Source organism: Ruegeria sp. AL2 (genome assembly GCF_056540845.1).
The window spans coordinates 109,504-224,846 of record NZ_JBQFXM010000005.1 but is presented as its reverse complement, the minus strand read 5'-3'; the positions used below and the strand labels follow the sequence as shown (position 1 = coordinate 224,846).

109 protein-coding genes and 1 riboswitch (2 of these 110 only partly in view) are annotated in these 115,343 nt (G+C 58.0%); of the genes, 64 read left to right on the top strand and 45 right to left on the bottom strand.

Features of this window, described 5'->3' with window-relative positions; translation table 11 throughout:
* Window positions 1–986: the 3' portion of an NAD(P)/FAD-dependent oxidoreductase gene (locus tag ACR0ID_RS09825; RefSeq protein WP_480605098.1), read on the top strand. It extends 319 nt beyond the left edge of the window; 986 of the gene's 1,305 nt are visible here — the last part of the coding sequence; its start codon lies beyond the left edge, outside the window; it ends in the stop codon at window positions 984–986.
* Window positions 987–1,107: 121 nt separating this feature from the next.
* Here the strand turns inward: ACR0ID_RS09825 and ACR0ID_RS09820 are convergent, their stop codons facing one another.
* Window positions 1,108–1,470 (bottom strand): DUF3307 domain-containing protein, encoded by a 363-nt coding sequence (locus ACR0ID_RS09820; protein ID WP_480473810.1) that lies wholly within the window; start codon window positions 1,468–1,470, stop codon window positions 1,108–1,110.
* A 244-nt stretch (window positions 1,471–1,714) separates the two neighbouring features.
* Here ACR0ID_RS09820 and ACR0ID_RS09815 point away from each other — a divergent pair, with 244 nt between their 5' ends.
* Window positions 1,715–4,711, top strand: coding sequence for a cyclic nucleotide-binding domain-containing protein (locus ACR0ID_RS09815; RefSeq protein ID WP_480605144.1), 2,997 nt, complete (start codon window positions 1,715–1,717; stop codon window positions 4,709–4,711).
* 6 nt (window positions 4,712–4,717) lie between these two features.
* On the opposite strand, the gene ACR0ID_RS09810 is transcribed toward ACR0ID_RS09815, so the two are convergent.
* The 9 genes from ACR0ID_RS09810 to ACR0ID_RS09770 all read right to left on the bottom strand — a co-directional run bounded on the left by ACR0ID_RS09810 (window position 4,718) and on the right by ACR0ID_RS09770 (window position 12,899).
* Window positions 4,718–5,005: an ArsR/SmtB family transcription factor gene (locus ACR0ID_RS09810; protein ID WP_480473809.1), complete on the bottom strand. Its 288-nt coding sequence runs from the start codon at window positions 5,003–5,005 to the stop codon at window positions 4,718–4,720.
* Between the two features lie 111 nt (window positions 5,006–5,116).
* A complete protein-coding gene (locus tag ACR0ID_RS09805) occupies window positions 5,117–6,349 on the bottom strand; it encodes a mandelate racemase/muconate lactonizing enzyme family protein (protein WP_480605096.1) in 1,233 nt (410 codons plus the stop codon).
* A 21-nt stretch (window positions 6,350–6,370) separates the two neighbouring features.
* Window positions 6,371–7,465 carry a Zn-dependent alcohol dehydrogenase gene (locus ACR0ID_RS09800; RefSeq protein WP_480605094.1) on the bottom strand — a complete coding sequence of 365 codons (1,095 nt, stop codon included), beginning with the start codon at window positions 7,463–7,465 and terminating at the stop codon, window positions 6,371–6,373.
* A gap of 82 nt (window positions 7,466–7,547) precedes the next feature.
* A complete protein-coding gene (locus tag ACR0ID_RS09795) occupies window positions 7,548–8,747 on the bottom strand; it encodes a TCR/Tet family MFS transporter (protein WP_480605092.1) in 1,200 nt (399 codons plus the stop codon).
* 86 nt (window positions 8,748–8,833) lie between these two features.
* A complete protein-coding gene (locus ACR0ID_RS09790; RefSeq protein WP_480546291.1) occupies window positions 8,834–9,550 on the bottom strand; it encodes an alpha/beta fold hydrolase in 717 nt (238 codons plus the stop codon).
* A 12-nt stretch (window positions 9,551–9,562) separates the two neighbouring features.
* The gene (pcaD, locus tag ACR0ID_RS09785; RefSeq protein WP_480473804.1) at window positions 9,563–10,351 is read right to left on the bottom strand and encodes a 3-oxoadipate enol-lactonase; all 789 of its coding nucleotides are present in this window, start codon (window positions 10,349–10,351) and stop codon (window positions 9,563–9,565) included.
* Window positions 10,352–10,411: 60 nt separating this feature from the next.
* The gene (locus ACR0ID_RS09780) at window positions 10,412–11,386 is read right to left on the bottom strand and encodes a threonine ammonia-lyase (protein ID WP_480605091.1); all 975 of its coding nucleotides are present in this window, start codon (window positions 11,384–11,386) and stop codon (window positions 10,412–10,414) included.
* The gene (locus ACR0ID_RS09775) at window positions 11,383–12,213 is read right to left on the bottom strand and encodes an alpha/beta fold hydrolase (RefSeq protein ID WP_480605089.1); all 831 of its coding nucleotides are present in this window, start codon (window positions 12,211–12,213) and stop codon (window positions 11,383–11,385) included. The genes ACR0ID_RS09780 and ACR0ID_RS09775 overlap by 4 nt, the downstream gene beginning before the upstream one ends.
* Entirely contained in the window at window positions 12,213–12,899 is a 687-nt protein-coding gene (locus tag ACR0ID_RS09770; protein ID WP_480473801.1) for a haloacid dehalogenase type II, read from the bottom strand. The genes ACR0ID_RS09775 and ACR0ID_RS09770 overlap by 1 nt, the downstream gene beginning before the upstream one ends.
* 125 nt (window positions 12,900–13,024) lie before the next feature.
* Here ACR0ID_RS09770 and ACR0ID_RS09765 point away from each other — a divergent pair, with 125 nt between their 5' ends.
* Complete coding sequence (locus ACR0ID_RS09765) at window positions 13,025–13,453, top strand: FKBP-type peptidyl-prolyl cis-trans isomerase (RefSeq protein WP_480554540.1); 429 nt, start codon at window positions 13,025–13,027, stop codon at window positions 13,451–13,453.
* Window positions 13,454–13,486: 33 nt separating this feature from the next.
* Here the strand turns inward: ACR0ID_RS09765 and ACR0ID_RS09760 are convergent, their stop codons facing one another.
* The 4 genes from ACR0ID_RS09760 to fabA are packed head-to-tail and all read right to left on the bottom strand — an operon-like array spanning window position 13,487 to window position 16,292.
* Entirely contained in the window at window positions 13,487–13,666 is a 180-nt protein-coding gene (locus ACR0ID_RS09760) for a hypothetical protein (protein WP_267366102.1), read from the bottom strand.
* Window positions 13,667–13,724: 58 nt separating this feature from the next.
* Window positions 13,725–14,516: an enoyl-ACP reductase FabI gene (locus ACR0ID_RS09755; protein ID WP_480473799.1), complete on the bottom strand. Its 792-nt coding sequence runs from the start codon at window positions 14,514–14,516 to the stop codon at window positions 13,725–13,727.
* Window positions 14,517–14,521: 5 nt separating this feature from the next.
* Entirely contained in the window at window positions 14,522–15,751 is a 1,230-nt protein-coding gene (fabB, locus tag ACR0ID_RS09750) for a beta-ketoacyl-ACP synthase I (RefSeq protein WP_480518720.1), read from the bottom strand.
* A gap of 31 nt (window positions 15,752–15,782) precedes the next feature.
* The gene (gene fabA / locus ACR0ID_RS09745; protein ID WP_480605087.1) at window positions 15,783–16,292 is read right to left on the bottom strand and encodes a bifunctional 3-hydroxydecanoyl-ACP dehydratase/trans-2-decenoyl-ACP isomerase; all 510 of its coding nucleotides are present in this window, start codon (window positions 16,290–16,292) and stop codon (window positions 15,783–15,785) included.
* A 188-nt stretch (window positions 16,293–16,480) separates the two neighbouring features.
* Here fabA and irrA point away from each other — a divergent pair, with 188 nt between their 5' ends.
* Window positions 16,481–16,897, top strand: a complete 417-nt coding sequence (gene irrA, locus ACR0ID_RS09740; protein WP_267366106.1) for an iron response transcriptional regulator IrrA — start codon at window positions 16,481–16,483, stop codon at window positions 16,895–16,897.
* Here irrA and ACR0ID_RS09735 read toward each other — a convergent pair.
* Entirely contained in the window at window positions 16,875–17,798 is a 924-nt protein-coding gene (locus ACR0ID_RS09735) for a LysR family transcriptional regulator (RefSeq protein ID WP_480605085.1), read from the bottom strand. The genes irrA and ACR0ID_RS09735 overlap by 23 nt on opposite strands.
* Window positions 17,799–17,881: 83 nt before the next feature.
* Here ACR0ID_RS09735 and ACR0ID_RS09730 point away from each other — a divergent pair, with 83 nt between their 5' ends.
* The gene (locus tag ACR0ID_RS09730; protein WP_480605083.1) at window positions 17,882–18,679 is read left to right on the top strand and encodes a phytanoyl-CoA dioxygenase family protein; all 798 of its coding nucleotides are present in this window, start codon (window positions 17,882–17,884) and stop codon (window positions 18,677–18,679) included.
* A 6-nt stretch (window positions 18,680–18,685) separates the two neighbouring features.
* On the opposite strand, the gene ACR0ID_RS09725 is transcribed toward ACR0ID_RS09730, so the two are convergent.
* The gene (locus tag ACR0ID_RS09725; protein ID WP_480473795.1) at window positions 18,686–19,549 is read right to left on the bottom strand and encodes a hypothetical protein; all 864 of its coding nucleotides are present in this window, start codon (window positions 19,547–19,549) and stop codon (window positions 18,686–18,688) included.
* 122 nt (window positions 19,550–19,671) lie between these two features.
* On the opposite strand from ACR0ID_RS09725, the gene miaB reads away from it, so the two are divergent.
* The 10 genes from miaB (at window position 19,672) to cmk (ending at window position 30,153) form a co-directional block, all read left to right on the top strand.
* On the top strand, window positions 19,672–20,991 hold the full coding sequence (miaB, locus tag ACR0ID_RS09720; RefSeq protein WP_480518731.1) for a tRNA (N6-isopentenyl adenosine(37)-C2)-methylthiotransferase MiaB: 1,320 nt from the start codon (window positions 19,672–19,674) through the stop codon (window positions 20,989–20,991).
* A 115-nt stretch (window positions 20,992–21,106) separates the two neighbouring features.
* Entirely contained in the window at window positions 21,107–21,928 is an 822-nt protein-coding gene (locus ACR0ID_RS09715) for an outer membrane protein (protein ID WP_480605081.1), read from the top strand.
* A 136-nt stretch (window positions 21,929–22,064) separates the two neighbouring features.
* Window positions 22,065–23,087, top strand: coding sequence for a PhoH family protein (locus tag ACR0ID_RS09710; RefSeq protein WP_480494855.1), 1,023 nt, complete (start codon window positions 22,065–22,067; stop codon window positions 23,085–23,087).
* A 36-nt stretch (window positions 23,088–23,123) separates the two neighbouring features.
* Window positions 23,124–23,618, top strand: coding sequence for an rRNA maturation RNase YbeY (gene ybeY, locus ACR0ID_RS09705; protein ID WP_480473791.1), 495 nt, complete (start codon window positions 23,124–23,126; stop codon window positions 23,616–23,618).
* A gap of 35 nt (window positions 23,619–23,653) precedes the next feature.
* Entirely contained in the window at window positions 23,654–24,541 is an 888-nt protein-coding gene (locus ACR0ID_RS09700) for a hemolysin family protein (protein ID WP_480476819.1), read from the top strand.
* Window positions 24,538–26,052, top strand: a complete 1,515-nt coding sequence (gene lnt, locus ACR0ID_RS09695) for an apolipoprotein N-acyltransferase (RefSeq protein WP_480605079.1) — start codon at window positions 24,538–24,540, stop codon at window positions 26,050–26,052. The genes ACR0ID_RS09700 and lnt overlap by 4 nt, the downstream gene beginning before the upstream one ends.
* A gap of 30 nt (window positions 26,053–26,082) precedes the next feature.
* A riboswitch (SAM-SAH riboswitch) is annotated at window positions 26,083–26,131 on the top strand.
* 5 nt (window positions 26,132–26,136) lie between these two features.
* Window positions 26,137–27,318, top strand: a complete 1,182-nt coding sequence (metK, locus tag ACR0ID_RS09690; RefSeq protein ID WP_480605077.1) for a methionine adenosyltransferase — start codon at window positions 26,137–26,139, stop codon at window positions 27,316–27,318.
* Window positions 27,319–27,413: 95 nt separating this feature from the next.
* Entirely contained in the window at window positions 27,414–28,124 is a 711-nt protein-coding gene (gene trmB, locus ACR0ID_RS09685; protein WP_480605075.1) for a tRNA (guanosine(46)-N7)-methyltransferase TrmB, read from the top strand.
* Window positions 28,125–28,192: 68 nt separating this feature from the next.
* Window positions 28,193–29,539, top strand: a complete 1,347-nt coding sequence (aroA, locus tag ACR0ID_RS09680; protein WP_480488258.1) for a 3-phosphoshikimate 1-carboxyvinyltransferase — start codon at window positions 28,193–28,195, stop codon at window positions 29,537–29,539.
* A complete protein-coding gene (gene cmk / locus ACR0ID_RS09675; protein WP_480488256.1) occupies window positions 29,536–30,153 on the top strand; it encodes a (d)CMP kinase in 618 nt (205 codons plus the stop codon). The genes aroA and cmk overlap by 4 nt, the downstream gene beginning before the upstream one ends.
* Window positions 30,154–30,177: 24 nt before the next feature.
* Here cmk and ACR0ID_RS09670 read toward each other — a convergent pair whose 3' ends face one another.
* A complete protein-coding gene (locus ACR0ID_RS09670; RefSeq protein ID WP_480473785.1) occupies window positions 30,178–30,654 on the bottom strand; it encodes a YHS domain-containing (seleno)protein in 477 nt (158 codons plus the stop codon).
* A gap of 629 nt (window positions 30,655–31,283) precedes the next feature.
* Between ACR0ID_RS09670 and rpsA the strand changes: the two genes are divergently transcribed.
* The 6 genes from rpsA to ACR0ID_RS09640 all read left to right on the top strand — a co-directional run bounded on the left by rpsA (window position 31,284) and on the right by ACR0ID_RS09640 (window position 38,223).
* Window positions 31,284–32,960, top strand: a complete 1,677-nt coding sequence (gene rpsA / locus ACR0ID_RS09665; protein ID WP_480473784.1) for a 30S ribosomal protein S1 — start codon at window positions 31,284–31,286, stop codon at window positions 32,958–32,960.
* Window positions 32,961–33,230: 270 nt separating this feature from the next.
* Window positions 33,231–33,515 carry an integration host factor subunit beta gene (gene ihfB, locus ACR0ID_RS09660; RefSeq protein WP_050603110.1) on the top strand — a complete coding sequence of 95 codons (285 nt, stop codon included), beginning with the start codon at window positions 33,231–33,233 and terminating at the stop codon, window positions 33,513–33,515.
* Window positions 33,516–33,522: 7 nt separating this feature from the next.
* Window positions 33,523–33,873 (top strand): LapA family protein, encoded by a 351-nt coding sequence (locus ACR0ID_RS09655; protein ID WP_267365457.1) that lies wholly within the window; start codon window positions 33,523–33,525, stop codon window positions 33,871–33,873.
* Between the two features lie 5 nt (window positions 33,874–33,878).
* A complete protein-coding gene (locus tag ACR0ID_RS09650) occupies window positions 33,879–34,523 on the top strand; it encodes a phosphoribosylanthranilate isomerase (RefSeq protein ID WP_480605073.1) in 645 nt (214 codons plus the stop codon).
* Between the two features lie 98 nt (window positions 34,524–34,621).
* On the top strand, window positions 34,622–35,869 hold the full coding sequence (gene trpB / locus ACR0ID_RS09645; protein ID WP_480473782.1) for a tryptophan synthase subunit beta: 1,248 nt from the start codon (window positions 34,622–34,624) through the stop codon (window positions 35,867–35,869).
* A gap of 698 nt (window positions 35,870–36,567) precedes the next feature.
* Window positions 36,568–38,223, top strand: coding sequence for an Ig-like domain-containing protein (locus ACR0ID_RS09640; RefSeq protein WP_480605071.1), 1,656 nt, complete (start codon window positions 36,568–36,570; stop codon window positions 38,221–38,223).
* Between the two features lie 28 nt (window positions 38,224–38,251).
* Here the strand turns inward: ACR0ID_RS09640 and ACR0ID_RS09635 are convergent, their stop codons facing one another.
* From ACR0ID_RS09635 to ACR0ID_RS09605, 7 genes are all read right to left on the bottom strand, one after another.
* On the bottom strand, window positions 38,252–38,626 hold the full coding sequence (locus ACR0ID_RS09635; RefSeq protein ID WP_480494843.1) for a DUF2237 family protein: 375 nt from the start codon (window positions 38,624–38,626) through the stop codon (window positions 38,252–38,254).
* Between the two features lie 9 nt (window positions 38,627–38,635).
* Complete coding sequence (locus ACR0ID_RS09630; RefSeq protein WP_480605069.1) at window positions 38,636–39,799, bottom strand: serine hydrolase domain-containing protein; 1,164 nt, start codon at window positions 39,797–39,799, stop codon at window positions 38,636–38,638.
* Between the two features lie 83 nt (window positions 39,800–39,882).
* Window positions 39,883–40,563, bottom strand: a complete 681-nt coding sequence (gene pth, locus ACR0ID_RS09625) for an aminoacyl-tRNA hydrolase (RefSeq protein WP_480518747.1) — start codon at window positions 40,561–40,563, stop codon at window positions 39,883–39,885.
* Window positions 40,564–40,705: 142 nt separating this feature from the next.
* Window positions 40,706–41,353: a 50S ribosomal protein L25/general stress protein Ctc gene (locus ACR0ID_RS09620; protein ID WP_480605067.1), complete on the bottom strand. Its 648-nt coding sequence runs from the start codon at window positions 41,351–41,353 to the stop codon at window positions 40,706–40,708.
* Window positions 41,354–41,600: 247 nt separating this feature from the next.
* A complete protein-coding gene (locus ACR0ID_RS09615) occupies window positions 41,601–42,767 on the bottom strand; it encodes an alpha-hydroxy acid oxidase (protein WP_480518750.1) in 1,167 nt (388 codons plus the stop codon).
* 143 nt (window positions 42,768–42,910) lie between these two features.
* A complete protein-coding gene (gene trpA / locus ACR0ID_RS09610) occupies window positions 42,911–43,702 on the bottom strand; it encodes a tryptophan synthase subunit alpha (RefSeq protein ID WP_480605066.1) in 792 nt (263 codons plus the stop codon).
* A 79-nt stretch (window positions 43,703–43,781) separates the two neighbouring features.
* Window positions 43,782–44,270: an acyloxyacyl hydrolase gene (locus ACR0ID_RS09605; protein ID WP_480605064.1), complete on the bottom strand. Its 489-nt coding sequence runs from the start codon at window positions 44,268–44,270 to the stop codon at window positions 43,782–43,784.
* Between the two features lie 200 nt (window positions 44,271–44,470).
* On the opposite strand from ACR0ID_RS09605, the gene ychF reads away from it, so the two are divergent.
* From ychF to ACR0ID_RS09575, 6 genes are all read left to right on the top strand, one after another.
* Window positions 44,471–45,568 (top strand): redox-regulated ATPase YchF, encoded by a 1,098-nt coding sequence (ychF, locus tag ACR0ID_RS09600; protein WP_480605063.1) that lies wholly within the window; start codon window positions 44,471–44,473, stop codon window positions 45,566–45,568.
* Between the two features lie 65 nt (window positions 45,569–45,633).
* A complete protein-coding gene (locus tag ACR0ID_RS09595; RefSeq protein WP_480605061.1) occupies window positions 45,634–46,515 on the top strand; it encodes a LysR family transcriptional regulator in 882 nt (293 codons plus the stop codon).
* An 85-nt stretch (window positions 46,516–46,600) separates the two neighbouring features.
* Complete coding sequence (locus ACR0ID_RS09590) at window positions 46,601–48,304, top strand: NAD(P)H-dependent oxidoreductase subunit E (protein WP_480605059.1); 1,704 nt, start codon at window positions 46,601–46,603, stop codon at window positions 48,302–48,304.
* A gap of 13 nt (window positions 48,305–48,317) precedes the next feature.
* Window positions 48,318–51,101: a formate dehydrogenase subunit alpha gene (gene fdhF, locus ACR0ID_RS09585; RefSeq protein WP_480605057.1), complete on the top strand. Its 2,784-nt coding sequence runs from the start codon at window positions 48,318–48,320 to the stop codon at window positions 51,099–51,101.
* Between the two features lie 111 nt (window positions 51,102–51,212).
* Window positions 51,213–52,001 (top strand): cyclase family protein, encoded by a 789-nt coding sequence (locus ACR0ID_RS09580; protein WP_480518762.1) that lies wholly within the window; start codon window positions 51,213–51,215, stop codon window positions 51,999–52,001.
* Window positions 52,002–52,011: 10 nt separating this feature from the next.
* Window positions 52,012–52,533, top strand: a complete 522-nt coding sequence (locus tag ACR0ID_RS09575; RefSeq protein ID WP_480554522.1) for a thioesterase family protein — start codon at window positions 52,012–52,014, stop codon at window positions 52,531–52,533.
* 21 nt (window positions 52,534–52,554) lie between these two features.
* Here the strand turns inward: ACR0ID_RS09575 and ACR0ID_RS09570 are convergent, their stop codons facing one another.
* Both ACR0ID_RS09570 and ACR0ID_RS09565 read right to left on the bottom strand, forming a co-directional pair.
* Window positions 52,555–56,643, bottom strand: a complete 4,089-nt coding sequence (locus tag ACR0ID_RS09570; protein WP_480605055.1) for a translocation/assembly module TamB domain-containing protein — start codon at window positions 56,641–56,643, stop codon at window positions 52,555–52,557.
* Complete coding sequence (locus tag ACR0ID_RS09565; protein ID WP_480605053.1) at window positions 56,640–58,445, bottom strand: autotransporter assembly complex protein TamA; 1,806 nt, start codon at window positions 58,443–58,445, stop codon at window positions 56,640–56,642. The genes ACR0ID_RS09570 and ACR0ID_RS09565 overlap by 4 nt, the downstream gene beginning before the upstream one ends.
* A gap of 331 nt (window positions 58,446–58,776) precedes the next feature.
* Here ACR0ID_RS09565 and ACR0ID_RS09560 point away from each other — a divergent pair, with 331 nt between their 5' ends.
* Window positions 58,777–59,712 carry a LysR family transcriptional regulator gene (locus ACR0ID_RS09560; protein ID WP_480473765.1) on the top strand — a complete coding sequence of 312 codons (936 nt, stop codon included), beginning with the start codon at window positions 58,777–58,779 and terminating at the stop codon, window positions 59,710–59,712.
* A 36-nt stretch (window positions 59,713–59,748) separates the two neighbouring features.
* Here ACR0ID_RS09560 and ACR0ID_RS09555 read toward each other — a convergent pair whose 3' ends face one another.
* The 3 genes from ACR0ID_RS09555 to ACR0ID_RS09545 all read right to left on the bottom strand — a co-directional run bounded on the left by ACR0ID_RS09555 (window position 59,749) and on the right by ACR0ID_RS09545 (window position 62,057).
* Entirely contained in the window at window positions 59,749–60,735 is a 987-nt protein-coding gene (locus ACR0ID_RS09555; protein WP_480605051.1) for a type I glyceraldehyde-3-phosphate dehydrogenase, read from the bottom strand.
* Between the two features lie 53 nt (window positions 60,736–60,788).
* Window positions 60,789–61,112, bottom strand: a complete 324-nt coding sequence (locus ACR0ID_RS09550; RefSeq protein WP_480605049.1) for a hypothetical protein — start codon at window positions 61,110–61,112, stop codon at window positions 60,789–60,791.
* A gap of 111 nt (window positions 61,113–61,223) precedes the next feature.
* A complete protein-coding gene (locus ACR0ID_RS09545; protein ID WP_480605047.1) occupies window positions 61,224–62,057 on the bottom strand; it encodes a bifunctional allantoicase/(S)-ureidoglycine aminohydrolase in 834 nt (277 codons plus the stop codon).
* A gap of 176 nt (window positions 62,058–62,233) precedes the next feature.
* On the opposite strand from ACR0ID_RS09545, the gene ACR0ID_RS09540 reads away from it, so the two are divergent.
* Entirely contained in the window at window positions 62,234–62,590 is a 357-nt protein-coding gene (locus ACR0ID_RS09540; RefSeq protein WP_480518776.1) for a hypothetical protein, read from the top strand.
* A 15-nt stretch (window positions 62,591–62,605) separates the two neighbouring features.
* Here ACR0ID_RS09540 and ACR0ID_RS09535 read toward each other — a convergent pair whose 3' ends face one another.
* Entirely contained in the window at window positions 62,606–63,541 is a 936-nt protein-coding gene (locus tag ACR0ID_RS09535) for a 2-hydroxyacid dehydrogenase (protein WP_480605045.1), read from the bottom strand.
* A gap of 232 nt (window positions 63,542–63,773) precedes the next feature.
* On the opposite strand from ACR0ID_RS09535, the gene ACR0ID_RS09530 reads away from it, so the two are divergent.
* From ACR0ID_RS09530 to ACR0ID_RS09520, 3 genes are read left to right on the top strand one after another with little or no spacing between them, the layout of a single operon-like run.
* A complete protein-coding gene (locus tag ACR0ID_RS09530; RefSeq protein WP_480605043.1) occupies window positions 63,774–64,577 on the top strand; it encodes a thioesterase family protein in 804 nt (267 codons plus the stop codon).
* Between the two features lie 44 nt (window positions 64,578–64,621).
* The gene (locus ACR0ID_RS09525) at window positions 64,622–65,296 is read left to right on the top strand and encodes a DUF1007 family protein (protein ID WP_480605041.1); all 675 of its coding nucleotides are present in this window, start codon (window positions 64,622–64,624) and stop codon (window positions 65,294–65,296) included.
* Window positions 65,281–66,195: a nickel/cobalt transporter gene (locus tag ACR0ID_RS09520; RefSeq protein WP_480605039.1), complete on the top strand. Its 915-nt coding sequence runs from the start codon at window positions 65,281–65,283 to the stop codon at window positions 66,193–66,195. Before ACR0ID_RS09525 ends, ACR0ID_RS09520 begins: the two co-directional genes overlap by 16 nt.
* Before the next feature lies 1 nt (window position 66,196).
* Here the strand turns inward: ACR0ID_RS09520 and truA are convergent, their stop codons facing one another.
* Complete coding sequence (truA, locus tag ACR0ID_RS09515; RefSeq protein WP_480518784.1) at window positions 66,197–66,964, bottom strand: tRNA pseudouridine(38-40) synthase TruA; 768 nt, start codon at window positions 66,962–66,964, stop codon at window positions 66,197–66,199.
* A 107-nt stretch (window positions 66,965–67,071) separates the two neighbouring features.
* On the opposite strand from truA, the gene ACR0ID_RS09510 reads away from it, so the two are divergent.
* The 8 genes from ACR0ID_RS09510 (at window position 67,072) to ileS (ending at window position 78,430) form a co-directional block, all read left to right on the top strand.
* A complete protein-coding gene (locus ACR0ID_RS09510; RefSeq protein ID WP_480605037.1) occupies window positions 67,072–68,487 on the top strand; it encodes a YcjX family GTP-binding protein in 1,416 nt (471 codons plus the stop codon).
* Complete coding sequence (locus tag ACR0ID_RS09505) at window positions 68,484–68,939, top strand: GNAT family N-acetyltransferase (protein WP_480605035.1); 456 nt, start codon at window positions 68,484–68,486, stop codon at window positions 68,937–68,939. Before ACR0ID_RS09510 ends, ACR0ID_RS09505 begins: the two co-directional genes overlap by 4 nt.
* Window positions 68,932–69,921, top strand: a complete 990-nt coding sequence (locus ACR0ID_RS09500; RefSeq protein ID WP_480605033.1) for a YcjF family protein — start codon at window positions 68,932–68,934, stop codon at window positions 69,919–69,921. The genes ACR0ID_RS09505 and ACR0ID_RS09500 overlap by 8 nt, the downstream gene beginning before the upstream one ends.
* A gap of 60 nt (window positions 69,922–69,981) precedes the next feature.
* Window positions 69,982–70,692 carry a VIT1/CCC1 transporter family protein gene (locus ACR0ID_RS09495; protein WP_480494812.1) on the top strand — a complete coding sequence of 237 codons (711 nt, stop codon included), beginning with the start codon at window positions 69,982–69,984 and terminating at the stop codon, window positions 70,690–70,692.
* A 76-nt stretch (window positions 70,693–70,768) separates the two neighbouring features.
* A complete protein-coding gene (locus ACR0ID_RS09490) occupies window positions 70,769–72,085 on the top strand; it encodes an SDR family oxidoreductase (RefSeq protein ID WP_480605031.1) in 1,317 nt (438 codons plus the stop codon).
* On the top strand, window positions 72,085–72,564 hold the full coding sequence (locus tag ACR0ID_RS09485) for a DUF2269 family protein (protein WP_480494907.1): 480 nt from the start codon (window positions 72,085–72,087) through the stop codon (window positions 72,562–72,564). Before ACR0ID_RS09490 ends, ACR0ID_RS09485 begins: the two co-directional genes overlap by 1 nt.
* Window positions 72,565–72,644: 80 nt before the next feature.
* Window positions 72,645–75,353, top strand: coding sequence for a DUF2339 domain-containing protein (locus tag ACR0ID_RS09480; protein WP_480605029.1), 2,709 nt, complete (start codon window positions 72,645–72,647; stop codon window positions 75,351–75,353).
* 164 nt (window positions 75,354–75,517) lie between these two features.
* Window positions 75,518–78,430, top strand: coding sequence for an isoleucine--tRNA ligase (ileS, locus tag ACR0ID_RS09475; protein ID WP_480605027.1), 2,913 nt, complete (start codon window positions 75,518–75,520; stop codon window positions 78,428–78,430).
* A gap of 42 nt (window positions 78,431–78,472) precedes the next feature.
* Here the strand turns inward: ileS and ACR0ID_RS09470 are convergent, their stop codons facing one another.
* Window positions 78,473–80,443 carry a hypothetical protein gene (locus tag ACR0ID_RS09470; RefSeq protein ID WP_480605025.1) on the bottom strand — a complete coding sequence of 657 codons (1,971 nt, stop codon included), beginning with the start codon at window positions 80,441–80,443 and terminating at the stop codon, window positions 78,473–78,475.
* Window positions 80,444–80,576: 133 nt separating this feature from the next.
* Between ACR0ID_RS09470 and ACR0ID_RS09465 the strand changes: the two genes are divergently transcribed.
* Both ACR0ID_RS09465 and ACR0ID_RS09460 read left to right on the top strand, forming a co-directional pair.
* Window positions 80,577–81,032: a methylated-DNA--[protein]-cysteine S-methyltransferase gene (locus tag ACR0ID_RS09465; protein ID WP_480473747.1), complete on the top strand. Its 456-nt coding sequence runs from the start codon at window positions 80,577–80,579 to the stop codon at window positions 81,030–81,032.
* A 76-nt stretch (window positions 81,033–81,108) separates the two neighbouring features.
* On the top strand, window positions 81,109–81,576 hold the full coding sequence (locus ACR0ID_RS09460) for a hypothetical protein (protein WP_480473746.1): 468 nt from the start codon (window positions 81,109–81,111) through the stop codon (window positions 81,574–81,576).
* 22 nt (window positions 81,577–81,598) lie between these two features.
* On the opposite strand, the gene ACR0ID_RS09455 is transcribed toward ACR0ID_RS09460, so the two are convergent.
* The 4 genes from ACR0ID_RS09455 to fsa all read right to left on the bottom strand — a co-directional run bounded on the left by ACR0ID_RS09455 (window position 81,599) and on the right by fsa (window position 84,839).
* Window positions 81,599–82,294, bottom strand: a complete 696-nt coding sequence (locus ACR0ID_RS09455) for a CDP-alcohol phosphatidyltransferase family protein (RefSeq protein WP_480518798.1) — start codon at window positions 82,292–82,294, stop codon at window positions 81,599–81,601.
* A gap of 69 nt (window positions 82,295–82,363) precedes the next feature.
* The gene (locus ACR0ID_RS09450; RefSeq protein WP_480494800.1) at window positions 82,364–83,284 is read right to left on the bottom strand and encodes a tyrosine recombinase XerC; all 921 of its coding nucleotides are present in this window, start codon (window positions 83,282–83,284) and stop codon (window positions 82,364–82,366) included.
* Window positions 83,281–83,988 carry a DUF484 family protein gene (locus ACR0ID_RS09445; RefSeq protein WP_480605022.1) on the bottom strand — a complete coding sequence of 236 codons (708 nt, stop codon included), beginning with the start codon at window positions 83,986–83,988 and terminating at the stop codon, window positions 83,281–83,283. The genes ACR0ID_RS09450 and ACR0ID_RS09445 overlap by 4 nt, the downstream gene beginning before the upstream one ends.
* A 197-nt stretch (window positions 83,989–84,185) precedes the next feature.
* On the bottom strand, window positions 84,186–84,839 hold the full coding sequence (gene fsa, locus ACR0ID_RS09440) for a fructose-6-phosphate aldolase (RefSeq protein ID WP_209505487.1): 654 nt from the start codon (window positions 84,837–84,839) through the stop codon (window positions 84,186–84,188).
* An 88-nt stretch (window positions 84,840–84,927) separates the two neighbouring features.
* Here fsa and ACR0ID_RS09435 point away from each other — a divergent pair, with 88 nt between their 5' ends.
* From ACR0ID_RS09435 to ACR0ID_RS09420, 4 genes are all read left to right on the top strand, one after another.
* Window positions 84,928–87,123, top strand: coding sequence for a primosomal protein N' (locus ACR0ID_RS09435; protein WP_480605020.1), 2,196 nt, complete (start codon window positions 84,928–84,930; stop codon window positions 87,121–87,123).
* A gap of 85 nt (window positions 87,124–87,208) precedes the next feature.
* Window positions 87,209–88,441, top strand: coding sequence for an MFS transporter (locus ACR0ID_RS09430; protein WP_480473741.1), 1,233 nt, complete (start codon window positions 87,209–87,211; stop codon window positions 88,439–88,441).
* A 65-nt stretch (window positions 88,442–88,506) separates the two neighbouring features.
* Window positions 88,507–89,385, top strand: coding sequence for a 50S ribosomal protein L11 methyltransferase (locus ACR0ID_RS09425; protein WP_480605018.1), 879 nt, complete (start codon window positions 88,507–88,509; stop codon window positions 89,383–89,385).
* A gap of 89 nt (window positions 89,386–89,474) precedes the next feature.
* Entirely contained in the window at window positions 89,475–89,831 is a 357-nt protein-coding gene (locus ACR0ID_RS09420) for a hypothetical protein (protein ID WP_480473739.1), read from the top strand.
* A gap of 105 nt (window positions 89,832–89,936) precedes the next feature.
* Here the strand turns inward: ACR0ID_RS09420 and ACR0ID_RS09415 are convergent, their stop codons facing one another.
* The gene (locus ACR0ID_RS09415; RefSeq protein ID WP_480483975.1) at window positions 89,937–90,152 is read right to left on the bottom strand and encodes a DUF1127 domain-containing protein; all 216 of its coding nucleotides are present in this window, start codon (window positions 90,150–90,152) and stop codon (window positions 89,937–89,939) included.
* 333 nt (window positions 90,153–90,485) lie between these two features.
* On the opposite strand from ACR0ID_RS09415, the gene ruvC reads away from it, so the two are divergent.
* From ruvC to ACR0ID_RS09325, 18 genes are all read left to right on the top strand, one after another.
* The gene (gene ruvC, locus ACR0ID_RS09410; RefSeq protein ID WP_480554489.1) at window positions 90,486–90,983 is read left to right on the top strand and encodes a crossover junction endodeoxyribonuclease RuvC; all 498 of its coding nucleotides are present in this window, start codon (window positions 90,486–90,488) and stop codon (window positions 90,981–90,983) included.
* A complete protein-coding gene (ruvA, locus tag ACR0ID_RS09405) occupies window positions 90,980–91,657 on the top strand; it encodes a Holliday junction branch migration protein RuvA (RefSeq protein WP_480483973.1) in 678 nt (225 codons plus the stop codon). Before ruvC ends, ruvA begins: the two co-directional genes overlap by 4 nt.
* A gap of 4 nt (window positions 91,658–91,661) precedes the next feature.
* A complete protein-coding gene (gene ruvB, locus ACR0ID_RS09400) occupies window positions 91,662–92,681 on the top strand; it encodes a Holliday junction branch migration DNA helicase RuvB (protein ID WP_480605015.1) in 1,020 nt (339 codons plus the stop codon).
* A gap of 64 nt (window positions 92,682–92,745) precedes the next feature.
* Complete coding sequence (locus ACR0ID_RS09395; protein ID WP_480605013.1) at window positions 92,746–93,369, top strand: hypothetical protein; 624 nt, start codon at window positions 92,746–92,748, stop codon at window positions 93,367–93,369.
* The gene (gene ybgC / locus ACR0ID_RS09390) at window positions 93,366–93,749 is read left to right on the top strand and encodes a tol-pal system-associated acyl-CoA thioesterase (protein WP_480518814.1); all 384 of its coding nucleotides are present in this window, start codon (window positions 93,366–93,368) and stop codon (window positions 93,747–93,749) included. The genes ACR0ID_RS09395 and ybgC overlap by 4 nt, the downstream gene beginning before the upstream one ends.
* A gap of 109 nt (window positions 93,750–93,858) precedes the next feature.
* Window positions 93,859–94,554: a protein TolQ gene (gene tolQ / locus ACR0ID_RS09385; protein WP_209505518.1), complete on the top strand. Its 696-nt coding sequence runs from the start codon at window positions 93,859–93,861 to the stop codon at window positions 94,552–94,554.
* 2 nt (window positions 94,555–94,556) lie between these two features.
* Window positions 94,557–95,033, top strand: a complete 477-nt coding sequence (gene tolR / locus ACR0ID_RS09380; RefSeq protein ID WP_480605011.1) for a protein TolR — start codon at window positions 94,557–94,559, stop codon at window positions 95,031–95,033.
* Between the two features lie 9 nt (window positions 95,034–95,042).
* Window positions 95,043–96,146 (top strand): energy transducer TonB, encoded by a 1,104-nt coding sequence (locus ACR0ID_RS09375; protein WP_480605010.1) that lies wholly within the window; start codon window positions 95,043–95,045, stop codon window positions 96,144–96,146.
* Window positions 96,143–97,462 carry a Tol-Pal system beta propeller repeat protein TolB gene (gene tolB, locus ACR0ID_RS09370; RefSeq protein ID WP_480473729.1) on the top strand — a complete coding sequence of 440 codons (1,320 nt, stop codon included), beginning with the start codon at window positions 96,143–96,145 and terminating at the stop codon, window positions 97,460–97,462. Before ACR0ID_RS09375 ends, tolB begins: the two co-directional genes overlap by 4 nt.
* 72 nt (window positions 97,463–97,534) lie before the next feature.
* Entirely contained in the window at window positions 97,535–98,041 is a 507-nt protein-coding gene (gene pal / locus ACR0ID_RS09365; RefSeq protein WP_480518818.1) for a peptidoglycan-associated lipoprotein Pal, read from the top strand.
* A 4-nt stretch (window positions 98,042–98,045) separates the two neighbouring features.
* Complete coding sequence (gene ybgF / locus ACR0ID_RS09360) at window positions 98,046–98,870, top strand: tol-pal system protein YbgF (RefSeq protein WP_480476809.1); 825 nt, start codon at window positions 98,046–98,048, stop codon at window positions 98,868–98,870.
* Window positions 98,861–100,120, top strand: coding sequence for a tRNA lysidine(34) synthetase TilS (tilS, locus tag ACR0ID_RS09355; protein WP_480605007.1), 1,260 nt, complete (start codon window positions 98,861–98,863; stop codon window positions 100,118–100,120). Before ybgF ends, tilS begins: the two co-directional genes overlap by 10 nt.
* 75 nt (window positions 100,121–100,195) lie before the next feature.
* The gene (ftsH, locus tag ACR0ID_RS09350; protein ID WP_480605005.1) at window positions 100,196–102,112 is read left to right on the top strand and encodes an ATP-dependent zinc metalloprotease FtsH; all 1,917 of its coding nucleotides are present in this window, start codon (window positions 100,196–100,198) and stop codon (window positions 102,110–102,112) included.
* 99 nt (window positions 102,113–102,211) lie between these two features.
* Window positions 102,212–102,808, top strand: a complete 597-nt coding sequence (locus ACR0ID_RS09345; RefSeq protein ID WP_480605003.1) for an MOSC domain-containing protein — start codon at window positions 102,212–102,214, stop codon at window positions 102,806–102,808.
* 144 nt (window positions 102,809–102,952) lie between these two features.
* Window positions 102,953–104,629 (top strand): formate--tetrahydrofolate ligase, encoded by a 1,677-nt coding sequence (locus tag ACR0ID_RS09340; protein WP_480518824.1) that lies wholly within the window; start codon window positions 102,953–102,955, stop codon window positions 104,627–104,629.
* Window positions 104,630–104,684: 55 nt separating this feature from the next.
* Window positions 104,685–104,990, top strand: coding sequence for a chorismate mutase (locus ACR0ID_RS09335; RefSeq protein WP_480496684.1), 306 nt, complete (start codon window positions 104,685–104,687; stop codon window positions 104,988–104,990).
* Window positions 104,991–105,041: 51 nt separating this feature from the next.
* Entirely contained in the window at window positions 105,042–105,932 is an 891-nt protein-coding gene (gene folD, locus ACR0ID_RS09330; protein ID WP_480554481.1) for a bifunctional methylenetetrahydrofolate dehydrogenase/methenyltetrahydrofolate cyclohydrolase FolD, read from the top strand.
* Window positions 105,933–106,304: 372 nt separating this feature from the next.
* The gene (locus tag ACR0ID_RS09325) at window positions 106,305–106,898 is read left to right on the top strand and encodes a LytTR family DNA-binding domain-containing protein (protein ID WP_480605000.1); all 594 of its coding nucleotides are present in this window, start codon (window positions 106,305–106,307) and stop codon (window positions 106,896–106,898) included.
* A gap of 2 nt (window positions 106,899–106,900) precedes the next feature.
* Here the strand turns inward: ACR0ID_RS09325 and pdeM are convergent, their stop codons facing one another.
* The 8 genes from pdeM to ACR0ID_RS09285 form a co-directional block, all read right to left on the bottom strand.
* Window positions 106,901–107,563: a ligase-associated DNA damage response endonuclease PdeM gene (gene pdeM, locus ACR0ID_RS09320; protein ID WP_480604999.1), complete on the bottom strand. Its 663-nt coding sequence runs from the start codon at window positions 107,561–107,563 to the stop codon at window positions 106,901–106,903.
* A 40-nt stretch (window positions 107,564–107,603) separates the two neighbouring features.
* Window positions 107,604–110,015: a ligase-associated DNA damage response DEXH box helicase gene (locus ACR0ID_RS09315; protein ID WP_480604997.1), complete on the bottom strand. Its 2,412-nt coding sequence runs from the start codon at window positions 110,013–110,015 to the stop codon at window positions 107,604–107,606.
* Window positions 110,016–110,055: 40 nt separating this feature from the next.
* Window positions 110,056–111,363, bottom strand: a complete 1,308-nt coding sequence (locus ACR0ID_RS09310) for an ATPase (RefSeq protein ID WP_480473719.1) — start codon at window positions 111,361–111,363, stop codon at window positions 110,056–110,058.
* A gap of 117 nt (window positions 111,364–111,480) precedes the next feature.
* Entirely contained in the window at window positions 111,481–112,026 is a 546-nt protein-coding gene (locus tag ACR0ID_RS09305; RefSeq protein WP_480518835.1) for a prepilin peptidase, read from the bottom strand.
* Between the two features lie 3 nt (window positions 112,027–112,029).
* A complete protein-coding gene (locus tag ACR0ID_RS09300; protein WP_480473717.1) occupies window positions 112,030–112,881 on the bottom strand; it encodes a tetratricopeptide repeat protein in 852 nt (283 codons plus the stop codon).
* A gap of 30 nt (window positions 112,882–112,911) precedes the next feature.
* The gene (locus ACR0ID_RS09295) at window positions 112,912–113,496 is read right to left on the bottom strand and encodes a tetratricopeptide repeat protein (protein WP_480473716.1); all 585 of its coding nucleotides are present in this window, start codon (window positions 113,494–113,496) and stop codon (window positions 112,912–112,914) included.
* 9 nt (window positions 113,497–113,505) lie between these two features.
* Window positions 113,506–114,486, bottom strand: coding sequence for a type II secretion system F family protein (locus ACR0ID_RS09290; RefSeq protein ID WP_480604995.1), 981 nt, complete (start codon window positions 114,484–114,486; stop codon window positions 113,506–113,508).
* A 10-nt stretch (window positions 114,487–114,496) separates the two neighbouring features.
* On the bottom strand, window positions 114,497–115,343 hold the 3' portion of the coding sequence (locus tag ACR0ID_RS09285) for a type II secretion system F family protein (RefSeq protein WP_480518841.1). The gene runs 122 nt beyond the window's last position; only the last 847 of its 969 coding nucleotides appear in the window; the start codon falls outside the window, past its right edge; its stop codon occupies window positions 114,497–114,499.

Here is a 115,343-nt window from a genome sequence, read left to right as displayed (position 1 = left end):
ACATGCGCAATTCATCAGAACTGGATTGCCCGTTCGAAGAATGGTCGGGGGAAAAAGTGGTTGAACGCCTGCCGGTTTATTCGTTGGACAGCTTTGCCCCGGCGCGCCGCATGGATGACCCGGAATTCGGCCAGCCCAACGGGCGAAAGATGACGGGTGGAGTGTACTGGCCGCAGGCGGGATATGTCACCGACCCGGCCTTGTCGGCGCAAAACCTGATGGATGCTGCCAAACAGCACGGGGCCGAGGTCCGCACCAGTGCCGAAGTTACCGAGATCCTGACCGAAGATGGTCGCGTTTCCGGAGTCAAGCTGGCCTCGGGCGAAGAAATCCGCGCAAGGGTTGTCGTGAACGTGGCCGGGCCGGGCTCGGCTATCATCAATGGGATGGCAGGCGTTCTGGACGACATGACCATCAAAACCCGCCCCCTGCGGCAAGAGGTCGTGCATGTCCCTGCCCCGGAGGGGTTCGACTTTGAAAACGACGGAACCATCGTCTCGGACAGCGACATCGCCTGCTATTGCCGCCCGGAACACGGCAATCACATCCTTGTGGGATCTGAGGACCCGGAATGCGATCCGCATCAATGGTGCGAGGATGATGTCACCTATAACCGAGAGTTCACGGACCAATGGACCACACAGGCCATGCGATACGCGCAGCGTGTACCCAGCCTTGGTATTCCATCAAAAACGCGGGGTGTGGTTGACCTTTACGATGCCTCAACCGACTGGATTCCGATCTATGACAAATCCAGCTTGCCGGGGTTTTACATGGCCTGCGGGTCCAGCGGGAACCAGTATAAGAATGCACCGATTGCGGGTAAGATGATGGCGGCACTGATCGCGTATTGCGAAGGCGGAGCGGATCACGACGCGGAACCGTTGCAATTCGAACTGCCTTATATCAAACGGATCATCGACGTGGGCTTTTACTCACGCAAGCGCCCGATCAATGAGGAAAGCAGCTTTTCGGTTCTGGGCTAGTTGGGTTTTTGCAACAATCAAAGTCGAGCGGGGCAGGTTTACAGCTTACCTCGCTATGACCGACCGAAGGATCGGCGCATAGCTTCCAGGCTGCGAAACGGACAGTATACCCTGATGTTAGTTACGTTGCCGCGAAGGTGACCCAGGCCCAGACCATCGCCACATAGGTCAGGTTGTGCAGGCACTGATCCAGCCCAGCCGCACGCCAGAATGCGGCCTGCGTGGGCTCAAGTTGTTTCTTGTCTGAATAGCTGGCTTTCACGAAATCGATATTGAAGTGAATGACCCATTCAAGCAATTCGACAATCAGGATAAACAACAGCGGCGCGCCGAAAGCGGCAAACACGATGACAGAGCCCGCAACATGAACTGCTGCGTGCTGCGCGCGTCCCAAGTGAAAATACTCGCCTCTGCCAGAGAGCATCTTCGGTGTCTGGAGGTAGTAGTCAGCGAACATATGCTTGATCTGTAAAAGGCAAAGCATAAGTAGCACTGCGCCAATACTGGCAGTCAAAAGAACCCTCCCGATATCGTTCAAAACTGACTTTAGGCAATAACACGGCCATGCGTAAATGAACTAGTTCACATAAGATAAAGAAAATTCTCAGGTGGGAAAAAAATTGCATAACGTGTCAGTATGGCAGTAAATTCAAACTGTTGAATTTGGGCGCACGGCGTCCGGGCCGTGTTATCGGCCAGCAGTAGGGGCAGGTTCCATAGAACGCACGATTTTCCGCTTTATCTGGAAATACTCCAAACGTGATCAGCTGATCCTGCTGGCTGTGACGGCGACGTTGTTTCCGTTGCTCTATCTTACGCTGGAGTTGCCCAAGCGTATCATCAACGACGCAATCGGTTCGACAACGGCCGAAGTGGATGTCTGGGGTTATACGCTTTCACAGACGAATTTCCTGATTATTTTGTGTTTTGCTTTCCTGGCTGCCGTGCTGGCGCACGGGCTGATGAAAATGCGCATCAACACCATGAAGGGTGTGCTGAGCGAACGCATGCTGCGACGGTTTCGGTATCAGCTGGTCAGCCGCGCGCTTCTTTTTCCGCAACCTTATTTCGAACGGGTCAGCCAGGGCGAAATGGTCTCGATGATCACGGCTGAAAGCGAACCGATGGGGGGGCTGATGGGCGATGCGATCAGCCAGCCGGTTCTGCAAGCCGGTCAGATGATCACCATCCTTTCTTTCCTGTTCTTGCAAAGCTTTTGGTTCGGGCTGGCCGCTGTCGCCCTGATCCCGGTACAGGCCTGGTTAATCCCCAAATTACAACGTCAGATCAACCTGTTGAACAAGAAACGCATTCAGGAAGTACGGGCGTTGGCTGCCCAGATCGGCGAAAACGCGGCAGGGGCGTCAACCCTACGCAGCAATGGCGGTTGGCGCTATCGCCGGGCTATGGTTTCCGATCAATTGGGGCGGCTTTTCACGATCCGCTTTGAGATTTACCAGAAGAAGTTCTTTATGAAGTTCATAAACAACTTCATCTCGCAGCTGACACCATTCATGTTCTACCTGATTGGTGGCCTTCTGGTGTTGCAGGGTTCGGTTTCGCTGGGGGCATTGGTTGCCGCGCTGGCGGCGTACAAGGATCTGAGCTCACCCTGGAAAGAGCTGTTGACCTATTACAACCAAACCCAGGACATGTCGTTGCGCTGGGAAATCGTCGTTGACCGTTTCGATCCGGCCGGATTGAAGGATGAAGTGCTGTTCGAGGGCGAACCAGCAGAGCGCCCCCACCTGAGCGGCGATATCGTGTTGAATCACGTTTCAGTTCGCGACATGGACGGAAATCAGGTGCTGGATGATCTGAATCTTACTTTTCCCGGTGGCAAGACGATTGGTATCGCCGCACCCAGCGAAGAGGATCGGCGCGCCATGGGTGAGCTGCTGACCCGCGAGATTTTGCCCGCTGCCGGCACGGTTCAGGTTGGGGATCTGAACCTGGCAGATCTGCATCAGGGCGTTGTGGCCGCGCGTATCGGGTACGCAACGTCCCGCCCGGTCATGTTTCAGGGAACGTTGGGTGACAACGTGATGATGCCGATGCGATTCAAACCCTTGGCTGAATCCTCAGACGACCCTGATTTTGCCGAGACTTTGCGGGCTGGAAACAGCATGGATCCGTTCAGGGTGGAATGGCTTGACCCGGCGCTGGCCGGGTTTGAAGACGCGACGGCGTTGCGCGACTGGTGGTTGCAGCTGATTGATGGAATGGGGTCCGGTGCAGCCTTGTTTCGGCGCGGTGCCGAACAAAGCTTTGTTGCGACCGAACACTGCGAACTGGCAAGGAAACTGGTCGAGCTGCGCCCGCTTGTTCGGCGGGCGGTCCATGACGCGGGTCTTGAGCAGCAGGCGCTGATATTCGACCGGAATGCTTACAACCCGGCGCTGCCTGTTGCCGAGAACCTGCTTTTTGCGACGCCCCGCGTGCCGGTGACGCAGGCGTTGCTTGCCCGGCAGAAGGTTTTCCTCATGCAGTTGCGAGAGCTGGGGCTGGATGAGACGCTGATCGCCCTGACCCGTGACGTGATCGAGATGCTGCGACAGATCTTCGGGTTCGACGGAACCGACCATCCGTTGTTCCGCAAGCTGGGTCTTGATGCAAAGACTTATGAGGCAGCTGTGGAGCTGGTTGAACAGACCCGCAAAGAGGGAACATCAGGGCTGGATAACGAACAGCTGGCCAGTATGTTGGCCGTGCCTTTCGTCGTCTCGGCTGAGCAGATTGGCCCGGCTTTCACGGATGAGCTGAAAGACCGCATTCTGGAACTGAGGCAGAGTCATTCGGATAAGCTGTTGGAAAGCCTGAAGGACGCATTTGTTCCGCTGGATCCGGAAGATTTCGCGCCTGGATTGACGGTCATGGAAAACGCGCTGTTCGGCAAGGTCAGCCAGATAGGCGGCGCGCGATCGGATGAGGCCCGCAAGGTCATTGTCGACGTGTTGGAGGAGAACGGTGCGCGTCCTTTGGTGGTCGAGCTGATTTATGACATTCCGGTTGCTTTGGGTGGGCAGAGCCTTCCGGCGGTTTTTGCCGAACCGCTGGCGTTTACCCGCGCGACAATCAAGAAGCCAGATATCCTGATCCTGGAGCAGGCATTGGCCAGTTACGACATGAAAACGCAGGTATCGGTTTACAAGAAGCTGCGCGAGTTGCTGCCGGATGCCACGGTGTTCTACCTCAATGACCAGTTCGAAAACCCGGACGTATTCGACATGTTCGTGGAAATCCGGCAAGGTCGTGTCGTCTCGGATGGAGGACCGGTAGACGTGGGAAAAGACAGCGCATCTTCAGCAGATCTGGCGCGGAAACTGCGCGCGCTGGAGCAGACCCCCTTGTTTTCAGGTCTGGACCGGAGGCAATTGCGCCTTCTGGCTTTTGGGGCGCAATGGTTCGATGCCAAGCCTGGGCAGGTGGTGTTCCTGAAAGATGATCAGCCCACCGATGGCGCTTATGTAGTGCTGGAGGGAGAGGCAGGCCTGTACCTGCCACAGGAAGATGGACCCGATCAGTTGATCACCACCGTGGGGCCGGGCGCATTGGTGGGTGAACTTGGTCTGATCCGCAAAGAACCACGCGCGCTGAGCATGGTGGCCGAAACACAACTATCCTGCCTTAGGATCGGTGAGGAAGAATTCCTGGCCGTTGTGGAAAACGATGCGGCAACCGCGTTCAAGCTGATGCAGGTGATCGCCGGTTACGTGTCCAATTAGGCGTGATCAGCTGGCAGGCTCGCAGAACAGCTCGTACAGCAGACCGATCATCTGCGCTGCATTTCCATCGCTTAGCGAATAATAGATCGTTTTGCCATCTCTTCGGGTGGTGACAAATCCTTCCTCCCGCAGACGGGCCAACATTTGGCTGACGGCGGCTTGTCGTAATTGCAGCAAATCCTCAAGCTGGCCTACCGATTTCTCGCCATTCCCAAGGTGGCACAGGATCATCAGGCGCCCTTCATGCGCCAGTGTCTTGAGAAATGCAGCCGCGCGGGCTGCATTTTCTTTCATTTCTGATGGTGTGTCCGAGGTGTGTGCCTGAGGTTCGGTTTCTAGGAGTGTCACGTTTTGACCGTTGTGCCGTTAATCTTGGGTCAATATGCCTCAAACCCGTCTGCGTTGTCACCCCTCGGTTGCAGGGGCACCGCCCTGAAAAGCATTGCCATTAACGTAATCGCAGGGCTCTTCCTGCATCTGCAAGTGCAAGCCGCGACCTTCATACGGGTGCGCGCGGGCCAGGTCTTCGTCGACATCGATCCCAAGTCCCGGCGCTGTCGGAGCGATCACGAAGCCGTCCTCTATCTGAATGGAACCTTTGATCAGCTGGTTGTGGAACGGTGTTTCAATGGTTTCCAGCAACAGCAGGTTCGGGATCGACGCGGCCAGGTGGATATTGGCGGCCCATTCGACCGGTCCTGCATAAAGATGTGGCGCCATCTGAGCATTGAATATCTCTGCTATAGCTGCGACTTTCTTCATCTCCCAGATTCCTCCGGCTCGCCCCAGCGCCGGTTGTAGGATTTCCGCAGCCCCGGCGCGCAGAACGGCTCCAAACTCGGCCTTGGTTGTCATGCGCTCTCCGGTGGCGATGGGGATACGGACGTTGCGGGCGACACGGGCCATGTCTTCGATCATATCAGGTGGCGTGGGTTCTTCGAACCATAGGGGCTGATATGGTTCCAGCGCCTGCCCCAGCCTAATGGCACCGGCCGTGTTGAACTGCCCGTGTGTGCCAAACAGCAGGTCGGCCTTGTCCCCTACGGCTTCGCGAATTGCCTTACAAAAGGCGACGGACATGGAAATGTCACTCATCGCGGGCATGTGGCCGCCACGGATTGTATAAGGGCCCGCCGGGTCGAATTTTACAGCGGTATAGCCGCGTCGCACCATTTCAGCGGCTGTTTCACCCGCTTGTTCGGGAGAGGTCCAGAAGTCGGTCAGATTGTGATGCGGCAAAGGGTAGAGGTAAGTGTAGGAGCGAATTCGCTCGTTCACCTTGCCGCCCAACAGGGCGTAAACCGGGCGGTCGCGATCCTTGCCCAGAATATCCCAACAGGCGATCTCCAACCCCGAGAATGCGCCCATCACCGTCAGGTCGGGGCGCTGCGTGAAGCCGCTGGAATAGGCACGGCGGAACATAAGCTCGATGTTTTCGGGGTTCTCGCCCAGCATGTGCCGTTCGAACACATCCCGGATGACGTGGCGCATCGCCTCAGGTCCGACGGACGAGGCATAGCATTCGCCCCAACCGGTTATGCCGGTGTCTGTCGTCAGTTTGACCAATATCCAGTATCGCCCCCCCCAACCCGGAGCGGGTGGGGCGGTGACGATGATGTCTAGATCCTGCAGTTTCATCTCAGTTCCTCCGAGCGGGGATCAGGTTCTGTCGAACAGGATCACGTTGCGCTTGGCAGATCCGGTTTTGGTATCGGCAATGGCCTCGTTGATCTGATCCAGCGACCAGCGGCCCGAGATCAGCTCGTCCAGCTTCAACCGACCCTGCTCGTAAAGGTCGATCATCCAGGGGATGTCCCGCTGAATAACCACATCACCCATTTTCGAGCCGACAACACCCTGGCCGAGGGCTGCCAGAACAACCGGTTCATAGCTGGCCATGCCGCCCGAATGCGGCATTCCGATCATGATGGCCTTACCGCCGCGGCCAAGATAACGCGGGGCCTGATCATAGGCGGCGATTGCGCCGACCGTAATCAGAACCGCATCGGCACCGCGTCCGCCAAGGGCTTTGAACGCTGCCTTCCAGGGTTCTTTCAGGCTGGCCAGCACGCCATGGGTCGCGCCGAACTCCTTCGCGATTTCCAGCTTTTCTTCAGTCATGTCCACGGCCACGATCCGCCGTGCACCCGCGATCCGTGCGCCCTGAATGGCGTTCAGGCCAACACCACCCGCACCGATAACAACGACATCCTGACCCGGGCGCAAATTGGCGGCGTTTACAGCAGCGCCGACCCCGGTGATCACCCCGCAAGACAGAAGGCTGGCCAGGTCTTTGGGCAGGCTTTCGGGTATCCTGACGATCTGCCGATGGCTCACCACAACTTTTTCGGCAAACGCGCCGCAGGCCATGGCCTGTTCCAGCGGACCGCCGTCAGCCGTTTTTAGCGGGCCTTTGACGGTGTCGTACGGTGTTTCGCAATTTGTCGGGTGCCCTCCGGCACAGGTGGGGCAGGACCCGCACGCGCGGATCAGCGTCACAACTACAGGTTCGCCAATCCTGAAGTCCCCGGCGGCCTCTCCAACTGAGGAGATCACACCTGCGGCTTCGTGTCCGTAAACGGCGGGCAGGAACCCTCCCCAGGCACCTTCGGCATAGGATATATCTGAATGGCAGATGGCCACTGCATCCAGCGTCACTTCGACTTCGCCCGTGCCGGGGGGCGCCAGCTGAACCTCTTCGATAACCAGGGGTTCGCCGAATGCCCGGCAGACTGCGGCTTTGATTGTTTGCATGTTTTCCCTCATTCCCGTTGGCCCCACGGTGGCGTGGGAAAGCGTTGATCGCAAGGCGGAAACCGTCATGTGTGTGTCGTTGTTAAGCCACGACAGGCGGGGACCGGCGAAACAAAACGAACCCGGCCAGCATCAGCGCCAGTGCCAGCAGGAACGGAGCACCCGGCAGGTACAGCGGTGTGTCGGGGCGAATGAACTGCGCAAATACGCTGGTCATGACCAGGGGCGAGATTACCATCGAAAGCGCGTGGAGCGCGGCGAGGACGCCCTGCAACTCTCCTTGCTGCGAATCTGGTGTCGCTTTGGACATCATTGCCTGAAGTGCTGGTGTGGTGATTGCCCCGATTGCGGTGATTGGGATGAACAAAAGCGCAATGAACCCGTTGGTCAGAAAGGCCAGAATTGCGAAACTAAGAATTTCAAAACCCATCCCGTAGATGATGGCACCCCTTTCGCCGCACAATCTGATTGCGGGGCGGATCAGACCGCCCTGCACAACGGCCATGCCGATCCCATAGACGCCCAGTGACAGGCCGATCATCTGAGGGGACCATCCGAACCGCTCGGTGGTGAAAAAGGACCAGATAGCGGGGTAGACGTAGATTGAGACCGAATACAGAAAGTAGACCCACAGCATAGGTCGGATACCGGGCAGTGCAGCAATGGCGCGCAGCGAATTCACCGGGTTGGCGCGGCGCAGGTTGAAGGCGCGCCGGGTCTTGTCGGTCACGGTTTCAGGCATCACGAAGCAGCCGATGGCAAAGATCAGTGCCACCAGACCTGCCGCAGCCCAAAACGGGGCACGGGTTCCATATTCGCTGAGCAACCCGCCGATCACTGGTCCGAACACAAATCCGACGCCAAATGCTGCCCCCAACAGGCCAAAGTTTGCGGCCTTGTCCTTGGGATCGGAAATATCCGCCATGAACGCGGCGGCGGTGGAATGCGTGGCTGCGGTAATGCCGCCGACGATACGACCGGCCAGCAACAGCCAGATACTGCCCGCCACTGCCATAACCATATAATCAAGCGCCATGACGAACAGCGACAGCAGCAGCACAGTTCTGCGGCCATAGGCGTCGGACAGGTTTCCAAGGATTGGACCAAAGATAAATTGCATCGCCGCAAAAGCGGTACTCAGCACTCCACCCCAGATCGCCGCATTGGCAAGCGAACTGCCCTGCACATCAACAATCAGTTGCGGCATGATCGGCATAACCAGACCAATGCCCATTGCGTCGATCATGACGATGCTGAGGATGAAGAGTGATGGCAGGCGCATGGAACTCGGGCAGGTGATCTGTTCGTGGCACCCTAGGCACAGTCACCGAATGTGGGAAGACAGAGTTTTGCGTGCAGTCCGCCGCATCACTCAAATTTGCTTGCCAATTCGCTCAGCAATCCGGCCAGCTCCTGTGGATGCGAGAAAAACGGAGAATGCGAACTGTCGATGGTTCGCCGCAGGTCCTTCGGGATAAACGCGCACATGTCCGCCTGATATTCCGCGGGGATCGTTCGGTCATCTGTGGTGCGGATATAGGCCTTGGGCACTTCGTTGAAATTCGTGCCGACCGGCAGTGGTGTTTCCTGGGGGCGAATGGCCTGTGGGCACAGGCGCGCATAGGCGTAAGGCAGGATATCGTCCGGGCAATCGTGGTAGAACAGCTTTGGGATGGCATCTACCGACACGGTGTAAGACAGCCCGTCAGACGATTTGTCAATCGCGTGGGCAATTGTCTGCTGCGGGCCGCGTCTGCGCATTTCTGCTAGCGAAAGGCCATCGTGAGGCACGTAGGCGCACAGAAAGATCAGGGCGCGCATGGCGTCCGGTCGAGCTTCGGCGGCGGCGCTGATCGGATACCCGCCCCACGAGTGACCCACGACAATCGTATCGGGCGTGCAGGCGTTCAGAACGGCATCGCGGCAATTTTCCAGCGTCACCTCGGACACCGGCGTTGGATCTGCACCATGGCTGGGCAAGTCGATGGCCCGGGCCGAATGTCCCAAAGCTTCCAGCGCGGGGATCAGGTCGCGCCAGCACCAGGCTCCGTGGCAGGAGCCGTGGACCAACAGGAAAGACGCCATCGCTGTTCTCCTTCAGATATGCCCGATATCGGTCAGAAACCGGGTCAGGATTGCTGCGTATTCTGCGGGTTTCTCGACGCAGGGCAAATGGCCAGCTCTGCGGATCAGTTCGAACCGCGATCCGGGGATGAGGTCGACAGTTTCGCGCACCAGATCGGGCGGGGTCGAGCCGTCCTCGCTTCCGGCGATGCCAAGCGTGGGAAGGCGCAGGCCGCTTGTGGGTGTATAGAAGTCGGTCCCGGCGACGGCAGCGCAACAGCCCAGATATCCGTCAAGCGGTTGGCTGATCATCATATCGCGCCATGGCAGGTGGTTTTGCGCTGCGCGGAAATCACGGGAAAACCAGCGTTCCATCGTGGCGTCTGCCACCGCTTCAATCCCGCCGCGACGCACAGCGTCGATCCGATCCTGCCAGACTGCGGGAGTGGCGATTTTGGCAGCGGTGTTCGACAGAACCTGCGCACGTATCTGATCCATACGTTTGACGGCCAGCCCCTGTGCGATCATCCCGCCAATGGACAGGCCGACAAAAACGCAGTCGCGAACCTTCAGGTGATCCAGCAGCGACTCGGCATCGCGGATCAGGGCGCCCATAGAATAAGGCGCCGGTGGAACCGAGGATTGCCCATGCCCGCGTTTGTCATACCGGATGATACGCAACCCTTTGGGCAGGTGCGGTAACACTGCGTCCCATATGTGCAGGTTTGTTCCCAATGAGTTGGCAAAAACCAGTGGCGCGCCGTCCGCCGCACCATCGACACGGTAATTCAGTTTCACGTCGCCCAGATCAGCGATCATCATGACTCAGGTCCTTGCAGCCCCGGCTTTCCGGGTGCAACTTGCACAGGTTTGGGATGCCTGTCAGGTCAGGAATTCCAACGCCCTGGCAAAAACATCCGGATCGACGTTACCACCCGATGTGACCACGATCACGTCGTCGCCCTCAATCTCGTCGCCCCGGAACAGGGCCGAGGCCAATGCGACTGCGCCGCCGGGCTCCAGCACGATCTTGAGGCGCAGGAAAGCAAGTGCCATGGCCCGCAGGGCCTCTTCTTCGGTCACCGAAATACCGGGCCCGCAAAGACGGTTTAGGATGGGAAAGGTGATGTCGCCGGGTTGCGGTGTCAGGATGGCATCGCAAATATTGCCTGATGCCGCGTTGTTGTTCTGAATCCGTCCCGTCGCCAGTGATCGTTTGACGTCATCGAACCCTTCCGGTTCGCACGGGCGTGCCCTTAGGTCGGGGGCGTGTTTTTCCAATGCCAGTGCAATGCCAGAGGTGAGGCCGCCACCACCACAACAGACCAGAACATCCGCCTGAGAAACTCCAAGTTCCGCGGCCTGTCTGGCGATTTCCAAGCCGGTAGTACCTTGCCCGGCAATCACCTGAGGTTCGTCATATGGCCGGATCAGAGTCAGCCCGCGTTCGGCGGCGATGGTCTCCCCGATCTCTTCACGGCTTTCGTTTGCACGGTCGTAAAGAACGACCTCACCTCCAAGCGCGCGGGTGTTTTCGATTTTCAGGTGTGGCGCGTCCGACGGCATGACAATGACCGAAGCAATACCGTGTTTCGCCGCCGCCATCGCAACGCCTTGTGCGTGATTGCCCGAAGAATATGCAATCACGCCGCGCTGGCGTGTGTCTTCGTCCAGCGCGGATATGGCAGACCAAGCTCCCCGAAACTTGAAGCTGCCCGTATGTTGCAGGCATTCCGGCTTGACCCAAATCCTGCGCCCGGCGATCGCGTCAAGAAATGGCGACGACAGAATTGGTGTCTCGCGGACATGTCCTTTAAGCCGTATGGCCGCGGCTTCGATCATTTCAAATGTGCTCATGCAGCGTTCTTCAATACCTTTTTGATGACATCCAGAGATTGCGGCTCATTCAAGAACGGAACATGCCCGCGATCCGGTACTTCGGCCGAGATCAGACCGGGATGCCGCCGGTGCATCTCAGCCAGTGTTTCTGCGCTCAGAACGTCAGAGTTTGCGCCCCTGATCGCGCCGCATGGAATGTCGCGCAGCGCTTCAAAAAACAACCAATAGTCGGGTATAGCACCGCTCGCGGCCTGTTCCAGAAGCGCCTTGCGCAGGGCCGGATCATAGCGCAGCGCCAGCCCGTCCCTTTGTTGTTCGTATTGAATTTCGGCCTGTTTGCGCCAGATCTCCAGCGGAACCCTGGGAAATTGCGGCTCCATCATATGTTTCAGGGCGGCAGCAGCTTCGTCATGGGTTTTCGCGGTGGGTTGCGCGCCCACATAGGCCATGATCTTGGCGATGCCTGACGTCTCGATGACGGGCCCCACATCGTTTAGGATCACACCGACCAAACGTTCGGGGTGGCTTGCTGCCAGTGCCATGGCAATCAGCCCGCCCCGCGAGGTGCCCAGAATGACCGCTTTTTCGATGCCCAGAAAATCCAGCAGTTCAATCGCGTCATGGGATTCACGAAAGATGTTGTAGTTCATGAAATCGGGATCGTAGTCCGAGCGGCCGCGCCCCCTGTAATCCATCGCAATCATGCGCAGTTCAGTGGCATGTGGTGCGAAATACGAAAAATCCCGGCTGTTCCTAGTCAATCCGGCCAGACACAAAAGCGGCGTGCCCGATCCATGGTCTTCGAAATAGATGCGCTTGCCGTCCGAAGTCGTAAAGTCTGACATCAAAGACCAGCCAGCTTGGGAATGGTGGTCAAATCAGACAGAACATGCGCTGGCGTCCACGGCAGCCGGTCCATTGGTTCCCCGATCCGATTGACCCAGACGGTGACAAAACCATAACCGCTGGCCCCCGCGGCATCCCAGCCGTTTGAACTGACGAACAAGACTTCGTCGCGGGCGCAGTCAAACCTGTTCTGAACCAGATCATAGACACGGGAATGGGGCTTGAAGACCCCAACGCTTTCGACCGACAGCACGTCATCCAGCACATCGCCGATCCCGGCGGACTGAACAGCACCGTCCAGCATGGGCGGTGATCCGTTGGACAGAATGGCAGTCTGCATCCCGCCATCCTTGAGGGTTTTCAACATGGCAGGAACTTCGGGATAGGCCTGCAACTCCCAATAAAGATCCAGCAAGCGTTGGCGCAGTTCAGGGTTGCCCTGCAGGCCTGCAGCTTCCAGCGCCCAGTCCAGCCCGTCCTGCGTGACATCCCAGAAGTCCGCATGCGCATCAGCCACTGCACGCAGCCACGTGTATTGCAATTGCTTCAGGCGCCAATGTCCCGCGACCTCGGGCCATTTGTCTTTCAGTGCTTCGAATCCAGGTTCGCTTGCCGCCTGCCGGGCGGCGGCCGCAACATCAAACAGTGTTCCGTAGGCGTCGAACACGCAGGTCGTGACTGCCATATGACCCTCCTTTGATTGCGCGCAGGTTGGCACAACACGGAATGGGGGGAAAGGGCCAAGGGTTTACAACTTTGTGTCAATCTCTAGGGTTGGCCGCTTAACCCCTAAAACGGCCGGAGGCCACTATGACCGAAATCAAGCAAGGCGACACGGTTCGCATCCATTACACAGGGACATTGCTGGATGGCAAAGTCTTTGACAGCTCGGATGGGCGCGATCCGTTGGAGTTCGTGGTTGGATCGGGTCAGATTATTCCCGGTCTGGACAGTGCCATGCCCGGTTTGTCCGCAGGTGACAAGAAACGGGTCGAGATTGCCTGTACCGACGCCTACGGCCCGATCAATCCTGCGATGCGTCAGGAAATCCCCCGTGAGGGTATTCCCGAGGATATTCCGCTAGATCCGGGCACTCAACTGCAGATGCAGACACCTGACGGTCAGGCCGTACCAGTGACAGTTGTGGACGCCAACGAAGCGACTGTAACTCTGGATGGGAATCATCCGTTGGCCGGACAGGATCTGGTGTTTGAGATTGAAGTCATCTCGATCAATTGAGACTTAGTTCGGGTTGGAAATCCTGCACGGACTTCAGCCGATCAAAGCTTCAACAGCTGCACGTACCTGTGGCTGGGTGAAAAAGACAAACACCAGCAGCAATGAAGTCAGCGCGAGCAGCAGCACTCTGGCCCGCTGGCTGAGGAAACCGGACTTCTTCCGGCTTTGCACTGACCGTGCGTTGTTTGCAATGATTTGATCTAGCTTGCTCATATCGAAGTCCTGCCGCCCAAAGATGGTGAAATCTTGGCGGCGGCAGGGAAAGATATGGTCACATGAAATCGGGTTGTGGCATGCCCAGAACGTGGAAACCACCGTCAACGCGGATGATTTCACCAGACGTGCAGGCACCCGCATCAGATGTCAGGTAAACTGCGGTCCCGCCAACAGCTTCCAGTGTGGCATTCGAACGCATCGGCGCATTCTGATCACAGAACTTGTATGTCCTGCGCGCTCCGCCAATGGCCGCACCGGCAAGGGTTTTCATCGGCCCAGGTGAGATTGCGTTCACGCGGATACCATCCGGGCCAAGGTCATTGGCCAGATAACGGGTCGCCGATTCCAGCGCAGCCTTGGCAACACCCATGACGTTGTAGTTCGGTACAACCCGGTTTGATCCCTGATAGGTCAGCGTCAGCAGCGAACCCCCTTTGTCCTTCATCATCGGATAGGCGCGGCGCGCCACCTCGATGAAAGAATAGGCCGACACGTCCATGGAGTGTTTGAAGTTCGCCCGCGTGGTATTCAGAAACCGGCCTGTCAGCTCGGACTTATCCGAATACGCAATGGCATGAACAACAAAGTCGATGGTGGGCCAACGCTGAGCCAGCTCACCAAAGGCGCGATCCAGTGACTCGTCGTCGGTCACATCGGCATCCACCATGAAATCACTGCCCAAGCTTTGAGCGAGAGGTTCCAACCGCTTGCCGAACGCTTCGCCCTGATAGGTGAAGGCCAGTTCTGCGCCTGCCTCGTGCATGGCCTTGGCAATGCCCCACGCGATTGAGCGGTCATTGGCCACGCCCATGATCAGGCCGCGTTTACCTTTGAGAAGATCCGACATCACTTTCACCCGTTATACTTAGACAGAATCATGGACCCGTTAGTGCCGCCAAAGCCGAAGCTGTTGGTCATGACACTGTCCAGTCCTGCGTTTTCAACCACTTCAGTTGCAATTTCACCGGGCAAGATGCCTTGGGCGAGTGTGTCGACATTGATCGACGGCGTAATGAAATCATTGTCCAGCATGAGTAAGCAGAAGATCGCCTCAAGCGCTCCTGCCGCGCCTTGCGCGTGGCCAGTCATTGATTTGGTCGAGGAAATCGGCGGTACATTGCCTTCACCGAAGATGCGGCGCACAGCCTCTACTTCGCCCACGTCACCGACAGGGGTCGAGGTTCCATGTGCATTGATATAGCCGACCTTGCGACCTTCGGGCAGTGTGTCCAGCGCCAGCCGCATCGCGCGCTCGCCGCCTTCACCTGAAGGGGCCACCATATCGTGGCCATCCGAGGTGGCAGCATAGCCGGTGACTTCGGCATATATCTTTGCACCGCGGGCCAGAGCGTGCTCCAACTCTTCCAGAACGAGGATGCCGCCGCCACCGGAAATCACAAACCCGTCACGGTTTTCGTCAAACGCGCGCGAGGCTTTCTCGGGCGTGTCATTGTATTTCGACGACATCGCGCCCATCGCATCGAACAGACACGAAAGCGTCCAGTCCAGTTCTTCGCCGCCGCCAGCAAACATGACGTCCTGTTTGCCCAGCATGATCTGTTCGGCCGCGTTGCCGATGCAATGCAGCGAGGTCGAGCAGGCCGAGGTGATCGAATAGTTGATACCCTTGATCTTGAACGCGGTCGCCAGGTTTGCCGAGATTGTCGAGCACATACATTTTGGCACGGCGAACGGCCCTATCCGTTTGGTTGCACCGGTGCTCAGAACCGTCTGATGAGCGGTCAGCATCGCGCTTGTCGACGGGCCGCCGGATCCGGCCACCAAACCTGTACGCGGGTTGACGACCTGGTCCTCGGTCAGACCGGAATCTGCAATGGCCTGAGACATGGCGATATGAGCGTAAGCCGCGCCCGGACCCATGAAGCGCAGGGTGCGTTTGTCTACGTGTTCAGCCACGTCAATCTTGAGCGTTCCCGCGATCTGACTGCGAAACCCGTGTTCTGCCATCTGTTCGCTGGCTTCGATCCCGGATTTACCTGCTTTGAGCGAGGCCAGAACCTCTTGGGCATTATTCCCGATCGAAGACACTACCCCCAGACCGGTGACGACTACTCGACGCATGTGCGCACTCCTTATTTCGGGTCGGTCAGGCTCAGGCCTCGGACAGAACGACCTTCATATCTTTGACATCATAGATCATCTCGCCATCGGCTTCGACGATTCCATCTGCCACACCCATGGTCAGGCGACGTGTCTGAATCGCTTTTTTGAAATCGATTTTATACGTTAGCATCTTGCGGTCGGGACGAACCATACCGGTCAGTTTCACTTCGCCCACGCCAACGGCCATGCCGCGCCCTTGCCATCCACGCCAACCCAGGTTGAAACCGGTCAGCTGCCATAGACCGTCAAGGCCCAGGCAACCCGGCATAATCGGGTTGCCTGGAAAATGGCAGTCAAAGAACCAAAGGTCAGGGGTGATATCGAACTCGGCCAGCACATGGCCTTTGCCGTGCAGGCCACCATCATCCGAGATGTCGGTGATCCGGTGCATCATCAGCATTGGCGGGGCGGGCAATTGTGCATTGCCGGGGCCAAATAATTCGCCGCGGGCGCATTTCAGCAGATCGTCTTTGTCAAAACTGCTCGGGAACTGGGCCATTCTTGCCGCCTCTCCTGCCGTGGGTCCGTTCGTAATATCTGGCCTCGTCTAGCACCCGTTTGCAAGGTCCTGCAAGAGCAGCGGCCACATCATGTTGTGTATACCGCGTTCTTTGCGAATGAATTTCATTTGAAATTGCCAACCATGCGCTCCTATATATAATGGAAGTCACTATGGGTATTGGATCAATGACACCGCAGAGCGGCGATATAGCTACGGGTTGGCTGGTGAACGCTGGCCTGCGTCCGACACGTCAGCGTGTGGCGTTGGCCGAGCTATTGGTGGGCGATGGCCGCCATCGTCACGTTACCGCCGAGAGCCTGTTTGAATCTGCCAAGGCGAATGGTGACGCTGTATCACTGGCGACGGTTTACAATACCCTGCGTGCGTTTTGCGACGCCGGCGTTCTGCAGGAAATCACTGTGGACGGGTCAAAAAGCTATTTCGACACGAACACGCATGATCACCCTCATTTTTATTGGGAAGACGAGGCACGCCTGAGTGATGCGCCATCGGACCAATTGGTGATCCAGCGCCTGCCCGAAGCGCCCGAAGGGGTCGAGATTGCCTCGGTTGACGTTGTCATTCGCCTGCGCAAAAAGTAGCGCCAAGACCACCTTTCAAACTCGCCAATAACAAACGTTCAACCTGATCAATGGTTGCGTCAGCGGGCCCTGTTCCGTGGCGCGCAAGAACAACGGATTCAGTTGCGTCCTGATTGCTGATCGGAACACTGACAAGACGTTTATTGTCATAACTGACCGGGCTGAGCGGGCTGGTATAGCTGATCCCGATCCCTTCGCCATGGGCGGCAAGACTGCGCTGGATCTCAATCGACGCCGCCCTATGCGCGACAGTCGGGTGCAGACCGTTGCGCCGGAAGAGACTGAGGATGTGTTGTGCCGACCAGCCTTCTGTTGACAGGATCAACGGGTGAGCAGCCAAGTCAGCCAGTGAGACCGTGCCTGCTGTCGCCAATAGATGATCCGGGGGCATAAGGGCCTTTGGCCGACTGTCGAACAGTTTTGCTCGTGTGAACCCCGCATCCATTGTCAGCTCGTAAGTGATGGCAATATCGATCTGGCCATCAATCAATCTGTTCAGCAGCCCTTCAAAGGACGCAGCAAAGTAAGTGATAGCGATGTTTGGAAAAGCATCGCGCAAATGGTGCAGGGCGGGTGCCAGCAGGAAGGGGGCGAGGTCCGTAAAACACCCCAGTCTTAGACGTGTCGTGCCCGGCGACGGTGTTTCTGATGACTCGATTTGGGCTGCGTCTTTCAGAAGGGTCTCGGCCTGATCGATGAATTTTCTCCCCTGAGGCGTCAGCGCCATGGCCGAGCCTCGGCGGCGGATAAACAGCGGGTGTCCCAAATGTGCTTCGACACGCGTCAGGGCTGTGGACAGGGCCGGTTGCGATACATTCAGGTATTGTGCGGCTGCGGACAGGCTGCCGTGGCGCCCGACCGCGCAAACATATTCGTACTGACGCAGTGAAATGTATAACATAAAGTTAATTATAACTTCGAAAGATATGATTTGAACAGAACACTCCTTCAACGCAAAAGATTGGAAAACGAATGGAGACCCGGATGCCTCACCCGCTTGTAACTCAAGAGATGATCACAACGTATCAGGATGATGGCGTCGTTCTGATCAAAGGGCTGTTTGCAGATTATGTGGATCAACTGCGCGACGGCATTGCCGCGAATATGGCAGAGCCTGGCCTGTATGCATCAGAAAACAAGAAAGAGGGTCAAACGGGTCTGTTCTTTGACGATTATTGCAACTGGACCCGCATCCCGCAGTTCCGCGAGGTGATCGAAAACTCGCCCGCGGCCGAGGTCGCAGCGGACCTGATGCAGTCGAAAAGTGTTCAGGTGTTTCACGACCACGTATTGGTAAAAGAGCCCGGGACATCCATGGCCACGCCCTGGCATCAGGATGGCCCATATTACTTCGTTGAGGGTCAGCAAACCATCAGCTTCTGGTCTCCGCTGGATCCGGTCAGGCAGGCGACGTTGCGCTGTGTCGCGGGCTCTCACCGGTGGGAGAAAGAGGTGCTGCCAACCCGCTGGGTTTCTGAGGAAGGTTTTTTCCCGGATGAAGGCCAGTACATCCCTGTGCCGGACCCGGATGCCGAGGGCATGAAGGTCGTCGAATTCGAAATGGACCCCGGTGACGCCGTTGCCTTCAATTATCGCACCCTTCACGGTGCGCGAGGAAACCACTCGGACAGCCGTCGCCGCGCCTTTTCTCTGCGGCTGGTCGGCGATGACGCAAGGTATGTAGAGCGTCCAGGCAGAACCTCTCCACCGTTTCCCGGCCATGACATGACGCCGGGGCAGCGTCTGCGAGAAGACTGGTTTCCGGTCCTGTTTCAGCGCTGAGGCGCTTCAGAACCATTGGCCTGATTCGATCAGGCCCAGATCCAGCAGCTGCCGCGAGTGCCATTCAAAAGGCACGGAGTTGCGCCAGCTAAAACTTGGAATGTCAAAAGTCGACCCGGCATTTGTTTTGAGCGCCTTCGCGGCGCGGAAGGAACAGATAGCCGCGGTCACGTTGTGATGCCATGGGCAGGAATAGGTATTGTATTCCGGCTCATTGAACGTGTGGTCGGATTTCAGGATCAGGCCCTTTTGCGCCTTGAACAGGGCGATGCGGTCGATGCGACGGCGTTCATAGGGAATGTGATCCTCGAACCGCCAGCGCAAGCCACCTGACAGGTCCACCTGACGGTCCAGTGGTTGGCCATCAGGGTCGTGGCGTGATTGGGCATAGTAACCCGTTTTGTCGAACAAAGCCTGTTCGGGGGCGACACCGTTGGGAAAAGCGGTCAGGTCCTCGGCATAAAGGTCGATGACGTAGCTCAGCATCGCATTGCGGCGTTCTTCGCTGTGAAAGGCCAGCATTTCGCCAATGCTGCGCGTTTCGCAAAACGGAAAGAACAGGTATTCGGCGTTATAGCAGTAATACATCCAGATGCCGGGTGCGGCCTGAATTATTCTGTTCAGGGTATCGAAAACCACCGTTCGGGGAACGCATTTCAAGGTGACCCGATGCACTCGGTCGGTCAACGCGGGCTCTAGTCGGAACTCCTGAGGCATGAAGGCGATAACGGATTTGAACCCTAGCTTCAGATGGTGATGCAGAGTGCTTTCCAACTCGACCTCGTCCTCGGCAAAGACCATCGCAACGGGGCCTTGCGCCATTGCGGGCTGCCCGGCTTTCAGGAAATGGTCGAGGGAATCGTATTGCATCGGCTGTTTTCGGTTTTGTCTTGCTGGAAAGTTCCGCCAAATTCGGGTAATTGCGCCCGCATTGCAAGCGGCGTTCGAAGCAGATAGACGACGCCGGTCCAGCGAATGCAAAGGCCCGTCTCATGTCCGAACCGAAGAAGCTGTTTATCAAGACCTATGGCTGTCAGATGAATGTCTATGACAGCGAACGCATGTCCGAGGCGCTGGGCGGGCAGGGTTATGTTGAAACCCAGACCCCCGAAGATGCGGATATGATCCTGCTGAACACCTGCCACATCCGCGAGAAAGCGGCAGAGAAAGTGTATTCCGAACTGGGGCGCTTCAAGGGTCTGAAGGCCGAGAAGCCTGATTTGAAAATCGGCGTGGCGGGCTGTGTCGCTCAGGCTGAAGGCGAAGAGATCATGCGCCGCCAGCCGCTGGTTGATCTGGTGGTCGGTCCGCAAAGCTATCACCGCCTGCCCGAGATGGAGGCAAAGACCCGAGCGGGCGAAAAGGCGCTGGACACGGATTTCCCCGAAGAGGACAAGTTCGAAAAACTGAAAAACCGCCCCAAGGCCAAGCGCGGCCCGACGGCGTTTCTGACTGTTCAGGAGGGCTGTGATAAATTCTGCGCCTTCTGCGTGGTTCCTTATACGCGCGGTGCTGAAGTCAGCCGTCCAGCGGATCGCATCATCCGCGAAGCCAATGATCTGGTCGAGCGCGGGGTGCGCGAGATCACGTTGCTGGGCCAAAACGTCAACGCCTATCACGGTGCCGGGGCAAATGGTGACATGACACTTGCCGGCTTGATCTGGGAATTGAACAAGGTCGACGGGCTGGAACGCATCCGCTTTACGACCTCGCACCCGAACGACATGGCCGACGACCTGATCGAGGCGCATGGCACCTGTGACAAGCTGATGCCCTATCTACACTTGCCGGTTCAGTCGGGTTCGGACCGTATCCTCAAGCGGATGAACCGCAGCCATACGGCGGAAAGCTATCTGCGGCTGGTCGAACGCATTCGCGCGGCGCGGCCTGATATCGTGATGTCGGGAGACTTCATCGTTGGTTTCCCCGAAGAAACCGAAGATGATTTTCAGGCCACGATGGATTTGGTCGAAGAGGTCAAATACGGCTACGCCTATTCCTTCAAATACTCCACACGTCCGGGAACCCCAGCGGCTGAACGAGCCCAGGTTGATCCGGCAGTGTCAGATGAACGGTTGCAGCGGCTTCAGGCCTTGATCACGCGTCATCAGCGGGAAATTCAGGACGGTATGGTTGGACGCACAGTCCGCGTTCTTTTCGAGAAACCGGGTCGCCTGCCCGAACAGATGGTTGGAAAGTCCGAATACCTGCATTCGGTGCACGTAAAAGGACCAGAGATCGCCACGGGTGACTTGAGAGAGGTCCGGATCACTGCGTCGGGGGCGAATTCTCTGGCCGGTGAGTTGCTGTAGATCGGTGTTTACACCTCCCGGACACCATAGTTGGTGTTTATTTCCAAAATTTACCCTTGATTTATTGCTTGGAACTATGCTCCGAGAGGAGCCATGGTTTTCGGGGCGCAAGGATTTGCGCCTGCAAATCGGCAATATGCCGGTCCCGGAAAACGGGATGAGGGAGGTACGAGTGACGACTTTCAATAGCTTTACGAGCCTGAGCAGGTTGAAAACGCTGACACTAACTGCCGCTGTTACACTGATTGCCAGCGCATCCATTGCCGGTGATTTGAAAGGTGAGATAAGCGATCCGGAAGTGGTCAGCCCGAAAAGATTCAGCAGCGATGTCAGTGCTTTTTATCTGGGGCTTACTGGTGGTTATGGCGCTGGTGGGGACGATCGATTTGGCCTGACAACACCCGGCGGACAGTTTGATATCGGTGATCAGGATTTGTCGGGAGCATACGGGGGGGTCCGGGGCGGCTGGCGTGGCATTTTACCTGCAAGGGAAGGGCGCGACTATGTCTACGGCTTCGAAATCGGGTATGAATTCGGATCTCTTGACGACACTGTCAGCAGGCGGATCGGCAGCGTCAATGTGCAGGGCGGAACAAAGATATCGGATGTTCTGGCAGTCCGATTTCGCAATGGTCTGACGAACCGCAGCGGACGAATTCTGTATTTTTTTAGCGTCGGATATCTGTGGGGCGATGTGGAAACAACCAACAGTATTGCATCGGCCACCTCGGTTCAGAATTTCCCGGTGTCAGATCGGCGGAACGGCTATTCGGCAAGCATAGGGGCCGAGCATAAGTTGTCCGACAATTGGTCGATTACGGGCGAATATGAATATGTCCAGTTCCAATCAAAAGACATCCAGTTCAGTTCTGGCTTCTCCACAAAGTCCACACCAAAATACAGCGGATTAAGATTCGGGCTGAATTACACCTTCTGATGTTCATCCAATCGGCAACCAATCACCGTTAAATCGGCTGTTATGACATCTCAGCATTTATTTTTTAAACTGTGGCTTGCGCCTACCAAGATTTGTTGTCTACGCTCGGGGTGAACAGCCAAGACAGGAGAGCGGATTGGCCATCGGTGCCCTGACCCCACCGCAAGATGAAATGCCCCAACACGAGGCGTTCGTAGAATTTCCCGACAACCGATTGCTGATTGACCTGTGCGGTGAATATGACCGCAATCTGGCTGAGATCGAAACCAAGCTTTCGGTCCAGATTGTACGCCGCGGCAATCAGCTTGTTGTGATGGGCGATGAAGATGCTCAGAAACAGGCGGTTGAAGTGCTTCAATCGCTTTACACTCGGCTTGAAGGTGGGCGCGAGGTTGAGGCAGCAGACGTCGATCGCGAGTTGCGGATGGGTGTTTCGGAACAGGGAACCGGTAGCCGCGATGGCGATCAGCTTGAGATGTTCAAGGGCGGTTCGGTCGAGATCAAAACCCGCAAGAAGTTGGTTGAACCGCGCACCGACGCCCAGAAAGCCTATGTCCAGTCACTGTTCAAGAATGAGCTGGCCTTTGGAATTGGTCCGGCGGGGACGGGTAAGACCTATCTGGCGGTGGCGGTCGGGGTTTCGATGTTCATCGGCGGGCATGTGGACCGAATCATCCTGAGCCGTCCGGCGGTCGAGGCGGGCGAAAAACTGGGCTATCTGCCGGGTGACATGAAGGACAAGGTCGACCCTTACATGCAGCCGCTTTATGACGCGCTGAACGATTTTCTGCCCGGAAAACAGTTGGCCAAGCTGATCGAAGAAAAACGAATCGAAATCGCTCCGCTGGCCTTTATGCGCGGTCGTACGCTGGCCAACGCATTTGTGGTTCTGGATGAAGCGCAAAACGCCACCACGATGCAGATGAAGATGTTCCTGACCCGTCTGGGCGAAGGAAGCCGCATGGTCATAACTGGCGACCGGTCACAGGTCGATTTGCCGCGTGGCGTTCAATCGGGCTTGGCGGATGCTGAGAGGTTGTTGAAAACAATCCCGAATATCAGCTTCAACTACTTCACCTCGAAAGACGTGGTGCGTCACCCGCTTGTCGCTGCGATCATCGAGGCGTATGAGGCCGATGCGGGCCGTGAAACCACGTGAACACATAGCCCGCTAACGAGGCTGTTGCGCGGTAAGATGACCCTGGAACTCATTTTCGAAGACGAAAGGTGGCAAGATCTTGAGGTCTTGTCACAAAAGGCGATTAACGCCGTTCTGACCCATTGCGGATTGGCCCCGGAGCAGTGCGAAGTCAGTATTCTGGGGTGCAACGATGCGCGGATTTCAGAACTGAACGCTGAATTTCGCGGTAAACCGACGCCCACCAATGTGCTGAGCTGGCCTGCGGAAGACCTAGCTCCGGATGAGCCAGGGCAATCACCACGCCTGCCAGAGCCGGATTTTACCGGCGAGATTGTTCTGGGCGATATTGCGATTTCCTATGACACCTGTGCCCGCGAGGCGGCCGAGGCCAACAAGGCAATGAGTGACCATGTGACCCATTTGCTTGTTCACGGAACGTTGCATTTGCTGGGTTATGATCACATTCGTGACCCCGATGCCACCTTGATGGAAGGGATTGAGGTCAAGATACTTGGCAAATTGGGTATTGATGACCCATATAAGGTATAATGTGGGTTCAAGACCCGATCAGTTGGAACAAGGTAATGGGCGATATAGAAGGCAGTTCTAGGGCGGCGCAAAGCGCGCAACCTCAGGACAGCAGTACTGAAACGGAAGAGAAAACCGGTCTGTTTTCTCGAATCCTCGAAGTGTTTTCGAGCGATGATACTCAACCGGACCAGACGGTGAACGGACAAAACGCGGCTGTGGCGCAGCCACGCGGGATGATTAACCTGCGCCGGATGCGCGTTGAGGATGTTGCCATCCCTACCGCTGAAATCGTCTCGGTACCTTCAACGATCACAAAAGATGAACTGGCGGATGTTTTCCGGAGCAGTGGTATGTCAAGGATTCCTGTCTATGAGGGAACCTTGGATACACCGCTTGGTTTTGTTCATCTCAAGGATTTTGCCCTGACCCACGGTTTCAACGGTGGCGGCAAAGAGTTTGATCTGACCTCGATGCTGCGGACGCTATTGTTCGTGCCGCCATCCATGCCAATCGGCGTCTTGTTGACCAAGATGCAAACCGAGCGGCGTCACATGGCATTGGTGATTGATGAATATGGCGGCGTTGATGGACTGCTCACGATCGAAGACCTGATCGAGCAGGTCGTCGGCGAAATCGCTGACGAGCACGATGCGGATGAAGACCAGCTTTGGGTGCAGGAAAAGCCCGGATGTTATGTGGTGCAGGCGCGTGTGCCGCTCGAAGATTTCGAGGCTGAGATTGGCCGGTCTCTGACCAGTCATGAAGACGTCGACGAAGAGGAAATCGATACTCTGGGCGGGCTTGTGTTTATGCTCTCCGGCCGCGTTCCGGCGCGGGGTGAAGTTGTCATTCATCCAGAAGGTCCGGAATTCGAAGTGATCGAAGCCGATCCACGCCGTATCAAACGGCTGCGCGTCATGCTGCCGGACGTTGCTGCATGACCCCAGTACGGGGCTGGCCATTATCATTGAGATTGTTGGTCGCTGCCGCCCTTGGCGGTGTAGGCGCGTTTGGTCAGGCGCCTCATCTGTATTGGGGCGCAACCGTTTTGGCTCTGGTCCTGATTGTGCCGATCTTCCTTGCCAGCGAAACCCGAGGCCGGGCGGCATGGGTCGGCTGGGCCTTCGCGACCGGCTATTTTGCCCATGCCCTTGGCTGGATCATTGAGCCGTTTCAGGTAGATGCTGAACGCCATGCCTGGATGGCCCCGTTTGCGTTGGTGTTCTTAGCGGGCGGACTGGCCTTGTTCTGGGCCTCTGCATTCGGCCTGTCGCGCAGAATTGGTGCCACGCCAGTTCGTCAGGGCATATTACTGGTTGCAGTTTTGTCCCTGGCCGAAGTGGCGCGGGGATATGTGTTGACCGGCTTTCCATGGGCTGGGGTCGCGCAAATCTGGGTGGACACGCCAGTGGCGCAGATGCTGTCTCTGGTCGGGCCGTATGGGTTGAATGCGCTGACCTTTGCCGCAACATTCCCAATTGGCGCGGCATTGGTGCAGGACAAACCCTTGGACGGTTTGGCGCGGACCCTGAGTTTAACCGGCGTTATGGCAGCGATGGCGATTGCCTACGGGTCGACGCGACCCGTCGTTCAGGGTGGTTCGCATCTGGTTCGCGTGATTCAGCCGAATGCCCCTCAGCATCAAAAATGGGATCCGGCATATGCGCCTTTGTTTTTTGCGCGTCAGGTTGAGTATACTGCAGCCTCTCCTAGACCTGACCTGATTGTTTGGCCCGAGACCGCAGTTCCCGCATGGTTGGGCAGCGCACAACCGTTTCTGTCGACTATTGCGGATGCCGCGCAGGGTGCGCCGGTGATACTGGGGATTCAGCGCGCAGAAGGTCCGAGGATTTTCAACTCGCTGATCTATCTGGATGAAACCGGGCGTCTGGCAGGGGTGTATGACAAACACCATCTGGCGCCATTCGGCGAATATGTCCCCTTGGGTGATCTGATGGGGCGTTTCGGGATCAGTGGTCTGGCAACTACAACCGGGCACGGGTTCAGCGCGGGGCCGGGCCCTGCCGTGTTGGACCTCGGCAAGCAGGGAAAGGCGTTGCCACTGATTTGCTACGAAGCCGTCTTCCCGCAAGATGTGAACGGTGCGCCGGGTCGGGCTGATTTCTTGCTGCAAATCACAAATGACGCCTGGTTTGGAACACGGTCGGGACCGTTTCAACACCTGGTACAAGCCCGGATGAGGGCAATTGAGCAGGGCTTGCCGATGATCCGTTCGGCCAATACCGGTGTATCGGCCATGATTGACCCATTGGGTCGTTTGACTGCGTCGTTGGCTCTGGGTGAGGCTGGATATGTGGACGCCGTGCTGCCGCAACCACACCGTCGCACGGCTTATGCACGTATCGGGGACAGTCCGATCGTTGTTGTCTTACTGTTTATTCTGGCGATGGCGCTGTTTGGTACCCGCGGCAACCGGGCAATTAGAGATTGACCCCAACTTTGGGCAAGCGTATGCGTCTGTGGTCTGTCACAACGGCTTCCTGGCGTGGCGGAGAAACCTTAATGGAGCACATTTATGTCCCGACAGAACTATACTTTTACTTCGGAATCCGTTTCTGAAGGGCATCCGGATAAGGTCTGTGACCGTATCTCAGATGCTGTCCTTGATGCATTTCTGAATGAAGAGCCTGAGGCGCGCGTGGCCTGCGAAACCTTTGCCACGACCAACCGCATCGTTATCGGTGGCGAAGTTGGTCTGTCGGACAAGGACAAACTGCACGACTACATGGGCCGCATCGAAGAGATCGCGCGCGAGTGCGTGAAAGATATCGGATATGAGCAGGACAAATTCCACCACGAAACCGTCGAGGTGACAAACCTTCTGCACGAACAATCCGCCCATATCGCGCAGGGCGTGGATGCCGCGGACAACAAGGACGAAGGCGCTGGCGACCAGGGCATCATGTTCGGCTTCGCGACAACCGAGACGCCTGCGCTTATGCCGGCACCGATCCAGTATTCGCACGCAATCCTGCGGCGTCTGGCCGAAGTGCGCAAGAACGGCACCGAGCCTGCACTGGGGCCGGATGCGAAATCTCAATTGTCGGTCGTTTATCAAAACGGCAAACCGGTCGGCGTCAGTTCGATCGTTCTGTCGACGCAGCATCTGGACGAGGCGCTGACGTCGGATGACATCCGCGCCATCGTTGAACCTTATATCCGTGAAACTCTGCCCGAAGGCTGGTTGTCGGCTGATACCGAATGGCACGTCAACCCGACCGGAAAATTCGTTATTGGCGGGCCGGATGGCGACGCTGGTCTGACCGGTCGTAAGATCATCGTGGATACCTATGGTGGCGCAGCCCCGCATGGTGGCGGCGCATTCTCGGGCAAAGACCCGACCAAGGTTGACCGTTCGGCGGCCTATGCCGCGCGCTATCTGGCGAAAAACGTTGTAGCCGCCGGTATGGCCGAGCGCTGCACCATTCAGTTGAGCTATGCCATTGGCGTATCGAAGCCGCTTTCGATCTATGCAGACACGCATGGCACGGGTCAGGTTGCAGATGCGGCGATCGAAAAAGCAGTTGGTGAGGTCATGGATCTGACACCCCGCGGCATTCGTCAGCACCTTCAGCTGAACAAGCCGATTTACCAGCGTACAGCGGCTTACGGTCACTTTGGCCGCGAACCGGATGCGGATGGCGGTTTTAGCTGGGAACGCACTGATCTGGTCGACGCGCTGAAATCCGCAGTTTGATCTGAAAAATCCAAAGCGCGCCTTCAGGGGCGCGCTTTTTTTGGGGCGGTGCACGGCCCTTGCAACGTACTCCACTGCGCAGTATGGCCACCGCCATGAGCACCGAGATCCCACAACGCCCGCGCAGAAACTTTTATGGCCGCTTCAAGGGCAAGACCCTGAAGCCCAGTCAAAAGACCTATCTGAACGAAGATCTGGCCGCCTTGTCGCCCGGCGCCGTGGACTGGGCCTCGAATCCCGAACGCAAGCCACTGGACCTGAACGATCTGTTCGGCGGCAAGCCGGTCTGGTTGGAAATTGGCTTCGGAGGTGGTGAGCATCTGGTGCACCAGGCGCAAAACAATCCTGACATTGGCATCATCGGGGCCGAGCCATACATCAACGGTGTTGCCATGCTGCTGGGCAGAATCCGTCAGGCAGGTGTTGAAAACCTTGCCGTGCACCCCGGCGATGTGCGCGATCTGTTCGACGTGCTGCCAGAGGCCAGCATTTCGCGCGCGTTCCTTCTCTATCCCGACCCATGGCCCAAAACGCGGCATCATCGCCGTCGATTTGTAACCCAGGAACATCTTGAACCGCTGGCGAAAGTGCTGAAACCCGGGGCGATCTTCCGGGTTGCAACTGACATTCCCGATTATGTGCGTCAGACCTTGGAAGAGGTTCCGCGCGCCGGGTTTGAATGGCTGGCCGAACGCCCTTCTGACTGGCGCGAGCCGTGGGGCGACTGGATCTCCACGCGATACGAACAGAAGGCGCTGCGCGAGGGTCGGACACCTCACTACCTAACCTTCCGACGCAAAGGCTGATTGCCGCTGGACCAACGGGCGTCAATTCGCTAATCGGCTTGAGCACTGATAGCGCAAAAGGAGCCCTCATGTCCGGACACGGCACGCCCATCCCGATGACCTCGCATCCCTGCGGCCCGCTGACCGGCACGGCCGAGGTGCCCGGCGACAAGTCGATTTCGCACCGGTCGCTGATCCTTGGTGCGATGGCCGTGGGTGAAACCAGGATTTCGGGTTTGCTGGAAGGCGAAGACGTACTGGATACCGCAAAGGCGATGCGTGCCTTCGGCGCTGAGGTCACAGAGCACGGAAACGGGGAATGGACAGTGCACGGCGTGGGTGTCGGTGGCTTCGCCGAACCGGGTCAGGTGATCGACTGTGGCAACTCGGGAACCGGTGTGCGGCTGATCATGGGGGCGATGGCGACCTCTCCGATCACGGCGACCTTTACCGGTGATGCCAGTCTGAACAAACGCCCCATGGCGCGGGTGACTGACCCTCTGGCCTTGTTTGGGGCACAATCGGTTGGGCGATCCGGCGGGCGCTTGCCGATGACCATCGTCGGCGCTGCGGACCCGACCCCTGTGCGATACGAAGTTCCTGTGCCGTCGGCGCAGGTGAAATCCGCCGTACTTTTGGCGGGTCTGAATGCCCCCGGAAAGACCGTTGTGATCGAGAAAGAGGCTACGCGTGACCATTCCGAACGGATGCTGGCTGGATTTGGTGCCGAAATCACGGTCGAGGATACCGACGAGGGCCGTGTTATCACTCTGACCGGTCGCCCGGAGCTGAAGCCACAGGTCATCGCTGTACCGCGCGATCCGTCCAGCGCGGCTTTTCCGGTGTGCGCGGCATTGATCACACCTGGATCGGATGTTTTGGTGCCGGGGATCGGTTTGAACCCCACACGCGCGGGCCTTTTTACAACCTTGCGCGAGATGGGCGCTGATCTGACCTATGAAAACGAACGCGAAGAAGGGGGCGAGCCGGTTGCCGATTTGCGCGCCAAGTACTCGCCCAACATGAAAGGCATCGACGTTCCTTCCGAGCGTGCCGCCTCGATGATTGATGAATACCCGGTTCTGTCTGTGGTGGCTGCAAATGCCACAGGCACAACGATGATGGGCGGCGTGAAAGAGCTGCGCGTGAAGGAAAGCGACCGGATTGACGCCATGGCCCGTGGCCTGCGCGCCAACGGGGTGACAGTCGCTGAAGGCGACGACTGGTGGTCGGTTGAAGGGCTGGGCATCGGCAACGTTCCGGGCGGCGGCACCTGCGAAAGCTTTCTGGATCACCGCATTGCCATGTCGTTCATGGTGATGGGTATGGGGGCGCAGAATCCCGTAAGCGTGGATGATGGTGGCCCGATTGCAACGTCGTTCCCGATCTTTGAACCACTGATGGCGTCGCTGGGCGCAAAGGTACAGCGCACGTGAGTTTCACGGTTGCCATTGACGGACCAGCGGCTGCGGGCAAGGGCACGATATCCAAGGCTGTGGCGGCGCATTTCGGCTTTGCCCATCTGGACACGGGCTTGCTGTATCGCGCTGTCGGAAGGCGGACCCTGGAAGGGGTTGACGCGCTTGAGGCCGCACAGGCCCTGACAGCGGAAGAACTTGAACAAGGCGACCTGCGCACCGCCGAGATTGCGCAGGCAGCTTCCAAAGTGGCGGTTCTTCCGGAAGTTCGTGCAGCCTTGGTCAATTTTCAGCGCGCTTTTTCCCGCAGGGCAGGTGGGGCCGTTCTGGACGGTCGTGATATCGGCACGGTGATTTGTCCGAATGCCGAAGTGAAGCTGTTTGTAACAGCCAGTGCTGAAGTGCGCGCCGAGCGACGCTTCCTGGAGCTAAGTGCAAAAGGCGCTGACGTAACCCGAGAACAGGTTCTGGCAGATGTCAGAGAACGGGATGCGCGAGATGCTGAGCGCAGCACCGCTCCGATGAAACCCGCTGAGGATGCCGTGCGGTTGGACACCACCGATTTGAGTATCGAGGCAGCGTTGGCCAAAGCCCTTGAGGTGATCAACGCAAAACTGCCCGCGACGCGTTAACGCCGCAGGCAAACGGGGCAGGTCTTACAGCTCGCCCACGGCGACGGTTTTGATATTCGCCCATTGGTCATCCGCCGTCTTTGCGGTGGCGACAACGTCCTTCAAAAAGGCTGCCCGGGTTTCCGCGTTCAGGAACAGAAACAGTTTTCCGTCTGCGACAAGGTATTGATCCGGGTCACCGTCAAACTTCTTGCCGACCGATACGCCGAATGAACAGAAGCCACCATGCTGCGGCAGGTATGCAGCAGGGTTTGCCTCGAACGCTTCACGGTTCGCGGCGGACGTGAAATAATAGGAGGCTCCGTCATAAGTTGACGAGTGAGTGGCGAAGCCTTCGACCGGGTTGCCATCATTGACCAATGCAACCAGATCAACGCCATGTGCGGCCAGTGGCGCACCAGCGGCTGAAATGCCGTTGGACACGTTGATTTCGTCAGCGGCAAAGGCCGGGGTGGACAGGGCAATTGCAGTCGCCATGGCGGCAAAGATGAGAGATTTCATAATATTTTCCTTTTGGTTCTGGTTTCGGGTCGACCTCTTTGTCGACCGATAAAGCTAAATTAGGGAAAGGATACGGAACGTTTAATCTCAGATACGTCACCAAATCTTGCAGATCGTACAAACAGTCGAATGGTTGGCGTTCACTCTCCAATTCTCCACCATCCATCCTGTGACGCAGGAAGCCGGGCGCCGCGTGACGCGCGAAAAGTTGAGACATATCACCTTTGCGTTGCATGCTGAGGCTTAGCCGCGTGGTTCGGTTCCCGGTACCAAGATTCTTTCGGGCAAGAACCTGCCGCGGACCATGCAGACTTTTTCAGTCAGAACCTGCTATCATTCAGGTTGCCATCTTGCATTGGGGATCAGCGCTAGGCAGGAGTTCCTGCGCGCGCTGCCGCGCACCATAGGCTTTGCACTTGCACCGGTTCAAGATTCAGCCTATACGCGCGCTGTCGATACAAGGGCGGTCAACGTCCGGATGACGTTTCTGAGCAGGGCCGGGTTAACTCGGCCCTTTGTGTTTGTTTGCTCGGGGCGCACCGGATCACGCCTGAAGACGTCATGAAACAAGACCGGCGGAGACAACCGCTCGGCCAGCAAAAACGTACTGTAAAGGAAATGAACGCCACATGGCTAACACATCCATGGAGGAATTCGAAGCCCTCCTGAACGAAAGCTTCGAAATGGACACGCCCGAAGAGGGTTCTGTTGTCAAAGGCAAGATCCTGGCGATTGAAGCCGGTCAAGCCATCATCGACGTCGGCTATAAAATGGAAGGTCGCGTTGATCTGAAAGAATTCGCAAATCCCGGCGAAGCCCCTGAAATCGCTGTCGGCGACGAGGTCGAAGTTTACCTGCGTGCCGCAGAAAACGCCCGTGGCGAAGCCGTCATCTCGCGCGAGATGGCCCGCCGCGAAGAGGCATGGGATCGTCTGGAAAAAGCATATGCCGACGACCAGCGTGTCGATGGTGCAATCTTTGGCCGCGTCAAAGGTGGCTTCACCGTCGATCTGGGTGGCGCAGTTGCATTCCTGCCTGGTTCGCAGGTTGACGTACGCCCCGTACGCGACGCAGGCCCGCTGATGGGTCTGAAGCAGCCGTTCCAGATTCTGAAAATGGACCGCCGCCGTGGCAACATCGTTGTGTCGCGTCGCGCAATCCTGGAAGAATCGCGTGCCGAACAGCGCGCCGAAGTCATCGGCAACCTGACCGAAGGTCAGAACGTCGAGGGCGTGGTCAAGAACATCACCGAATATGGTGCATTTGTTGACCTGGGCGGCGTTGATGGCCTGCTGCACGTCACTGACATGGCATGGCGCCGTGTAAACCACCCGTCTGAGATCCTGACGATCGGCGAAACCATCAAGGTTCAGGTCATCAAGATCAACAAAGACACTCACCGCATCAGCCTGGGCATGAAGCAGCTTCAGGAAGATCCGTGGGATCTGGTTGCCGCCAAGTACCCGCTGGGCTCGGTCCATCAGGGTCGCGTCACCAACATCACCGACTACGGCGCATTCGTCGAACTGGAAGCCGGTGTCGAAGGTCTGGTGCACGTGTCCGAGATGTCCTGGACCAAGAAAAACGTCCACCCCGGCAAGATCGTCTCGACCAGCCAGGAAGTCGACGTCATGGTTCTGGAAATCGACGGCGCCAAACGCCGCGTGTCTCTGGGCCTGAAACAGACTCAGCGCAACCCATGGGAAGTGTTTGCAGAAACACACCCCGAGGGCACCGAGGTCGAAGGCGAAGTCAAGAACATCACCGAATTTGGTTTGTTCATTGGCCTCGAGGGCGACATCGACGGCATGGTTCACCTGTCGGACCTGTCCTGGGACGAACGTGGCGAGGATGCAATCCAGAACTACCGCAAAGGCGACATGGTTTCGGCCGTTGTCTCGGAAGTGGATGTCGAAAAAGAACGTATCTCGCTGTCGATCAAAGCTCTGGGTGGTGACAAGTTCGCAGAAGCCGTTGGCGGCGTGAAGCGTGGCTCGGTCATCACTGTCGAAGTGACCGCAATCGAAGATGGCGGCATCGAGGTCGAGTACGAAGGCATGAAGTCGTTCATCCGCCGTTCCGATCTGTCGCGTGACCGTTCCGAACAGCGCCCCGAGCGTTTTTCGGTCGGTGACAAGGTTGATGTCCGCGTAACCAACGTTGACAGCAAGACCCGCCGTCTGGGCCTGTCGATCAAGGCACGCGAGATCGCAGAAGAGAAAGAAGCCGTGGAACAGTACGGTTCTTCCGACTCGGGCGCGTCGCTGGGCGACATTCTGGGTGCAGCGCTGAAGTCGGGCGACTAAGCCCGGGGCGCATCCCAAGTATGATTTACGGCCTCGCATGGAAGTGCGGGGCCGTTTTTGTTGCGAATCAACATGTTCCAAACACACTGCTAAAACTCGATAATGTTCGCGCTTGAAGTGTGTAAATCGGCCTGTCGGGCAAAATTTCGCGTGAGAATATGGCAAAATAAGGCCTCAACACGCAGAGTATCCGTTCCCCCGTTCTGGGTTTTTTCCTATACTGTCAAAACAGTAGACCTGTCACACCGGCTGCCTGGGAGGGTATCTCGAATGATCCGTTCAGAACTGATTCAGAAAATCGCTGACGAAAACCCGCATCTCTATCAGCGTGATGTCGAGCGGATTGTGAACACCGTGTTCGAAGAAGTCACCGATGCCATGGCGCGCGGCGACCGGGTCGAACTGCGTGGCTTTGGCGCGTTTTCGGTGAAAAAGCGGGATGCCCGCGTAGGGCGCAACCCCCGTACCGGTGAAACCGTTCAGGTCGAGGAAAAATGTGTACCATTTTTCAAAACTGGCAAGTTGCTCAGGGATCGTTTGAACGGTAAAGCCTGACCTCATGATGCGTTACCTTCGATATGCTTTTCTTGGGACTCTCGGGATCGTTCTGATTTCCGTGTCCTTGGCGAATGTTCAGTCTGTTGAACTGAAACTGATGCCCGATGCTCTGGCCGAGCTTCTGGGCTTTAACGTCAGTACCTCTTTACCGCTTTTTCTGGTCGTTCTCGGTGGCGTTGTCGCCGGTTTGATCATCGGTTTCATGTGGGAATGGCTGCGGGAACATAAACACCGCCGCGATGCGACCGTGAAAAAAGGCGAGGTCCGCAAGCTTGAACGCGAAGTCAAGAAGCTCAAGAAAAAGCAGAACGAGGGTAAGGATGATGTTCTGGCCCTACTCGACGAGGCCAGCTGAGGCTTATGTCTACCGATGTATCCGTTAAAATCTGCGGTTTGACCGCATCAGAACATGTGCGTGCTGCGGTTGAAGCCGGCGCACGCTATGTCGGGTTCAACTTTTTTCCCAAATCGCCCCGTTACGCACCAATACCGCAAGCCGCGGCCTTGGCCGCCGAAGTACCAGTCGGCGTTGCCAAGGTCGCTCTGGCCGTGAATTTCTCGGACGCGCAGCTTGATGAGATTGTTGCGGGGGTTCCGCTGGATATGTTGCAGCTTCACGGCGGAGAGTGCCCCGAGCGTGTGGCAGAGGTCAAGCAGCGCTATGGCCTGCCCGTCATCAAGGCGATCGGTGTGGCCGAGGCCGAGGACTTGGCTGCGATTGATCTGTATTTCGAAGTTGCAGACCAGCTTCTGATCGATGCAAAGCCGCCGAAGAATTCGGAACTTCCCGGCGGCAACGGTCTTCCTTTTGACTGGCGGCTGCTGGCAGGTCGCAAATACTGGCGCAGGCCGTGGATGTTGTCCGGTGGTCTCAACCCGGACAATGTCGCTGAGGCGATCCGCATGACGGGTGCGCGGCAAGTCGATGTGGCGTCAGGTGTTGAAAGCGCGCCGGGCGTAAAGGACGCTGGACTGATACAGGCATTTATCGACGCGACGCGCTGATTTTGTTTGCCTCTGCAAGGGGGCAATATGGTGCGTTTTGCCATGGCAAATCCCGCGACGACCACCTATGACAGTCAGGTACGACGAGGGAGACACCCATGGCCAACGATCTTTTCAATTCCTTCATGTCCGGCCCTGACGAGCAAGGGCGCTTTGGCATATTCGGCGGGCGTTTTGTCAGCGAAACGCTGATGCCGCTGATCCTGTCACTGGAAGAGGAATACAACAAAGCCAAGGATGATCCGACCTTCTGGGCCGAGATGGATGATCTGTGGGCCAACTATGTGGGCCGCCCCTCGCCTCTGTATTTTGCGGAACGCCTGACCGAGCATCTGGGCGGGGCGAAGATCTATCTGAAACGCGATGAGCTGAACCACACCGGCGCACACAAGATCAACAACGTGCTGGGCCAGATCATTCTGGCGCGACGCATGGGCAAGACCCGGATCATTGCCGAGACCGGGGCAGGGCAGCACGGTGTCGCGACAGCCACGGTCTGTGCGAAATTTGGTCTGAAATGCATCGTTTATATGGGTGCCCATGACGTGCAACGTCAGGCCCCGAACGTGTTTCGTATGCGCTTGCTGGGGGCCGAGGTGATCCCGGTCACTTCGGGTCGTGGTACGCTGAAGGACGCGATGAATGACGCGCTGCGCGACTGGGTGACCAATGTGCGCGATACGTTCTACTGCATCGGAACAGTGGCCGGTCCGCACCCATACCCGGCGATGGTGCGTGATTTCCAGTCGATCATTGGCAAGGAAGCCAAAGAGCAGATGATGAAGGCCGAAGGCCGTCTTCCCGATACGATCATTGCGGCTATCGGTGGCGGCTCGAATGCGATGGGCCTGTTCTATCCTTTCCTTGATGACAAGGCCGTCAACATCATCGGTGTTGAGGCTGGCGGTAAAGGTGTAAACGAAAAGATGGAGCATTGTGCCTCGCTGACAGGCGGTCGCCCGGGCGTGCTGCATGGCAACCGGACCTATCTGTTGCAGGATGATGACGGGCAGATTCTGGAAGGCTATTCGATCTCGGCCGGTCTGGACTATCCGGGTATCGGCCCCGAGCATTCCTGGTTGCATGAGGTCGGTCGCGCGACTTACGTCTCGATTACCGACAAGGAAGCGCTTGAGGCATTCCAGCTGTGCTGTGCCACCGAGGGTATCATTCCGGCGCTGGAACCCAGTCACGCCCTGGCGCATGTCATGAAGATCGCGCCCGAGTTGCCCAAGGACCACCTGATCTGCATGAATATGTGCGGACGCGGTGACAAGGATGTTCAGACCGTCGCAAAATACCTGAACTTCGACATGTCCGACACCGAAGGCCGCACTGCAGGGTGATTTCAACCAGGACCGCACCGGGGCTATATGCCCCGGTTGACAATCTTGATCGAACAAGCAGCGGGGAAAACCCTTCGGTCCACCCGTGATTGTAATGCCCCTTTGAAATGGCTTTCGAATCTGATTGCTGTATTGCCGGGCGCAGCCGGATGTTGTTCCTGCCCTGGCGCGGCATCCGGTTTTGTCACGCGTGCTCGCCCTCGCAAGCGATCCTTTTGGACCCGATGGAGCCCGTGCAAAGAATCGTCCACAAGCGATATCGCCCTGTTCAACTTGTGCCTGAAGGTTTCCAAATGGTGGTCAGTGTGGCAACTGGAGCCATACTGTTGTAAAACTGCTGAACTGTCAGCGATTATGTCCCTTCTGTTTTTGCAGGCGAATTTCCAGCGCGGCCTGTCTCACGGTTCTTTCTCCACGCGACGACACAGTAAAAATTGGATGTTTCAAGCTGTCTGCGAGTTGGTTCAGGTCAAAACCCGGTTGTTCCAGCAACACTGTGTGGTCCGCACGCCCCAGTTGAATCTCGCAGCGTTCTATACAGCGTCTTCCAATTGAATTAACTTCTCATTAACCGGCGATTTGCCGCCGGTTCTGGGGATGTCTCTGCGAAGACGGGGCAAGGATGACGCTGCTTGGGATGTGATTTTGACCCCGGGCACTCTGGTGTTTGGCACCCACGCGGTGCTGTAGGAGGTAATATGGTTTGGTCCGCAATCACGAGGCTGTCATGTCTCTGTCTTCTGGTTTCCGCGCTTTTGATGGGAAGCGTCAAAGAGGGTCTGGCATTTGGCAACCCGTCCTTTCCGTCCCAGACAGTCGCAACACCTAACGGCGGGCAGATTTTCTTTTCCAATCTCCAAGGCACTGCGACAGCGTTTATGTCTTTGGGCGTTTCGGGAGAAGGCCCCGGAGGATCGTTCTATTTCAACAATGGTGTTTTGACTCAACCTTCGATAACGCCGGCAGGATTGGCCAATCTGGGGTATATTGGCGCGACGATACTCAGCCAGAACGGAGCGGACTCCACTTACGCCACTGATGGCTATCTTGGAGTCATGTTCACCGCGCGCGAAACCGTCGGAGGGCCGCTTTACCTTTATGAAATCGCGCTGTCCGGCGTCACGAATACCCAGATTATCAACACGCGGACTTTGGCCGACACGACGCAGCCGACGGCCTCAATCGGTGCACTGACAACAATCGGCAACGGTACGTTCCAAGCGGTGATCACACTTAGTGAACCCAGCACAGATTTCACAGTGGGCGACTTGTCGGTTACCAATGCTTCAGCCACCCTGACAGGGTCCGGAACCAATTATGTCGCAACGTTGACTGCGCAAAATAACGGTACAATTGAGCTGTTTATTCCCGCTGGCGTTTTTTCTGATGCCGCCGGGAACCTGAATCTTGCATCCAACAGGGTCAGCACACAACAGGGCGTAACGGATACACAGCGACTGGTGCAGGCCTTTCAGAACGCCCGGGCCAACAGCCTTGTGACCAATCAGCCAGAGCTGACGCAGTTTCTTCAGCAATCGGGATCAGGTGTGTTGGACTCATCAGTGACGCAGGGATCGGGGTATCTGAAATTTGCAAGTGATCCAACTCAACCGGTCTGGTTCAATCTGTCCGGTAACTGGAGCTCGCAAAACGATTACGACAGTTCTTATGCCTTGGCCGTGGTGGGGGCGCATGGCTGGGTGAACTCGAACCTTCTGATCGGCGCCATGTTGCAGATCGACTATGCCGAAACCGAAAACGGCCCGGCCAGCGTGGATGGCACAGGGTGGCTGGTCGGGCCTTATGTCGTCGCAAAACTACCTAGCCAGCCGGTGTTTTTCGAGGGGCGCGTTCTGTACGGTCAGGCCGATAACGATATTTCCCCGCTGGGCACCTATACCGACAGTTTCGATAGCGAGCGCTGGCTGATCCAGTCGCGCGTAACCGGAGAGATGAAGCGCGGGAACCTGACGCTTATGCCGTTGCTGGACATCAGCTATGCCAGCGACAATCAGGAGACTTATACTGATAGTCTGGGCAACCTGATTCCGCAGCAGGATTTCAGCCTGACCACCGCACGGTTGGGCATGGATTTCAGCCATCCAATCCAAGTGTCGCGCGGTCAGATGATGCTGACCGGTGGTCTATCTGGTATTTGGAGCACAACATCCGGCACAGGCACTGTTCCTGGCGTGACACCGATAGGGGATACGGCCCGTGCACGCGCTGATCTGGGTTTTGACTACCGACTGGAAAACGACAGCCTTCTGGCCGCAAATCTGTTCTATGATGGTATCGGTGAAAGCGGATTTGAAAACTACAGTGTCAGCCTGATCTGGCAAATGGCATTCTGAATCCGCCGTGTGCTATTTTGGGAGTCCGTCAGGTCTTCGCCTTGTTTTGGAGCAGAATGTCGAGCGGTACGATTTCAAGCGCGCGTTGATGTGTCGCCTCCAGATGAACCTGTGGCGCACATCCTTCGTCATGAGCTTGCAAAAACCGGCTTGCACATAAACACCAGCTGTCACCTGGGCGAAGGCCGGGAAAGCCGAATTCGGGCCGTGCCGTGCTCAGATCATTACCCACATATTTTGAGAACGCCAGAAATTCGGCTGTCATCACGGCGCAGACTGTGTGACTACCCTGATCCTCGGGGCAGGTATTGCACGCGCCATCCCGGAAAAACCCTGTCAAAGGGTCGCGTGAGCAAGGGGCCAAAAAGCCACCCAGTACATTTACACTGTCTTGTTTCTGCATAATGGCATCTTACAGACTTTCCGCAATCTTGCGGAACATTTCGATGTTAAGATCATTTACGCCGGGTTCACGGAACAGCCTGTCTGCACCAGTTGTCACAATTAGAACGCCCCTGGGCTGGTTGAAATAGATGTACTGACCATAGACACCGCGGGCCAGAAACTCTCCTTCATGTGCGCCGCGGGGAATCCACCATTGATACCCGTACCCGATCTCTCCTTGTGCGGTCGGTGCGCTGGGTTGGGTGGCTTCGAAAATCCATTCGGCAGGAACCAGTTGCTTTCCGTTCGCGATGCCGTCCTGAAGGATCATTTGTCCGAACCGGGCGAAATCACGCGTGGTGAAGTTGAGGCCACCCAAAACAAAAGCGACCCCTGCACCATCAGTGATGTAGTATCCGTCCCGCTCCAGCCCCAACGGTTGAAGTATCTTTTCCGTCAGAAGGTCTGCCACGTTCCGCCCGGTCGCACCGCGTATCACCATGCCCAGAACATGGGTGTCGATCGACACGTATTGCCAGGTTTCACCCGGCGTCGCAAAGCTGTCCCGCAGCGAGGCTGCGAAATCGTCCAACTCACCACCCAGCGCAACCACACGCCCCATCCGATTGATGTCGGAATTTGGGTCGAGATAATCTTCATCAAACGTCACGCCGCTTGCCATGTTCAGCACGTTGCGGATCGATGCAGCCTCATACGCGCTGCCCTTCAGTTTGGGCGCATATTTGACAACCGGGTCATCCAACGACCCGATTGCACCCTCTTGCAGCAGGATACCGAAAAGCGCCGAAAGATAGCTTTTGGCGACCGACCAGGAAATCCTCCGGTCATCAGACCCGGTTCCAAGATAATATTCCTCGAACCTGATTTTGCCGTCCTGCATAACCAGCAACGACGTGACCGCGCGTTCATCGATCCAGCTGTCGGTTCCCTCCGGCAGCTCGAACCCTTCGCCATAAGGCAGGTCCCAGGTAGGTGCGTCGCCACGCGGCAGGTTCACGGTTAGAAAAGCTTCGTCCATGTGCGAGAAATTGTGAACGATCTTCTCTTCAGAAAATAAAGAGTTTACGGCTAAAAGGCGCTGCAACTCTTCGCGTTTCCACAGCCCGACGGCAGTGGCGGCCAGAACCAGCGCCAGCACGATGCGCAGCACCCACTTCAAGATGGATTTCATCGCATTGCCTCCCTAGTTGAGCGGTATTGGAACGCGGGAGATCACATTCCGCAACCTCTACGTAACGGAAAGAGGCCGACGTGCTACCTGAATTTGTCCAAAAGCTTCTGCATCGCCGACCGGTCATCGTCCGCGGCGTCGGGTGCGCCTGTTGAAGGTGTGTCGGTTTTTGGGGCAGCGTTCTTTGATGATCGCGGCGGGGCAGTGCGCAATGCAACCGCATTCATGAACTTGCCGCCCTCGTCCTGTGCCAGGTAGGGTGCTCCGTCCGAAACACCCCAAAGAACGTCGTCCAGCCATTCGGCTTCGGATTTTGCAAAGTCGTTCAGGACATATCCCGACACCATTTCCTTGCGGCCCGGATGCCCGATCCCAAGGCGCACGCGATCATAAGCCGCCCCGATATGCTCATGGATCGAGCGCAGACCGTTGTGCCCGGCGTGCCCGCCCCCTGCCTTGACACGCAGCTTGCCCGGAGCAAGGTCCAGCTCGTCATGGAACACAACAACGTCGGTGGAGTCGAGCTTGTAAAACCGCATCGCCTCGCCGACGGATTGACCCGAACGGTTCATGTAGGTTTGCGGTTTCAACAGCAGGACTTTCTCGGTGCCAAGTCGACCTTCCGAAATCTCGCCCTGAAACTTCGATTTCCAGGGGCCAAACCCGTGATCCTCTGCGATCCGGTCCAGGGCCATGAACCCGATATTGTGCCGGTTCCGGGCATATTTCTGGCCCGGGTTTCCCAATCCAACAAACAGCTTCATGTTTCCGTTTTGCCTCTGTAGCTCCAAAGCCATTTCATGCCCGGAAATCGTCAGGAAATCCAGTCAGGCCTGATGACTGAACCCGTAAAAAAAACGGGGCTCACCCGAGCCCCGCTTCAAAGTCGGAAACATTGTTCCAGACTTATTCTTCTTCTTTTCTGACAACTTCGACTTCATCGGCTGCAACTTCACCATCTTCATCGTCGTCGCTGGTGGACAGACCAGTCGGCGCCGAGATGTTGGCAACCACAAAGTCACGATCGATGGTCGGTTTGGTGCCCTCAGGCAGTTCAACCGACGAAATGGTCACGACGTCATTGATGTTCAGACCGGTCAGATCAACAGTGATCTTTTCAGGAATGTCACCGGCGGTGCAGATCAGTTCGACTTCCGGGCGGACAACGGTCAGAACGCCACCCTTTTTGATGCCAGGGGCCACCCCTTCATTGATGAACTCAACGGGGATGAACAACGCGATCTTGGTGGTCCGGCGCAGGCGCATCAGGTCCAGATGGGTCGGCAGGTCTTTGACGACATCACGCTGAACGTCGCGGCAGATGACGCGCACGTCATCGTGGCCTTCAACTTTCAGGTTCCACAAGGTCGACTTGAACCGGCCCGCTTTCAGGCGCTTGAACAGGACGTTGAACGGGATCTGGATTGGCAACGGATCTTTGTCACCACCAAATACGATGCCCGGAACCATGCCGTCGCGGCGTGCCTGACGAGCGGCGCCCTTGCCTGTCCCCGTCCGTTCCAGAGCTACGAGATCAGGAATCTCACCAGCCATGATATATTCTCCAATGTTAGGGCGGGCATCCTCCAAGGCTGTATACCCGCGTGAAGCCGCGTCCTTAGCTTGATTCACCCGATTTGGAAAGAGGTAATCTTGCCATGCGTTCAGCTGGGTTCCACCGCCTATCCCGGAGTGTCGATCTGGCGGACGGATGAAGGATCCCCAGCTTCATCTGGCCAAAAATATCCCGGGGGAGGCGCCCGGAACGGGCGTCGGGGGCAGAGCCCCCCTGTTTGACCGGTTACGCTTGCCAGCGGCCCCCGAAGTTTTCAGGTATCAGCAGATTGTGACGCCCCAACGCGGCCACGTTTTTCTCACCACAAAGCGCCATTGTAGTGTCAAGCTCCCTCTGGATCAGCTCAAGCGCCGTGGTGACACCTTTCTGACCCATGGCACCCAGACCATACACAAACGCGCGGCCAACATAGGTCCCTTTTGCCCCAAGCGCCAAGGCTTTGAGCACGTCTTGCCCGGACCGGATGCCGCTGTCCAGATGCACCTCGATATCGCCACCGACCGCATCCATGATCTCGGGCAGGACACGAATTGAGCTTAGCGCGCCGTCAAGTTGACGCCCACCATGGTTTGACACGACAATCGCATCGGCACCCAGCTTGGCGGCCATCCTTGCGTCCTCCGCATCAAGGATGCCCTTGAGGATCACTTTCCCGCCCCATTGCTCCATCAGTTTTTCAACCTTGGACCAGTCCAGGCTGGGGTCGAACTGTTCTGCGGTCCAGGCCCCCAATGACGATGCGTCCGAAATACCATGCACATGCCCCACGATGTTGCCGAACTCGCGACGCTGGGCCCGCAGCATTTCAATGCCCCAGGCCCATTTGGTCATCAGGTTGGCGATGGTTTTTGCCGTCAGTTTGGGCGGGGCCGACAGACCGTTTTTCAGGTCCTTGTGCCGTTGGCCCAGAATTTGCAGGTCGAGCGTGATCACCAGTGCGGAACATCTGGCATCTTTTGCCCGCTGGATCAGGCGGTTGATGTAGTCCGTGTCTTTCATTGTATAAAGCTGGAACCAGAATGGCTTGTCGGTATACCCGGCCACATCTTCGATCGAGTTGATGGACATGGTGGACAGCGTAAAGGGTACACCAAATTCTTCGGCGGCTTTGGCGGCCTTCATCTCTCCGTCTGCATGTTGCATCCCCGTCAACCCGACCGGCGCCAGCGCAACAGGCATTGAAACGTCTTCGCCAATCATTTGCGAAGTTGTGGACCGACCGGACATGTCGACCGCAACCCTTTGGCGCAGGCGAATTTTTTCGAAGTCAGTGCTGTTGTCGCGAAAGGTCTGTTCTGTCCAGCTGCCGCTTTCGGCGTAGTCATAGAACATACGAGGCACGCGGCGTTCATATATGCGTTTGAGGTCTTCGATATTGGTGATCACAGGCATGAAAACAGGGCTCCGCTCACTTTGGTTAGTTTTTCTTACCAATTCATTCCCAAGGCTGCAATGTCTTGACGTCACAGTGAAGGAACAAAAAACCCGCCGCGGTATCCGCGACGGGTCATCATTCTGGCATGTTGGCTGCGAAATCAGGCGCTGTGCGCGCCATCCGAAAGAGATTTCACAAAGGTCAGCACTTCGGCCACAGGTTTACCTGCGCCGATCTGGCTGACGATCGCTGACCCGACCACCGCGCCGTCCGACACAGAGGCAATATTGCGCGATTTCTCAGGCGTGTTGATCCCGAACCCCACGATCACCGGCAGATCGGTCGCGGCCTTGATGCGGGCAACCTCGGGGCCAACATCGGTTGCTTCTGCCTCGGCTGCGCCAGTGATCCCGGTGATCGAGACATAATAAACAAAGCCCGAAGTGTTTTGCAGAACGCGTGGCAGGCGTTTGTCATCCGTAGTGGGGGTCGCAAGGCGAATAAAATTCAGACCTGCCGCTTGCGCGGGCAGGCAGAGTTCTGCGTCCTCTTCGGGGGGGAGGTCCACCACGATCAAACCGTCAATCCCTGCCGCTTTTGCATCGGCCAGAAACGCGTCGACACCCCGGCTGTAGATCGGGTTGTAATACCCCATCAGGACAATGGGGGTTGTATCGTCCGTTTCCCGAAACGTTCGTGCCAGATCCAATGTGCGTTGCAAGGTCATGCCCCGCTCAAGCGCACGTTGGCCTGCGGCCTGAATAGTAGGGCCGTCGGCCATCGGGTCGGTAAAGGGCAGGCCCAGCTCGATAACATCCACGCCAGCACCAGGCAGGCCTTTGACCACTTCAAGCGAAGTGTCATAGTCGGGATCTCCGGCCATGACATAGGCGACAAAGGCTTTTTTGCCTTCGGTTTTCAGGGCGGCGAACTTGGCGTCGATACGGGTCATCGGATGTCCTTGCACTCGGGTTTCGACCTGATGTGCAGAAACTTTGACCGAAAATCAATCCCGCCCAGACAGGAATGGATCAGAAGCCCAGATGATAGCGTACCAGCAGGGCATTCACGCCCGGGTTCTCGTCATTTGTGCTGGCGTTGGATTTATGGGTAAGTGCGACAGATACGCTATTGCCATTGTTCAGGTTATAGCCAAGTCCCAAAAGGCTGCGAATCTGGAAATCGCCCCCCAGATCATTCAGGTCGTTGCTGGCGTTATAATACCCAGGCATCACGCTGCCTTCCACGAACCAGCGATCGCTTAGCGCATACTGCCCGATCAGGCCCGCGCCGATATGCGTGTCCCCATCCTCATCTACGGTTAGGGCCGCGCCCAAACCGGCGCGAAACCGCGTGGCATGATGAAATGGCGTGTGGTGGTATTCGATCGAGATCAGACCCTGATCTTCAGATGTGTCTTCAGAATAGTCCGCGTATCCGGCACCAAAAACTACGGTCTGGGCCTGGGCTGACGCGCAGGCCGTTGCCGCCAGTACGGTTGCAAGAAAAAAGTGCTTCATCTGTGTCCGCCAACAAAAAGTGATCGTGCGCTAATAACTGGTATTCGTAGCCGTCGTTTTTCAATTTAGACAAGAACACGTTTTCCAAACAATTTTGTGATGTGGCGAAATTGACTCTGCCAAAGAGCCGCCAGCAATCCCTTGCGCAATCAGGCGGACCTGCATAGAAGCTGCGATCGTATTCTATGCAGGAGGCCGTGATGGGCTTTAAAATGGGAATCGTGGGTCTGCCGAATGTCGGCAAGTCGACCCTGTTCAATGCGCTGACCAAAACCGCAGCTGCGCAGGCCGCGAACTTCCCGTTCTGCACCATCGAGCCAAATGTCGGGGATGTTGCGGTTCCCGACGCCCGCCTCGACAAGCTGGCGGCGATTGCATCCTCAAAACAGATCATCCCAACGCGGATGACTTTTGTGGATATCGCGGGTCTGGTAAAAGGCGCGTCAAAGGGCGAAGGGCTGGGCAACCAGTTTCTGGCGAACATTCGCGAAACTGATGCGATTGCCCATGTGCTGCGCTGTTTCGAAGACGGCGACGTGACACATGTAGACGGGCGCGTTGATCCGGTTGCGGACGCTGACACGATCGAAACCGAACTGATGCTGGCCGATTTGGAAAGCATCGAAAAGCGTCGGGCCAATCTGGTGCGCAAGCTGAAGGGCAACGACAAAGAAGCGCAACAGCAGGATCGCCTGCTGGCCCAGGCGCAGGCCATGCTGGAAAGCGGCAAGCCCGCACGTCTGGTCGAAGTCAGCGACGAAGACGCCAAGGCGTGGACGATGTTGCAACTTCTGACCACCAAACCGGTTCTGTACGTCTGCAACGTGTCCGAGGAAGACGCCGCAAAAGGCAACGAATTCTCTGCCCGCGTGGCCGATATGGCTGCTGCTCAGGGCAATGCCCATGTCATCATCAGCGCCAAGATCGAAGAAGAAATCAGCCTGCTGGATGAGGACGAAGCCCAGATGTTCCTTGAGGAAATGGGACTGGAAGAGCCCGGCCTCGACCGTCTGATCCGCGCCGGTTACGATCTGCTAAAGCTGGAAACCTATTTCACCGTCGGCCCGAAAGAGGCCCGCGCCTGGACCATCCGCACCGGCACCGCTGCACCGCAAGCAGCAGGTGTGATCCATGGCGATTTCGAAAAGGGCTTCATCCGCGCCGAGACCATCGCCTATGACGACTATGTCGCTGCCAATGGCGAACAGGGCGCGAAAGAGGCGGGTAAGATGCGGGCAGAGGGTAAAGGCTATATCGTCAAGGACGGCGATGTGATGCACTTTTTGTTTAATACCTGATCAATTGGGCTGTTCCTGTCGGGTGAGCGGGGTATCCTGCCTTATCCGCAGCATTGGAGCTTTCCTTGATCGAAATCCGCGACCTGCAACTGCTCAGCGCTTTGGCGCGGCATCGGCATTTTGCCAAGGCGGCCGAGGAGTGCGGGATTTCACAGCCTGCGTTTTCTATGCGCATCCGCAATCTTGAGGATCGGTTGGGTGTCTCCATCGTCCGCCGCGCCAACCGCTTTCAAGGGCTGACCGAAGAGGGCGAGATGATCGTCCAGCGGGCGCGGCGCATTCTGGACGACACCAAGGCGCTGGAACAGCAGGTTCTTGCTGCCAAGGGCGAGATTACGGGCACACTGATCCTCGGCGTGATCCCGACCGCAATCGCCTTCACGGGGCGGTTGGTCAAAAGGCTGCGTGACGCGCATCCTCGTATCGTCACACGCATTGAAACCATGTCCGCCACCGCAATTCAACATCGGCTGGACGAAGGCAGCCTAGATGCTGGGGTAACCTATGGTGACAGTATTGGCACCGATTTCCGGCAGGTTCAGCCCCTTTACGAGGAAACCTATGTATTGTTGGTGCCCACGCATTTGACGGACCAGACCGGCCCGATTCCGTGGGCGCAGGTCGCAGAATTTCCGCTCAGCCTATTGGAGCCGCAGATGCAGAACCGGCGTATTCTGGACAGGGTGTTCGCCGAACAGGGGCTGCACCCAGATATCGTTGCCGAAACCAGCGGTTTCACGGCTTCGATGGTCATGGTGCGGGAGGGGCTGGCGGCGACGGTTGTCCCTCGGGTTTTGGTGCGCGCGCTGGGCGATTTGAAGGGAACGAAAGCGTTGCCGCTGATTGAACCTGTTGTTAGCAAACCGATTTGTCTGGCAACCCTCAGCCGGGATCCCGAGCTGCCAACCGTCAAGGCTTTGCGGGATGTGGTGACCTCTTTGCGGTGATAAGGTGTCGTTATCGTGCGATTACCAAAAGCGATTTGACGATATGTTTGCCTGATGAGAGACGGAACCTCAATCGGAGGGCATCATGGCACCATTAGATACCAAGCCATCAGGCACACCCAAGGGCGTCTGGAAGTCAGGTAAAGGCAAGGGGCGGCACACACCCAAGGGCCGTCAGTTCACGGATGAGGCGCAGGCTGAAATCACACGCCTGCTGGGTGATCGCCCGCGTCGCCGCGACCTGCTTATCGAGTTTTTGCATTTGATTCAGGACGAACACGGTCATATCAGCGCCGACCATATTGCAGCGCTTGCCGTGGAAATGCGGATCGGTCAGGCCGAGGTCTATGAGACCGCGACTTTCTATGCCCATTTCGATGTGGTGAAAGAAGGTGAGACGCCTCCTCCGGCATTGACCATCCGGGTTTGTGATTCCCTCTCCTGCGAAATGGCCGGTGCCCAGCAGTTGCAGAAGGCGCTGGAAGACGGTTTGGACCCTGCCGAAGTTCGCGTTGTTCGCGCGCCTTGCATGGGGCGTTGCGATACCGCTCCGGTATTGGAGATTGGCCACAACCACATCGACCATGCGACCCCCGAAAAGGTACAGTCGGCGATTGCGGCAGGGGACACCCATGCGCATCTGCCCAACTATGAGACCTTCGAGGCCTATGAGGCCAACGGCGGCTACACCAAGCTGAAAGATCTGCGCGACGGCGGGAACTGGGAAGAAGTCCAGGAAACTGTTCTGGCCTCGGGCCTGCGTGGTCTAGGCGGTGCTGGCTTCCCGTCGGGCAAGAAATGGGGCTTTGTTCGCATGAACGACGGCCCGCGCTATCTGGCCGTGAACGGCGATGAGGGTGAACCCGGCACATTCAAAGACCGCTATTACCTGGAGCGCACGCCGCATGTCTTCTTGGAAGGTGTGCTGATCGCGGCATGGGCGATCGAGGCCGAGACCTGCTTCATCTACATGCGCGACGAATACCCGGCAGTACTGGAAATTCTGCGTCGTGAGATTGCGGCATTAGAAGATGCCGGTATCGTCGCAAAGGGTTACATCGACCTGCGACGGGGTGCCGGTGCCTATATCTGCGGCGAAGAATCCGCGATGATCGAATCGATTGAGGGCAAGAAAGGCCTGCCGCGCCATCGTCCGCCGTTCGTCGCGCAGGTTGGGGTCTTTAACCGTCCGACCTTGGTGCACAATGTCGAGACGCTTTATTGGGTATCAAAAATCTGCCGCGAAGGGCCGCAGATTCTGAACTCTGTTGAAAAGAACGGCCGCAAGGGCCTGCGCAGTTATTCGGTCTCGGGGCGTGTGGCGAAGCCGGGCGTTTACCTACTGCCCGCAGGTTCGACCATTCTTGATGTGATTGATGCCGCCGGCGGCATGGCTGATGGCCATGTGTTCAAAGCGTATCAACCGGGCGGGCCGTCGTCAGGTCTTCTCCCCTCGGGCATTGACGACGTCCCGCTCGATTTCGACACGCTTCAGCCGCTTGGCACTTTCATCGGGTCTGCCGCCGTTGTGGTTCTGTCCGATCAGGACACCGCCCGCGATGCTGCGCTGAACATGCTGCGGTTCTTCGAGGATGAAAGCTGTGGCCAGTGCACCCCCTGCCGGGCAGGCTGCGAAAAGGCGGTCAAGCTGATGCAAGCCGACAAGTGGGATACCGATCTGTTGGAAGATTTGTGCCAGGTGATGGCCGATGCCTCGATCTGCGGTCTGGGGCAGGCGGCCCCGAACCCCATCCGTCTGGTCATGAAACATTTCGCTGACGAAATCTGAGGGAGACAGAGCCATGCTTGACGCAAGCCCAACCAAGACCGTCACCTTCAACCTGAACGGCGATGACGTCACCGTGCCCGAGGGCACCACGATCTGGGAAGCGGCCAATGGCCGGGGCCTGGTGATCCCGCATCTGTGCCACAAGCCTGCACCGGGATACCGCCCCGATGGCAACTGCCGCGCCTGCATGGTCGAGGTGGAGGGCGAGCGTACTTTGGTCGCCTCGTGCATCCGCCCGGCGGCCGATGGGATGGTGGTCAAGACCGACACCGACCGCGCCGAAAAATCGCGCGCCATGGTGATGGAATTGCTCGTGGCTGACCAGCCCGAGCAGCCGCATGACGTATCCAGCCATTTCTGGGATATGGCCAAGTTGAACGATGTCAGCAACAGCCGCTTTCCTGCGAAAGAGGCCGAGAAAATCCCGCTGCTGGATGACAGCCATGTGGCGATGCGTGTCAATCTGGATGCGTGTATCAACTGCAATCTTTGTGTTCGGGCCTGCCGCGAAGTGCAGGTGAACGACGTGATTGGCATGGCCGGTCGTGGTCATACGGCGCAGGTGGTGTTTGACCAGAATGACCCGATGGGTACCTCCTCCTGTGTTGCTTGCGGTGAATGTGTTCAGGCCTGCCCCACCGGTGCGCTGATGCCTGCGACCGTGCTGGACGAACAGCAGCAGGGGGACAGCAAGGATTACGATAGCGAGACCGAAAGCGTCTGCCCGTTCTGCGGTGTGGGCTGCAAGGTGTCGCTGAAGGTCAAGAACGGCAAGGTGAAGTATGTCGAGGGCATCAACGGCCCCGCAAACGAAGGTCGTTTGTGCGTCAAAGGTCGCTTTGGCTTTGACTACATCCACCACCCACACCGCTTGACCAAACCGCTGATCCGGCGCGAGGATGCGCCCGCCAAGGGGCTGAACGTCGATCCGGGCGATCTGTCGACCCATTTCCGTGAAGCGACCTGGGAAGAGGCGATGGATCTGGCCGCGACCAAGCTGATGGCCCTGCGTGCCAAAGACCCACGCTCGGTTGCAGGCTTCGGTTCGGCCAAGTGTACCAACGAAGAGGCGTATCTGTTCCAGAAGTTCATCCGTCAGGGCTTCAAGCACAACAATGTCGATCACTGCACCCGTTTGTGCCACGCCTCATCCGTTGCGGCGCTTATCGAGAATGTGGGTTCGGGCGCGGTGACGGCGACCTTCAACGAGATCGAGAACGCCGATGTGGCGATCATCATCGGTTCAAATCCGATCGAGAACCACCCTGTCGCGGCGACCTATTTCAAGCAGTTCGCCAAGCGTGGCGGCAAGCTGATCGTGATGGACCCCCGCGGCGTTGGTATGCGCAAGTTCGCCGACGAAATGCTGCAGTTCCGCCCCGGCGCGGATGTCTCGATGCTGAACGCGATCATGAACGTGATCGTCGAGGAAGAGCTGTATGACAGCCAGTACATCCATCGCTGGACCGAGAACTGGGAGGCCGAGAAAGAGCACCTGCGCGCCTTCACGCCCGAAGCGATGGCCCCGATCTGTGGTATTGAACCGGATCAACTGCGCCGGGTCGCCCGCACCTTTGCGCAGGCCAAAGCGGGCCTGATCTTCTGGGGCATGGGCGTCAGCCAACATATTCACGGCACCGACAACTCGCGCTGTCTGATTTCGCTGGCTCTGATGACCGGCAATGTCGGTAAACCCGGCGCAGGCCTGCACCCGTTGCGAGGGCAAAACAACGTGCAGGGCGCATCGGATGCGGGCCTGATCCCGATGTTCCTGCCGGACTATCAGTCGGTGACTGACGACGGTGTTCGTGCCAAGTTCAATGATGTCTGGCATTCGGATGACTTTTCGAACGAGAAGGGCCTGACGGTGACCGAGATCATCGATCAGGCATATGCGGGCAACATCAAGGGCATGTATATTCAGGGTGAAAACCCGGCCATGTCCGATCCGGATGTGAACCACGCCCGCGCGGCACTGGCCAAACTGGATCTGATGATCGTGCAGGACATCTTCCTGACCGAGACGGCGAACTATGCCGATATCATCCTGCCTGCCTCGGCGCTCTATGAAAAGAACGGCACGGTGTCGAACACCAACCGTCAGGTACAGCGTGTACGGCCTGCCGTTACCCCTCCGGGTGAGGCGCGCGAAGATTGGAAGATCACGGTTGAGCTGGCACAGCGCATCGGGCTGAATTGGGACTACACCGATGTGTCGCAGGTCTTTGCCGAGATGAAACTGACCATGGCGTCGCTTGACAACATCACGTGGGAGCGTCTGGAGACCGAGACGATTACCTACCCGTCGCTCAGCGAAACCGATCCGGGTCAGGCCATCGTGTTCGGGGATGGTTTCCCCCGTTCGGGCGGCAAGGCGAAGTTCACTCCCGCCAGCGTCATTCCGCCGGATGAGGCCCCGGACGAGGAATACCCGATGATCGCCACCACTGGCCGTCAACTGGAACATTGGCACACCGGCTCGATGACCCGCCGGTCCAATGTTCTGGACGCGGTGGAGCCGGAGGCGAACTGTTCGATGAATCCACGTACGCTCAAGCTTATGGGAATCGAGCCGGGCGATATAATCCGCCTGACCACACGTCGTGGTTCGATTGAGATCATGGTTCGCGCGGACCGGGCGATTGCCGAGGATATGGTGTTCATCCCGTTTGCCTATGTTGAGGCGGCGGCGAACATCCTGACCAATTCGGCCATCGACCCCTATGGCAAGATCCCCGAGTTCAAGTTCTCGGCCATTCGCGTCGAAAAGATCGAAAGCGCAGTTGCGGCTGAGTAAAACCAACACATATCAAGCAAAGAAGGCGGCCTGATGGGTCGCCTTTTTCTTTTCTTGACAGGCGCTTGCGCTCGACCAACCCTGTCGTAGATGTTGGTGGAGGAATTTCTTATGGCACGCCGTTTCGTCGATCTGTCCGTTCCGTTGGAAACCGGGATCGTGTCTGACCCGCCAATCATGTTGCCGCAAATTGAATATCTGACCCATGATCAGACGGCAGAACAGGTCATGTCTTTCTTTCCGGGTCTGGAACGGCAAGACCTGCCGAACGGTGAAGGATGGGCAATCGAACGGTTGCAGATCGCGACCCACAACGGCACGCATCTGGATGCGCCGTATCACCATCATTCCACGATGAACAAAGGTGAACGGGCAATAACTATCGACGAAGTGCCGCTGGAATGGTGCATGAACCCCGGCGTCAAGCTGGACTTTCGACACTTCGAGGATGGGTATGTCGTTACCGCGGCAGATGTCGAAGCTGAATTGAAGCGCATCGGCCACGAACTTTGCCCGCTGGATATCGTCGTGGTCAACACTGCTGCAGGGACACGTTATGGTGCGCCGGACTATCTGGTCAAAGGATGTGGAATGGGGCGCGAGGCGACGCTTTTTCTGACTGAACGTGGCGTGCGTGTCACCGGCACCGACGCCTGGAGCTGGGATGCCCCGTTTCCGCTCACCGCCCAGGAATACGCTGAGACCCGAGATCCATCTATAATCTGGGAAGGCCATCGCGCGTCGATGGACATCGGGTATTGCCACTTGGAAAAGCTGACCAATCTGGAAGATTTGCCGCCCTCAGGGTTCGAGATTTCCTGTTTCCCCTTCAAGATAAAAGGGGCCTCTGCCGGATTTGTCCGGGCCGTGGCAATACTTGACGATGAAGACGCGCAGTAAAGGGGGTCAAATGCAGCCGAGTACCATACCTCCTGGCGGGCATGATGGCCCGTATGCCGCGCCGGTGGAAATTCGCGGCTTTGAAGTACGGCCCGAATGGATCGACTATAACGGCCATATGAATGTCGGGTTTTACGGTGTCGCCTTTGACATGGCGTTGGAAAAGCTGATGGTTGATCATCTCGGGTTGGGCGAGGTGCAGGTCAAGGCGTTGGGGCAGGGGCCTTACATCCTGCAGTCTCATCTGCATTTCGTGCAGGAGGTCAAAGACGGTTCATCGTTTTATTTCAGGTTCCGCATGCTGGATGCTGACAGCAAGAGAGGACATTATTTCGCGCAGATGCTTTTGGCAGAAACTGACGAGATTTGCGCGACGCAAGAGGCGCTTTTCATGAATGTCAGCCACAGCACCGGGCGATCCGTACCCTATCCGGATTGGGCAGCGACGCGTCTTGCGCAAATGGTGGTTGACCATAAGTCTCTGGGACCGGCTTCGCAGATCGGCCAACCGATAGGAATTCGCCGGAAATAGTTTCCAGGGTCAGAAGCGATCCTAATAGTCCTTTGAAAAGAACACTCCGATGCCCGTTTCGCCGCGACCGTCAACCGTGCCCTTGACCGAGAAATTGTCGGTAACATCAAGGTTCAGGTTCACCTCGGTATCGCCTTCGGTATTGACGGTAAAGTCGGTATAGAGGTTTTCACCCAGATAGGCCCCGGCACCCAATCGGCCCGCGCCACCTTCTGACGCACCAACATCAATCGTATCAACACCGGTAGAGTCGCGTAATCCCTTGGTCGCGTCCCCTCCAGCACCGCTGAGTTGCGCCAGCGACGCGGCCATCTGCGCAATCAGGAACGGTGAGATTTCCGAGAACCTGTTCCCAAAGAGCAGCATCGCCAGTGCCTCTTCAGCCGGGCGTTCGGGATCGGAAAACACGCTGACCTCGGGTGAATCCAGCGGCCCTGCGATTTCGATGGTCGCGGTGCCGTCCGAGGTGCTGGCAGAGGATTCAAACTCGATATAAGGCGTCAAGTCACCCTGTAGGGTCACGATGCCTTTGGTCAGGGCCAGCCTGCGGCCCAGAATATCGAAATTACCGCGGATCAATTCAATCTGACCTGATGGGACCACCGAGGTCGTGGTGCCACCAATGGAAATCCGGCCACCCAGTTCGGCATTTACACCGCGCCCCCGTACGAACACGGCTTTGGGTGCCAGCAAGTTGATGTCCAGTGCTATTCGGGATGTGCTTTGGCCCTTGTCTTTAGTGGTTACAAGACCTGCACGCTCGCGCGTGATGAAACTGGCACCGCTTTCGTTGACATGCTGTATTTCGGGGATCGGTGCGGCACCTACAGCCCCCGAAGCCGCAGCGAGGTTGATATTGGTCTCACCAAAGGTGATCTGCCCAGCCAGCGAACTGTTCCCGGCTAGAGCGCCGGTCATCGCAATCTGACCGTTCAAAGTCGTCTCGTATAAAAGCCGATCGGTCAGGACGAGGCTGTTGATTGTTGTCGTGATCTGCGCATTGAACGGGGGCGTCAGATCGACAGGTCCATTGACGGTAAAGCCACCACCGGCCCGCACCCCGCCGTTCAGCGTGATGGTTGCACGGCTTTGCGCCAGATCCACCTGTCCGTTGATCCCGGTGATGGTCTGGCCTGCGCCGGGAAGTGCAAGGGATGTTCCCGAAGTGGTAATCGATCCGCTTAGGGACGCCAGATCAGCCGGGCCTTTGAGGGCCAGATCAAAGCGCGCGGACCCCTCAATCTTGTTAGGCGTGATGAAGACGTTTGCTATCCCCAGGTTTACGCCACCCTTCGCTGAAATATCTGCATTGCTGCTGCTTTCATCAAAGGTGCCTGCAACCGTGCTGACGATGTCTGCGGGACCTTGCGCCTTGGCGTCGATGGTCCAAACGCCACTGTCCCGCTTGGCATTGCCCGCAGCGGTAAGGGTGCCGGGAAACTCTGGCACAAACCTTTCGATGCGGTTAAACTTGGCATCGAAGTCCAGATCAGCGGATCCATTTGTGTCCACCGTACCGGCCACCTTGGCATAGGAACTCTCTGGCCCAAGCAAGTGTGCTGTTCCTTCGAGCCCGGACCGTGTCGGAGCGACGTTGCCGTCCAGTTTCAGAGGCCCGGAGAGTGTTTTTGACAGCCGCCCCAGATCATCCAGCGCCGCGGAAAATGTCAATCCGCCGGCATCGCGGTCCAGTTTGCCGGATGCATCCGCAGAAAGGGCGGTGCCGATCAGCTGGAATGTGCGAATATTCAGACCGGCCTCGTCATTCACCGCATCCACCGTCAGGTTCGTTCGCCCCTGGATCAGGTTGTCAACTGCATTGATGCCGGATTTGATGTCATCAGCAGCCAAGTTGCCTTTGATGTCAAATGCCTTGCTGCCAACCGTACCTTTGCCTGCGACGTCCGCGATGATCGAACCTGCAAGATCTCGCCCGGCAAGAGTTGAAAAAGTTGACAGGTCCGGGACGTTCAGACTGACCTGCCCGTCCACGGCCAATGCATCCGTCGGATCATCAATTGTTGCCGCGGCGCTTGCCACAATGGCTGAACCTTTGATCACCGCGTCGCGGATTTCAATCTGCTTCTGGCTCAGCGCGCCGTCGAAATTTATCTCGGTCCGACCGACCAGCAGCGGGTCAATCTCGGGTAGGCCCGTTTTGATGTCCTGGCTCATCACGCTGGCTGTGCCATCAAACTCGAGCGTCTGAATAGTGCCTTTGCCGTCCAGTTTCGCCTGTACCGCACCGCCAAGCTCACGTTTGGCGAGGCCCGAGAACACGGAAAGATCCCGCGCGTTGACTGTTGCTTGCCCGTCAATCGTCACGCTGCCGTCAGGGGTGGTAACCGTACCATCAGCCTGCGCGCGCAGAGTATCGCCGATCAGCGTAAAATCCCGGATCGTTACGCCATCTGGACCGCGTTTTGCGTCCAGCGTGATTGTTGTGTTGCCCCGGATCACTGGGTCAATGTCATCGCGCCCTGTGGAAAGACCGCGCCCTTCGACCTCCAGCTTGCCATCGAAACTGCCTTCAAGCGGCGAACCCTGGCCCGTGAGCCGGGCAGAGGCCTGACCGCCCAGTTCCAGCTGCGCCAGACCCGAAAACCGTGCCAGATCGGTCGCCTGCAATGTCGCGGTTCCATCGACGGCCAAACCACTGGACAAGCCGCTGATCTCGGCATCAACGCCCAGTTCATAGTCCGAGCCGACCATCTCGACCCCGGACACGTTCAGGGTCTGATCCCTGCCATACTGGAACGTACCGTCCAGCGTAATGCGGTCTCCAATAGCTGCGTTCAGGGCATCGTCAGTCAGGTCGATACCGTCCAAAGCAGCTTGCAAATCACCGTCGATCCGCAAAACGTCACCCTGTTCCAAAGTTCCCTGCGCCGTAATTTGCGCGCGTTGCAGGTTCAGGGTATCGGATTTTACCGCGTTAGCGGTCAGACTTAGATCCCAGAGATTGCCGTTTTTCTCATCAAACAACGCAGAGACCTGCGCAGCTTCGATCGATGTGTCGCCACCTGACAACGGAAGGACGACGCTTTGCCCCTCGGGCGGTGTAATGCGTCCTTGCAGGGCCGCCAGTTGCAGCCGACCGCCCGGCGCCAGTTGCAGCGCCCCTTTCAGGTTCAGTGCCTGAGAACTGAGTTCCAGATCACTAATATCCAACGCGCCTTCAGGCAGGGTCCGTCCATCCACGATCAACTGCGTTTTGGGGCCGAAAAACGTATCCATTTTTTCAGCAATAAAAGGTGTCAGGTCACCACCCAGATCCGCGGTAAAGGCGATGCCCTCCTCCGCGCTAGCCGCGGCTGTTGGGGCCGAACGCAACCGAACCTGTCCGGTCACTCGTGGCTGCCCATCACTGCTCAGGCCGATATCGGCCGTAAAATCCGTCACCGGCCCGGACCCTTTCGCGGACAATCCGATCGGGGGACTGTCCGGCATTTTCAAAGCGGTCGAGATCAGACCCCCCGCGGCTTCGGTGACCTGAAGGTCAAGATCAATCTGGCTGTCAGTGTTCCGAAAACCCGCAGCTATGGAGATTTGATCACCGGCCCGATCCAGTCGGGTGATGTCCAGTTTGGTGTCCAGCGTCCCGTCGGCCAGCGACAGGTTGCCATTGACGGCCAGTTCCGCCGCAACGCCGATCAAAGGTTTGCCCAAGGCCAGCTCGCCAATGTGGATTTCGCCGATTTCGATGGCCACGGGCAGTTCAGGCAGTTGAAAAGCTTGGGTCTCGGCAGAAGCGGACGGTGTGTCCTTGGTCGTGGTGCCCGGCGCACGGGCGACGTCGATTTCCTGTGCGGTCAGCGCGTTGACCGAGAACCGCCCACGAATCAGCGCCAACCGGTTCCAATCCAGTTCCGCTCCCCGGATGGTCAGCCAGACCCCTTCATCATCGGCCACCGTGATCTCGGTAATGGTGGCGCGTGAACTCAGCGCGCCTTGCAGACCTTTGACGGTAACATTCTGATCGTCGCCCGACAGCGTGTCTTGTAGGAACCGCTCGATCATACTGCCGCCTTCGTCCTCCTGCGCGGGGCCGGCCACTGGCACAAGCATCAGCGTGCCAATCAGCAGAAGGTATGAAAGGTGCCGCCTCAAAACGCTTGCCCGATCCCGATATAGAATTGCAGACCGTTGCCGCTGGAGCCGCTTACCGGGAAGGCCAGGTCAAACCGGAGGGGTCCGAAGCCGCCCAAATCATATCTTACGCCGATACCGGCACCTGCATGATCTTCCGCGCCACTTCCTATAAAGGAAGAGGTATCGACGACACCGTAGTCGTAAAACCCAACCAACGACAGAGAATCTGTCACCTTGCCCCGGATCTCGCCTGAAAGTCCAAGGAACGATTTGCCGCCTGCGACACCGGTCCCGACCGGGATGCCAAGGCTTTCATAGGGTTGCCCGCGCACGGTTCCCGCACCACCGGAAAAAAACAGAAAGTCGGGTGTAACGCCATCTGCTGGCGGGCCAATGACTGATCCAAGTTGCGCCCGCGCTGCCAGCACAACCCTGCCGCCAGTTCCAAGGCTAGTATAGATCCGGCCGTCGACAAACAGGCGAATGCCCGTATCGGTGCCGGAAAAGCCAATGAAAGGCATGACTTCGGAATCCAGATAATAGCCGCGCGTGGCGCTGACTTTATTGTCGCGTTCATCCCTTTCCGAGCGGAAGGGCAGGATAAAGTATCTGAACTTGCGGCCACTTCCATAGGCGTCGTCAGCATCTGACCACTGTAACCCAGCCGAGGCTTCGGCATAGAGCGTGTCCGAGAATGTGCGGCGCGCACCATATGCCACAGACGCAACCGATACATTGTAGTTTTCTGTGTTGCGGCGCTCCAGCAACGCGTTCCAGAATGTATTGTCGTCCGGACCCAGACGATCGGGCTGATCCAGACGCAATCCGATCCGCCCATCAAGATCTTCGGAACCACCGATATTTCGTATCGCGGCCTCGAACCGCAGGCGTTCCGCGCGTTTGAACATGTTTCGATGTGTCCAGGTTGCGGTCACGTCGAGACCGTCGCGCGAGGCCAGCTCGAGCCCAAAGGTCAGCTGACGCTTTGGTAGGTCTTCGAATGTGGCGTCGAAATCCAGTGTCCCGTCGGGGTTTGCTGTCTCATGTTCCTGCAATGAGACGACGTTGAACGTGCCGGTTCGGCGCAAACGCGTTCCAACCTTCTGGATTTTTTCTGGTGAGTAAACTTCCCCGCTTGGGAAACCGGCGATTTTTTCGATGGACCGGTGGCGCACATCCGTGTCGCCCTTAATGAACATTCTGCCAAACGTCAGCCTGCGCCCCGGGTCCAGATCAATCTGCGCATCCAGACGGGCCTGTGCGTGACGGGCGATAATGGTCTGATCCTCAATTTTTGCTTTTGCGTGGCCTGCATTCCGCCAACCCTGCACACCGTACGAGCCTGCTTTTTGAATGACCCCTGTTGTTGCTAGTTTGCCGGGGGCGAAACCTTCGGGCAGCACGGTGCCAGACGCCAGGGGCTGAACAATGGCCGTGCCGAATTTGAAGCTTGGCCCGGTTTCAACGGTAATTGCGGCCCTGGCGATCTGTGCTGGCACAGTCAAAGAGCTCAACTCAGCGGCTTCCTGCCCGTCAAGCTTAATGCTGACAACCGGGCTGAAATACCCTTCGTCATACAAGATCTGCACAAGCGTGCGGTAATCCGACAAGGCGGCAGACAGGATCTCAAGTGGCGTATCCAGACCCCGCTCTTCCGCTGTTGTCACCGATGATGTCTTTTTCAGACGTTCAACAAGTTCCTTTGAAGCGCCCGGCGCCGTCAGAGAGGTTTCCAGCGCCATCAGAGCGGTCGGGGTCAGTGCCATGACAATGGCACTCAGCCAGCACTTCAAACGGCCTTGCGGCATGCGCCCTTGCATGAATAGCCCCAACTGTCCCAGTTCCAGATCTCAGCTACCGTGTGATGCACGGTCTTATAGTGTCAGGTTAGAACATCTGAATGCCGTTGGGAAAAGGGATAAACGCGGGATCGGGAAATTTTGGTCGAATTGTCCCGGCCTTTGCTGACACAATCGCTTTGCCGCACCTCGATTGGCAGACCGGAATTGCCGCAGTCCGGGCCAAAGCCAACCGTATACAACCAATGTCCTGGCCGGTCCTTGGCTTCGGCCCTGTGTAATTCACTAGGCAAACGGGCGGTTCTTCGGTATTCCCAATATATTGTCAACTGGTATCAAAAAAACCGAAAAAATGTCCTATCTCGACAACATCCGAACCTTTGTCAGGGTTTACGATCTGGGCAGCATGTCTGCGGCCGGGCGAGATCTGAGGATTTCGCCAGCGGTGACATCGGCGCGAATATCGCAGCTTGAGGACCATCTGGGTGTACGTCTGTTCCAGCGCACCACACGTAACCTGTCCCCGACAGAGCAGGGAAAAGCATTCTACCCCGGTGCGGTGGCGGTTCTGGATGCGGTGGACGAGGCCGAGGCTCAGGTCACGCATCTGACCGAGGCACCGCGCGGGTCGTTGTTCGTGGCGTCTCCACTGGGGGTGGGGCGGCGATTGCTGGCACCGCATGTGCCTGAATTTCTTGCAGAATACCCCGAGATTGATGTCCGCTTGCGCCTGACGGATCGCTCGGTTGACCTGACGACGGAAGGTCTTGATCTGGCGTTTTTCATTGGCCAGCCCGAGGACAGCACGTTGCGTATTCGCAAGATTGCCGACTGCCAGCGTGTATTGTGTACTGCGCCGGATTATGTGGCGCGGCGCGGTATGCCTAAAACCGGAGCTGACCTGATTGCCGACAAGCATGAATGCCTGAATCTGCGCTTTCCGGGTGCGACCGAGTTTCAGTGGATGCTGAAAACGCCCGATGGTCCGAAACGTTTTGCCGTGTCCGGGCGCTTCGAATGTGATGATGGGGATGTTTTGACGGACTGGGCGTTGTCCGGTCAAGGCATTGCAATGAAGCCGGTTTTCGAGGTGGCCGAGCATCTGAAATCCGGTCGCCTCGTACCGGTTGCGACGGAAACTCCGCCTGTTCCAGTTCAGATGGCCTGCCTATACACGCATCGACGCCATCAGGATCCAAAGGCACGCCTGTTCATGGATTTCATGATTGAACGGATCAGTAAGGTAGTCCGCGTTACAGAATACCCTATCGCGGGGCCTAAACCATAGGCACTGACCCGACGCTGTGCACGAAGGTAAGCCCGGTCACGGCGCGGCCATCAGGCGGGCCACGTCCAGCATGCGGGCCGAAAAGCCCCATTCGTTGTCGTACCAGCCGAAAACGCGCACCTGATTTTCACCGACCATGCGGGTTTCGGGCCCGGCGATGACCAGCGATTCCGGGCGCGCCCGCAAATCGGAGGACACCAGCGGCATATCCGTCCAACCCAAAACCGGGGACGCGTCAATGGCCTGACGCAAAGCATGATCGAAATCCTCGGCCCTCATGCCGCGTACCAATGTGACCACGAGGTCGACAGCTGAAACGCTGGCTGTCGGGACGCGAACTGCGGCCCCCGAGATGCGCCCGGCCAGATGTGGAACGACCACGTCGATCAGGTGTGTGGCGCTGGACGTTGTCGGAACCATGGACAACGCACCAGCCCGCGACCGGGCAAGGTCGCCGCGCGGGGCGTCAACCATGGGCTGGCTGTTTGTATAGCAATGGATGGTTGTCATATGGCCTGACAAAACACCACCAATGTGGTCCAGCACTTTGACCAGCGGTGCAAGCCCATTGGTTGTGCAAGAGGCGTTCGATACGATCCGGGCGCTGCCCAACTGATCCTCGTTCGCCCCCAGAACGACGGTTATGTCGGCCGCGGGCGAAGGGCCCGAGATCAGGACCTTGCTAGCGCCCGCAGATAACCCGCGACGCGCCACGTCGGATGTGCGCGCGACCCCGGTACAGTCCAGCATCACGTCTACGCCGGACAGGTCAACGCGTGTCAGATCGACACTGTGGGTCATAGGAACAGAGCGCCCGTCCACGATCAGCGTTTCATCCCCCTGTGACACATCGCCGGGATAAGGGCCGAAGGTGCTGTCGTATTTGAACAGGTAAGCGCAGGTCTCCAGCGGCGCGATGTCATTGATCAACACCAGCTCGATATCCGACCCTTCGGGCAGGGCCAGAACCTGCCGCAGGATCGTGCGGCCAATGCGGCCGAATCCGTTTATCGCGAGTTTCATGCGCAAGCTATGGCAGGGCGTCGGGGCGACCTCAATGCCTGATCAGCAACAGCTTACTTGCAACTGACCTGAGAAAAGAACTGACCCGAGATATTCTGGTACATGCTGTTGAAGATCACCTTGCAGCCCGTCGCTTGTTGAATGGCAGCAATAGCTTGCGTCGTGCGAAGGCGTGGGGGCGGGCCGAACGGGTTCAGGTTGTTGTTGTCGCGTGTGGCGCGATAAATGACCGGTGCGTCAGCGACCTGTGTCACAGCCCAGTTGCGGCTCATGACGAAGACGGATTTGGTCTCTTCCCCCGCAATGGCGGGTGCTGTGTGTAGGATTGCAGAGGTAGAGAGTACGGCAACGGGTATCAGGGCAAGGCGCAGTTTCATGGACAAATCTCCAATGCACTAAACAAGAATTTACCTGGAGTTCAGCAAATTCCGACCCTTGTGTGAAGCCCTGAGATAAAAAATCACTGCGATTTCCAGCCAGACCAGCGTTTAGCGGTGCGACAGGGACAGGGGCATATGCCGGTTGACGTCCTTGTAAAGCAGATACCTGAATCGACCCGGCCCCCCTGCGTAACAGGCTTGCGGGCAAAAGGCGCGCAGCCACATGTAATCTCCGGCCTCAACTTCGACCCAGTCCTGATTGAGGCGATAGACCGCTTTCCCTTCCAGAACATAAAGCCCGTGTTCCATCACATGAGTTTCGGCGAAGGGAATGACCCCGCCCGGTTCGAAATTGACAATGTTCACATGCATGTCATGGCGCAGGTCCTGTGGGTCTGCGAACCGCGTGGTGGACCATCGGCCTTCGGTGCCCGGCATTTCGACTGGCGTCACATCGCGTTCGTTGGTGATGATCGGGTCTGGCGCGGGCAACCCGGGAACAGCCTCATAGGCTTTGCGGACCCAGTGGAACCGCGCTGCCGTCTGGCCAGTGTTCCGCAATGTCCAGTCGCTGCCGACGGGGATGTAGGCATAACCGCCTGTCTCCAACACATGGTTTTCCGAGTTCAGCGTCAAAGTCACTGTCCCTTCGACGACAAAAAGCACCGCCTGAGCTTGCGCGTCTGTCTCTGGCTGATCGCTGCCGCCGCCGGGCTGCACTTCCATGATGTATTGCGAGAACGTTTCGGCAAATCCGCTGAGCGGGCGTGAAAGAACCCACAGGCGTGTTCCTTCCCAGAACGGCAGATAGCTGGTGACGATGTCGCGCATCGTACCTTTGGGAATGACCGCATACGCGTCGGTGAACATGGCGCGGTCGGTCAGCAACTGGTTCTGGCCGGGATGGCCGCCGGTCGGGGCGAAGTAGGTCGGATGGGTCATTTGTGTGCCTCGGGATCGTTTGAATGGCACTATGGGCACAAAGGCGCGGCGCTATTAGGTCCTGACGCGCGATAGGTTTGTTCGGGATATTTTGAAGGTCGGCGCCCCGGGGCTTGGCCCTGCTGAAACAGAGGTATATCCTTGGTCACAAATAATTTCAGTTCTGTGAGGCCCCTATGAAAGCCCAGTTGTTACCCATCATTGCCGCGTGTGGCGCCCTTTTGATGACCGGTTCCGCCGACGCCAAGTCACTCTCCCGAATCATAGCTGAGATGGGGCTGTCCCCGGCAGACTTTGAAGTGGTTAGTGAAACCTCGAATGCGCTTTTGAACAATGGCACGCCCTCTGTAGGGCAGGAACGGTCCTGGCAAAACGACGAGACCGGCTCAAAAGGAACGATCCGGGTGCAAAACGTTCAGGGCAACTGCGTCGGCCTTCAGCATGTCATCCAGCCGGAAGGCAGCGATCAAAGCCGAGAAATCAGAACCCGCCGGTGTAATGACGGTAACGGAAACTGGATCCTGACACCCTGATCTCTGACTTGGCTATCAGTACCCGAGGTCCCGGCTGACTTCGTGCAGCAGGGGATCGCCGGATTTGAGCCTGTGGTAGTTCTCGGCCACATCCGACAGTGCATCGCCCAGATACCAGCCCGAGACGTGCGGTGTGATCGTCACAGCGGGGTGCCGCCACAAGGGGCTGTCCTTCGGCAGCGGTTCCTGTGATGTGACGTCCAACACCGCATGGCCCGGAGAACCGTTATCCAGCGCCGCGATCAGTGCCGCCTCGTCAATCAGGTTTCCGCGTCCGGCGTTCAGCAACTGACTGCCCGGCTTCATCGCGGCCAGCGTCTGTGCGTCAAACAGACCCACGGTTTGCGGCGTCGAAGGCAGGATGGCACAGACGTGATCACATTGCCCCAATAGCCGTGGCAGCGCGTCTTGCCCATGCTGGCAGGTGACACCATCGATGGACTTTGGTGAGCGGCTCCAGCCCATGACCTGAAACCCGACGGCACGTAACATGCGGGCAGTGCGGGCCCCGATATGGCCCAGACCCAGAACGCCCACAACCGTATCAGGTGTGAAAACGGGCGCGCGCGGCAACCACTCGGCGCGCCTCTGGGATGCCTCGTGAAAGACCATGTGGCGCTGAGCGCGCAGAATATAGGCGAGAAACCATTCGGCAATGCCCTGCGCAGGCGCGTCTGGCTTCAATCGCGCCACACGGATATGCGGAGGCAGGTCCGGATGGCCAACTATGGTCTCAACCCCGGCCCCCAGCTTCTGAACCAGTTTCAGGTTGGGCAGCTTCGTCGGGTGATTGCTTTGCATGCTGACTACCGCCAGCATCGTAATGTCGTTGGGGTCGCCCAGCGTTTCGGGTGTGCGGATGTCGGCACCAGGCGCCAGGGCCTGTAAAGTGGCGGCGATTTCCTCATCCCCAATCCAGTCCGACAGCCCGGTTTCAATCAACAACGCCATATGCGAACCCCACTTGGATTTGATGTGGTGACGTCCCGTCACAGCGGTGGACAGGATCAGGTCTGTTAAGCCATCCTCGTGCCTAAAAGTACAGCCCGGTTTCAAAACCCGAAAAGGACAGTTTCGTGAAGATACCACTCACCGCGCACCGGGGAAACCACGTTACATCGCAATCGGTTACCGGTATGAGTGAGCCGAGGCACACAACGCAGCGAATGACCAGAGGGGACTGATGGCAGGGCTCGACTTCACGGATCAGACCTATTTTCATCAGCGCGAGGATGGGGCGTTTGTAGGACATGATCCTGCACGCGGTCCGTGGTCTGCCGATCATTGCCACGCAGGGCCGGTCAGCGGGTTGATAGTGCGGGCAGCGGAAACTGAGGTTGGCCCCGAAAAGATGCTGACCCGCCTGACAGTTGACCTGTTGCGCCCTCTGCCCCTGGCCGGGTTGCGGGTTGCCGCAGAAACCACGCGCCATACCAAGACGCTGGCGACCACACGGGTTACGGTGCATGATCTGGATGACACACTCTGCGCCACGGCCACCACCATGCATCTGGTGCGGCGCGATCTAGGCGTGGTGGCAAACGTCGAAACCAGCGCGCCACAGTTGGAAGACGCGGTAGAAGGTCCTTTTCCAATCGGCGAGATTCGTCATGATTTGAAGGGGTTTGCCCACTACAGTGACATCCTTTATCCCAAAGACGGCAAACAGGGGGCCGGACCCAAAACGGTCTGGATGCGCACCCCAAAGCTGTTGAGCGGCGAAGATCAGTCGCCCATTCAGGCACTGTGCCCGTTGGCGGATTGCGGCAATGGAATCTCGTGGAATGCTCCGACGTCGGAAATGGGGTTCATGAACACCGATCTGACCGTGAATATCCACCGCGAACCGGTGTCAGATTGGCTGGCGTCCCGTTCGGTTTCACATTGGCAACCTACGGGCATCGGCATGTCTCAGTCCGTGCTTTTCGACACGCAGGGTCCTGTAAGAACCGCTCTGCAAACACTTGTGCTGTTCCCGCCAGTCTGAAGGTCGGCCAGTTTCCGCATGTGTGTGTAAAGGCCGTTGTCGCCGTGTCCCTTCAGACCTATATTGCGCATATGCGCTGGCTGTTCACTGTCATGACCTGTTGCCTGCCGATCCCGGCACTATCCCACCCGCATGTCTTTATCGACACCGGGCTGGAATTCATCGTGGATGAGGCCGGTCACCTGACCCATATCCGGGTGACTTGGGCATATGACGAATTCTACTCTCTGCTTGTTCTGGAAGACATGAATTTGGATCAGGATGCTGACGGCATTTTGACGAAAAGCGAAGAAGAACGTCTGAGCGGGTTCGATATGCAATGGGTCGAGGGGTATAACGGCGACTTCGTGCTCACCAAAGACGGAGCGCTGGTTGCACTGTCCGGTCCAATGGAGCCCAGTGCGACAACGGAAGATGGGCGGGTCGTGACCACCCATATGCGCGCGGTCGAAGGCGACGCGATACCTGCCACAGGGCTTTCCGCCAAGGCATTTGATGAGTCCTTCTATACGGCCTACGAGATTACGCGCCCTGTAACCGTGACGGGCCCGGCTTTATGCCGGGTGGATCGTAACGATCCCGACATAGACGGGCAGCTTGCACAGATGCAGGCGTTTCTGTTGACACTGGACGCGGATTACGACCTGGAGGAAAACGATATTCCATTGGTTGGTGAGAACTTTGCGACTGAGATCCTCGTTTCATGTCCCGTTTCCTGATTGTTCCGGTCGCTCTGGCCTTTGGTTTGCTGCTTTGGTTCTGGGGCAGTGGTGGGTTTGACAGCCTGGCAAGTTGGGCAGCCGGAGAGCAGCGGGACTTTCAGAACCAGATCGCGCGGTCCTTGCGTGCCGCGCGTGCGGAACAGCCTCAGGCGGTGGCCACGCTTCTGACCGTCTGTTTCGCCTACGGGTTCTTTCATGCCGTGGGTCCGGGCCACGGGAAGGTTTTGATCGGGGGCTACGGTTTGGGTCGGCGTGTTGCCTTCTGGCGGTTGTCGGCGATTAGCGTATTGTCCAGTTTTGGACAGGCGGTGATGGCGGTTGTGCTGGTCTACGCGGGGGTGCTGGTCTTTCAGATGTCCCGCGAAAGCCTTGTTGGGACGACCGAACAGGTGATGGCTCCGATCAGCTACGGAGCCATTGCGTTGATTGGGCTTTGGTTGGTTGTACGGTCTGTGCGCAATTTCGCACGACAACGAAAAAAGCATGTCCCTAACGATCACACCCATCAGCACCATCATGATGACGGAGACTGCGCGGAGTGCGGTCATCGTCATGGTCCAACCGCGGACGAGGTTGCGAATGTCGGCACATTGCGCGAAGCCCTGATCCTGATCGCAGGCATAGCTGCACGGCCTTGTACCGGTGCCTTGTTTGTACTGATCCTGACGTGGCAAATGGGCATCGCCATGGTGGGGATCGCGGGTGCTTTTGCCATGGCGCTTGGCACGGCGACTGTGACTACGCTGGTCGGGTGGACGTCTTTTGGTCTGCGCGGCGGGCTGCTGGCTTCGGCTTCGGCCACGCGCTTTGCGTCGATTTTGGCACCCAGCATCGAACTGGTGGCAGGACTTACAATTGCGGTGATTGCAGGCGGGTTGCTTCTGCGCGCGGTTTAGATCAGTCGAACACCGGTTCCGGGTATCCGACCCGCGCCAGATAAAGCCCCTGCGGCGGACATACCGGCCCGCAGGCAGCGCGGTCGGTGGCTTCCAAAGCCTCACGCACGTTGTCCGGGGTCCACGCTCCCGCCCCGACACGTTCCAGAGTGCCAACGAAACTGCGCACCTGATTGTGCAGGAACGACCGGGCGCGCACGTGGAAATGAACCTCGGGGCCGGAAAAGCCCTCGACCCGTTCAACGCGCAGTTCATCAAGGGTTTTGACCGGGCTGGCCGCCTGACAGATGGAGGACCGAAAGGTGGTGAAATCATGCCGGCCCAGCAGCATGTTTGCCCCTTCCTGCATGGCGTCAACATCCAACTGGTGGCTAATCTGCCAGACCTGTCCCCGGTCGTGGGTTGCAGGCGCACGGCGCATCAGGATGCGGAACAGATATTGCCGTTCAACCGCTGAAAACCGCGCGTGCCAATCCTCGGCCACTGGGGCGGCCTTAACGATAGCCACTGGAAGAGGCTTGAGATGATAGTTCAGCGCCTCAGACAGGCGAAACGGGTCCCATTCCATTGCCATGTCGCAATGGGCAACCTGCCCCAGAGCGTGAACACCGGCGTCTGTGCGCCCTGCTGCGGCAATTGTGTGGCCGCCCGGCTGAATTCGGGAAAGCGCCTGTTCGATGGCACCTTGCACGGATGGTTGATCCTTTTGCCGCTGCCATCCGGCAAACGGCTCCCCCTGGTATTCAACTTTCAACGCATATCTGGGCATGTGCCGCTGGTACAGCGCAGCGCAGGATCGGGCAAGGGGGCGAAAGCGCTGGTATGTGCCGCGACCGCTACCTATCTTGGGTAAAAGGAAAATTGCGGGGCGGCGGATTGGTCATCTCTTCACTGGCAGACAGTCTTGCGCGTGGCGTCGAAAGTATCGGCGACAGCGTGTCCGAGACATTTTTCGAGCCGGTCATCCGTTTGGGTGTCACCGGGCTGGCACGATCCGGCAAAACAGTATTCATCACTTCGTTGGTTGCCAATCTGTTGGATCGGGGCCGTATGACCGGGCTTGTTGCGCAGCAGGAGGGGCGGATCAATGCCGCCTTTCTGCAACCCCAGCCGGATGACACTGTGCCCCGGTTCGATTATGAATCGCACCTGTCTGCCCTGACGGGACCGACACCGCACTGGCCAGACAGCACGCGTGCGGTGTCTGAATTGCGTTTGTCCTTCAAGGCCCGTCCCGCCGGGCTGCTTGCCGGGTTGCAAGGGCCGCGCACGGTCCATTTGGATATCGTCGATTACCCCGGCGAATGGCTGCTGGATCTGGCCTTGCTGGACAAATCTTACGCAGACTGGTCTCAGGAAACTCTGGCACGGATCGAGACCCGTGCGGAGGCTGCCGCGTATCTGGCGCTGGTCCAAAATACAGACCCGTCGGTAGGGCACGACGAACCTGCCGCACAAGCTCTGGCCGCGTCGTTCACCGCCTATCTCAACGCAGCGCGCGATGCCGGGTTTTACGACTGTACGCCGGGACGTTTCCTTCTGCCGGGCGATCTGGCGGGATCTCCGGTGCTGACCTTTGCACCGCTGGCAATCACTGGCTCGTCGCGGCGCAGGACCCTTCAGCGCGAGATGGAACGGCGGTTTGAAGCTTATAAATCTCAGGTCGTGAAACCGTTTTTTCGGGATCACTTCTCGCGGATTGATCGGCAGGTGGTTCTGGTTGACGCGCTGGGCGCAATTCACAAGGGTCCTCAGGCCGTTGAAGATATGCGCCGCGCGATGGCCGATATCCTGTCGGCTTTTCGTCCGGGCCGGAACGCATGGCTGAGCCAGCTTTTGCTGGGCAAAAAGGTCGAACGCATCCTGTTTGCAGCGACAAAAGCGGACCACCTGCACCACACGCAACATCCCCGCCTGACCGCGATTATCGAGGCTTTGACGCGCGAGGCGCGCGATCGTGCGAATTTCGCCGGGGCCCGGACCGCAGCCCTGTCTCTGGCATCGCTGCGTGCAACGACCGAAGAGATTCGCAGCCACGACGGAACCGATCTGCCATGCGTGCGTGGTACTTTGTTGGACAGCGGCAAACAGGCCGCTTTCTATCCCGGAGACTTGCCCGAGGATCCGGCGCATCTGTTGGGTCCGGCGCGAAATGGAGCGGAGAGCTGGTTGAACGAAGACTATGGGTTCATGGCCTTTGCCCCGGCAAAACTAACCCTGAAACCCGGTGACGGCCCTCCGCATATCCGACTGGATCGTGCGGCGCAGTTTCTGATCGGAGACAGATTGTGATCGCGACACTGCGCCCCGCACGCACCACAGATGCCGGTACAATCGGTACGATCCTGCACGGCTTCGCCTTGGAAAACGACTGGATGCCCAAACTGCACAGCTGTGCTGAAACCATCGCCTTTTGCGGCCGGATGATTGATCAGGATTGGGTCACTGTGGCCGAGGCAGAGACAGGTGTGGTCGGGTTTCTGGCGCTGAATGGTGGTGAAATCCATTCACTTTATCTGGATGCGCAAGCTCGGGGGCAGGGGATTGGTCAGCAATTGCTGGATCACGCGAAAGCAAGCCAGCGGCAGCTGGGCTTGTACGCGTTTCAAGGAAATTCCCGTGCCTGTCGGTTCTATGAGCGAAACGGCTTTGCCGAAGTGGCACGCAGCGATGGGGCGGAAAACGATGAAAACCTGCCGGACATAAGGTTTGTCTGGCACTGCAGGGATACGACAAATGGCTAAAGGTCCGGTTCTGATCGATCTTGACGATGATGAACCCGCTGCTGATGTCGCGCAGGCAATACCGGTGCCGGATATTGTGCCGCCTGAAGGGCAGGCGATGCAAAGCGCGGCCCGGCTGGCGGCCCGCAAACCCTCAGTCCTTGCGCGCTGGTTCTGGGGGCTTGCGCTTTCGGTGGTCGGGGCGGCCATATCGGTGGCTGCCTGGGATTTTGCAACCTCTCTGGTGGAGCGGACGCCCGTATTGGGTTGGATCGTTGCCGGACTGTTGGCTGCATTGGTTCTGGTGGTGGTGATCATCGCGCTGCGCGAGCTCGCGGCTTTGGGGCGGTTGTCCCGTGTTGATGGGATGCGCCGTGCTGCAGATACTGCACTGGCTGATGAAAACCTGGCTCAGGCGCGGGCCGTCACACACCGGATTATCGCATTCTACAAAGGGCGCGAGGATACCCGCTGGGGTCGCGAGCGATTGTCCGAGCGTATGGATGAACAGTTCGATGCCGAGGCGCTTTTAAACCTTGCCGAGGATGAGCTGTTGGCCCAGCTCGACGCCGCCGCCAGCCGTGAGGTTGAGGCCGCAGCACGGCAGGTTGCCACCGTGACCGCTCTGGTCCCTCTGGCACTGGCGGATGTTGTAACGGCACTGGCTGCGTCCCTTCGGATGATCCGTCGCATTGCGGAAATCTACGGGGGGCGGGCTGGCACGTTGGGAAGCTGGCGTCTGACGCGTGCCGTCTTTGTGCATCTGGTCGCAACTGGGGCGGTGGCCGTTGGTGACGATCTGCTGGAACCTGTTCTTGGCGGATCCGTTCTCAGCAAATTGTCCCGACGGTTCGGAGAAGGTCTGGTCAACGGTGCGCTCAGCGCCCGAGTGGGCGTGGCCGCGATGGAAGTCTGCCGCCCGTTACCATTCTCAAAACGCCACAAACCCTCCATGCGGGGCATCATCAAGCGAGCCTTGCAGGGTCTATTCTCCAAGGGTTGATCCAGAGCAAAGCGTCAGAACACTCCCTTCGGCACTCTGCCTGTGAAAAAGGAGCTAGCCATGACGGATCACGGTCACAGTCCGCAGGAAATCGCCGACCGGATCAATGCTCCGCCCGGGCGTGGCGTGTTGCGCGACGTTGTGTATGGCGGCATTGACGGTTCCGTCACTACGTTTGCCATTGTCGCCGGTGTCGCGGGGGCGGGTCTTTCCCCGTTTGTCATCGTGGCGCTTGGTCTGGCAAACGTTCTAGCAGACGGATTTTCCATGGCCGCAGGTAACTATTCGGGCACCAAGGCCGAACTGGACAACATACGGCGCATTCGGGCGATCGAGGAACGCCACATCGCACTCTACCCCGACGGCGAGCGCGAGGAGGTCCGTGAAATTCTGTCACAAAAAGGGTTGTCAGGGGAAATTCTGAACGAAGCCACCGCCGCGATCACGTCGAGCCACGAACATTGGGTCAACCTGATGATCGAGGGTGAATATGGGCTGGGCAGTGTAGACCCGCATCCGATGAAAGCCGCGTTGGCCACGTTTTTCGCGTTCCTTGTGGCCGGGATGATCCCGCTGCTGCCGTTTTTAGCGTCGGTGGAGAACGCTTTTGAGATGTCGATCTGGATGACGTTGGGGGTTTTCTTTGCGATTGGAGCATTCAAAAGCCGGTGGTCGTTGGCGGCTTGGTGGCGATCAGGTATCGAAACGCTGTTGATCGGTGGTTCGGCGGCACTGATCGCGTATCTCGTCGGGTCTCTGTTCCATCCATAAATGTCGCAGCTCGGTAGTCGCGACTGGTCAAAGCTTCCCGGATAGGTAGAGTGGCGCAAAACGGGTGCAAAGGCTAATGGCAGATCACGAGCTTTCTGGAAAGAACGTTTTGGTTCTGGGTGCTTATGGCTTCATCGGCGCCGCCGTCACGCGGGCAGTGTCAGCCGCAGGTGCCACGGTTCAGGGCATGGGGCGCAATCCTGAGCAAGGGGCAAAGGTCCTGCCGGGGGTGTCGCTGAAACAGGGCGATTTGCGAGATCTGTTGCACAAGGAAGACTGGCAGGACCTGCTGGCCAACTTCGATGTCGTGGTGAATTGCGCGGGGGTTTTGCAGGATAACGCGCAGGACAACCTTGAAGCGGTGCACCATTCAGCAATCACAGCCCTTGCAGAGGCCTGCGCTAAAGGTGGCATCAGCGTTGTTCAGATCTCGGCAATCGGGGCAGAGCCGGACGCGAGCACGCATTTCCTGCGCAGCAAGGCGCGCGGAGATGCCGCTTTACGTTCATCGGGCGTAACACTTTGGATCCTGAAGCCGGGGCTAGTTATCGGGCAAACGGATTATGGGGGAACGGCGTTGCTGAGAATGCTGGCTGCCGTGCCTTTTGTTCAACCGCTGGCTTACCCCGATACACCCGTTCAATGCATCGGGATGCCCGACCTGTGTGACGTCGTGATTGCCGCCGTTGCCGGTCGCCTACCGCAGGGTAATTACGATCTGGTCGAGGATATCCCGCATAGTTTGTCGGACGTGGTGCGCTGCACGCGGCAGTGGCTCGGGTTTCCTGCCGCGCGCTTTCATTTGGTCCTGCCGCCTGTCCTGACAAAAGCCGTTGCGTCCATGGCGGACTGTCTGGCCCGGTTGGGTTGGCGGTCTCCGCTGCGCAGCACGGCGATGACGGTCATGGCGGATGGCGTGGTTGGCGACCCCGGCCACTATCGTGCAGCGGCCGGGCGCGGGATTGCCGCCTTGCCTGATGTCTACGCCAAGCTGCCTTGCGCGCGCGAGCATCGGTTGACCGCTCGGATGACGCTGTTGATGCCGCTGATCGTTGCAACACTCAGCCTGTTCTGGTTGCTGTCGGGCCTGTTTGGTTTGGCGGGTTTATCCACGGCTTCTGGCATGCTGGTCGAAGCAGGGTGGTCATCCGCCATGGCGGTGACCAGCGTTGTGTTCTGGTCCCTGATCGACATAGCGCTGGGTCTGGCCATCCTGTGGCGCCGATGGGCGGCGCGGGCCTGCGTGGCGCAGTTAACCGTGTCCGTGTTCTACCTGATCGCCGCTTCGATCACGATGCCGGACTTGTGGTTGGACCCGCTGGGGCCGCTGGTGAAAATCCTGCCCGCGATGATCCTGTCGCTTGTGGCGCTGCCCTTGTTTGAGAGCCGATGATGGACCCTGAACTGATTTTGCGATGGCTGCACGTCATCGGTGCATGTGTGCTGCTGGGAACTGGGGCAGGGATCGCCTTTTTCATGCTGATCGCGCACCGGACAAACGACCCGCGCGTCATCGCCCATACGGCGGGTACGGTGGTTCTGGGTGACCTTCTGTTCACCACGACCGCTGTCATCCTGCAACCGGTGACCGGAGCGCTGCTTGCCTGGCAGATCGGGTGGTCTTTGGGTGAAGGATGGATTGTGTTGTCTCTGGTACTTTATGTTTTGACGGGCCTGTTCTGGTTGCCGGTGGTTTGGGTCCAAATCCGGTTGCGGGACCACGCGCGAACGGCGGCAGAGCAGGGAACGCAACTGCCACCGGAGTATTACCGCTTGTTTCGGTTCTGGTTCGCCTGCGGGGTTCCGGCGTTTCTGGCGGTTTTGACCATCCTTTGGCTGATGATCGCCCGCCCGGCGATTTCTGTGCTTTAGACTTTCTCACGGCTTTCCTGACTGTTGCTGACCGACAGCACAAGATAGCTTGGCCGAAATTACGGATCGGAGCGACTCGGTTGGAAACGCTGCTTGTTCTTATTGGCCTGGTTGTTCTGGCCATCCCGGTGACATTGATTGCCCTTCTGGTCGGGCATTCCCGATTGCGTCGCCGGGTCGAACAACTGGATGCGCAGATCAATGCGTTGGTGTCGCGTGATGCACCGGCATCGCTGCAACCGGAACAAGATGCACCTTCACCGCAACCTGTGGCAGAGGAACAGGTTCAAAGCCCAGGGCCGTGGGCCGCGCCAAAGCGACAGGAAGACGAAAGCGCCGAAGATGTAGACACCGACGCCGCTACGCCTGCAATTGTATTTCGCCATGACCGGTTTGCCGCGCTGGGCGCGTGGCTGCGTGAGAACTGGTTTTACGCTGTCTCGGCCCTGTCGCTGGCATTGGCCGGTATTTTCCTCGTGCAATATGGCGTTGAGAACGGATTGTTACCTCCGGTGGCCCGCGTTTTCGCCGCGCTTGGTTTTGGTTCGGCTTTGATTGTCGGGGGCGAGGTTCTGCGCCGCAGGTTCGGGGATGACGAAGCGGTGGCCACTGCCTACTTGCCATCGGTCTTTTCCGGGGCCGGTCTTGTCACCTTGTTCGGGGCCATCTTGTCTGCGCGGCAGCTCTATGGCCTGATCGGGGCCGAGACAGCTTTGGCAGGTATGGTTGTCATCGCGCTTGTTGGTCTTGTTCTGGGGTGGTTCCACGGCCCGCTGCTGGCTGCGGTTGGACTGATCGGAGCTTTTGCCGCACCCTTTTTGGTTGGGGGCGCATCTGACGATCCTTCGTGGCTCTATGCCTATTTTCTTTTGGTTGCCGTTTTGGGGCTGGGTATCGACACGGTGCGGCGCTGGGCATGGATTTCTGTTCTGACGTTGGTCGGCGTTTATGCGGCAAACCTGCTTTTGATAAGTGGCGCACCGAATACGGTACCGGGGTATCTGGTTGCGACAACAGTGCTGGCGCTTCTGGCAACAGCCATTCCGGTGCGGCGCGTTTGGCCGAATCATGCAGGGCGTATGATGTCTCAGGTAATCCGCACCCCCGGAACCCGCCCGTGGCCCGAGTTTCCAACTCGGCTCGCCGCCGGAGCGATTGCGGCCAGTGCCGCGATCCTGTCCTGGCATTGGGCAGACTCAGCAGCTGAATTCTGGCTGGGTGTCTGCCTGCTGTCCGCCCTGCTTCTGGCGCTGCTTTTGTGGGCCAAGGATGCGCCAGCCCTTCAGGATCTGACCGTGCTACCTGCGACGGGCCTTGTGTTTTTTGTGGCGGCTCACGGGCTGGAATACGGCGCGGTTCAGCGCAGTTTCGCCGACACCTATGCCGAGACGCCCGAGGCCGACTTTCCGATGGTGGCCACCGTGCTGGTTGCTTTGGGCGCGCTCATGTCGATTTTGATGGCATGGCGGTCATTCAGGGTAAACCAGTATCGTGCAATCTGGGCCGGGTGGGCTGTCATTTTTGCACCAGCGCTGGCCATCGCTTTGGAATTGGGCTGGCATCCCGCCACGGTTATCGGTGCGTACGCCTGGGCCCTACACGCGATTGTCCTGGCAGTTCTGATGGTGTTTCTGGCCGGGCGTTTTGGTCGCGCCGACGGCGATGACCGGATGCGGGCTGCTCTGGCCACGTTGTCGGCGCTGTCCTGTCTGGTCTTTGCCTGCGTCATCGTGCTCAGCTCGGCCGCGCTGACGATTGCGCTGGTGGCCAGCGTCGTCGCAGCAGCAGCGTTGGATCGCAGATTCACCTTGCCGCAGATGAGTTGGTTTATCTGGGCCGGTGTCTTCGCCGTCACCGTGCGCTTGGTGCTTGACCCGGGTCTGGACTGGGCCAATGCGGCCCCGGTGTCCGAAATGGCGATGGTTTATGGCGCGGCCACATTGGGTTTTGTGGCTGGCTGGTGGCTGTTGCGTCCCTTGCAGCGGCCGGTTGCAGCACTGCTGCTGGAAAGCGCGGCATGGGCGACGGGCGGCATTCTGCTGTCCCTGTTGCTACTGCGGTGGCTTGAAGGTTTCGGTGAAGGCGGGGCCGACAACAGCCATTGGGGTCTGGGCCTGCTGGCGGTCATCTGGCTGCTGCTGGCCTTTGCTCAGGTTCAGAGGTTTGGGCTGGGCGGCAAGCTGAATTATGCCCGGTACGCGTTGGCGGCGTTCTTTGCCGGTCATGGCTTGTTCCGTCTGACCTTGGCGTTGACCGAACAAAACCCGTTGTTGAACCCCAACGCCGACCCGGTGCTTGGCCCACCGATTCTGAACACCCTTGTCCTTGCTTATCTGGTGCCTGCACTGACCATTGGATTCTCGGCCTGGCGGATCAGGGACATGCCAAAGCAGATCAGGCTGGCAAGCTACGCCATTGCGGGCGCGTTGATTGCCGTGTGGTTTGGGTTGACCATCCGCCATGTCTGGCAGGGAGCAGCAGGCATGTTTGAAGGCAACGGCGTCACGCAGCCCGAGCTTTATACATATACCCTTGTTCTGCTGCTGGTCGGGGCGGTGCTGTTCTACCAATCTCTGGCACGTGGTTCGGATGCGATGCGCAAGGCGGGGCTGGTGGTGATCGGGCTGGCGGTGGCCAAGGTCTTCCTGATCGATATTGCCGGTCTGGGTGGGTTGATCCGGGTGTTCTCACTGCTGGCGCTGGGGCTTGGGCTCGCTGGTCTGGCATGGCTGAATCGCTGGGCCAAGCTGCGCCATTCGCCGCATGGGCCGGAACCTCTGGACCATTGAAGGCAGGCGTCTTATAAGCGCGGCCATGTATGACCGGACGGCCATCATTATTCGAATTATATCCCCGGCGCTCTGACCCTCTGAGACGCCGGGCAAAGGTGTTTGAGAACTCGCACCGACCGCTTCGATCCAAGTACGACCAGATCATCCAAAGGACGCTCAAAATGTGCGCCGACACGATTCAAACGCCTGACTATAAAGACACGCTGAACCTGCCAAAAACCGATTTTCCCATGCGTGCGGGCCTGCCCGCACGCGAACCCGCATGGTTGGAGCGGTGGGAGACCATCGGTGTCTATGACCGCTTGCGCGAGAAAACGGGCCGCAAACCCTTTACTCTGCACGACGGCCCCCCCTATGCGAACGGCCACCTGCATATCGGCCACGCACTGAACAAGACGATCAAGGACATGATCGTGCGCTCCCATCAGATGATGGGCTTCGACGCGCGTTACGTGCCCGGTTGGGACTGCCACGGCCTGCCGATCGAATGGAAGATCGAAGAACAGTACCGCAAGAAGGGCAAGAACAAGGACGAGGTGAACATCATCGACTTCCGTCAGGAATGCCGCAACTTCGCCGAAGGCTGGATCGACATCCAGCGGGAAGAGTTCAAACGTCTGGGCGTCACCGGCAACTGGCCTGATCCCTACATCACCATGGACTTCCATGCCGAGGCCGTGATTGCTGACGAATTCATGAAATTCCTGATGAACGGCACGCTGTATCAGGGCTCGAAACCCGTGATGTGGTCGCCCATCGAGAAGACAGCGCTGGCCGAAGCCGAGGTCGAGTATCATGACAAGGAAAGCTTTACCATCTGGGTGAAGTTCAAGGTCGTGAACGCGGGTAATCTGGATGATGCATTCGTCGTGATCTGGACGACGACACCTTGGACCATGCCGTCGAACAAGGCAGTCGTGTATGGCAAAGACATCTCTTACGGTCTGTACGAAGTCACCGGCGCGCCTGAGGAATGCTGGGCTAATGTGGGTGACAGGTTCCTGCTGGCTGACAATCTGGCCGCAGATGTGTTGGGTCGTGCCCGTTTGAACGACGATCAGTGGACCCGCGTACGTGATGTCGCCACTGACGAGCTTGAAGGTCTGCAACTGACCCACCCGCTGGCCGGTGCCGAAGGTGGCAATGGCGAATGGGACGATATCCGCGACTTCCGCGCTGCCGACTTTGTAACCGACACCGAAGGAACAGGCTTCGTTCACTGCGCGCCCTCGCACGGGATGGAGGAATTCGAACTCTATCGCGATCTGGGCATGTTGGAGCAGGTCATCACCTACAATGTGATGGATGATGGTTCGTTCCGTGCCGATCTGCCGTACTTTGGTGGCAAGTTCATCCTGTCGCGCAAGGGCGGTGAGGGTGACGCGAACAAAGCCGTCATCGACAAGCTGGCCGAGGTCGGCGGGTTGCTGGCGCGTGGCAAGATCAAGCACAGCTATCCGCATTCGTGGCGCTCGAAAGCGCCGATCATCTATCGCAACACGCCGCAGTGGTTTGCATCCGTTGACCGCAAGCTGGATGACGGCATGGGTGAGATGGGGGACACCATCCGCGAACGTGCGCTTCGCTCGATCGACGAACTGGTCAAGTGGACGCCGCAGACCGGCCGTAACCGCCTCTATTCGATGATCGAAGCGCGCCCGGACTGGGTTCTGTCCCGCCAGCGTGCCTGGGGCGTGCCGCTGACCTGTTTCACCAAGAAAGGTGCCTTGCCCACCGATGCGGATTACCTGCTGCGCAACGCAGACCTCAACGCGCGTATCAAGGCGGCGTTCGAGAAAGACGGCGCGGATATCTGGTACACCCACGGGTTCAAGGAGAAAATCCTTGACGGCATCGCCAACCCCGATGACTACGATCAGGTGTTTGACGTGCTGGATGTGTGGTTCGACTCGGGCTCGACCCACGCCTTTGTTCTGCGCGACCGCGAAGATGGGACCGAGGACGGTATCGCCGACGTCTACATGGAAGGCACCGACCAGCACCGTGGTTGGTTCCATTCATCCATGTTGCAGGCCTGCGGCACCAAAGGCCGCGCGCCTTATCGCAACGTCGTGACCCATGGTTTCACGCTGGATGCCAAGGGCAACAAGATGTCCAAGTCGCTGGGAAACACCATCGTACCGGAAGAGGTCGTCAAGCAGTACGGCGCCGATATCCTGCGCCTTTGGGTGGCACAGACCGACTACACGGCCGACCAGCGGATCGGGCCGGAGATCCTGAAAGGCACCGCCGACAGCTATCGCCGTTTGCGCAACACTATGCGGTTTATGCTGGGCTCGCTGGCGGATTTCACCGAGGCCGACCGCGTTGCGCCCGAAGACATGCCGCGTCTGGAACGCTGGGTGCTCAGCCGGCTGGCCGATCTGGATGAGCAGGTTCGCAAGGGCTATGCGTCTTTCGATTTCCAGGGCGTATTCAGCGCGGTCTTTACCTTTGCCACGGTTGATCTGTCGTCCTTCTACTTCGACGTTCGCAAGGATGCACTTTATTGTGACGGCGACACGCCGCGCCGTCGTGCCGCGCGGACGGTCTTGGATATCCTGTTCCATCGCCTGACCACGTGGCTTGCACCGGTTCTGGTTTTCACCATGGAAGAGGTCTGGTTGGAGCGCTTTCCGGGCGAAGATAGTTCGGTCCATTTGGTCGACTTCCCGGAAACGCCTGCGGATTGGCGTTTTGCCGAACTGGAAGAGGCTGTTGCCAAAGTGCGCCGTGTACGCCGTGCAGTGACGGCCGCGCTTGAGATCCAGCGTCAGGACAAGGTGATCGGCTCCAGCCTCGAAGCAGCTCCGATTGTGCATGTTGAGGACAGTGAAACCCTTGATCTGCTGGTGACCTTTGACGTGGACGATCTGTGCATCACGTCAGGCCTGACTGTGACCGGCGACCCGGCCCCGGCCGAAGCGTTCCGCGTACCCGAAATCGAAGGCGTTGCCGTCGTGTTCGAGAAGGCCGAAGGCGAGAAGTGTCAGCGCTGTTGGAAAATCCTTCCTGACGTGGGCCGCCACGCCCACGCCGGAGTTTGCCGACGCTGCGATGAAGCGCTAAGCTGATGGAAACCGCCCTCTCGATCTTCCGAGGGGGCGTTTTTCGTTTCACGTCTGCGCGGACTGCGGTGTCGGATTAAACAGGTCAAAGCCAATGGCTGGTTCCTTCAGGGCCTTCCAGACCTGATAATCCGTGAAATATCCAGTGTGCCCACCAGGATCGACCGGGATGTTGCGATTTACGGATATCAGCCCGCCTTCAATCTCGGTCCCTACAAAGTCATCCTGCCGGAAGATGTTGAACCATGCGGCGTTCAGGTTTCTGGGAACGACCGTGAACATTTCCGGAAAATAGCGCTGATAAATATGGGTCACAGGACAGCCCATCGTGATCAGCGTCAGGGTGCGCCCGTCAATCAGCTTTTGCACGCGTGGATCAGCCAGCATTTGTGTGGCAATCACGGTGCCTTGTGAATGTGAGATCACCGTGATGTGGTCCGCGGCAAAGATATCCACCACGTAATGCAGCGCACGGTAAAACCGTTCATCAATCGCCTTGCGATCCGGATAATTGCGCAACCTGGTTTTAAGGTCCGCTTTCAGAAAGCACTTGTCGCGAATGGCATAGGTGACGATGTCTCTTGCCACGCCCAGCCCTGCCGCGACAAAATCGGAAAAGCGGTACATCAATGCTGTTGCACCCAGGACGATCAGGCCAATCTCGCCCTGTTTGCTTGCCAGCTTGTTCAAAACCCGGCCAATCACGTTGCAATTGTCCGTTCCGATCTGGCACAGGGGATCGACGTGCTGGCTCATCGCGATCTCTCGGATTGCGACAAGGGCCAGCGTGATTGCACCGAACAAAAAGACCCATTGTGCAAAACGATTGAGGATGGCGCGGCTGATCAGCCCGTCACGGATATGCAGGTTTGCTTTCAACCTTCTGCGACCGGCAAACAGGCCAACGCCGACAAACACAAGAAGCACAATTGCCGCAAAGGCAACGCTGAGCGTTTCGATGGAATCGCTGAGAAAATTGTCAAACAGACCGGTCAGTTTTCCATCCGAAAGCCCCGGAATCGTGTTGAGCATTTCCCGCAGCATAAGCCACAACCCGGATATAAAGAACATCCAGAACACCAACATCCCGGCACATATGCTGGGATACAGCCGTCTGTGTTCTTTCAGATTGTCTGCCTGAACCTTTTCATCAAGCCTGGTCGCAGAAAGCACGTACAAAATGATTGTCATGAAGATCAGTGAAGCCCAGAAAAACGCCAGAAGGTAGACCTGAAAAGCCACAAACTGCTCCAGCGCCGAAGGGCAGGCTGGGCTGCCCGGCAAGGGTGTGCAGGCCCGGATTTCCAGACCAAGCGGACCTATGATCAGGCAGATCAGCAGCAAGAACCCCATCCCGAAAATGCCGCGCCAGAATACGCGTCTTAGATAAGTCGGGGCTTTAAAGCTGCGCCTTAGTCCGTATGCGGCCCCTCCGGCGTAAAGCGTGAACAAGAGCCAGAACAGCAGGATCGTGCTTTGAAAGAAGATCCCGGGAACGCGATCGACCATCACGGCGAGCGCTCCGATCAGAAGATAGGCATTCAGGGTCGCGACTGCACCGAAGAAAACCCAGGTAAAAAGGTGAACCAGCCGCGCGGCCAAAGTGTTCCTGCCGTTGGCTTGGTCCGAGGCCACATCCGCGCGGCTATGCGTTTGTTCGGCATTGTCCATCGCCAGATAACCCAGTGCGAGAACAACCCAGATCAGGTCCAACGCTGTCTTAATGACACCTTTCGGGGCGGGTGAGCGATCTGCCCAGAAAACCTCGGCAAACATAGCCGCATCCTGCGGAGCAGACGGTTTTGTCACCTTGCGCAGGTTGACCGGGAACAATGTCGCGCTTCGGGGGGTGCCGTCGAAGGTTGTCTCGGCCAGCTCGATCATCCCGCGCTGAACCTCAATCGGCGGTTCGGGATTGCCATCCAGCCAGGTTGTCGCGGCCCCGACAACCTGATCGACGGTCTCACCGGGTATTTGTTCGCCAATTCCATGAACCGTCAGGATCAAATGACGACCCATCTCATGCTCCAAAACTCTTTTTGACAATGCAAGTAGGCTAACATGATTGCCGAAATTCACAAAATCCGCGCGTCGCGCAGCCCCCATGGCTTCCCCACTTGAACTTGGAGGATTGATCTGAAACCGTCATCCCATGGCGATGATTGCAGTTGAAACTCAGTTCGGAAGACTCGGGATCGAGGAAACCGATGGTGCCCTCACGCGGCTGGTCTGGGACGGCGAGGACGAGGGCGAGCCGACCGCTCTGCTGCGCGAGGCGGCGGCGCAGTTGATGGCCTATGACGCTGGTCGGCTTGACCGCTTCGATCTGCCCTACCGCATTCATGGATCGCAGTTTCAAAGGCAGGTCTGTGATCTCATGTATGCCATTCCCCTTGGGGAAACGCGCACCTACGGGGATATCGCCAAGGCGTTGGGGCAACCGGCGCAACCGGTCGGTCAGGCCTGCGGGGCAAACCCGATCCCCGTTATTATTCCCTGCCACCGAGTGCTGGCCGCCAATGGGCTGGGCGGGTTTTCCGGGTGCGGCGGGATCGAGACAAAGGTTGCACTGCTGCGGCATGAACGGGCGGCGGGTCTTTTGATCTGAGCCTCGAAATTCGGTTGCAATCCGGTCCGAGGAAGCACAACTTATGTCAGTTGCTGAATTTGAAGGATCGCATTGAATGAGCACTGAAAATGATCGCGCAGCCCAGAAGAAGGCCATTATCGACCGGTTGATGTCGCTTGAGGCGGAGGAGCTTGCAACGGCGCAGGCCCATTACGATGCGTTTCTGAAGGATGCCCAACTGGACGACCGGGAAGGCCACGACAAGGATGACATAGCCGCATCGCGCGAAAATGCCGATCTGGCGGCTGCGTTTGACGCGCCTGTCCATGCGCATCATGCCAAGATCGATGTGATCGAGAATACCGATTTTGGGCTGACAGATACAGTCAAGCCGGGATCGGTGATCAGGTTCAACAACCGCAGCTTTGTCGTCTGCGTTTCGACGACCCGGTTTGAGGTGGGTGGAGATACATATATGGGGATTTCGACGCAAAGCCCGATCTATCTGGCCATGGCCGGTCTGCGCGCGGGTGACGTCTTTACCCATAACGGTACTGAATTTGAGGTTCAGGACGTTCTTTGAACCGGGTCCGGCAGCGCTCGTGTCAGGTACGGCGCTGCGGAATGACCTGTTGTGCGATACCCGCAAATGTCAGGTACAGGCTGGCGATGACCAGACCCCAGTGTGCCCAGCTTTCGGGATGAAAATCGACCCACGCGGCCCAGCCCGCAAAGAACGTCCATGCAAGGGCGACCGGCAAGGTCACACTGCGCCAGCGTTCGGTGCGCACAGGGTGAACGAACTTCAAAGGTAGAAACATCGCAAGCGACAGCAGTGTGACCAGCAGCAGGATGATCCAGAAATTGGGTTCAAGCGCGAAGATCACGACAACGAACATGTTCCAGCATCCGGGAAAGCCGGAAAAGGAATTGTCCTTGGTTTTCATGCGGGTGTCCGCGAAATACATCGCGCTGGCGAAGGTGATGACGATGATTGCGAACCAGCCGGTCCACCCATCCATCAATCCGGATTTGAACAGCGCAAAGGCTGGAATGAACACATAGGTCAGATAATCGATAATCAGATCCAGCAAGACACCGTCAAACTCGGGCGCGTTCTTTTTGACGTGATAGTGCCGCGCCAGCGGACCGTCGATGCCATCAACAACGAAAGATACAACCAGCCAAAGGTACATTAGGCTCCATTTCTCTTCCACGGCGGCCAGCATGGCCAGCATTGCGAAAACAGCACCTGTGGCAGTGAAGAGATGAACGGCAAGAGCTTTGAATCTGAGTGTCATGTTAGGGTCATGACCGATGCACGCCAGAGATGCAAACCAAAAGCCCGAGGTTTCTGTTCGATGTATCGGTCACGCCTTGGGGTGCGCACGGTTGTAGACCTCCATCAGCCGCGCGGTATCCACTGCGGTATAGGTCTGTGTGGTTGACAATGAGGCGTGCCCCAACAGTTCCTGTATGGCCCGCAGATCTCCTCCGGCGGACAGCAGATGGGTTGCAAAGCTGTGCCGCATGGCATGAGGTGTGGCGGTTGATGGCAGCCCCAGTTGCATCCGTGCCTTAGCCATGACGCCCTGAATTGCGCGCGGGTTCAGAGGGCCGCCACGGACGCCCCGGAACAGGGCTGCGTCCTTCGCTTGCGGGTGGGGACAAAGCTGAAGATACCGGTCAACCGCATCTCGGGCGGCTGGAAGAACCGGAACGATCCGTTCCTTGTCGCCCTTCCCGACAATGCGCAATGTCTCGGGCAAGGGCGCGTCTGCACCGGTCAGAGACAAGGCCTCGGATATCCGCAGGCCGCATCCATAGAGAAGCGTGACAACCGCAACATCACGGGCCGCGACCCAGTCGGACACAGATTGCAGCTCGACCGTGTCAATCATGGCGCGCGCGGCGTCTTCGGCCAGAGGGCGGGGCAGTTTCTTGGTGAATTTGGGCGCGCGGGTCGACAGAACGGCGGTGGGTTCAAATCCCTCTCGCTCGGCCAGCCAACGATAGAAGCTTTTGACGGCGGACAGTTTGCGCGCAAGGGATCGCGCGCCGATATCCCCGCTGCGCTGATCTGCCATCCAGGCGCGCATGTCCGAGACGGTGATCCGTTCCAGCGCCTTCAACCCTTGTCGTTCCCCGTGATGAAGGGTCATGAAAGACAAAAACTCGGTGACATCGCCGCGATAGGCGGTCTGGGTGTTCTGGGACCGCCCCGCCAGCGCGCCCAGAGTGTCCAGCCAGTGCTGGAGCGCGTCGCGGCAAGCAGGTGAGATAAGGTTCACGACAGCCAGTGGCGCATCGAGCGTTCGAATACGCCGGAAAAGAAGGTGAGAAGATCGGTGCCGAGTTGCGGTGTGAAATGCCGCGGATCACGGGCCCCCATGACGATCATGCCCGGCAGGCGACCCGGACCGAGGTCCAGCTTCAGGCAGGCTTCCGAGCGCAACTGATCCGCCAGTGCGCCGAAAACACGTCGGTTCGGCTGATGAGTTTCGCGCAAGGTCACGTCGCGGACAGGGCCGCCGCGACCATTGGTCAGGTATTGGTTGATGAAGCCGGGCTCTGCGATCGTCAGAACGCCTCCAAGCCTGTCGACGGCAGGATCGTTCTGAACCACGGTGGTTTCCAGAACCAGCGTGATATGGTCAACCCGCAGGATATTTGCGACATCGGCGCCAAGGGCACGCAGGAAATCCTCGAATTCGACGGGTTCCAGCAAGCGCAAAATCGCGCGGTGTACCTGATTGGTGCCTGCAAGGTTTTCATAGGCCGCAGCGATGACCGAGCGGTGGGTATCTTCCAACCGGTCCAGCCGCGCCTCGAGCCGCTGCATGGCAATGCCGCGCAGGTCGATCACATTATCACCCCGGGCGCGTTCGTTCGCGGCCACAAGGGCTTGCATCAGGTCCTTGTCGTCCAGAACGACGTCGGGCTCGGCCAGAATTGCCGCGCGGAGATTATCCTCGAGTTTGGGATTGCTGCTCATGTCCTGTCCGGTCTTTTTTTGTTGGGCGGCTTATAGCATGCTGAACCGGATTTGCCTTGGGAAAAATGCACGCAAGAGTGGATTTCCCCGGATGCTGTGGCGGATAGGCTCCCGCCTGCCACGCCTGATCGCAGATCAGGCTTTGGGCCGTTGGGCCGGGCACGGCGCCTGATAGCGCCGCGCGGTTGCACACCAGATCAGAGGATTTTCTGACCGGTTTTGGCCCAGTCTGCCAGAAATGTTTCCAGACCTTTGTCAGTCAGCGGGTGATCGGCCAGTTTCTTGATCACGGCTGGCGGCGCGGTGATGACGTCGGCACCAATGCGGGCACTTTCAGTAACGTGGTTCACGGTGCGGATTGAAGCGGCCAGAATTTCGGTTTCGAATCCGTAATTGTCATAGACCTGACGGATGTCGGCGATCAGATCCATGCCATCCAGGTTGATATCGTCCAGACGACCGATGAAGGGCGAGATGAAGGTCGCACCCGCTTTTGCAGCCAGAATCGCCTGATTGGTCGAAAAGCACAGGGTGACGTTGACCATCTGTCCTTCATCGCTGAGCGTCTTGCAGGTTTTCAGACCGGCCCATGTCAGCGGAACCTTCACTGCGATATTCGGGGCAATCTTGGCCAGCTTGCGGCCTTCGGCGATCATGTCGTCAGCTTCGGTCGCGACAACCTCGGCGGAAACGGGACCGTCGACCAGATCGCAGATCTCTTTGGTTACTTCCAAAATGTCGCGGCCCGATTTCAGGATCAGCGAGGGGTTGGTGGTCACGCCGTCCACCATGCCCAGATCGTTCAGTTCAGCGATGGCGTCAATCTCTGCAGTGTCTACGAAGAATTTCATGAGGGCAGTCCTTTGATGGGTTGGCCTTGGTCGCGGATGGCTTTACCTCAAAGAGAGCCATGCTGGAACCCCCTGCAAAGGATATGCTGTGAGCGCTAACGGATTTTTCGACGAGGGAGAGCTGATTGCGGTGCTGACAACGCAACCGCTTGACCGGACGTTGGATTACAAAGCGCCCGAAGGAGGGTGCTTTCTGGGTGCGTTTGTCGAGGTGCCACTTGGTCCGCGCAAGGTGTTGGGCGTGGTCTGGGGGCCGGGGCAGGGCGGTTTCGATCTGAACAAGGCGCGATCGGTGATCCGTGTGCTGGAAGTTGCACCGATGCGCGAGGAAATGCGGGCATTCCTCGGCAAGGTTGCCGACTATACCCTGACACCGATGCCCGCGATGCTGCGGCTGGCGACCCGCGCGCCGGGGCTGGGTGACCCGCCGTCCATGCGCAAGATCTATCGTTTGGGAGCCACCCTGCCAGACCGGATGACCGACGCCAGAACCCGTGTACTTGACGTGTTGCGCGACTATGGCGGGTTGGCATTCACGTTAAAGGAACTGGCGGAACAGGCAGGGGTAACTTCGTCCGTTGTCAAAGGCTTAGTCAAGCAAGGCGCGGTTCGTGAAGAAGACAGCCCGCGCGACCTGCCGTATCCGCATCTTGATCCCGATTTGCCGGGAAAAGAGCTGACCGAGGATCAGGCAAGTGCGGTTGCGCAGCTTCGCGCCGGGCAACGGACGGGGAATTACGGCACGACGCTGCTGAAAGGCGTGACGGGTTCCGGCAAGACCGAAGTCTATCTGGAGGCCGTGGCCGAAGCGCTGCGCATGGGGCGGCAGGCGCTTGTCCTTTTGCCTGAAATTGCGCTGACCGCAGAATTCCTGACACGGGTTGAAGCGCGGTTTGGCGCGCGCCCTGCCGAGTGGCATTCGGGCGCGACCATGACTGAACGCAGGCGGGTCTGGCGGATGGTCGGGCAGGGGGAAGCTCAACTGGTTGTTGGCGCGCGGTCAGCCCTGTTTCTGCCATTTCGCAATCTGGGGCTGGTCGTGGTGGATGAGGAACACGACACGTCGTACAAACAAGAAGACGGGGTTCATTACAGCGCGCGTGACATGGCGGTCCTGCGGTCTGCCATCTGCGGTGCGCGGGTGATTCTGGCCAGCGCAACCCCATCGCTGGAAAGCTGGGCGAATGCTGAGGCAGGTAAATATGATCGGGTCGACCTGACTTCGCGTTTCGGGGCGGCAGTGTTGCCCGAGATGAAGCCCATCGACATGCGGGCCGAACAGATGCAGGCCGGAACGTGGATATCTCCGACTTTGCGGCAAGCGGTGCAGCAGCGGATCGAAAAAGGCGAACAGTCGCTGCTGTTCATCAACCGCCGTGGCTATGCACCGGTTACCCTGTGCCGTGCGTGCGGAGAACAGATCGCCTGCGACCATTGCGACGCGCGCATGGTGGAACACAGGTTCCTGAAGCGTTTGATGTGCCACCAATGCGGTGAGACCAAGCCGATGCCCGAGATATGCCCTTCCTGCGGGGTCAAGGGCAAGCTGGCCCCGGTGGGGCCGGGGATTGAGCGTTTGGCCGAAGAGGCCGAGGTGACTTTCCCCGAGGCCAAAATTGCCATGCTAAGTTCTGATCTGTTCGGCTCAGCCCGCGCACTAAAGGCCAAGATCGAAGAGATTGCGGCCGGGGATGCCGATATCGTTGTCGGAACGCAGCTGGTGGCCAAGGGGCACAACTTTCCCAAGCTGACATTGGTGGGGGTGATCGACGCGGATCTAAGTCTGCATGGCGCAGACCTGAGGGCTGCCGAGCGAACATTTCAGTTGATGCGGCAGGTTGCGGGGCGTGCCGGTCGGGCTGAAAAACCGGGGCAGGCGCTGTTACAGACTTTTCAGCCGGAACATCCGGTGATCCGGGCGATTCTGTCGGGTGACGAAGAGGGCTTTTGGAAGGCCGAGGCCGCCGGTCGGCAAGCGGCCGGTGTGCCACCCTATGGACGTATGGCAGGGATTGTTCTGTCAGGGCCAGAGGTCGGCCCGGTCTTTGACATCGGCAATGCCATGGCGCGCAACGACGGTCCATTGCGCCAGATCGGTGCACAGGTGTTTGGCCCCGCCCCGGCGCCGATTGCCCGTATTCGCGGACGTCACCGTGTCCGCCTGTTGGTCAAGGCACCCAAGGGCGCACCAATCCAGGATGCTATCGCCCGTTGGATTGCCCCGTTACGCCTGAAAGGCGATATCCGTCTGACCGTCGATATCGATCCACAAAGCTTTTACTGACGGTGACGTCTGCATTAACGCAGGGCCATTGTGCGCCGGTCGCTTCCCCCTCGCCAAAGTTGGGAAATGGGCGTAGAGGATTCTCATGCTGAAACCTATGCCCCTTGCCGAGGCGCAGAGCCTTCCGTTCTGGCGTCGTCCTGTCACGCTTCTGTTCGTGATGGCCTTGACCATGCCCATCGCGTTCAATGCGTGGAGCGCGCTGTTGAACAACTTCGTCATTGAGGCAGCGAATTTCGACGGGGCCGATATCGGCCTGCTGCACACGGTGCGCGAGATTCCGGGCTTTCTGGCGGTCGGCGTGATTGCCGTCATCATTTTCATTCGCGAGCAGGTGCTGGCCATGATCTCGCTGATGATGCTTGGGGTCGCAACGGCTTTTACGGCCTGGTTCCCAAGCCTCGGCGGATTGCTGTTCGTGACCTTGTTCAGTTCAATCGGGTTTCATTACTATGAGACTGTAAACCAGTCGCTTCAGTTGCAATGGCTTCCCAAGGATCGCGCGCCGCAGATATTGGGATGGCTGGTCGCAATGGGCTCGGCTGCAACGATGGTGGTTTACGGGCTGATCGTTCTGACCTGGGAGCGGTTCGATCTGTCCTATAACTTTGTCTTCATGGCTGCTGGCGGTGCAACAGCTTTGCTAGCCCTGTTTTGCCTGTTTGCCTTCCCGCAATTCGATGCCCCTACACCGCAAACCAAGAAACTGATCCTACGCCGCCGGTACTGGCTGTATTACGCGCTGCAATTCATGGCCGGTGCGCGGCGACAGATCTTTGTCGTCTTTGCCGGGTTCATGATGGTCGAGAAGTTCGGCTTTGAAGTGCATGAGCTGACCAGCCTGTATCTGATCAACCTGATGATCAACATGATGGTTGCCCCGTTGCTGGGTAAAGCGGTGGCCAAGTTTGGCGAACGGCGCACGTTGATCTTTGAATACACCGGTCTGGCGATCGTGTTCGCAGCCTATGGTGGCATCTACTGGTTTGGCTGGGGCGTGCTGTTGGCGGCGACGCTCTATGTCATAGACCATGTTCTGTTTGCGCTGGCGCTGGCGCTGAAAACCTATTTCCAGAAAATCGCCGATCCGGCGGATATTGCGCCAACTGCCGCAGTCGCGTTCACGATCAACCATATCGCCGCGGTTTTCTTGCCCGCGTTGCTGGGTTTGCTCTGGGTCATGTCGCCAGGCGCCGTATTTGGCCTAGCGGCGGCGATGGCGGTCGTTTCTCTGCTGCTGTCCCTGCTGGTTCCACGCCACCCGGAACCGGGCAATGAGACCGTCCTGAGCAAATACGCGCCAGCTCCGGCGGAATAGGTCGCAAGCTTGACGTTGGCGGCGCACCGTCCTACGCGCAGTGCCAACTGAAACAGGAGTTCCCCATGCCCACATTCACTGCGCTGACCACGCTGACAGGTAAGAAAGCCGCCGAAGGTCTGGGCGAAGCGATGGAGCGGCTGGAGCCCGAACCAACCGGCGTCGGTGTGTTCGAGGTCGAAGATGGCTCGGGCCTGTGGGAAGTGGGTGGGTATTTCACAGAAGCCCCTGACGAGGCCGCGCTGGCCGTTCTGGCAGTTGCCTTTGAAGCCAAACCTTTTGTTGTGTCGGAATTGCCTGAAACCGATTGGGTGGCCCATGTGCGGCGCGAGCTTGCCCCGGTTGAGGCGGGCCGCTTTTTTGTCTATGGCAGCCACGATGCCGACAATCTGCCCGACGGTCGCATTCCACTGCTGATCGAGGCGGCAATGGCCTTTGGCACCGGGCATCACGGTACCACGCTGGGATGTCTGAAAGCTCTGGACCGGTTGTTGGATGAAGGATTCAGTGCCTCGAAAGTAGCGGATATCGGTTGCGGCACGGCCGTACTGGCCATGGCGGCAGCCCGGGTATGGGATGGTGATTTCATTGCCAGCGATATCGACGAAGTGGCCGTTGAAGTGGCCGAAGCCAACCTGAAGGCAAACGGTATGTCCGGCGCGGTTCGGTGTGTTGAAGCCGCAGGTTTCGATCATCCCGACCTCAAGGCGCACGCGCCATACGATCTGATCTTTGCCAATATCCTCAAAGGGCCTCTGGTGGCCTTGTCACCCGAAATGGCAGCGAATCTCCGCCCAGGTGGGCATGCGATCCTGTCGGGAATCCTTAACGAACAGGCCGATGACTTGGTTTCCGTTTATTCACAAAACGGGTTCGATCAGACCTATAGGGCCGAGATTGGTGAGTGGACGACCCTAATTTTAACCAAACAGGGCGCGAATTAGGCCATTTGCAGGAGTTTTATAGGTTTTTGCCACGTTTTTGTCGCAATCTCTTTTTACCGTTTTCTGAATGAAGTCGAGGGGGGCGGTTTTTGGAGGCTGCCATGACGGGTAAACAACTGGAGTTCAATCAGCGCGTAAATCGCCTGAACAAGAAACACCAAAAGATGAGCCGTGGCTATCGTGCGACGATGCGCAAGGATGGCCTGGTTGTGATGAGGCCGCAGCGGGTGAGCTCGGCGGTGCCAGCAAAGGTGCTGTTGCTTACGCTTGTGGGGTTCTTCGCTTTCAAAGCATTTCTTTTGTCCCACCTTAGTCCCACCGGCTATCAATATCGGATCGACAGCCTGAACGAAGGCACACCAGTCGAAAAAGCCGGTGCCTGGGTGATGCAAATCGATCCTGTGTCGCAAGCCCTCGCCACTCAGCTGAACAAAGTTTTCTACTAATCCGCTCCCTCGGATTAAAAAACACCGCGTACCCTTACGGTGCGCGGTGTTTTTGTGTGCCCCTCAAGGGAGGAGAAAGGGGCATATAAGTGTTGGGGTCGGTTCTTAGCGGCGACCTTCGGCAATGATGTCGATGTCACCACGGCACAGGCCGATATCATCCAGTTCGCGGTCGGTCAGACCGGTCAGCGCGTTGCGGGTTACGCGGGCGTCATTCCATTCAACTGCGGCGTTAACGGCCGATACGAAAAATGCGCCGATACGGCCAACAAGGCCGAACGAGCCAGTGGTAGCGACGCGGGTTGTGTCCAGTGCAGCCATATCCTGTTTCCTTCTGGTTAGTGTTCACATTGCATTTCTGCGATCTGCGGGGCATCTAGTGCCGCCATTTCGTTCGCACAAGTTCAGTTTTTGCATGTGTCCTATGCGTTTTCTGCAAGGCTTCACGAAGTTGTAATCCCCTTAAACAATTGGTGAAAAAGCCTTTGAGAAAGTGTCGAATTCAGACTTCACTGGGTCGCAAAACGCGCCCGAAGTCGCGCCTGAAACACGCGTGTCGTTTTCAGCCCTGGGGTCAATTCGCTTGGAAAATGTTCACGCTTCGTGCTAGGCGTTGAAAAAAGATCACACAACCCGAGCAGGCCGAGGCAAAACATGCGAATTCTGGGCATCGATCCGGGGCTTAGAACCCTGGGATGGGGCGTCATCGAATCAAATGGCAGCCGCCTGAGCCATGTGGCCAATGGATTATGCAAATCGGATGGCGACGATCTGGGCGAGCGGTTGCTGTCGCTGCACAATCAGATTGTCGAAGTGATTGCGGATCACAGGCCCGATCAGGCTGCTATCGAACAGACATTCGTGAACAAGGACGGGGCCGGAACCCTCAAGCTTGGGCAGGCGCGTGGCGTGGCGTTGCTGACGCTGGCACAGGCCGGTCTGCCGGTGGGGGAATATGCACCCAATCGGGTCAAAAAGACCGTGGTGGGCGTGGGTCATGCCGAGAAAGAGCAGGTTATGCACATGGTCAAACTGCAATTGCCGGGCTGTTTGCCAAAAGGGGCCGACGCGGCGGATGCACTGGCGATTGCAATCTGCCACGCCTATTACGGAAAGACGCAACAGGCGCGTATGAAAGAGGTGCGGGCATGATCGGAAAACTGACAGGGCGGCTGGATTATCGTGCGGCAGATCATGTGCTGATCGATGTCCGGGGCGTCGGCTATCTTGTCTATTGTTCCGACCGGACCTTGGCGGCATTGCCGGGGGTGGGCGAGGCGGTCTCGATCTACACTGACATGGTTGTCCGCGAAGACCTGATGCAGCTTTACGGGTTTCTGTCGCTTGTCGAGAAAGAGTGGCATCGCCTGCTGTGCTCGGTCCAGGGGGTCGGCGCGAAGGTGTCGCTGGCGATCCTGAGTGCATTGGGACCCGACGGTGTCAGCCGCGCAATTGCCCTGGGGGACTGGGGTGCGGTAAAGGCGGCCAAGGGGGTCGGGCCAAAAACAGCCCAGCGGATCGTGTTGGACCTCAAGGACAAGGCGCCGGGTGTGATGGCCATGGGTGGCACGATTACTCAGGCGCTGGACGGCCCGGAACTTGAGGTTGTTGAGCCGAATGATTCTACGCCCGCACCTAGACGTGTATCGAAACCGCCATCAGGTGCTGCGGCCGCGTCTGCCGGGGCGTTGTCGGCGCTGGCCAATCTTGGATATGGGCCGTCCGACGCGGCGGGCGCTGTGGCTGAAGCGGCTGCAAGCCAGCCGGATGCGGACGAGGCTGATCTGATCCGCGCGGCCCTCAGGCTGCTGGCTCCGAAAGGGTAAGTGAATGGTTGACGCTGATCCCACCCTGCGCCCGGAGCCCCTGCCGGAAGACAATGACCGCGCCTTGCGTCCTCAGGGGCTTGATGAATTCATTGGTCAGGCTGAGGCGCGCGCCAACTTGCGCATCTTTATCCAGTCAGCCCGGCAACGCGGCGAGGCGATGGACCACACCTTGTTTCACGGACCTCCGGGGTTGGGCAAAACGACCCTCGCGCAGATCATGGCGCGTGAATTGGGAGTGAACTTCCGCATGACCTCAGGCCCGGTTCTGGCCAAGGCGGGGGATCTGGCAGCGATCCTGACCAATCTTGAATCGCGTGACGTGCTGTTCATCGACGAGATTCACAGGCTCAACCCAGTTGTGGAGGAAGTGCTGTACCCGGCCATGGAAGATTTCGAGCTGGATCTTGTTATCGGCGAAGGTCCTGCTGCGCGCACCGTTCGGATCGAACTGCAGCCATTCACACTGGTGGGGGCCACCACACGGATGGGCCTGCTGACAACGCCCTTGCGTGACCGGTTTGGTATCCCGACCCGGCTTCAGTTCTACACGGTGGATGAGTTGCACGAAATCGTCACCCGGAACGCGCGGAAACTGGGTGCGCCCGCGGATAACGATGGTGCGCGCGAAATCGCGCGCCGGTCGCGTGGAACCCCGCGTATCGCCGGGCGATTGCTGAGACGCGTTGTGGATTTCGCGATTGTCGAAGGGGACGGGCGGATCACACGTGACCTGGCCGATGGTGCCTTGACCCGTCTGGGCGTTGATAATCTGGGTCTTGATGGTGCGGACCGGCGGTATCTGAAGCTGATTGCCGAAAACTACGCAGGCGGCCCGGTTGGGATTGAAACCCTGTCTGCCGCGCTGTCCGAAAGCCGCGACTCGCTTGAGGAGGTGATCGAGCCCTATTTGCTGCAACAGGGGCTAATCCAGCGTACTCCGCGCGGGCGGATGTTGGCGCAGAAGGCGTGGACGCATCTTGGGATGGCCGTGCCCAAGCGGCAAAGCGATCTGTTCGGTTGAAGCCCGCGCACTTAGATTTTATGCCTTTCGGCGAGAGTATTTTTAAAAAGATGAAGGGCTGGCGGTGACACCGGAAGAAATTGAGGCGCTGTTCACACGCGAAAGCGGCGAGTTTCTGTTTGCGCGCTGGGGGCGGCCGATAGTTCCGATCGTTTTTGGCGTTGAAGACGAGACGCTAGCCACCGTAAAGGGGGCTTTTGAAGCTGTTGTCACGCTGGCCGGTCACCAAATGGGCGAGACGGACCCTGAACTTGGCGCGAATTGCATGGTTTTCTTTTTCCGGGACTGGCAGGAGCTGCTGGAAGTACCGGACCTTGATCGTCTGGTCCCGGATCTGGAACCTTTGGTTGCACGGCTGGTCGCGGCAGATGCAAACCAGTACCGCATTTTCCGGTTCGAAGAAGATGGCGCGATCCGCGCGGCGTTTGTGTTTCTGCGCATGGACAAGGAATTGTCGAAGGTTCCGGCTGAAACCCTTGCGCTCAATCAAGTCGTGCAGACAATCTTGCTCTGGTCGGACACTGCATTTCGCAATAAATCTCCACTGGCAATCGCAGGTGAGGCCACGATCCTGCGTCCCGACATCGCGTCCTTGATCCGGGCGGCCTATGATCCGGTTTTGCCACGGGCGGCACAGGATGCCTCGCACGCGTTAAGGCTGTTTGCCCGTCTGGAGACGTTGCAATGAAACATACCTACCCCATCCGCGTGTATTATGAAGACACCGACATGGGTGGGGTTGTCTATCATGCGAACTACCTGCGCTATATCGAGCGCGCGCGCTCGGACTGGGTGCGTAATCTGGGCAATGACCAAAACGCCATGCGAGAAGAAGGCATTGTTTGGGTCGTGCGGCGGCTCGAGGCCGAGTATCTGGCGCCTGCAAGGTTCGATGATGAATTGATTGTCGAAACCGAAGTTACCGAAATCTCGGGCGTGCGTCTGACCATGGCACAGCTTGTCCGACGCGGTGAGACCGAAATATTTCGTGCAACAGTCACGGCCGTTTGCATCAATAAAGCAGGCAAGCCGATCCGTTTGCCGGCAGAGATTCGCGCATTGATGTAACAATTTGCGGACCGTGGGTGGTTCTGTTGGCTTTTCATGACCAACTGAGATAGCGTTTGGCAAAACAAGGCCAAACGAACGGCCATCAGGCAAAACAAAGAGCAGGTTCATGGAAGCTGAAACGCTGGCGCTGGCGCAGGAGATCGACTTCTCCATGTGGGGGCTGTTTGCCCGCGCGACCTTTATCGTCAAACTGGTGATGCTGGTACTTACCGGCGCATCCATATGGTCCTGGGGGATCATCATTCAGAAGCTGATCAACTATCGCGCGGCCCGACGCGAGGCGCAGGTTTTTGATGAAAGCTTCTGGTCGGGCAACCCGTTGGATGAGTTGTTCGAGCAGATCGGAACCCAGCCGGATGGCAGTTCGGAAAAGATCTTTGCGTCAGGCATGATCGAATGGCGCAGGTCGCATCGCAATGATGGCGGGCTGATTGCCGGGGCAACCGCGCGTATCGACCGGTCGATGGATGTCGCCATCGCGAAAGAGGCGGAAACCTTGCAAAAAGGGCTTCCCATTCTGGCGACTGTTGGCTCCACAGCTCCGTTTATCGGGCTGTTTGGCACCGTTTGGGGCATCATGAATGCGTTCATCGAGATTGCCGAGCAGCAAAACACCAACCTTGCTGTGGTGGCTCCCGGCATCGCCGAGGCGTTGATGGCGACAGGGTTGGGCCTTTTGGCGGCGATCCCGGCGGTGATTTTCTACAACAAACTCAGCGCCGATAGTGACCGGATCGTTGGCGGCTATGAAGCCTTTGCGGATGAATTCGCAACCATCCTGTCGCGCCAGTTGGACAGCTGACGATGGGCGTTGCGATCCAGCAATCTTCGGGCGGCAATGGGCGCAGACGTGGTCGGCGTCGCGGTCGCGCGCAGCCGATGGCCGAGATCAATGTGACCCCTTTCGTGGATGTCATGCTGGTATTGCTGATCATCTTCATGGTGGCCGCGCCATTGCTGACGGTTGGTGTTCCGGTCGATCTGCCCAAGACCGCGGCCAGTGCGCTGCCCGGCGACAACGAAGAGCCTTTGACCGTCACTCTGACCGCAGACGGCCGCGTGCAGATCCAGACCACCGATGTGTTGCGCGAAGAGTTGATTGGCAAGCTGCGTGCCATTGCGGCAGAGCGGAGCAGCGACCGGGTTTTCCTGCGGGCCGATGGCGCAATCCCTTATGCACAGGTGATGCAGGTCATGGGTGCACTGAACGCGGGCGGTTTTTCCAACGTTGGCCTTGTGACCGATACCGGTGGGCCGACGCTGGATGAAGGTGGAGAGTGAGGTCGCACGGTGGATACCGGCACCAAGATTTCAGCGATTGCGCATGTCAGCCTGATCGGATGGGCGATGTTCGGCGGCACCTTCAGGTCCGAACCGTTGCCGATGGCTGTGCAGGACGTCTCAGTGATCACGGCTGAACAATTCGCGGCGATGACTGCCCAGCGGGATGCGCCGGAAGTCCCCGAAGTGCCGACCGCGTTGCAACAACCGCCCCAACCGGAGGCTGTGACCAAACCGCCGGAATCCGTGATTGACGAACAGCCGCGCCCTGAACCTGTTGCACCGGCTGAACCAGAACCAGAGCCAGAGCCCGTCATCGTGGAAGCGCCGCCAGAACCCGAGGTTCCTGACGAGCCTCCGGTTCTGACGGAACCTCAGGTCGAGCCTGTTGCACAGCCTGCGCCGCCTGGTCCGGAGGCACAGCCGCGCCCCTCGGATCGCGTCGCGCCCGAGGCAATAGCTCCGCCACCGCCCGAGGCAAAACCTGATGATTTTGAAACGCCGCCGGTATCCCTGGATGAAGGCGCAGAAGTTCAGCAGGAACAGCAGGATCAGACCGCGCCGCAAGAGGCAGCCCCGGAGATTGTGACCGAGGCCGAGGAAACCAAGGAACAGTCGCCCCTGACATCTCCGCGACCGCGCGTGCGTCCAAACCGGCCAAGCCCGCCATCCGAACCCGCTGTGGCCAAAACGCCTGAGGCGACCCCGGAACCTGAGAAACAAACCGATGAAACGGCAATCAACGACGCCCTGGCCGAAGCCTTGGGCAGCGGGTCCGAACCTTCTGGTCCACCGCTGACCAGCGGAGAGAAAGACGCGATGCGACTGGCCGTCTCTGGATGTTGGAATGTGGGTTCCTTGTCCACAGATGCGCTGAACACTGTGGTTGTTGTCGCGTTTTCGTTGAACCGTGATGGTACGGTCGTCGGCGGCAGCGTTCGGATGCTGGACAGCTCTGGCGGCTCGGCGGGAGCCGTTAAACAGGCCTACGAGGCTGCGCGACGTGCTATTTTGCGCTGCGGGGCCAAAGGATATGATTTGCCTGCTGACAAATACGAACATTGGCAGGATGTTGAGATTACATTTAACCCCGAGAGGATGCGGATCAAATGATGAAGCTTCTGACCAGCCTCTTTGTCGGCCTGACACTGATGTCTGCGCCGGTTTATGCACAGAGCGGGCCTTTGCGTCTGGAACTGGATGAGGGGATTATCGAACCCTTGCCCTTTGCCGTTCCGAATTTTGTGCCGGACGGCCCGGCCGCAGCTCAGTTCGCGCAAGATATCTCGCGCGTGGTGGCGGCTGACCTGACCGGGACCGGGTTGTTCCGCGAGATATCCTCGGATGCGTTCATCAGCCGGGTCAGTAGCTTCGAAGCTCCGGTTCAGTTTGCGGATTGGAAGGCGATCAACGCTGACGCCCTGATCACGGGCGCTGTCAATGTGTCCGGTCAGAAACTGACGGTCCGGTTCCGGGTGTGGGATGTGTTTTCGGGCCAGGAACTGGGCAATGGCCTTCAACTGGCAGGTACCACCGACGGGTGGCGGCGCATGGCGCATAAGGTGGCCGATCAGGTCTATAGCCGGATCACAGGTGAAGGCGGTTATTTTGACAGCCGCGTTGCCTTTGTTTCGGAAAGCGGTCCGAAGGACCAGCGCCTGAAGCGTTTGGCGATCATGGATTACGATGGCGCGAATGTGCAGTACATGACTGACAGCGCCGCCATCGTTCTGGCGCCCCGGTTCTCACCCACCGGTGACCGGCTGCTTTATACCAGTTATGAAAGCGGCAGCCCGCGCATTTACGTGACTGAAGTCGGGCGCCCGAAACCACGGGAACTGAAGACGCAGGACGGGACCATGAGCTTTTCGCCACGGTTCTCGCCGGATGGCCGGTCGATTGTCTATTCGCTTATTCAGGGCGGCAATACCGACCTGTGGAAAATGGATATCACCTCGGGGCAAAGTACGCGCCTGACCAACACGCCCGCAATTGAAACAGCTCCCAGCTATTCGCCGGATGGTGGCCGGATTGTCTTTGAAAGCGACCGCTCCGGCACGCCGCAATTGTACGTAATGGCAGCAAACGGGGGCGAAGCCACGCGGATCAGCTTTGGCGCGGGTCGCTATGGTACGCCGGTCTGGTCGCCGCGAGGCGACCTGATCGCCTTTACCAAGCAGAACCAGGGCCGGTTCCATATCGGCGTGATGCGCATCGACGGATCAGAAGAACGTTTGCTGACAGCGTCTTTCCTGGATGAAGGCCCCACCTGGTCGCCCAATGGCCGGGTCATCATGTTCACCCGCGAAACGCAGGGGGCCAGCGGTAGGGCATCGCTTTACTCGGTGGATATCTCGGGCAGGAACCTGCGGCCGGTACGTACACCGGACGGGGGGAGCGATCCGTCTTGGGGCCCATTGCAGAATTGATCGCAGCAAAGTTCACAACAAATCGTCCCTGTGGTAGACAGGCGGCAATAAACATAACACGAGGCACCTGAAATGAACGTATTGAGCAAAGTTCTGGCGCTGGGCGCGCTGAGTGTGATCGCCGCCTGCACAAGTAATGACCCCTCGGCCTTGGGCGGCGGTGGTAGCGGGGGCATTGGATCCATTGTCCCCGGATCACCGAGTGATCCGCGCTCGCCGGCGTATTTCCAGCAAACGGTCGGGGACCGTGTCCTGTTTGCCGTTGACCAGTCGACCTTGTCGCCCGAGGCGCAAACAGTGCTGCAAGGGCAGGCAGACTGGTTGCTGGCCAATCCGGATTTTGTCGCAACGATTGAAGGCCACGCGGATGAGCAGGGCACACGGGAATACAACCTTGGTTTGGGTGCCAAACGCGCTAATGAGGCACGAGAATACTTGATTTCACGCGGAGTTGCGGGCAGCCGCCTGAATACCGTGAGCTATGGCAAGGAACGCCCGATCGAGATTTGCAGCACCGAGGAATGTTATTCCAAGAACCGCCGTGCGGTAACGGTTCTGACCGGGTCAACTCTGGGGTAATATGATGCGCATTGCAGGATGGGTTTTGGCGGCGGTTGTGGCGACGGCTGGTGTTGCACAGGCACAGGATCAGCAAACTCTTGCAGATATCCGTCAGGAACTAACGGTGCTACATGTGGAAATTCAGCGTTTGAAACGCGAGTTTTCTACCACGGGTTCACCTGCACCGAACCTGTCCGGCAGTTCGGTCCAAGAACGCGTTGTCGCGATCGAAGCGGAATTGCAGCGCCTGACCCGCCAAACCGAGCAGTTGAACCAGCGGGTGCAGAACATTGTCACTGACGGCACCAACCGAATCGGTGACCTTGAGTTCCGGCTGGTCGAACTGGAAGGCGGCGATTTGACGACATTGGGTGAGACCTCGACATTGGGTGGTGACACGGCCGCTGTGATCACCGGGCCAACAAGTATCGAAACGCCAACGGCGACCGATCATGGTGAACTGGCCATAGGTGAACGTGCTGATTTTGATGCAGCCTCGCAAGCGTTGGCCGATGGCGATTTCCAGACTGCTGCCACGTTGTTTGCGCAGTTTGAAACAAGCTATCCCGGCAGTCCGCTGGCGCCCGAAGCCAACCTGAAACGCGGTCATGCCCTTGAAGGGATTGGCGACACGCGCGAAGCAGCCCGAGCATTCCTGGCCAGCTTCACGGGTGATTCCGAGGGCGCATTTGCACCCGAGGCGTTGTACGAACTGGGTGCGGCGCTTGGCCGTTTGGGACAGACTGATCAGGCCTGCATCACTCTTAATGAGGTCGGAGTACGCTTTCCTTCTGCGCCAGAGTTTTCGAACGCCACGCAGGAGATGACCGCGTTGGGATGTACTTGAACCATCACTCCAGCAAACTACTTGCAGACCTTCGCGCCCGGCTACCCGAAACACTTCCGCGCAAGTTGGGTATTGCAGTTTCGGGAGGCGGCGATTCTGTCGCCTTAATGCACCTTTTGCATCATGTGGCGCAGGATGAGGCTATCACCCTTTTCGTTGCCACGGTCGACCACGGGTTGCGCCCCGAATCCGCGCGCGAGGCCGAAACGGTATCCCGGCAGGCGGCTGCGTTGGGGATGCCTCATGACACGCTGCGTTGGTCGGGATGGAACGGTACCGGCAACTTGCAGGACCGCGCACGTCAGGCGCGGTATGATTTGTTATCCGAATGGGCAAAGGGCCGCGGAATCGATGCCATTGCGCTGGGTCACACCGCAGATGATCAGGCGGAAACACTGTTGATGCGGTTGGGCCGATCATCCGGGGTCACGGGCCTGTCCGGAATGGCGGCTATTCGGAAACAGCGGGGGCTGACGATACTGCGCCCGATGCTGGGGATTGCCCGTGAACAGCTGCGCACCTATCTGACTGGGGCTGGCGTGGCATGGGTGGACGACCCTTCGAATCAGGATGCCCGTTTCGATCGGATCAAGGCGCGCGAAGCTTTGGGTGGTCTAGAACCTTTGGGAATTGATGCGCTTTCATTGTCCCGCGTGGCTGACAATCTGGCGCAGGCACACACGGCACTTGGCATCTGTGCGCAAGAATCCGCACGGTCCGTGGCGCAAGTGGATCAAAGTGACGTGAGGGTGAACCGGGCCGGATTTGCCGCGTTGCCCCTTGAGATTCGGCGCCGTGTCCTGCTGGGAATCCTCTCGTGGGTTGCCGGGTCGGGTTATCCCCCGCGTCAGGCGGCAGTGGATCGGGCGATGGATGCAGTTGCGAATGGGCAATCGGCGTCAGTGGGCGGTTGTCTTATTGTTCCACACGGCGGGAGTGTTTGGATTTGCAGGGAATTTAATGCCGTGAAATCTCAGTTGGCCGCACCCGGTGCTGTGTGGGATGGCAAATGGCGGCTGAGCGGACCGGCAACAATGGGCGCAGAAATCCGTGCTTTGGGGGGTGAGGGGTTGCAACAGGTGCCCGAGTGGCGGGCAACCGGGCGTCCCAGGATAGCTTTGACAGCGACGCCTGCGGTTTGGAATGCGGATAGGGTGCTGGCCGCCCCGCTTGCGGGTCTCGCGAATGGTTGGCATGCCAGTCTTGCGTCAGATTGGCCCGAGTTCCACACATCTTTTTTATCGCATTGAACATACGACAAACCTCTCTATTTTAAGAGGTAACTTGGCAGCGTCTCACCTGCCGGAACTTTTAGGAGAATTTCCTTGGGCAACGCTCGCAATATCGCGTTTTGGGTCGTTTTGTTCCTGCTCATCCTTGCACTGTTCAATCTGTTCAGTGGACCGGGCGGAACGCTTCAGAGCAACGAGAAAACCTATTCCGACTTTGTCGGTGCCGTCCAAAGCGGTGAAGTCAAGAATGTGACCCTGGATGGTGAGCAGATTCGCTATACCCTGCAAAGCGGTGCCAGCTATGTCACGATCAAACCCGGCGACGCCGAAGTGACCAAGCTTCTGATCGAGGAAAACATACCAGTCCAGGCCGTAAAACAGCAGCAATCAGGGTTTCAATCGTTCCTGATCACGCTGCTGCCTTTCCTGCTGCTGATTGGTGTCTGGGTCTATTTCATGAACCGGATGCAGGGCGGCGGCAAAGGTGGCGCGATGGGCTTTGGCAAATCCAAGGCCAAGATGCTGACTGAAAAGCATGGCCGCGTGACCTTTGATGATGTTGCCGGTATCGACGAAGCCAAGGAAGAGCTGGAAGAGATTGTCGAGTTCCTGCGAAACCCGCAGAAGTTCAGCCGCCTTGGTGGCAAGATCCCCAAGGGCGCGCTGCTGGTTGGCCCTCCGGGTACCGGTAAGACGCTGCTGGCCCGTGCCATTGCGGGTGAGGCGGGCGTGCCGTTCTTCACCATCTCGGGTTCGGATTTTGTCGAAATGTTCGTTGGTGTGGGTGCGTCTCGCGTGCGCGACATGTTCGAGCAAGCGAAAAAGAATGCGCCCTGTATCGTGTTTATCGATGAGATTGACGCTGTGGGTCGTCATCGCGGCGCCGGGTATGGCGGCGGCAATGACGAGCGTGAACAAACGCTCAACCAGTTGCTGGTCGAAATGGACGGGTTTGAGGCCAACGAAGGTGTGATCATTCTGGCAGCCACCAACCGCAAGGACGTTCTGGACCCTGCGCTGCTGCGACCGGGCCGGTTCGACCGTCAGGTCACAGTCGGCAACCCGGACATCAAGGGCCGCGAGAAAATTCTGGGCGTTCACGCACGCAAGACGCCGCTGGGCCCCGATGTAGATCTGCGCATCATCGCGCGCGGTACGCCGGGCTTCTCGGGTGCGGATCTGGCCAACCTCGTGAACGAGGCCGCGTTGATGGCGGCGCGCGTGGGCCGTCGCTTTGTCACCATGGAAGATTTTGAAAACGCCAAGGACAAGGTGATGATGGGGGCCGAGCGCCGCTCGATGGTGCTGACTCAGGATCAGAAAGAAAAAACAGCCTATCACGAAGCGGGTCATGCTGTTGTTGGTATGTCTCTGCCCATGTGCGATCCAGTCTACAAGGCGACCATCATACCGCGCGGCGGCGCGCTGGGCATGGTGGTTTCGCTGCCGGAAATGGATCGCCTGAACTATCACCGGGATGAGTGCGAACAAAAGCTGGCGATGACCATGGCGGGTAAAGCTGCCGAAGTCATCAAGTATGGCGAAGATCACGTGTCGAACGGGCCTGCCGGGGACATCATGCAGGCCAGCCAACTGGCACGTGCCATGGTGATGCGCTGGGGAATGTCGGACAAGGTCGGCAATATCGACTATGCCGAGGCCCATGAGGGATACCAGGGCAATACTGCCGGTTTCTCGGTATCGGCTCATACCAAGGAACTGATTGAAGAAGAGGTAAAGCGCCTGATCCAGCAAGGCTATGAACAGGCGCACAAGATTCTGACCGATCATAACGAAGAATGGGAACGTCTGGCCCAAGGTTTGCTGGAATACGAAACGCTGACCGGTGACGAAATCAAACGCGTCATGAACGGGGAATCGCCCGGCGACAGCGATGACCGGAACGACAAGTCGGACGAGGGCAGTGCGCCCAGCGTCACAGCCATCCCCAAGACCAAGGCCAAGAAATCACCGCCTGAGGGCGGGATGGAACCTGAACCGACAGCATAACCAGCAAGAACCCGGGCTCTGACCCGGGTTTTTTCTCTTTCCATCAGAGCGTTACTGGGCATTATGCGCTGGCAGACACCAATGGGTAGGGAAGCGCGTATGTCGTTTTTGCGGGAAACCGAATTTGCAGCCGAAGTCGTTTGGCTGGGCCTTGTTCCTGCCGGCGGATCGCTTCGTGCCAAGCCCGTGGAGTTGCTGGATCTTGGGTTTGAGGGCGCGAAAGGCGAACGGCACGAAGGTCTGAACCGTGCGTCCTGTGTTCGGGTCTCGAACCTCTATCCCAAGGGCACTGAAATCCGCAATGTTCGTCAACTTTCGGTGCTGTCCTTGGAAGAGTTGCAGCAGATCGCGCAGAACATGGGGCTGGACCAGCTTGACCCGTCTTATCTGGGCGCATCCATAGTGCTGAAAGGTGTTCCGGATTTCTCGCACATTCCGCCGTCCTCGCGCCTTCAGGCGGTCAACGGGCTGACGATCACTGTGGATATGGAAAACGCACCCTGCGTATTGCCCGGTCGCGAAATCGAAGCGGTTCATCAGGGGTATGGTGCAGGGTTCAAACCCGCTGCCGTCGGGCGCCGGGGTGTCACGGGATGGGTCGAACGTCCCGGGCGCATTCAACTGGGCGATCACCTCAAGCTCTTTGTTCCGGACCAGCCTGCCTGGAGCCCCGAAAATATGCAGGTTTCCGATTAGTTACCGATGAAGTGACCTGACGACGCTTCGCGACGCCAGAATGTCGGAATCCATGGCTAATCAGATTGTACACAAGGGTATGGAATGCGTAGCGCCGACGTTAGACGTCGGTTTTGCACGGTATTCAATCAAGGACCCCGGCCAATGAGCTATAAATCCGACATCGAAATTGCGCGTGAAGCGAATAAGAAGCCGATCCAGGAGATCGGCGCGAAGCTTGGAATATCCAGTGATGATCTGTTGCCGTATGGGCATGACAAGGCGAAGGTGAGCCAGGAGTTCATCAACTCGGTGCAGGGTCGTGAAGACGGCAAGCTGGTGCTGGTGACGGCGATCAACCCGACGCCTGCGGGTGAGGGCAAGACGACCACGACGGTTGGTCTGGGTGACGGTCTGAACCGGATCGGCAAGAATGCGATGATCTGTATCCGCGAGGCCTCGCTGGGTCCGAACTTCGGCATGAAGGGCGGCGCTGCAGGGGGCGGCTATGCGCAGGTTGTTCCGATGGAAGAGATGAACCTGCACTTCACCGGCGATTTCCACGCGATCACCTCGGCCCATTCGCTGCTGTCGGCGATGATCGACAACCACATCTACTGGGGCAATGAATGCGAGATCGACACCCGCCGGGTCGCATGGCGTCGTGTGGTCGACATGAACGACCGCGCCCTGCGCCAGATCACTGCCAGCCTGGGCGGCGTGTCGAACGGGTTTCCGCGCGAAACAGGTTTTGACATCACAGTGGCGTCCGAGGTCATGGCAATCCTGTGCCTGTCAAACGACCTGAAGGACCTGGAAAAGCGTCTGGGTGATATCATCGTGGCTTATCGCCGCGACAAGACGCCGGTCTATTGCCGCGACATCAAGGCCGAAGGCGCGATGACCGTTTTGCTGAAAGACGCAATGCAGCCGAACCTGGTGCAGACGCTGGAAAACAACCCGGCCTTTGTCCATGGTGGCCCGTTTGCCAACATCGCGCATGGCTGCAACTCGGTCATTGCCACCAAGACCGCGCTGAAAGTGGCTGACTATGTGGTGACAGAGGCGGGCTTTGGCGCCGATCTGGGTGCCGAGAAGTTCATGAACATCAAGTGCCGCAAGGCGGGCATTGCGCCCTCTGCCGTGGTTCTGGTTGCCACCGTGCGCGCGATGAAGATGAATGGCGGCGTCGCCAAAGCCGATCTGGGCGCGGAAAACGTCGCCGCGGTCAAGGCGGGCTGCGCCAACCTGGGCCGTCACATCGAGAACGTGAAGTCGTTCGGTGTTCCGGTTGTTGTCGCCATCAACCACTTTGTCACCGACACCGATGCCGAGGTTCAGGCGGTGAAGGATTATTGCGCCTCTCACGGGGTCGAGGCGATTCTGTCGCGCCACTGGGAACTGGGCTCGGAAGGGTCTGCTGATCTGGCCCGCAAAGTTGTGGAGATCGTCGAAGGGGGCTCTGCGAACTTCGCGCCGATCTACCCCGACGAAATGCCGCTGTTTGAGAAGATCGAAACCATCGCCAAGCGCATCTACCGCGCCGACGAGGTTCTGGCCGACAACAAGATCCGCACGCAGCTGAAAGAATGGGAAGCAGCGGGGTATGGCAACCTGCCGGTCTGCATGGCGAAAACCCAGTACAGCTTCTCGACCGACCCGACCCTGCGGGGCGCGCCCACCGGCCATTCGGTCCCGGTGCGTGAGGTCCGCCTGAGCGCGGGTGCGGGCTTTGTCGTGGTTGTCTGCGGTGAGATCATGACCATGCCGGGCCTGCCCCGCAAACCGGCCGCGGAAACCATCTGCCTCAATGACGCAGGTGAGATCGAGGGCTTGTTCTAAGTCGCTGAATAAGACATTTCATGGTCCGGAACCCCCGGGCCATGAGGAGACGATGATGCCCACTCTGACACCGCCGCAGGACTGCCATTCGATGCGGGATCTGCGGGTTCAGATCGACAGGCTTGACCACCAGCTGATCGGGATGCTGGTGAGGCGCGCAAGCTATATCGACCGCGCGTCTGAGCTGAAGCCGGGCGAGGGCCTGCCCGCCCGCATCCCGGACCGGGTCGAGGATGTGGTGCAAAAGGTGCGCGCCAGTTCGCAGGCGGCGGGGATGGACCCCGATTTGTCCGAAACGCTCTGGCGCATTCTGATTGACTGGTCGATTGCACGTGAGGAACGTGTGCTCGGCCCCGAGTAAAGACCGGGCGCGTTCTGCGCCCGTTTGGGTTTTGAAAGAAGGGACCAAAGGATGGTAGCGCAGGTTATCGACGGGAAGGCCTTTGCCGCCAAAGTGCGCGCGCAGGTGGCCGATCAGGTTGCAAAGCTGAAAGAGGAAAACGGCATCACCCCCGGCCTGGCCGTGGTTCTGGTGGGCGAGGATCCGGCCAGCCAGGTCTATGTCCGCTCGAAAGGCAAGATGACCGTCGAGGTCGGCATGAACTCGTATGAGCACAAGCTCGATGTGGAGACCTCCGAGGCGGACCTGCTGGCGCTGATCGACAAACTTAACACTGATCCGGCGGTGCATGGCATTCTGGTACAGCTGCCGCTGCCAAAACACCTGAACGAGGATCTGGTGATCAACTCGATCGATCCGGCCAAGGATGTGGATGGGTTCCACATTTCGAATGTGGGCCTGCTGGGCACCGGTCAGAAATCGATGGTGCCCTGCACCCCGCTGGGTTGCCTGATGATGCTGCGCGATCACCACGGGTCGCTGTCGGGCATGGATGCAGTTGTCATCGGTCGCTCGAACATCGTGGGCAAGCCGATGGCGCAGCTGCTGCTGGGGGACAGCTGCACTGTGACCATCGCGCATTCGCGCACCAGGGACCTGCCGGATGTGGTGCGCCGCGCCGATATCGTCGTGGCCGCTGTCGGCCGCCCCGAGATGGTGCCCGGCGACTGGATCAAGGAAGGCGCCACCGTGATCGACGTGGGCATCAACCGCATCGAACGCGATGGCAAGACCAAGCTGGTCGGCGATGTCGACTATACCAGCGCCGCCGAGCGCGCCGGCGCCATCACCCCCGTCCCCGGCGGCGTCGGCCCCATGACCATCGCCTGCCTGCTGGCCAACACCCTCACCGCCTGCTGCCGCGCAAACAAACTCCCCGAACCAGAAGGCCTGACCGCCTGATACACGCGGGGCCGGATCGGACCCTTCGGACCGGCCCCCTTTTTTGGCAGGCAAAGCTCCAGCCAAATCGCCCCCTGACTGCATGGGCAAAGCACCCTGAATGGGTTTGACAGCCGAACAAATCGTGATATCCCTGTAATCCCAGCTGGTTACAGGTGAAGGCACTATTGTGTTTGACACATTCGGGGTGAGCTATGCTAATTCATGCACAAAAGCGGTATGACGTCTAAAATAAGTATAATCCTGAAGGCATTTTCACCGCAACGTGTGGTGGCGGGTTTGGTCTTTCTTCCTTTACTTGCATATGCGTTTCCACCCTTCCTTGATTCTGACCTGTCATTTGGACTGCGGCTTGTATTCTGGGCGGGAGTGATGGTCCTTGCTTTGACGGTTACCGGGCTTGCCAGAAAGCTGATGCGGAAGAACCCCGTTTTCCTGAATGTTCCGGCGAGGGATCTGGCATTTGTTTCTTTGACCTTGGCATTGTTCACGCCTTCACTTTGGATGTTGGCCTGGGTTCTTTTCACCTGTGGTGGATATATGGCGCCGGACGCCGAGAGGATTGTGGTTTATGGCGCTTTGTTCGCGACAGGCTTGATGCTTGTACAGCGCAACGATCTGAATGCCGCGGCAATTACTGAATCTGATCTTGAAAAACCACGACTTGTCAAACGCTTGCCACCCCGATTCAACGGGCAGATCTATCGCTTGACCGTTCGGGATCACAACGTGGATGTTGTCACCTCAGAAGGCACCTTCACGCTCCGGTCGCGTTTCACAGATGCGATTGCCGAGATGGAGCCTGTCCCGGGTCATTGCTCGCACCGTTCGCATTGGGTCACCGACGCATCCATTGTAAGTGTCGAAAGGGAAGGCAGTAAAACCTTTCTGAAATTGATCAATGGTGATCTGGTTCCGGTCAGCCGGAAATACAAACCGATGCTGGAAAAGGATGGCCTGATCTGAACCTATTGCAGCATTGGCAACATGTATGGACGCGGACCTGTGAGGATCGCCATCGCCTGCGATCCCATCAGTGCCGACAGCACTTGATCAGAGCTGCGAAGCCCCCCGGTAAAAGCGCCATAGGCCGGAAGTATCAGGCGATGATCATTCAGCAGAAAAGCGGGGCGTGAAATATGACGCCCCTTGACCCTGATCCGGACTTTTGGATGGTAATGGCCAGAAACTTCGCCTCGCGCGGGATCCTGCGCGATATGACGGAAAACAAGCGGGCCACGGTGCCATTCGAACAGATGGGTTCCCCCCAGCTCAATAGGACCGGGATCGTGGTTCCCCTCAATCCAGATCCACTGACGTCCGGACTGTAAGGTCGCGATCCTCAGCATTTCTGATTTTGGCAGCGCCCGGGCAGCCTCAAGATCATCGAAGCTGTCGCCCAGACATACAATGGTTTTGGCGTTCGTTTGTCCCAGGTCATCTTTCAGGCGGTCCAGCGTTTCACGGCTGTCATAAGGCGGAAGTGAAGGCCCACCACGCCGCGCGACGCGCTCGGATTTACCCAGATGCAAGTCCGACACGCACAGCAAGCTTTCGTCTGGCCACCAAAGCGCACCGGACGGCAAAGCACACAGGCGCTGACCCGCAAAGGGAAACTCAAGTTTGTTCATGATACGTTCTTGGCCTGTTTCAGGGCCCGGCGCAAGCAGATCAAAGCTGTTCCAACCCCGCCGCTTGCAGCAGCCGCGCGCTTTCTTCCGCCAGAAGCCTTTCTTCGGCACTGCCTTTCACCGGCACCTTGCCGACCTCCAGAAACAGTGGCGCTGACAGGGGCGAGACACGCTCGAGCCGCACCAGATCAATCCTGTCTCCAATTCGGGCCAGCATTGTTTCGATCCGACCGAAATCGACAAGCCCACGCATGGCTTCTTCGCGGGTGATCTGCATCAATAGGTGATCGGGATCGTATTTCAGCAAGGTGTCATACAGGATATCGGACGAAAACGTAGCCTGCCGCCCGCTTTTGCGCTGCCCTGCCATGTTGCGTTCGATCAGACCGGCAATGGTGGCCGATGCACGAAACGTGCGCTTCATAACGGCGTTACCTGCCAGCCAGGTGTCAAGCCCGTCGCGCAGTGCATCGGGTTGAAGCAACGGGCGGGGATCGGTAACCGCGTCCAGACCCCAGATCAGTGTGGCATAGTCCGTGGCGACAAAACCCAGCGGGGCCAGTCCGGTCTCCTCCATCCGTTTTGTCAGCAACAGGCCCAAAGTCTGTTGTGCATTTCGTCCGGCAAAGCCGTAAACGCAAAGATGTTCACGCCCGTCGCTGGGAAAGCTCTCGATGAGCAGCCGGTCACGCTGGGGCAGGCGGGACATCTGGCGCTGCAAATCCAACCATTCAGCCGTATGAGGGGGAAGCTGTGGCCAGCCCTGTTGGGCAAACATGTTCAGGATGCGGTCGCTAAGCTGAGTGGAGGTTGCGAATTTCGTGCCCGAGAAGGTCGCAATCTTTGGCTTTCGGTCAGCGTGCCGCGTGACTTCGACCACCATCTCGCGCAGCCCCTCATACCGCACGATTTGCCCACCGATCAGGAAGGTGTCGCCGGGCGTTAGCGAGGCAGCGAATGCTTCTTCTACTTCTCCCAGTGGCTTGCCGCCCCGGTTGCGTTTCAGACGAACCTTGAGCGTATCCGTGTCCTGAATCGTGCCCAGATTCATACGAATTCGCGATGCGGCGCGCGGGTCGCGCAGTTGCCATTGCCCGTCGGCGCCGTGTTGCAGCCTTTGCCAGCGATCATAGGCTTGCAGAGCATAGCCGCCGGTAGCACAGAAATTCAGGCAGGCGTCAAACTCGGCCCGCGTCAATTGAGCGTAAGGCCCGGCGGATGTCATCTCGGCATAAAGATCATCGGCGTTGAACGGTCCGGCGCAAGCGGCAATCAGGATATGCTGGCACAAAACATCGCGCGGGCCACGGCCGCGGGGTTCCCCATCCAGCTCATGGGCTTTGGCGGCCTCTAGCGCGGCGACGCATTCGACCACTTCGAAGCGATTGGCAGGTACCAAAAGGGCTTTGGAAGGTGCGTTATAGCGGTGGTTGGCCCGTCCTATCCTTTGCACCAGCCGTTTGACATTCTTGGGCGCGCCGATCTGGATCACCAGATCGACATCCCCCCAGTCGATGCCCAGATCCAGCGAACCGGTGCAGACGATGGCGCGCAAGTCACCCCGGACCATCGCCGCCTCGACCCGCTCGCGCTGCTGCCGGTCCAGACTGCCGTGATGGATGCCGATGGGCAGACCGTCATCATTGGCCAGCCACAGGTTGTGAAAGAATATCTCGGCCTGGGCGCGCGTATTGTGAAAGATCAATGTGGTCTTGTGCTGCTTGATCTGCTCCAGCACGGCTGGAATAGCATAAGCCGCGCCACCGCCAGACCAGGGCGGCATCTGCGACGTTTCCAGCATTCGGATATCCGGGTCCGGACCGGGGTCGGCCTGTACAATCTGGCAGGGGTCAGGGTGGCAAGCCAGAAAGCGGGCAATCGCAACAGGATCTTCCACCGTCGCCGACAACCCGACGCGGCGCAGATCGGGATTGAGGCGTTGCAGACGTGCCAGCGCCAGCATCAGCTGATCCCCGCGCTTGCTTTCAGCCAGTGCGTGGATTTCATCGACGATGATCCGCTGCACACCTTCAAACATACGCGGGGCATCCTCGTACGAGGTCAGCAACGCCAGACTTTCCGGCGTGGTCAACAGGATATGCGGTGGATCAGCCCTTTGGCGTTTCTTCTGCGTGGCTGAGGTGTCACCGGTTCGATCCTCGATCCTGACAGGCAGGCCGATCTCATCCACCGGGGTGCGCAGATTGCGTTTGATGTCGGCGGCCAGCGCCTTGAGCGGCGAGACATAGATCGTGTGCAATCCATTGTGGCCAGCATCCGCAAGTTCAGCCAGCGACGGCAGAAACCCGGCCATGGTTTTGCCGCCACCGGTGGGCGCAATCAGCAGTGTCGCCGGGCTGAATGCGCGGTCGAACATCTCTTGCTGATGCGGGTGGATGGACCAGCCTTTGGTGGAAATCCACGCGGCAATCCGTGCGGGAATCTGCGTCATGAACGCAGACTACCCGCACCAGAGTGGTAATGGCACGGCGTTATTTGACGATTTTCTCGTCTTTGACGAACATGTTGGCCCAGGCCCGGTCGATCAGTTCGGGGCTCATCTGATAGGGGATGCCTTCGAACTCGCAGATCGAGATCATCTGGTCGATCAGAAAGATCGGTTGATAGTTGGCGTAGATGTTGTTGATGGTCGGGTATTTGACCTTCAGCAGGTGCACCAGCGCTGCCTCATCCAGCGGCATCCCGCGTTTGCGCGCAACCATGGCGAAAATCTTCAGGAAGTTTTCCTGATTCGGGCCGTCGATCTTGATCTTGAAGAAGATCCGGCGCAGGGCCGCCTGGTCAAATATCTCGTTCGGGTGGAAGTTGGTCGAGAAGATGACCAGCGTATCAAACGGAACTTCGAATTTCTCACCCGATTGCAGGCCCAGGATATCCTTGTTCTCTTCCAGTGGAACAATCCAGCGGTTGACCAGCGCCTGCGGTGGTTCGGCCTGACGGCCAAGGTCGTCCACGATAAAGATGCCGCCCGTGGATTTCAGCTGCAGCGGTGCCTGATAGGTTCGCGCGGTAGGGTTGTAAACCAGGTCCAGCATACTAAGCGACAGTTCACCGCCGGTGACCACGGTCGGGCGTTCACACTGTACATAGCGTGAGTCGAACCGTTTGCGGCGGCGCAGGCTGTTCGGGTCGTCGGCCTCCTGCTCGATCGCGGTGTGCACGATCGGGTCGTAGACCGTGATCACCTGCCCCGCATATTCGATGGCGTAGGGCACATAGACATTGTCCCCCAGCGCATCGCGAATGCCGTTCGAGATGGACGATTTACCGTTGCCCGGCGGACCATACATCAGGATCGACCGGCCTGCGCTGACTGCCGGGCCTAGATGATCCAGCAGGCTGTCGGGCAGAACCAGATGGCCCATGGCGTTGGTCAACTGGTCGCGCGTGACCTGAATGTTGCGGATCGATTGACGTTTGACTTGCTCGCGATAGACATCCAGCGGGACGGGCATCGCACCGAAATACTCGGACTGGCTGAGGGCATCCAGAGCGCGGGCCTTGCCGGCATCAGTCAGCTGATATCCCATCTCGTTGCCGCTGTTGGCGTTCAGCGTCCCCATTGCCTCAAGCAGCTTCTGCTCGCGTGCGATGTCGATCAGTTCCTGGGTCACAGCGCCAGGCAGACATATGGCCGCAGAAACTTCTGACACGGTGCTGGTGTTCTTGCGGAATATGGTCTTAAGCAAGATATCCCGCATCATCACCAGCGGAAGCTTCATTTCGCTTAACCCCTTCGGGGTAGGGGGGGCCATAACAGAGGAAGTCTGCATATTCATGCGCGGTGCTCGTTCGTCAAATTGTAACGCCAACTGCCCGAATAAGGGCGACTTGAAGGAAAAATGACCCAGCTTTGTGGCGGGACAAAGGCAGCGGCAAGGCGCGCTGATGATAGTTTACGAACCGAGAACAGTACCCAGAATCAGATACATGGCCAGCGAGCCACCCAGTGCGAACCCCATGGGAAACTGTTTGCCCCGATCCCAGCTTTCCCAATGTGGCGCAATGGTGCGCAACCTTGTGATTTTCGCCAAACGATGCGTGACCACGGCGGCCAGAATACAGGCGGTCAGAATAAGCAGCACCAGCTTTAGATCGCCAAGCCAGACAAATGGCGCGGACGCGGCAAGAAACTTCGCGTCGCCCGCGCCCATTGCCCCTGACGCGTTCAGAAGAATGCCGAAAATCAACACCACGGGGATATGCAGAAGGTGCCAGAAATAGATCGGCATCGACACATTGATCAGCAACAGATGACCGCTGACCGCGCCGGTGGACCAGGGCGGGATGGCAATCAGCCCGACCACGACAAAAATCAACGCCAGCGCAACAACTGCATGGTTCTTGATCCGCATCTCACGCATATCCGTGAAGGCCACGTAAAAACAGATCGGCAGCACGAAGGGCAGGAACCATGCCGCCGCCGCAGCGGGAATTTGCATGTGTCAGGCCTCTTCAAGCGCACGAAGCGAGCGGACCGCTTCATCGAAATGCTGCGGATGGGTGGCAATGGCCTCGCGGAACAGGTTTTTCGCGGTTTCTACATCGCCCTGCTTGACCGCGGAAATACCCATCGTATTCAGCAGTAGCGCCCGTTCAACCTGGGTCATCGGCACCACTGGAAGGCTATAGTTGCCCTGCGCTGACCGGGCCAGCACCAGATTATTCTTGGCAGTGAACAAAGAGCTGTCCTGGCGGACTGCGTCGGTGAACAGGCGTTCGGCCTCGGCATACTGGCCACGGGTCAGTTTCGAATACCCCCAATTGTTCATTACGCTGCCCGGGCGGGTGGTCAGCCCAACGGCCGTTTCATAGAAATGATCAGCCCGCTTCCACTCTTTCCGGGAATCCGCGACCACCGCCTCAAGGCGATAGCGTTTAAAGGTTTCGAACGTTGGGGGAACCGTATCCAGAACGGTTTTGGCCTGAGACCAGTCGCCATTTCGCACCAGCGCATCGGCGTACTCGACCTTGTCTGCGGCGTTCGTACCCTTCATTGTCGTCACGCGCTTCCACGCTGCTGCCGCTTCGGTGGTGCGTTTTGCGCGTCCCAGGGATATTGCCAACCCGCGCTGAAGATCGATGCGATCAGGGTTCTTGAGTGCAGCACCGTGAAAATAGGTCACTGCCTCATTCGGGTCGGCGGCACTCAACAACACATCGTTCAGGTTGGTTTCGTCAATAACGTTCACTTCCTGAAACGTCCGTTCCACTTTTTCTTCTTCGGATTCCTTTGCACAGGCCGAAAGGATCAGACCGCTGAAAACAACAGCCGGAATCAAGAATTGCTGGCGCATTTTTTGCGTCCTTTACTGCTCTTGCCTCGATTACTGGATTTTGCGTAGCGCGAATTGCCCGTCGCCAAGCTGCTCCAGTGTGTATTCTTGTTGTTCTTGCGGGATATTATTAACAGGATTTTCCATTTTTGCGAGTGCTAAGCGCAGATTGTCGCGGATTGCGTCACTTTCGCCATTGTCCAGCGCGTAAGCCCGTTGAAAGACCTGCGCCGCTTCGGGGTACTCCTGTTTCTCCATCAGCAGAACGCCCAGATTATTCCATGCAACAGGCCAATCCGGATCGCCTTCCACGGCACGGCGCAGCAATTTCTCGGCCTGCCCTAAACGCCGCAACCCAAGATTGGCCGTACCCAGAGAGGTCAAGACCTGTGTCGTCATACCCTGGTCCAGCGCGGCGCGGGTAAAAGTATCAAGCGCCAATTCGTATTCACCGGCAGCCATCAGCCGGTTTCCGACCTCGATATTGTCTTCTGCTTGTCCCCTGGGATCAACTCCCGGCGCATCCAGGCCGTTCGGCGACAGGCCTTCTGTGCAAGAAGCCACCATGGTGCAAACCACGGTGGCCTTAAGTATTCGGCGAAACCCGGACGGGAAGCACCAGAATTCAGCTTTCATAGGGTTTTATCATCCTGCGCGCCCGAAAGTTGAAATGACATTCGCCGACGGGCCGACCAGAATGATCAGCAGTGGCGGAACTGTCAGCATCATTGTGACAAGAGTCATCTTCGTAGGCAACTTGTTCGCAGCCTCCTCGGCGCGCATAACGCGTTTGTCACGCATCTCAGAGGCGTAAACCCGCAATGCTTCGGCAATGGATGTACCGAAAGTTGCCGACTGGATCATCACGGTGACGAATGAGTTTACGTCCTGTACGCCGCAGCGCACTCCGAAGTCGCGCAATACAGTGTCTTTGTCCTTACCGGCTTTCATCTCGTGTGCGACGGTTTCGAATTCCTGAGCGATATCGGGGTAGGAGGATTTCATTTCACCGGACACACGAACGATGGCCTGGTCCAGTGACTGTCCGGCCTCAACGCAGACCAGCATCAGGTCAAGTGTATCGGGAAAGCCTGCTGTAATTGCCTCTTTGCGTGCTTCGACCCGGCGTGTGATCCAGTATTTCGGGGCGAAATAACCAATTGCGGCTGGCACGAACACCCGGATCATCATTTGCTGGCCGGTGAATTCCTGACCGTTTGAAAGGACCGTAATCAGCAGAACACCGACGACGATACCAATGATACCTAGCGAAAACTGCGCAAAGTGAAAGAACCGGACCGCATCTTTTGACCGATATCCCGCCTGACGCAGCTTCAGCTCAACCGCCGAATACTCTTCTTCGTTTTTCGGCTCCAGAAAAGTCGCGAATTTCTCAAGCTGCTCATTTCGACTGGAGTTTCGCAGTTGCTCTTTCTTGCTTTTTTTCGTTGCCCGCGGGGCCGCATTCGATCGCTGAAGTTTTTTCAGAGGATCTTCCGGCTGGCTCATGATCAGTGAGACAGCGACAAGAACCATGATCAGGCCAAGTACACCCACCACGATAAGGGGGCCGAACTCACCCAGGTGTTGAGTCAGCAGATCATTGATGTTGGTCAGAAATTCCATTGTGCTGTCCTCAGACCTTGATGTTGGTGATGATCTTCATGACGATCAGGTTCAGTGTCAGCAAAATGCCGACAACGAAACACGCAGGGATGAACCAGGGGTGGTCCAACACTTCGTCATAATACCCTGGGTCCTTGACCAGGATGAAAATCAGACACGCAATTGGGAAGCCAGACAGGAACTTGCCTGACCATTGTGCTTCGGCCGTGATTGCCTTGACACGCCGGAACAGGCGGAACCGCGCACGGATCACCTGTGCCAATCCAGCCAGAATTTCGGCCAGGTTACCACCGGACTGCTGCTGAATACCCACAGCAACCGCGAGGAACCGCAAATCCTGCATATCCAGACGTTCAGCCATATCCTTCAGCGCCTCGCCCACATCGCGACCATAGGCGCATTCATCCGCGATAACACCAAACTCGGTTCCCAGCGGATCCTGAACTTCGTTTGAAACAACCTGAATTGTCGAAACGAAAGGATTACCCACACGCAGCGAACGCACCATCAGCTCAACCGCGTCAGGCAGCTGCTCTTCGATCATTCCCATACGTTTCTTGGCCTTGTGGTTCACCCACGCGTAAACGCCGCCAATACCGATGGCGATTGAAATCGCGGCGCGCAGCGCTGTGTCTGTCGCGGTACCGATGCTCAGACCCACAAACGCCATGGCCGAGACCAGCGCCATGATCATGATCAGTTGACGGGGAGAAAACGCAATGGCGGCTTTTTGAGCCTTGTCAGCAAGCAGCGAATACAGAGGGATGCTCTGTGATTTCATGTGCTGCTGCATTTCCTTGCGCAGCTGCTCCAGGACCTGTTCGCGCCCGGCACCCTTTTCCAGCATGTCCAGACGC

Coding starts and splice junctions, on each gene's coding strand:
- ACR0ID_RS09820 (WP_480473810.1), bottom strand. CDS start 1,470: ATGCTTTGCCTTTTACAGATCAAGCATATGTTCGCTGACTACTACCTC.
- ACR0ID_RS09810 (WP_480473809.1), bottom strand. CDS start 5,005: ATGAAAGAAAATGCAGCCCGCGCGGCTGCATTTCTCAAGACACTGGCG.
- ACR0ID_RS09805 (WP_480605096.1), bottom strand. CDS start 6,349: ATGAAACTGCAGGATCTAGACATCATCGTCACCGCCCCACCCGCTCCG.
- ACR0ID_RS09800 (WP_480605094.1), bottom strand. CDS start 7,465: ATGCAAACAATCAAAGCCGCAGTCTGCCGGGCATTCGGCGAACCCCTG.
- ACR0ID_RS09795 (WP_480605092.1), bottom strand. CDS start 8,747: ATGCGCCTGCCATCACTCTTCATCCTCAGCATCGTCATGATCGACGCA.
- ACR0ID_RS09790 (WP_480546291.1), bottom strand. CDS start 9,550: ATGGCGTCTTTCCTGTTGGTCCACGGCTCCTGCCACGGAGCCTGGTGC.
- pcaD (WP_480473804.1), bottom strand. CDS start 10,351: ATGATGATCGCTGATCTGGGCGACGTGAAACTGAATTACCGTGTCGAT.
- ACR0ID_RS09780 (WP_480605091.1), bottom strand. CDS start 11,386: ATGAGCACATTTGAAATGATCGAAGCCGCGGCCATACGGCTTAAAGGA.
- ACR0ID_RS09775 (WP_480605089.1), bottom strand. CDS start 12,213: ATGTCAGACTTTACGACTTCGGACGGCAAGCGCATCTATTTCGAAGAC.
- ACR0ID_RS09770 (WP_480473801.1), bottom strand. CDS start 12,899: ATGGCAGTCACGACCTGCGTGTTCGACGCCTACGGAACACTGTTTGAT.
- ACR0ID_RS09765 (WP_480554540.1), top strand. CDS start 13,025: ATGACCGAAATCAAGCAAGGCGACACGGTTCGCATCCATTACACAGGG.
- ACR0ID_RS09760 (WP_267366102.1), bottom strand. CDS start 13,666: ATGAGCAAGCTAGATCAAATCATTGCAAACAACGCACGGTCAGTGCAA.
- ACR0ID_RS09755 (WP_480473799.1), bottom strand. CDS start 14,516: ATGTCGGATCTTCTCAAAGGTAAACGCGGCCTGATCATGGGCGTGGCC.
- fabB (WP_480518720.1), bottom strand. CDS start 15,751: ATGCGTCGAGTAGTCGTCACCGGTCTGGGGGTAGTGTCTTCGATCGGG.
- fabA (WP_480605087.1), bottom strand. CDS start 16,292: ATGGCCCAGTTCCCGAGCAGTTTTGACAAAGACGATCTGCTGAAATGC.
- irrA (WP_267366106.1), top strand. CDS start 16,481: ATGACACCGCAGAGCGGCGATATAGCTACGGGTTGGCTGGTGAACGCT.
- ACR0ID_RS09735 (WP_480605085.1), bottom strand. CDS start 17,798: ATGTTATACATTTCACTGCGTCAGTACGAATATGTTTGCGCGGTCGGG.
- ACR0ID_RS09730 (WP_480605083.1), top strand. CDS start 17,882: ATGCCTCACCCGCTTGTAACTCAAGAGATGATCACAACGTATCAGGAT.
- ACR0ID_RS09725 (WP_480473795.1), bottom strand. CDS start 19,549: ATGCAATACGATTCCCTCGACCATTTCCTGAAAGCCGGGCAGCCCGCA.
- miaB (WP_480518731.1), top strand. CDS start 19,672: ATGTCCGAACCGAAGAAGCTGTTTATCAAGACCTATGGCTGTCAGATG.
- ybeY (WP_480473791.1), top strand. CDS start 23,124: ATGACCCTGGAACTCATTTTCGAAGACGAAAGGTGGCAAGATCTTGAG.
- ACR0ID_RS09700 (WP_480476819.1), top strand. CDS start 23,654: ATGGGCGATATAGAAGGCAGTTCTAGGGCGGCGCAAAGCGCGCAACCT.
- lnt (WP_480605079.1), top strand. CDS start 24,538: ATGACCCCAGTACGGGGCTGGCCATTATCATTGAGATTGTTGGTCGCT.
- metK (WP_480605077.1), top strand. CDS start 26,137: ATGTCCCGACAGAACTATACTTTTACTTCGGAATCCGTTTCTGAAGGG.
- trmB (WP_480605075.1), top strand. CDS start 27,414: ATGAGCACCGAGATCCCACAACGCCCGCGCAGAAACTTTTATGGCCGC.
- aroA (WP_480488258.1), top strand. CDS start 28,193: ATGTCCGGACACGGCACGCCCATCCCGATGACCTCGCATCCCTGCGGC.
- ACR0ID_RS09670 (WP_480473785.1), bottom strand. CDS start 30,654: ATGAAATCTCTCATCTTTGCCGCCATGGCGACTGCAATTGCCCTGTCC.
- rpsA (WP_480473784.1), top strand. CDS start 31,284: ATGGCTAACACATCCATGGAGGAATTCGAAGCCCTCCTGAACGAAAGC.
- ihfB (WP_050603110.1), top strand. CDS start 33,231: ATGATCCGTTCAGAACTGATTCAGAAAATCGCTGACGAAAACCCGCAT.
- ACR0ID_RS09655 (WP_267365457.1), top strand. CDS start 33,523: ATGCGTTACCTTCGATATGCTTTTCTTGGGACTCTCGGGATCGTTCTG.
- ACR0ID_RS09650 (WP_480605073.1), top strand. CDS start 33,879: ATGTCTACCGATGTATCCGTTAAAATCTGCGGTTTGACCGCATCAGAA.
- trpB (WP_480473782.1), top strand. CDS start 34,622: ATGGCCAACGATCTTTTCAATTCCTTCATGTCCGGCCCTGACGAGCAA.
- ACR0ID_RS09640 (WP_480605071.1), top strand. CDS start 36,568: ATGGTTTGGTCCGCAATCACGAGGCTGTCATGTCTCTGTCTTCTGGTT.
- ACR0ID_RS09635 (WP_480494843.1), bottom strand. CDS start 38,626: ATGCAGAAACAAGACAGTGTAAATGTACTGGGTGGCTTTTTGGCCCCT.
- ACR0ID_RS09630 (WP_480605069.1), bottom strand. CDS start 39,799: ATGAAATCCATCTTGAAGTGGGTGCTGCGCATCGTGCTGGCGCTGGTT.
- pth (WP_480518747.1), bottom strand. CDS start 40,563: ATGAAGCTGTTTGTTGGATTGGGAAACCCGGGCCAGAAATATGCCCGG.
- ACR0ID_RS09620 (WP_480605067.1), bottom strand. CDS start 41,353: ATGGCTGGTGAGATTCCTGATCTCGTAGCTCTGGAACGGACGGGGACA.
- ACR0ID_RS09615 (WP_480518750.1), bottom strand. CDS start 42,767: ATGCCTGTGATCACCAATATCGAAGACCTCAAACGCATATATGAACGC.
- trpA (WP_480605066.1), bottom strand. CDS start 43,702: ATGACCCGTATCGACGCCAAGTTCGCCGCCCTGAAAACCGAAGGCAAA.
- ACR0ID_RS09605 (WP_480605064.1), bottom strand. CDS start 44,270: ATGAAGCACTTTTTTCTTGCAACCGTACTGGCGGCAACGGCCTGCGCG.
- ychF (WP_480605063.1), top strand. CDS start 44,471: ATGGGCTTTAAAATGGGAATCGTGGGTCTGCCGAATGTCGGCAAGTCG.
- ACR0ID_RS09590 (WP_480605059.1), top strand. CDS start 46,601: ATGGCACCATTAGATACCAAGCCATCAGGCACACCCAAGGGCGTCTGG.
- fdhF (WP_480605057.1), top strand. CDS start 48,318: ATGCTTGACGCAAGCCCAACCAAGACCGTCACCTTCAACCTGAACGGC.
- ACR0ID_RS09580 (WP_480518762.1), top strand. CDS start 51,213: ATGGCACGCCGTTTCGTCGATCTGTCCGTTCCGTTGGAAACCGGGATC.
- ACR0ID_RS09575 (WP_480554522.1), top strand. CDS start 52,012: ATGCAGCCGAGTACCATACCTCCTGGCGGGCATGATGGCCCGTATGCC.
- ACR0ID_RS09565 (WP_480605053.1), bottom strand. CDS start 58,445: ATGCAAGGGCGCATGCCGCAAGGCCGTTTGAAGTGCTGGCTGAGTGCC.
- ACR0ID_RS09560 (WP_480473765.1), top strand. CDS start 58,777: ATGTCCTATCTCGACAACATCCGAACCTTTGTCAGGGTTTACGATCTG.
- ACR0ID_RS09555 (WP_480605051.1), bottom strand. CDS start 60,735: ATGAAACTCGCGATAAACGGATTCGGCCGCATTGGCCGCACGATCCTG.
- ACR0ID_RS09550 (WP_480605049.1), bottom strand. CDS start 61,112: ATGAAACTGCGCCTTGCCCTGATACCCGTTGCCGTACTCTCTACCTCT.
- ACR0ID_RS09545 (WP_480605047.1), bottom strand. CDS start 62,057: ATGACCCATCCGACCTACTTCGCCCCGACCGGCGGCCATCCCGGCCAG.
- ACR0ID_RS09540 (WP_480518776.1), top strand. CDS start 62,234: ATGAAAGCCCAGTTGTTACCCATCATTGCCGCGTGTGGCGCCCTTTTG.
- ACR0ID_RS09535 (WP_480605045.1), bottom strand. CDS start 63,541: ATGGCGTTGTTGATTGAAACCGGGCTGTCGGACTGGATTGGGGATGAG.
- ACR0ID_RS09530 (WP_480605043.1), top strand. CDS start 63,774: ATGGCAGGGCTCGACTTCACGGATCAGACCTATTTTCATCAGCGCGAG.
- ACR0ID_RS09520 (WP_480605039.1), top strand. CDS start 65,281: ATGTCCCGTTTCCTGATTGTTCCGGTCGCTCTGGCCTTTGGTTTGCTG.
- truA (WP_480518784.1), bottom strand. CDS start 66,964: ATGCCCAGATATGCGTTGAAAGTTGAATACCAGGGGGAGCCGTTTGCC.
- ACR0ID_RS09500 (WP_480605033.1), top strand. CDS start 68,932: ATGGCTAAAGGTCCGGTTCTGATCGATCTTGACGATGATGAACCCGCT.
- ACR0ID_RS09495 (WP_480494812.1), top strand. CDS start 69,982: ATGACGGATCACGGTCACAGTCCGCAGGAAATCGCCGACCGGATCAAT.
- ACR0ID_RS09490 (WP_480605031.1), top strand. CDS start 70,769: ATGGCAGATCACGAGCTTTCTGGAAAGAACGTTTTGGTTCTGGGTGCT.
- ACR0ID_RS09485 (WP_480494907.1), top strand. CDS start 72,085: ATGGACCCTGAACTGATTTTGCGATGGCTGCACGTCATCGGTGCATGT.
- ileS (WP_480605027.1), top strand. CDS start 75,518: ATGTGCGCCGACACGATTCAAACGCCTGACTATAAAGACACGCTGAAC.
- ACR0ID_RS09470 (WP_480605025.1), bottom strand. CDS start 80,443: ATGGGTCGTCATTTGATCCTGACGGTTCATGGAATTGGCGAACAAATA.
- ACR0ID_RS09465 (WP_480473747.1), top strand. CDS start 80,577: ATGGCGATGATTGCAGTTGAAACTCAGTTCGGAAGACTCGGGATCGAG.
- ACR0ID_RS09460 (WP_480473746.1), top strand. CDS start 81,109: ATGAGCACTGAAAATGATCGCGCAGCCCAGAAGAAGGCCATTATCGAC.
- ACR0ID_RS09455 (WP_480518798.1), bottom strand. CDS start 82,294: ATGACACTCAGATTCAAAGCTCTTGCCGTTCATCTCTTCACTGCCACA.
- ACR0ID_RS09445 (WP_480605022.1), bottom strand. CDS start 83,988: ATGAGCAGCAATCCCAAACTCGAGGATAATCTCCGCGCGGCAATTCTG.
- fsa (WP_209505487.1), bottom strand. CDS start 84,839: ATGAAATTCTTCGTAGACACTGCAGAGATTGACGCCATCGCTGAACTG.
- ACR0ID_RS09430 (WP_480473741.1), top strand. CDS start 87,209: ATGCTGAAACCTATGCCCCTTGCCGAGGCGCAGAGCCTTCCGTTCTGG.
- ACR0ID_RS09425 (WP_480605018.1), top strand. CDS start 88,507: ATGCCCACATTCACTGCGCTGACCACGCTGACAGGTAAGAAAGCCGCC.
- ACR0ID_RS09415 (WP_480483975.1), bottom strand. CDS start 90,152: ATGGCTGCACTGGACACAACCCGCGTCGCTACCACTGGCTCGTTCGGC.
- ruvC (WP_480554489.1), top strand. CDS start 90,486: ATGCGAATTCTGGGCATCGATCCGGGGCTTAGAACCCTGGGATGGGGC.
- ruvA (WP_480483973.1), top strand. CDS start 90,980: ATGATCGGAAAACTGACAGGGCGGCTGGATTATCGTGCGGCAGATCAT.
- ruvB (WP_480605015.1), top strand. CDS start 91,662: ATGGTTGACGCTGATCCCACCCTGCGCCCGGAGCCCCTGCCGGAAGAC.
- ybgC (WP_480518814.1), top strand. CDS start 93,366: ATGAAACATACCTACCCCATCCGCGTGTATTATGAAGACACCGACATG.
- tolQ (WP_209505518.1), top strand. CDS start 93,859: ATGGAAGCTGAAACGCTGGCGCTGGCGCAGGAGATCGACTTCTCCATG.
- tolR (WP_480605011.1), top strand. CDS start 94,557: ATGGGCGTTGCGATCCAGCAATCTTCGGGCGGCAATGGGCGCAGACGT.
- tolB (WP_480473729.1), top strand. CDS start 96,143: ATGATGAAGCTTCTGACCAGCCTCTTTGTCGGCCTGACACTGATGTCT.
- pal (WP_480518818.1), top strand. CDS start 97,535: ATGAACGTATTGAGCAAAGTTCTGGCGCTGGGCGCGCTGAGTGTGATC.
- ybgF (WP_480476809.1), top strand. CDS start 98,046: ATGCGCATTGCAGGATGGGTTTTGGCGGCGGTTGTGGCGACGGCTGGT.
- tilS (WP_480605007.1), top strand. CDS start 98,861: ATGTACTTGAACCATCACTCCAGCAAACTACTTGCAGACCTTCGCGCC.
- ACR0ID_RS09345 (WP_480605003.1), top strand. CDS start 102,212: ATGTCGTTTTTGCGGGAAACCGAATTTGCAGCCGAAGTCGTTTGGCTG.
- ACR0ID_RS09340 (WP_480518824.1), top strand. CDS start 102,953: ATGAGCTATAAATCCGACATCGAAATTGCGCGTGAAGCGAATAAGAAG.
- ACR0ID_RS09335 (WP_480496684.1), top strand. CDS start 104,685: ATGCCCACTCTGACACCGCCGCAGGACTGCCATTCGATGCGGGATCTG.
- folD (WP_480554481.1), top strand. CDS start 105,042: ATGGTAGCGCAGGTTATCGACGGGAAGGCCTTTGCCGCCAAAGTGCGC.
- ACR0ID_RS09325 (WP_480605000.1), top strand. CDS start 106,305: ATGGTCCTTGCTTTGACGGTTACCGGGCTTGCCAGAAAGCTGATGCGG.
- pdeM (WP_480604999.1), bottom strand. CDS start 107,563: ATGAACAAACTTGAGTTTCCCTTTGCGGGTCAGCGCCTGTGTGCTTTG.
- ACR0ID_RS09315 (WP_480604997.1), bottom strand. CDS start 110,015: ATGACGCAGATTCCCGCACGGATTGCCGCGTGGATTTCCACCAAAGGC.
- ACR0ID_RS09310 (WP_480473719.1), bottom strand. CDS start 111,363: ATGAATATGCAGACTTCCTCTGTTATGGCCCCCCCTACCCCGAAGGGG.
- ACR0ID_RS09305 (WP_480518835.1), bottom strand. CDS start 112,026: ATGCAAATTCCCGCTGCGGCGGCGGCATGGTTCCTGCCCTTCGTGCTG.
- ACR0ID_RS09300 (WP_480473717.1), bottom strand. CDS start 112,881: ATGCGCCAGCAATTCTTGATTCCGGCTGTTGTTTTCAGCGGTCTGATC.
- ACR0ID_RS09295 (WP_480473716.1), bottom strand. CDS start 113,496: ATGAAAGCTGAATTCTGGTGCTTCCCGTCCGGGTTTCGCCGAATACTT.
- ACR0ID_RS09290 (WP_480604995.1), bottom strand. CDS start 114,486: ATGGAATTTCTGACCAACATCAATGATCTGCTGACTCAACACCTGGGT.